The organism is Alcaligenes sp. LTN-3, from assembly GCF_059735605.1.
Genome location: NZ_JCAPDN010000003.1, coordinates 227,526 through 342,868, shown reverse-complemented (window position 1 = coordinate 342,868; position 115,343 = coordinate 227,526). Strand labels below are relative to the sequence as shown.

Annotated in this window: 99 protein-coding genes and 4 tRNA genes (3 of these 103 running past the window's edge); 51 read left to right on the top strand and 52 right to left on the bottom strand. The window is 54.5% G+C overall.

Annotated elements, in window-relative coordinates; genetic code table 11:
* The 7 genes from AC6I6N_RS14465 to rpsL all read right to left on the bottom strand — a co-directional run.
* A protein-coding gene (locus tag AC6I6N_RS14465; RefSeq protein WP_108728302.1) for a quaternary amine ABC transporter ATP-binding protein crosses the window boundary here: on the bottom strand, positions 1 to 689 show its 5' portion. The gene continues 154 nt to the left of window position 1, outside the view; the window shows 689 of its 843 coding nt (coding positions 1-689); the start codon lies at positions 687 to 689; the stop codon falls past the left edge of the window.
* Positions 686 to 2,620 (bottom strand): glycine betaine ABC transporter substrate-binding protein, encoded by a 1,935-nt coding sequence (locus AC6I6N_RS14460; RefSeq protein WP_428980089.1) that lies wholly within the window; start codon positions 2,618 to 2,620, stop codon positions 686 to 688. The genes AC6I6N_RS14465 and AC6I6N_RS14460 overlap by 4 nt, the downstream gene beginning before the upstream one ends.
* Positions 2,621 to 2,891: 271 nt before the next feature.
* Entirely contained in the window at positions 2,892 to 3,203 is a 312-nt protein-coding gene (gene rpsJ, locus AC6I6N_RS14455) for a 30S ribosomal protein S10 (RefSeq protein WP_003803053.1), read from the bottom strand.
* Positions 3,204 to 3,348: 145 nt separating this feature from the next.
* Positions 3,349 to 4,539, bottom strand: a complete 1,191-nt coding sequence (gene tuf, locus AC6I6N_RS14450) for an elongation factor Tu (protein WP_054513288.1) — start codon at positions 4,537 to 4,539, stop codon at positions 3,349 to 3,351.
* 77 nt (positions 4,540 to 4,616) lie between these two features.
* Positions 4,617 to 6,719 (bottom strand): elongation factor G, encoded by a 2,103-nt coding sequence (gene fusA / locus AC6I6N_RS14445; RefSeq protein WP_108728657.1) that lies wholly within the window; start codon positions 6,717 to 6,719, stop codon positions 4,617 to 4,619.
* A 17-nt stretch (positions 6,720 to 6,736) separates the two neighbouring features.
* The gene (rpsG, locus tag AC6I6N_RS14440; protein ID WP_094198181.1) at positions 6,737 to 7,207 is read right to left on the bottom strand and encodes a 30S ribosomal protein S7; all 471 of its coding nucleotides are present in this window, start codon (positions 7,205 to 7,207) and stop codon (positions 6,737 to 6,739) included.
* A 139-nt stretch (positions 7,208 to 7,346) separates the two neighbouring features.
* Positions 7,347 to 7,718, bottom strand: a complete 372-nt coding sequence (rpsL, locus tag AC6I6N_RS14435; RefSeq protein WP_042489490.1) for a 30S ribosomal protein S12 — start codon at positions 7,716 to 7,718, stop codon at positions 7,347 to 7,349.
* A gap of 420 nt (positions 7,719 to 8,138) precedes the next feature.
* Here rpsL and AC6I6N_RS14430 point away from each other — a divergent pair, with 420 nt between their 5' ends.
* From AC6I6N_RS14430 to azu, 6 genes are all read left to right on the top strand, one after another.
* Positions 8,139 to 8,843 carry a response regulator transcription factor gene (locus AC6I6N_RS14430; protein ID WP_094198182.1) on the top strand — a complete coding sequence of 235 codons (705 nt, stop codon included), beginning with the start codon at positions 8,139 to 8,141 and terminating at the stop codon, positions 8,841 to 8,843.
* A 10-nt stretch (positions 8,844 to 8,853) separates the two neighbouring features.
* Positions 8,854 to 9,945: a FecR family protein gene (locus AC6I6N_RS14425; protein ID WP_094198183.1), complete on the top strand. Its 1,092-nt coding sequence runs from the start codon at positions 8,854 to 8,856 to the stop codon at positions 9,943 to 9,945.
* A gap of 19 nt (positions 9,946 to 9,964) precedes the next feature.
* Positions 9,965 to 11,932 carry a CHASE2 domain-containing protein gene (locus tag AC6I6N_RS14420; RefSeq protein WP_234354362.1) on the top strand — a complete coding sequence of 656 codons (1,968 nt, stop codon included), beginning with the start codon at positions 9,965 to 9,967 and terminating at the stop codon, positions 11,930 to 11,932.
* Complete coding sequence (locus AC6I6N_RS14415; RefSeq protein ID WP_108728658.1) at positions 11,922 to 12,716, top strand: AraC family transcriptional regulator; 795 nt, start codon at positions 11,922 to 11,924, stop codon at positions 12,714 to 12,716. Before AC6I6N_RS14420 ends, AC6I6N_RS14415 begins: the two co-directional genes overlap by 11 nt.
* 97 nt (positions 12,717 to 12,813) lie before the next feature.
* Positions 12,814 to 13,449 carry a LysE family translocator gene (locus AC6I6N_RS14410; RefSeq protein WP_249460619.1) on the top strand — a complete coding sequence of 212 codons (636 nt, stop codon included), beginning with the start codon at positions 12,814 to 12,816 and terminating at the stop codon, positions 13,447 to 13,449.
* Positions 13,450 to 13,704: 255 nt separating this feature from the next.
* Positions 13,705 to 14,151, top strand: a complete 447-nt coding sequence (azu, locus tag AC6I6N_RS14405) for an azurin (RefSeq protein WP_094198186.1) — start codon at positions 13,705 to 13,707, stop codon at positions 14,149 to 14,151.
* 155 nt (positions 14,152 to 14,306) lie between these two features.
* Here the strand turns inward: azu and rpoC are convergent, their stop codons facing one another.
* From rpoC to mnmG, 17 genes are all read right to left on the bottom strand, one after another.
* Positions 14,307 to 18,572 (bottom strand): DNA-directed RNA polymerase subunit beta', encoded by a 4,266-nt coding sequence (gene rpoC, locus AC6I6N_RS14400; protein ID WP_094198187.1) that lies wholly within the window; start codon positions 18,570 to 18,572, stop codon positions 14,307 to 14,309.
* Positions 18,572 to 22,684: a DNA-directed RNA polymerase subunit beta gene (gene rpoB, locus AC6I6N_RS14395; RefSeq protein ID WP_094198188.1), complete on the bottom strand. Its 4,113-nt coding sequence runs from the start codon at positions 22,682 to 22,684 to the stop codon at positions 18,572 to 18,574. The genes rpoC and rpoB overlap by 1 nt, the downstream gene beginning before the upstream one ends.
* A 162-nt stretch (positions 22,685 to 22,846) precedes the next feature.
* Positions 22,847 to 23,224 carry a 50S ribosomal protein L7/L12 gene (gene rplL / locus AC6I6N_RS14390; protein WP_003800851.1) on the bottom strand — a complete coding sequence of 126 codons (378 nt, stop codon included), beginning with the start codon at positions 23,222 to 23,224 and terminating at the stop codon, positions 22,847 to 22,849.
* 79 nt (positions 23,225 to 23,303) lie between these two features.
* Positions 23,304 to 23,828: a 50S ribosomal protein L10 gene (rplJ, locus tag AC6I6N_RS14385; RefSeq protein ID WP_094198189.1), complete on the bottom strand. Its 525-nt coding sequence runs from the start codon at positions 23,826 to 23,828 to the stop codon at positions 23,304 to 23,306.
* A gap of 233 nt (positions 23,829 to 24,061) precedes the next feature.
* Complete coding sequence (rplA, locus tag AC6I6N_RS14380) at positions 24,062 to 24,757, bottom strand: 50S ribosomal protein L1 (RefSeq protein ID WP_094198190.1); 696 nt, start codon at positions 24,755 to 24,757, stop codon at positions 24,062 to 24,064.
* 3 nt (positions 24,758 to 24,760) lie between these two features.
* Positions 24,761 to 25,195, bottom strand: a complete 435-nt coding sequence (gene rplK / locus AC6I6N_RS14375; RefSeq protein ID WP_003800842.1) for a 50S ribosomal protein L11 — start codon at positions 25,193 to 25,195, stop codon at positions 24,761 to 24,763.
* A gap of 67 nt (positions 25,196 to 25,262) precedes the next feature.
* Positions 25,263 to 25,796, bottom strand: a complete 534-nt coding sequence (gene nusG, locus AC6I6N_RS14370) for a transcription termination/antitermination protein NusG (protein ID WP_003800839.1) — start codon at positions 25,794 to 25,796, stop codon at positions 25,263 to 25,265.
* Between the two features lie 9 nt (positions 25,797 to 25,805).
* Entirely contained in the window at positions 25,806 to 26,186 is a 381-nt protein-coding gene (secE, locus tag AC6I6N_RS14365) for a preprotein translocase subunit SecE (protein ID WP_094198191.1), read from the bottom strand.
* Between the two features lie 45 nt (positions 26,187 to 26,231).
* Positions 26,232 to 26,307, bottom strand: a tRNA-Trp gene (locus AC6I6N_RS14360).
* Between the two features lie 95 nt (positions 26,308 to 26,402).
* Positions 26,403 to 27,593 carry an elongation factor Tu gene (tuf, locus tag AC6I6N_RS14355; RefSeq protein ID WP_094198179.1) on the bottom strand — a complete coding sequence of 397 codons (1,191 nt, stop codon included), beginning with the start codon at positions 27,591 to 27,593 and terminating at the stop codon, positions 26,403 to 26,405.
* Between the two features lie 43 nt (positions 27,594 to 27,636).
* Positions 27,637 to 27,711: transfer RNA gene (locus tag AC6I6N_RS14350), tRNA-Thr, on the bottom strand.
* 38 nt (positions 27,712 to 27,749) lie between these two features.
* Positions 27,750 to 27,823, bottom strand: a tRNA-Gly gene (locus tag AC6I6N_RS14345).
* A 56-nt stretch (positions 27,824 to 27,879) separates the two neighbouring features.
* Positions 27,880 to 27,966 (bottom strand) — tRNA-Tyr (locus AC6I6N_RS14340).
* A 602-nt stretch (positions 27,967 to 28,568) separates the two neighbouring features.
* Positions 28,569 to 29,507, bottom strand: coding sequence for a ParB/RepB/Spo0J family partition protein (locus AC6I6N_RS14335; RefSeq protein WP_108726977.1), 939 nt, complete (start codon positions 29,505 to 29,507; stop codon positions 28,569 to 28,571).
* Positions 29,508 to 29,536: 29 nt separating this feature from the next.
* Positions 29,537 to 30,352, bottom strand: a complete 816-nt coding sequence (locus AC6I6N_RS14330; protein WP_094198194.1) for a ParA family protein — start codon at positions 30,350 to 30,352, stop codon at positions 29,537 to 29,539.
* Positions 30,353 to 30,354: 2 nt separating this feature from the next.
* Positions 30,355 to 31,026, bottom strand: a complete 672-nt coding sequence (gene rsmG, locus AC6I6N_RS14325; protein WP_427954998.1) for a 16S rRNA (guanine(527)-N(7))-methyltransferase RsmG — start codon at positions 31,024 to 31,026, stop codon at positions 30,355 to 30,357.
* Positions 31,023 to 32,939 (bottom strand): tRNA uridine-5-carboxymethylaminomethyl(34) synthesis enzyme MnmG, encoded by a 1,917-nt coding sequence (mnmG, locus tag AC6I6N_RS14320; RefSeq protein WP_497943589.1) that lies wholly within the window; start codon positions 32,937 to 32,939, stop codon positions 31,023 to 31,025. Before mnmG ends, rsmG begins: the two co-directional genes overlap by 4 nt.
* A gap of 855 nt (positions 32,940 to 33,794) precedes the next feature.
* Here mnmG and AC6I6N_RS14315 point away from each other — a divergent pair.
* Positions 33,795 to 34,964, top strand: a complete 1,170-nt coding sequence (locus AC6I6N_RS14315; protein WP_230019554.1) for a methionine aminotransferase — start codon at positions 33,795 to 33,797, stop codon at positions 34,962 to 34,964.
* Between the two features lie 543 nt (positions 34,965 to 35,507).
* Here AC6I6N_RS14315 and AC6I6N_RS14310 read toward each other — a convergent pair.
* The gene (locus AC6I6N_RS14310) at positions 35,508 to 35,810 is read right to left on the bottom strand and encodes a hypothetical protein (RefSeq protein WP_429646660.1); all 303 of its coding nucleotides are present in this window, start codon (positions 35,808 to 35,810) and stop codon (positions 35,508 to 35,510) included.
* A 395-nt stretch (positions 35,811 to 36,205) separates the two neighbouring features.
* Positions 36,206 to 37,264, bottom strand: a complete 1,059-nt coding sequence (locus AC6I6N_RS14305) for a metallophosphoesterase (RefSeq protein ID WP_094198198.1) — start codon at positions 37,262 to 37,264, stop codon at positions 36,206 to 36,208.
* Between the two features lie 1,451 nt (positions 37,265 to 38,715).
* Here AC6I6N_RS14305 and AC6I6N_RS14300 point away from each other — a divergent pair.
* The 3 genes from AC6I6N_RS14300 to AC6I6N_RS14290 all read left to right on the top strand — a co-directional run bounded on the left by AC6I6N_RS14300 (position 38,716) and on the right by AC6I6N_RS14290 (position 42,350).
* Positions 38,716 to 40,083: a diguanylate cyclase gene (locus AC6I6N_RS14300; protein WP_094198199.1), complete on the top strand. Its 1,368-nt coding sequence runs from the start codon at positions 38,716 to 38,718 to the stop codon at positions 40,081 to 40,083.
* A 220-nt stretch (positions 40,084 to 40,303) separates the two neighbouring features.
* Positions 40,304 to 41,152, top strand: a complete 849-nt coding sequence (gene asd, locus AC6I6N_RS14295) for an archaetidylserine decarboxylase (protein ID WP_108726982.1) — start codon at positions 40,304 to 40,306, stop codon at positions 41,150 to 41,152.
* Between the two features lie 196 nt (positions 41,153 to 41,348).
* Positions 41,349 to 42,350, top strand: a complete 1,002-nt coding sequence (locus tag AC6I6N_RS14290; protein ID WP_429647316.1) for an Lnb N-terminal periplasmic domain-containing protein — start codon at positions 41,349 to 41,351, stop codon at positions 42,348 to 42,350.
* A gap of 211 nt (positions 42,351 to 42,561) precedes the next feature.
* Here the strand turns inward: AC6I6N_RS14290 and AC6I6N_RS14285 are convergent, their stop codons facing one another.
* Positions 42,562 to 43,479, bottom strand: coding sequence for a pyridoxal-phosphate dependent enzyme (locus AC6I6N_RS14285; RefSeq protein WP_497943588.1), 918 nt, complete (start codon positions 43,477 to 43,479; stop codon positions 42,562 to 42,564).
* 561 nt (positions 43,480 to 44,040) lie between these two features.
* Between AC6I6N_RS14285 and AC6I6N_RS14280 the strand changes: the two genes are divergently transcribed.
* The 4 genes from AC6I6N_RS14280 (at position 44,041) to AC6I6N_RS14265 (ending at position 47,674) form a co-directional block, all read left to right on the top strand.
* A complete protein-coding gene (locus AC6I6N_RS14280; RefSeq protein ID WP_021447165.1) occupies positions 44,041 to 44,394 on the top strand; it encodes a MarR family transcriptional regulator in 354 nt (117 codons plus the stop codon).
* A gap of 258 nt (positions 44,395 to 44,652) precedes the next feature.
* A complete protein-coding gene (locus tag AC6I6N_RS14275; protein ID WP_094198202.1) occupies positions 44,653 to 45,441 on the top strand; it encodes a PhzF family phenazine biosynthesis protein in 789 nt (262 codons plus the stop codon).
* Positions 45,442 to 45,900: 459 nt separating this feature from the next.
* On the top strand, positions 45,901 to 46,632 hold the full coding sequence (locus AC6I6N_RS14270) for a hypothetical protein (protein WP_230019551.1): 732 nt from the start codon (positions 45,901 to 45,903) through the stop codon (positions 46,630 to 46,632).
* A gap of 289 nt (positions 46,633 to 46,921) precedes the next feature.
* Positions 46,922 to 47,674 (top strand): DUF4880 domain-containing protein, encoded by a 753-nt coding sequence (locus tag AC6I6N_RS14265; protein ID WP_094198204.1) that lies wholly within the window; start codon positions 46,922 to 46,924, stop codon positions 47,672 to 47,674.
* Positions 47,675 to 47,701: 27 nt separating this feature from the next.
* Here AC6I6N_RS14265 and AC6I6N_RS14260 read toward each other — a convergent pair whose 3' ends face one another.
* Positions 47,702 to 51,004 carry an autotransporter domain-containing protein gene (locus tag AC6I6N_RS14260; RefSeq protein ID WP_497943587.1) on the bottom strand — a complete coding sequence of 1,101 codons (3,303 nt, stop codon included), beginning with the start codon at positions 51,002 to 51,004 and terminating at the stop codon, positions 47,702 to 47,704.
* A 279-nt stretch (positions 51,005 to 51,283) separates the two neighbouring features.
* Between AC6I6N_RS14260 and AC6I6N_RS14255 the strand changes: the two genes are divergently transcribed.
* Positions 51,284 to 51,706 carry a hypothetical protein gene (locus tag AC6I6N_RS14255; protein WP_230019549.1) on the top strand — a complete coding sequence of 141 codons (423 nt, stop codon included), beginning with the start codon at positions 51,284 to 51,286 and terminating at the stop codon, positions 51,704 to 51,706.
* A gap of 130 nt (positions 51,707 to 51,836) precedes the next feature.
* Here the strand turns inward: AC6I6N_RS14255 and AC6I6N_RS14250 are convergent, their stop codons facing one another.
* From AC6I6N_RS14250 to AC6I6N_RS14235, 4 genes are all read right to left on the bottom strand, one after another.
* Positions 51,837 to 52,226: a DUF6180 family protein gene (locus tag AC6I6N_RS14250; RefSeq protein ID WP_094198207.1), complete on the bottom strand. Its 390-nt coding sequence runs from the start codon at positions 52,224 to 52,226 to the stop codon at positions 51,837 to 51,839.
* Between the two features lie 135 nt (positions 52,227 to 52,361).
* Entirely contained in the window at positions 52,362 to 53,399 is a 1,038-nt protein-coding gene (locus AC6I6N_RS14245) for a virulence RhuM family protein (RefSeq protein ID WP_125277262.1), read from the bottom strand.
* 43 nt (positions 53,400 to 53,442) lie between these two features.
* Complete coding sequence (gene mnmE / locus AC6I6N_RS14240) at positions 53,443 to 54,816, bottom strand: tRNA uridine-5-carboxymethylaminomethyl(34) synthesis GTPase MnmE (protein ID WP_094198209.1); 1,374 nt, start codon at positions 54,814 to 54,816, stop codon at positions 53,443 to 53,445.
* A gap of 248 nt (positions 54,817 to 55,064) precedes the next feature.
* Positions 55,065 to 55,616, bottom strand: a complete 552-nt coding sequence (locus AC6I6N_RS14235) for a helix-turn-helix domain-containing protein (RefSeq protein ID WP_003800785.1) — start codon at positions 55,614 to 55,616, stop codon at positions 55,065 to 55,067.
* 160 nt (positions 55,617 to 55,776) lie between these two features.
* Here AC6I6N_RS14235 and argE point away from each other — a divergent pair, with 160 nt between their 5' ends.
* The 15 genes from argE to AC6I6N_RS14160 all read left to right on the top strand — a co-directional run bounded on the left by argE (position 55,777) and on the right by AC6I6N_RS14160 (position 70,553).
* Complete coding sequence (gene argE / locus AC6I6N_RS14230) at positions 55,777 to 56,973, top strand: acetylornithine deacetylase (RefSeq protein WP_094198210.1); 1,197 nt, start codon at positions 55,777 to 55,779, stop codon at positions 56,971 to 56,973.
* A 30-nt stretch (positions 56,974 to 57,003) separates the two neighbouring features.
* On the top strand, positions 57,004 to 57,978 hold the full coding sequence (locus AC6I6N_RS14225; protein WP_094198211.1) for a threonine ammonia-lyase: 975 nt from the start codon (positions 57,004 to 57,006) through the stop codon (positions 57,976 to 57,978).
* A 2-nt stretch (positions 57,979 to 57,980) separates the two neighbouring features.
* Positions 57,981 to 58,985 (top strand): ornithine cyclodeaminase family protein, encoded by a 1,005-nt coding sequence (locus AC6I6N_RS14220; RefSeq protein WP_094198212.1) that lies wholly within the window; start codon positions 57,981 to 57,983, stop codon positions 58,983 to 58,985.
* 30 nt (positions 58,986 to 59,015) lie between these two features.
* Positions 59,016 to 59,987 (top strand): tripartite tricarboxylate transporter substrate-binding protein, encoded by a 972-nt coding sequence (locus AC6I6N_RS14215; protein WP_094198213.1) that lies wholly within the window; start codon positions 59,016 to 59,018, stop codon positions 59,985 to 59,987.
* A gap of 624 nt (positions 59,988 to 60,611) precedes the next feature.
* Positions 60,612 to 61,742 (top strand): ABC transporter substrate-binding protein, encoded by a 1,131-nt coding sequence (locus tag AC6I6N_RS14210; RefSeq protein ID WP_226349074.1) that lies wholly within the window; start codon positions 60,612 to 60,614, stop codon positions 61,740 to 61,742.
* Positions 61,743 to 61,786: 44 nt separating this feature from the next.
* Positions 61,787 to 62,662, top strand: a complete 876-nt coding sequence (locus AC6I6N_RS14205; RefSeq protein WP_035269511.1) for a branched-chain amino acid ABC transporter permease — start codon at positions 61,787 to 61,789, stop codon at positions 62,660 to 62,662.
* Positions 62,663 to 63,622 (top strand): branched-chain amino acid ABC transporter permease, encoded by a 960-nt coding sequence (locus AC6I6N_RS14200; protein ID WP_094198214.1) that lies wholly within the window; start codon positions 62,663 to 62,665, stop codon positions 63,620 to 63,622. It begins immediately after the preceding gene.
* Positions 63,615 to 64,373 carry an ABC transporter ATP-binding protein gene (locus AC6I6N_RS14195; protein WP_042485129.1) on the top strand — a complete coding sequence of 253 codons (759 nt, stop codon included), beginning with the start codon at positions 63,615 to 63,617 and terminating at the stop codon, positions 64,371 to 64,373. Before AC6I6N_RS14200 ends, AC6I6N_RS14195 begins: the two co-directional genes overlap by 8 nt.
* On the top strand, positions 64,370 to 65,098 hold the full coding sequence (locus AC6I6N_RS14190) for an ABC transporter ATP-binding protein (protein WP_035269507.1): 729 nt from the start codon (positions 64,370 to 64,372) through the stop codon (positions 65,096 to 65,098). The genes AC6I6N_RS14195 and AC6I6N_RS14190 overlap by 4 nt, the downstream gene beginning before the upstream one ends.
* On the top strand, positions 65,098 to 65,934 hold the full coding sequence (locus AC6I6N_RS14185; protein ID WP_269467002.1) for an alpha/beta fold hydrolase: 837 nt from the start codon (positions 65,098 to 65,100) through the stop codon (positions 65,932 to 65,934). Before AC6I6N_RS14190 ends, AC6I6N_RS14185 begins: the two co-directional genes overlap by 1 nt.
* A gap of 19 nt (positions 65,935 to 65,953) precedes the next feature.
* Positions 65,954 to 66,994, top strand: coding sequence for a 2,5-dihydroxypyridine 5,6-dioxygenase NicX family protein (locus AC6I6N_RS14180; protein WP_094198215.1), 1,041 nt, complete (start codon positions 65,954 to 65,956; stop codon positions 66,992 to 66,994).
* The gene (locus tag AC6I6N_RS14175; protein WP_060186798.1) at positions 66,991 to 67,608 is read left to right on the top strand and encodes an isochorismatase family protein; all 618 of its coding nucleotides are present in this window, start codon (positions 66,991 to 66,993) and stop codon (positions 67,606 to 67,608) included. Before AC6I6N_RS14180 ends, AC6I6N_RS14175 begins: the two co-directional genes overlap by 4 nt.
* A 93-nt stretch (positions 67,609 to 67,701) precedes the next feature.
* Positions 67,702 to 68,910, top strand: a complete 1,209-nt coding sequence (locus AC6I6N_RS14170) for an FAD-dependent monooxygenase (protein ID WP_094198216.1) — start codon at positions 67,702 to 67,704, stop codon at positions 68,908 to 68,910.
* Positions 68,911 to 68,933: 23 nt separating this feature from the next.
* Positions 68,934 to 69,809 carry an oxygenase MpaB family protein gene (locus AC6I6N_RS14165; RefSeq protein ID WP_094198470.1) on the top strand — a complete coding sequence of 292 codons (876 nt, stop codon included), beginning with the start codon at positions 68,934 to 68,936 and terminating at the stop codon, positions 69,807 to 69,809.
* 36 nt (positions 69,810 to 69,845) lie between these two features.
* Positions 69,846 to 70,553: a TetR/AcrR family transcriptional regulator gene (locus tag AC6I6N_RS14160; protein WP_035269502.1), complete on the top strand. Its 708-nt coding sequence runs from the start codon at positions 69,846 to 69,848 to the stop codon at positions 70,551 to 70,553.
* Positions 70,554 to 70,568: 15 nt separating this feature from the next.
* On the opposite strand, the gene AC6I6N_RS14155 is transcribed toward AC6I6N_RS14160, so the two are convergent.
* The 6 genes from AC6I6N_RS14155 to rpmH form a co-directional block, all read right to left on the bottom strand.
* Positions 70,569 to 70,958 (bottom strand): VOC family protein, encoded by a 390-nt coding sequence (locus tag AC6I6N_RS14155; RefSeq protein WP_376913515.1) that lies wholly within the window; start codon positions 70,956 to 70,958, stop codon positions 70,569 to 70,571.
* A 104-nt stretch (positions 70,959 to 71,062) separates the two neighbouring features.
* A complete protein-coding gene (locus tag AC6I6N_RS14150) occupies positions 71,063 to 72,505 on the bottom strand; it encodes a catalase (RefSeq protein ID WP_094198218.1) in 1,443 nt (480 codons plus the stop codon).
* A 439-nt stretch (positions 72,506 to 72,944) separates the two neighbouring features.
* On the bottom strand, positions 72,945 to 74,612 hold the full coding sequence (yidC, locus tag AC6I6N_RS14145; RefSeq protein ID WP_094198219.1) for a membrane protein insertase YidC: 1,668 nt from the start codon (positions 74,610 to 74,612) through the stop codon (positions 72,945 to 72,947).
* A 107-nt stretch (positions 74,613 to 74,719) separates the two neighbouring features.
* Entirely contained in the window at positions 74,720 to 74,962 is a 243-nt protein-coding gene (yidD, locus tag AC6I6N_RS14140) for a membrane protein insertion efficiency factor YidD (RefSeq protein WP_021447161.1), read from the bottom strand.
* Positions 74,959 to 75,324, bottom strand: a complete 366-nt coding sequence (locus tag AC6I6N_RS14135; RefSeq protein WP_376913514.1) for a ribonuclease P protein component — start codon at positions 75,322 to 75,324, stop codon at positions 74,959 to 74,961. Before AC6I6N_RS14135 ends, yidD begins: the two co-directional genes overlap by 4 nt.
* Before the next feature lie 69 nt (positions 75,325 to 75,393).
* Positions 75,394 to 75,528: a 50S ribosomal protein L34 gene (rpmH, locus tag AC6I6N_RS14130; RefSeq protein ID WP_003800771.1), complete on the bottom strand. Its 135-nt coding sequence runs from the start codon at positions 75,526 to 75,528 to the stop codon at positions 75,394 to 75,396.
* A 224-nt stretch (positions 75,529 to 75,752) separates the two neighbouring features.
* Here rpmH and dnaA point away from each other — a divergent pair, with 224 nt between their 5' ends.
* The 5 genes from dnaA to AC6I6N_RS14105 all read left to right on the top strand — a co-directional run bounded on the left by dnaA (position 75,753) and on the right by AC6I6N_RS14105 (position 83,196).
* Positions 75,753 to 77,150, top strand: coding sequence for a chromosomal replication initiator protein DnaA (gene dnaA / locus AC6I6N_RS14125; RefSeq protein ID WP_094195116.1), 1,398 nt, complete (start codon positions 75,753 to 75,755; stop codon positions 77,148 to 77,150).
* A gap of 2 nt (positions 77,151 to 77,152) precedes the next feature.
* Entirely contained in the window at positions 77,153 to 78,262 is a 1,110-nt protein-coding gene (gene dnaN / locus AC6I6N_RS14120; protein ID WP_162496888.1) for a DNA polymerase III subunit beta, read from the top strand.
* Between the two features lie 76 nt (positions 78,263 to 78,338).
* Positions 78,339 to 80,792 (top strand): DNA topoisomerase (ATP-hydrolyzing) subunit B, encoded by a 2,454-nt coding sequence (gyrB, locus tag AC6I6N_RS14115; RefSeq protein ID WP_094195118.1) that lies wholly within the window; start codon positions 78,339 to 78,341, stop codon positions 80,790 to 80,792.
* Between the two features lie 417 nt (positions 80,793 to 81,209).
* Positions 81,210 to 81,911: a pseudouridine synthase gene (locus tag AC6I6N_RS14110; RefSeq protein ID WP_094195119.1), complete on the top strand. Its 702-nt coding sequence runs from the start codon at positions 81,210 to 81,212 to the stop codon at positions 81,909 to 81,911.
* A 379-nt stretch (positions 81,912 to 82,290) separates the two neighbouring features.
* The gene (locus AC6I6N_RS14105) at positions 82,291 to 83,196 is read left to right on the top strand and encodes a LysR family transcriptional regulator (protein ID WP_094195120.1); all 906 of its coding nucleotides are present in this window, start codon (positions 82,291 to 82,293) and stop codon (positions 83,194 to 83,196) included.
* Positions 83,197 to 83,257: 61 nt separating this feature from the next.
* Here AC6I6N_RS14105 and AC6I6N_RS14100 read toward each other — a convergent pair whose 3' ends face one another.
* The 3 genes from AC6I6N_RS14100 to AC6I6N_RS14090 are packed head-to-tail and all read right to left on the bottom strand — an operon-like array spanning position 83,258 to position 87,398.
* Positions 83,258 to 84,265: a Bug family tripartite tricarboxylate transporter substrate binding protein gene (locus AC6I6N_RS14100; RefSeq protein WP_094195121.1), complete on the bottom strand. Its 1,008-nt coding sequence runs from the start codon at positions 84,263 to 84,265 to the stop codon at positions 83,258 to 83,260.
* Between the two features lie 47 nt (positions 84,266 to 84,312).
* The gene (locus tag AC6I6N_RS14095) at positions 84,313 to 85,770 is read right to left on the bottom strand and encodes an aldehyde dehydrogenase family protein (RefSeq protein WP_094195122.1); all 1,458 of its coding nucleotides are present in this window, start codon (positions 85,768 to 85,770) and stop codon (positions 84,313 to 84,315) included.
* A 26-nt stretch (positions 85,771 to 85,796) separates the two neighbouring features.
* Positions 85,797 to 87,398, bottom strand: coding sequence for a GMC family oxidoreductase (locus AC6I6N_RS14090; protein WP_094195123.1), 1,602 nt, complete (start codon positions 87,396 to 87,398; stop codon positions 85,797 to 85,799).
* Between the two features lie 670 nt (positions 87,399 to 88,068).
* Here AC6I6N_RS14090 and AC6I6N_RS14085 point away from each other — a divergent pair.
* The 3 genes from AC6I6N_RS14085 (at position 88,069) to AC6I6N_RS14075 (ending at position 90,452) form a co-directional block, all read left to right on the top strand.
* Complete coding sequence (locus tag AC6I6N_RS14085) at positions 88,069 to 88,932, top strand: tripartite tricarboxylate transporter substrate binding protein (protein WP_230019577.1); 864 nt, start codon at positions 88,069 to 88,071, stop codon at positions 88,930 to 88,932.
* A 61-nt stretch (positions 88,933 to 88,993) separates the two neighbouring features.
* Entirely contained in the window at positions 88,994 to 89,905 is a 912-nt protein-coding gene (locus tag AC6I6N_RS14080; RefSeq protein ID WP_249460671.1) for an MBL fold metallo-hydrolase, read from the top strand.
* Positions 89,906 to 89,984: 79 nt separating this feature from the next.
* Complete coding sequence (locus AC6I6N_RS14075; RefSeq protein WP_108726998.1) at positions 89,985 to 90,452, top strand: GFA family protein; 468 nt, start codon at positions 89,985 to 89,987, stop codon at positions 90,450 to 90,452.
* A gap of 20 nt (positions 90,453 to 90,472) precedes the next feature.
* On the opposite strand, the gene AC6I6N_RS14070 is transcribed toward AC6I6N_RS14075, so the two are convergent.
* The 7 genes from AC6I6N_RS14070 to AC6I6N_RS14040 all read right to left on the bottom strand — a co-directional run bounded on the left by AC6I6N_RS14070 (position 90,473) and on the right by AC6I6N_RS14040 (position 98,390).
* Positions 90,473 to 91,147, bottom strand: coding sequence for a GntR family transcriptional regulator (locus tag AC6I6N_RS14070; protein WP_094195127.1), 675 nt, complete (start codon positions 91,145 to 91,147; stop codon positions 90,473 to 90,475).
* A 70-nt stretch (positions 91,148 to 91,217) separates the two neighbouring features.
* Positions 91,218 to 92,987 carry a TRAP transporter large permease gene (locus tag AC6I6N_RS14065; protein ID WP_497943586.1) on the bottom strand — a complete coding sequence of 590 codons (1,770 nt, stop codon included), beginning with the start codon at positions 92,985 to 92,987 and terminating at the stop codon, positions 91,218 to 91,220.
* On the bottom strand, positions 92,984 to 93,577 hold the full coding sequence (locus AC6I6N_RS14060) for a TRAP transporter small permease subunit (RefSeq protein ID WP_108727000.1): 594 nt from the start codon (positions 93,575 to 93,577) through the stop codon (positions 92,984 to 92,986). Before AC6I6N_RS14060 ends, AC6I6N_RS14065 begins: the two co-directional genes overlap by 4 nt.
* A gap of 169 nt (positions 93,578 to 93,746) precedes the next feature.
* Positions 93,747 to 94,757, bottom strand: coding sequence for a PDR/VanB family oxidoreductase (locus AC6I6N_RS14055; RefSeq protein WP_497943585.1), 1,011 nt, complete (start codon positions 94,755 to 94,757; stop codon positions 93,747 to 93,749).
* Positions 94,758 to 94,808: 51 nt separating this feature from the next.
* Entirely contained in the window at positions 94,809 to 96,314 is a 1,506-nt protein-coding gene (locus AC6I6N_RS14050) for a Rieske 2Fe-2S domain-containing protein (protein ID WP_321265616.1), read from the bottom strand.
* A gap of 34 nt (positions 96,315 to 96,348) precedes the next feature.
* A complete protein-coding gene (ilvC, locus tag AC6I6N_RS14045) occupies positions 96,349 to 97,365 on the bottom strand; it encodes a ketol-acid reductoisomerase (protein ID WP_497943584.1) in 1,017 nt (338 codons plus the stop codon).
* A gap of 119 nt (positions 97,366 to 97,484) precedes the next feature.
* Positions 97,485 to 98,390: a LysR substrate-binding domain-containing protein gene (locus AC6I6N_RS14040; RefSeq protein WP_108727002.1), complete on the bottom strand. Its 906-nt coding sequence runs from the start codon at positions 98,388 to 98,390 to the stop codon at positions 97,485 to 97,487.
* A gap of 169 nt (positions 98,391 to 98,559) precedes the next feature.
* Between AC6I6N_RS14040 and AC6I6N_RS14035 the strand changes: the two genes are divergently transcribed.
* From AC6I6N_RS14035 to AC6I6N_RS14000, 8 genes are all read left to right on the top strand, one after another.
* On the top strand, positions 98,560 to 99,399 hold the full coding sequence (locus tag AC6I6N_RS14035) for a class II aldolase/adducin family protein (RefSeq protein WP_108727003.1): 840 nt from the start codon (positions 98,560 to 98,562) through the stop codon (positions 99,397 to 99,399).
* A 74-nt stretch (positions 99,400 to 99,473) separates the two neighbouring features.
* Positions 99,474 to 100,556 carry a TRAP transporter substrate-binding protein gene (locus tag AC6I6N_RS14030; RefSeq protein WP_166727044.1) on the top strand — a complete coding sequence of 361 codons (1,083 nt, stop codon included), beginning with the start codon at positions 99,474 to 99,476 and terminating at the stop codon, positions 100,554 to 100,556.
* Between the two features lie 392 nt (positions 100,557 to 100,948).
* Positions 100,949 to 102,106: an ABC transporter substrate-binding protein gene (locus AC6I6N_RS14025; protein WP_497943583.1), complete on the top strand. Its 1,158-nt coding sequence runs from the start codon at positions 100,949 to 100,951 to the stop codon at positions 102,104 to 102,106.
* A 67-nt stretch (positions 102,107 to 102,173) separates the two neighbouring features.
* Entirely contained in the window at positions 102,174 to 103,031 is an 858-nt protein-coding gene (locus AC6I6N_RS14020; RefSeq protein ID WP_264672256.1) for a branched-chain amino acid ABC transporter permease, read from the top strand.
* Positions 103,028 to 104,008, top strand: a complete 981-nt coding sequence (locus tag AC6I6N_RS14015; protein WP_108727007.1) for a branched-chain amino acid ABC transporter permease — start codon at positions 103,028 to 103,030, stop codon at positions 104,006 to 104,008. Before AC6I6N_RS14020 ends, AC6I6N_RS14015 begins: the two co-directional genes overlap by 4 nt.
* A complete protein-coding gene (locus AC6I6N_RS14010) occupies positions 104,005 to 105,600 on the top strand; it encodes an ATP-binding cassette domain-containing protein (protein WP_497943582.1) in 1,596 nt (531 codons plus the stop codon). The genes AC6I6N_RS14015 and AC6I6N_RS14010 overlap by 4 nt, the downstream gene beginning before the upstream one ends.
* A 10-nt stretch (positions 105,601 to 105,610) precedes the next feature.
* Positions 105,611 to 106,027, top strand: a complete 417-nt coding sequence (locus AC6I6N_RS14005) for an alpha/beta fold hydrolase (protein ID WP_497943581.1) — start codon at positions 105,611 to 105,613, stop codon at positions 106,025 to 106,027.
* A gap of 12 nt (positions 106,028 to 106,039) precedes the next feature.
* A complete protein-coding gene (locus AC6I6N_RS14000) occupies positions 106,040 to 106,807 on the top strand; it encodes a GntR family transcriptional regulator (protein WP_108727010.1) in 768 nt (255 codons plus the stop codon).
* A 142-nt stretch (positions 106,808 to 106,949) separates the two neighbouring features.
* Here AC6I6N_RS14000 and AC6I6N_RS13995 read toward each other — a convergent pair whose 3' ends face one another.
* The 3 genes from AC6I6N_RS13995 to AC6I6N_RS13985 are packed head-to-tail and all read right to left on the bottom strand — an operon-like array spanning position 106,950 to position 109,468.
* The gene (locus AC6I6N_RS13995; protein WP_094195145.1) at positions 106,950 to 107,705 is read right to left on the bottom strand and encodes an arylmalonate decarboxylase; all 756 of its coding nucleotides are present in this window, start codon (positions 107,703 to 107,705) and stop codon (positions 106,950 to 106,952) included.
* 17 nt (positions 107,706 to 107,722) lie between these two features.
* Positions 107,723 to 108,691: a Bug family tripartite tricarboxylate transporter substrate binding protein gene (locus tag AC6I6N_RS13990; RefSeq protein WP_094195146.1), complete on the bottom strand. Its 969-nt coding sequence runs from the start codon at positions 108,689 to 108,691 to the stop codon at positions 107,723 to 107,725.
* 48 nt (positions 108,692 to 108,739) lie between these two features.
* Positions 108,740 to 109,468: a GntR family transcriptional regulator gene (locus tag AC6I6N_RS13985; RefSeq protein WP_094195147.1), complete on the bottom strand. Its 729-nt coding sequence runs from the start codon at positions 109,466 to 109,468 to the stop codon at positions 108,740 to 108,742.
* A gap of 205 nt (positions 109,469 to 109,673) precedes the next feature.
* Here AC6I6N_RS13985 and AC6I6N_RS13980 point away from each other — a divergent pair, with 205 nt between their 5' ends.
* Positions 109,674 to 110,600, top strand: a complete 927-nt coding sequence (locus AC6I6N_RS13980; protein ID WP_094195148.1) for a DMT family transporter — start codon at positions 109,674 to 109,676, stop codon at positions 110,598 to 110,600.
* A 28-nt stretch (positions 110,601 to 110,628) separates the two neighbouring features.
* Here the strand turns inward: AC6I6N_RS13980 and AC6I6N_RS13975 are convergent, their stop codons facing one another.
* Entirely contained in the window at positions 110,629 to 111,510 is an 882-nt protein-coding gene (locus tag AC6I6N_RS13975; protein WP_094195149.1) for a LysR family transcriptional regulator, read from the bottom strand.
* Positions 111,511 to 111,630: 120 nt separating this feature from the next.
* Here AC6I6N_RS13975 and AC6I6N_RS13970 point away from each other — a divergent pair, with 120 nt between their 5' ends.
* Positions 111,631 to 112,614: an ABC transporter substrate-binding protein gene (locus AC6I6N_RS13970; RefSeq protein ID WP_497943580.1), complete on the top strand. Its 984-nt coding sequence runs from the start codon at positions 111,631 to 111,633 to the stop codon at positions 112,612 to 112,614.
* A gap of 11 nt (positions 112,615 to 112,625) precedes the next feature.
* Positions 112,626 to 113,690, top strand: coding sequence for an ABC transporter ATP-binding protein (locus AC6I6N_RS13965; RefSeq protein ID WP_094195151.1), 1,065 nt, complete (start codon positions 112,626 to 112,628; stop codon positions 113,688 to 113,690).
* On the top strand, positions 113,687 to 115,343 hold the 5' portion of the coding sequence (locus AC6I6N_RS13960; RefSeq protein WP_094195152.1) for an ABC transporter permease. The gene runs 2 nt beyond the window's last position; the window shows 1,657 of its 1,659 coding nt (coding positions 1-1,657); the start codon lies at positions 113,687 to 113,689; the stop codon is cut by the window's right edge — 1 of its three bases falls inside, at position 115,343. Before AC6I6N_RS13965 ends, AC6I6N_RS13960 begins: the two co-directional genes overlap by 4 nt.
* Positions 115,342 to 115,343 carry a 2-nt sliver of a pyridoxal phosphate-dependent aminotransferase gene (locus AC6I6N_RS13955; RefSeq protein ID WP_094195153.1) on the top strand. It continues 1,225 nt past the right edge of the window, so just 2 of its 1,227 coding nucleotides fall inside the window; only part of the start codon is in view: it crosses the right edge, with 2 bases visible at positions 115,342 to 115,343; the stop codon falls past the right edge of the window. The genes AC6I6N_RS13960 and AC6I6N_RS13955 overlap by 4 nt, the downstream gene beginning before the upstream one ends.

Below are 115,343 nucleotides of genomic sequence, written 5' to 3'. Positions count from 1 at the left end.
AAGATGATGGTTTTGTTCAGGCTGCTTTGCAGGCGTAACAGCTCGTCCTGCATCTCGTAGCGAATCAAGGGGTCCAGCGCCGAGAAGGCCTCGTCCATCAGCAGGATGTCGGCATCCACAGCCAAGGCACGTGCCAGACCGACCCGTTGCTGCATCCCCCCTGACAATTCATCGGGGTAGTTATCGGCATAGTCGTGCAAACCCACACGCTCCAACCATTGCCGAGCCTGCTCCCTGGCTTGCGAGCGCTTGTCGCCCCGTACCTCAAGGCCGAAAGCAACGTTCTCCACCACTGTTAAATGGGGCAGCAAACCAAAGGCCTGAAAGACCATGCTGATTCCATAGCGGCGAAATTGCCGCAAGCGGGCCAAGTCCAGCTGCAATATGTCCTGCCCGTCCACCAACACCTGCCCGGCGCTTGGATCGATCAGGCGGTTAATGTGACGCACCAGGGTGGATTTACCTGAACCGGATAAGCCCATCACGCAGGAAATCTGCTGCGCAGGAAAACAGGCATCCACACCTGCCAGCCCCACAATGCAATCCGTCTGCTTTTGTACGGCCTGTTTGTCGGCCCCCTGCTTTAACAACGCCACCGCTTCCGTCGCCCGGCTGCCAAAGACTTTATAGACATCTCGCAACTCTATCTTGCAGGTCTGCTCGCCCGAGGGGGTAGGTATGGTATTCATGCTTGCCTCCTGACCTTGCGACGATGACGCTGGGAGCGACCAAAGGATTGAGAGATTCGGTCAATAACAATAGCCAGGATCACGATCGCTACTCCCGCCTGCAAGCCACGCCCTATATCCAGGGTCTGAATGCCGGCCAGTACGTCTTCACCCAAACCTTGGGCGCCAATCATGGAAGCGACCACCACCATGGACAGTGCCATCATCGTAGTTTGATTAATGCCCGCCATAATGCTGGGACGTGCCAGAGGCAGAGTCACTTTGATCAGCATTTGCCAACGCGTAACCCCATAGGCTTGTGCCGCCTCCATCACATGCTTGTCCACCTGTTGCAAGCCCAAACTGGTCAGGCGAATCAAGGGAGGAACGGCATACACAACAGTGGCAAGAACCGCAGGTACTTTACCCAGGCCAAACAACATCAGCACCGGAATCAGATACACGAAGCTGGGCATGGTCTGCATGACATCCAGCACAGGCGTCAGCACTTTTCTAAGCAGACGGCTGCGGGCACTCAGAATACCCACCGGGACACCGATCAAGACAGAGAAAACAGTTGCCACCAAAACCAGGGTGAAAGTTTGCATCAGCTTGTCCCACAGGCCCATGGCGCCTATCAAGTACAAGCCCCCCACATACAGCAGAACGGGCAGAAAGCGACGCTGTCCCCACCAGGCCAACAAGCCGGTCAAAGCCAGAATCGCCCAGGCAGGCACCTGTTGCAAAACGCGTTCTACCGGCAAGATGGCATATGTCAGAATCCACGAACTGATCTGGCGAAAACCTGTCCCCCAATCTTGCACGGCAACCAACAACTGACGGTTAACCCAGTCTGCAGCTGACCACTCCGGGAAGAAGCGGGACTGAGCTGTGGCTATGGGTTTTGTTGCCGGAATCTCCAAGGCCGCCTGCAAGCGATCTGCCTGAGCCACCGGCATCCACTGACGCCATTGCTCTGCATTCTCTTTCAGGAATTTCTGGACCTGCGTGCTGGCGTTCTGCCCACCTTCCGTCATGCCCAAAATGATCTGGTTCATCTGCTCTGGCTCCAACTGGATCTTTTCAAACAAGGCCACCAGCTCGGGGTGAGACTCCACGAAAGGGGTAGAAACCGCAACCCCTATATTGGCCAAGATGAAATCCGTAGGACAAATCTCGCCCTTGCCTGAGACAGCCGCCTTCCAGCAGGTTTCATTGAAAGGCGCACTGGCTAACTTCTTGAAGGAGTATTTCGCCATCAGGCCCGCAGGCTGCCAGTAATAGAACAGGATTGGCTCACGTCTGTCATAGGCGGCACTGATTGCCGCATCCAGCGCCGCACCCGTACCGGGTCGGAAATTCTGATAGTGTTCGCCCAGGCCATAAAGATCAAATAGGCGGCTATTGAACGTTTCACACACCCAGCCGGACGGACAGTTATAGAAGCGGCCCTTGTCAGGTTGCTCCGGATCACTAAAGACGGCGGCGTAGCGTCCCAAATCCTCAACTTTCTGCAGATCAGGAGCCACTGGCTTGATTCCCTTGGCAGAGTCGCCATCGACTACATAGTCTGGCACATACCAGCCCTGCTCAGCCCCGCCTTTTAAGGTATTGCCCAGCACCTGAACCTGACCGGCTTCAATGGCTTTTTCAATGATCTCTGTGCGTCCTGACCAGATCTCGCCAATCACCTGAATATCATTCTGAGCTAAGGCACTTTCCAGAGCCGCCGAAGAACCCGGCACCCGTTCCGTCTTGCAGCCGTAGGCCTTCTCCAGAATCTGCTGATACAGCTCAGTGCTAAACGCTGCGCTTTCCCAGCTCAGATCAGCCAGCCGTATGGGTTTGTCGTCCGCACACACTTGCGCTGATGCACTGCTTGCCCACAGACATAGCCAGAGTGCCAGGAAATACCACCAGGCCAGGAACGGCTTTCGTCTCCGATTTATCATTCTTGTCCTCCTTAAAGCCTGCACATCGTCGCATTTGTTTCCGGGTCAAAGTGTGTCCGGTCGTAAAAAATATACCAAAACCCCCTTTATCCAATAGCAATGCTGTGATGAATGCGCCACGAAGAGGCAAAGAGCAAGGCTATCGTCCTTTTTAGGGGAATCGAGCAATCGCGGCATCCGCTTCTACATCAGAAACAAATCTACAGACGAAAAAAAACGCCATGCAGTTGCATGGCGTTTCTTTCGATGTATCTCGAACAGCTAGGCAGAATTACTGCAGAGCGATTTCGACGTCAACACCGGCTGGCAAATCCAGACGCATCAGAGCGTCAACGGTCTTGTCGGTAGGATCGACAATGTCCATCAAGCGCTGGTGGGTACGCATTTCAAACTGATCGCGCGATGTCTTGTTGACGTGCGGCGAACGCAGAATGTCGTAGCGACGGATACGTGTTGGCAGTGGTACTGGACCACGAACAACAGCGCCGGTGCGCTTGGCGGTTTCTACGATCTCAGCAGCAGACTGATCGATCAACTTGTAATCGTAAGCCTTCAGACGGATGCGGATTTTCTGGTTTTTCATGGGTAATCCTAAAGAACGATATAAGTGGGGGCTTTGTGACTGGGCTTATCGATTACTCGAAAAGCCCTGAGCAAAAAGCACCCCTTTTGGGGGTAGCAAAGACGCGGCGGGAAGGTTTGCACCTTCACACCGCGATCAAGGCTGATTACTTGATGATTTTTGCCACCACGCCAGCGCCAACGGTACGGCCGCCTTCGCGAATAGCGAAGCGCAGACCTTCTTCCATGGCGATAGGAGCGATCAGGGACACTTTCATCGAAATGTTGTCGCCTGGCAGAACCATTTCTTTGTCTTCTGGCAGCTCGATGGTGCCGGTCACGTCAGTTGTACGGAAGTAGAACTGAGGACGGTAGCCCTTGAAGAAAGGCGTGTGACGACCACCTTCTTCTTTGGACAGAATGTACACCTCGGCGTCAAAGTCCGTGTGTGGCTTGATCGAACCGGGCTTGGCCAGAACCTGACCACGTTCCACGTCTTCACGCTTGGTACCGCGCAGCAGCAAACCAACGTTATCGCCAGCTTCGCCTTGGTCCAGCAATTTGCGGAACATTTCAACGCCGGTACAAATGGTCTTGACCGTGTCTTTGATACCCACGATTTCGATTTCTTCGCCAACCTTGATGATGCCGCGCTCAATACGACCGGTCACAACCGTACCACGGCCAGAGATCGAGAACACGTCTTCAACAGGCATCAAGAAGGTACCGTCAACGGCACGCTCAGGCGTAGGAATGTAGTTGTCCAGCGCCTCGGCCAGAGCCAGAACAGCTTGGCTGCCCAGGGGGCCTTCGTCGCCTTCCAGAGCCAGTTTGGCCGAACCCTTGATGATCGGGGTGTCGTCGCCGGGGAAGTCGTACTTGGACAACAGCTCGCGAACTTCCATTTCAACCAGTTCGATCAGCTCTTCGTCATCGACCATGTCGGCCTTGTTCAGGAACACGATGATGTAAGGAACGCCAACCTGACGGCTCAGCAGGATGTGCTCGCGAGTCTGGGGCATTGGGCCGTCAGCGGCCGAGCAAACCAAGATAGCGCCGTCCATCTGGGCAGCACCGGTAATCATGTTCTTGACGTAGTCAGCGTGGCCGGGGCAGTCAACGTGTGCGTAGTGACGGTTAGGCGTCTCGTACTCAACGTGCGAGGTGCTGATGGTGATACCACGTGCTTTTTCTTCAGGGGCGTTGTCGATCTGCGAGTAATCGCGTGCTTCGCCGCCGTATGCCTTGGACAGAACCGTGCAGATTGCAGCGGTCAGAGTGGTTTTACCGTGGTCAACGTGACCGATAGTACCGACGTTGACGTGCGGTTTAGTCCGTTCAAACTTACCTTTTGCCATGATTTATCCCAATTATGTTTTACAGGAAAACAAAAAAATTGTTGAGCAGCCCGCCATAAGGCGGGCTGATATTGCTATTACTTACCGCGAGCGCTGATCACTTCGTCAGCCACGTTCTTTGGAGCTTCAGCATATTGCTTGAATTCCATCGTGTACGTAGCACGACCTTGTGTTTGCGAACGCAGGCTGGTCGAGTAACCGAACATCTCGGCCAGAGGAACCTCGGCCTTGATGACCTTGCCACCACCAACCATATCGTCCATACCCTGCACCATACCGCGACGGGAAGACAAGTCACCCATCACTGTACCGGCGTATTCCTCAGGAGTCTCAACCTCAACAGCCATGGTTGGCTCCAGCAGAACTGGGGAAGCCTTGCGCATACCATCCTTGAAGGCCATCGAAGCGGCCATACGGAAGGCGTTTTCGTTCGAGTCCACATCGTGGTACGAACCGAAGAACAGCGTAGCTTTGACATCCACCACTGGGTAACCGGCAACCACACCCGAAGACAGCGTTTCGCGGATACCTTTTTCAACAGCAGGAATGAATTCGCGAGGAACCACACCGCCCTTGATGGCGTCAACGAACTCAAAGCCGCCGCCTGCTTCCAGGGGCTCCAGCTTGAGGACAACGTGACCGTACTGACCACGACCACCGGACTGTTTGACGAATTTACCTTCAATTTCGTCGCAAGTCTTGCGGATGGTTTCGCGGTAAGCCACTTGTGGTTTGCCCACGTTGGCTTCCACGCCGAATTCACGACGCATGCGGTCTACCAGAACTTCCAGGTGCAGCTCGCCCATACCGGAAATAATGGTCTGGCCGGATTCTTCGTCGCTGCTGACGCGGAAAGAAGGATCTTCCTGAGCCAGACGGGACAAGGCCACGCCCATTTTTTCCTGGTCGGACTTGGTTTTTGGTTCCACTGCCTGCGAAATCACGGGCTCCGGGAACTCCATGCGCTCCAGAATGATGTGCTGGCTGGCGTCACACAGGGTTTCACCTGTGGTCACGTCTTTCAGGCCCACCACGGAAGCGATGTCACCGGCAACCAGCTCTTTCAGTTCGGCACGGTTGTTTGCGTGCATCTGCAAGATACGGCCGATACGTTCTTTTTTGCCCTTGATAGGGTTGTAGACCGTGTCGCCCGAACGCAGAACGCCCGAGTAAACGCGCACGAAGGTCAATTGACCAACAAAGGGGTCAGTCATCAGCTTGAACGCCAGAGCAGACATAGGCTCTTCGTCGTTGGCTTTACGATGAATAACGTTACCGTCGTCATCCGAACCTTCGACAGGTGGAATATCCACTGGCGATGGCAGGTAGTCGATCACGGCGTCCAGCATGCGCTGTACACCTTTGTTCTTGAACGCGGTACCGCACAGCATTGGCTGAATTTCGCAGGCAATGGTACGTGTACGCAGACCCAGGTTGATGTCCTCTTCGGAGAGGTCACCATTTTCCAGGTACTTGTTCATCAGGTCTTCGCTGGCTTCAGCAGCCGACTCGAGCATTTTTTCGCGCCATTCTTCAGCCGAAGCTTGCAGCTCGGCAGGAATGTCGGTGTAGTCAAACTTCACACCGTTGCTGGCTTGATCCCAGATGATTGCTTTCATCTTGATCAGGTCAACCACGCCCTGGAAGCCGTCTTCAGCACCGATCGGGATAACGACAGGCACGGGGTGAGCTTTCAGACGCAGCTTGAGCTGGTCGTAAACCTTGAAGAAGTTAGCGCCAGTACGGTCCATCTTGTTGATGAAAGCCAGACGAGGCACGCCGTATTTGTTGGCTTGACGCCATACGGTTTCCGACTGAGGCTGAACACCACCCACCGCGCAGTACACCATGCAAGCGCCGTCCAGCACGCGCATGGAACGCTCAACTTCAATGGTGAAGTCAACGTGACCGGGGGTATCAATGATGTTGATACGGTGTTCTGGGTAATTGCCCGCCATACCACGCCAGAAAGCAGTGGTAGCAGCCGAGGTAATGGTGATCCCGCGCTCTTGCTCTTGCTCCATCCAGTCCATGGTGGCCGAACCTTCGTGGGTTTCGCCCAGCTTGTGGTTCACACCGGTGTAGAACAGGATGCGCTCGGTAGTGGTCGTTTTCCCGGCGTCGATGTGAGCCGAGATACCGATATTGCGGTAGCGCTGAATGGGGGTTTTGCGGGCCATGGTTATATGTCCTCAGATTACCAACGGAAATGGCTGAATGCTTTGTTAGCATCGGCCATCTTGTGCGTGTCTTCACGCTTTTTCATTGCACCGCCACGGCCTTCAGCCGCATCGGACAATTCGCCGGCCAGGCGCAAGTCCATCGATTTTTCACCGCGCTTCTTGGCGGATTCACGCACCCAGCGCATGGCCAGAGCCAGACGACGGACAGGGCGTACTTCGACAGGTACCTGGTAGTTAGCACCACCAACACGGCGGCTCTTAACTTCAACAACAGGTTTTACATTATTGATGGCAGCATTAAACACTTCGAGCGGATCTTTGCCGGTTTTCTGCGCAATTTGGTCCAGCGCGCCATAAACAATACGTTCGGCAACAGCTTTCTTGCCGGACAGCATGACCACGTTCATGAATTTGGCCAGCTCAACGCTGCCAAATTTTGGGTCAGGTAGGATTTCACGTTTGGGTACTTCGCGACGGCGAGGCATTTTAATTTCCTTGTGACTATTCAGTTGAACCGCTTTTCGCGGTCTCGGCCATTCATGACAAATGACCACTTACCTACCATGGCGCAAAGGCCACGGTTGCACGGATCCAGATCAGTGAACTGATCGGTGGATACATGGATTACTTGGGACGCTTGGCGCCGTACTTGGAGCGGGACTGTTTACGGTCCTTGACGCCTTGCAGGTCAAGAGCACCGCGAACGATGTGGTAACGCACACCTGGCAAGTCTTTGACACGACCACCACGGACGAGAACGACCGAGTGCTCTTGCAGGTTGTGGCCTTCACCACCGATGTAAGAAATAACTTCGAAGCCGTTGGTCAGACGCACTTTGGCGACTTTACGCAGAGCGGAGTTAGGCTTCTTGGGGGTCGTGGTGTATACACGGGTGCAAACACCGCGGCGCTGTGGGCAGTTCTCGAGCGCAGGGCTCTTGCTGCTAACGCGGCTGACTTCGCGCGGTTTACGCACGAGCTGGCTAATGGTTGGCATGACCTTTACGTATCCTATAACGTACTTTACGTACTGGTTGACGTATGTGTTTTGAAAAACGCCGTCCAGTTGGCGGGTTTTGAAACCCTGTACCGGAAGCGGCATTGCGCAATACCACTCCCCATAAAACACGAAAAAGAGCGGTCTTGCACATGGCTTGGGCTTGATTTCAAGCACTCAAAAAGTGCCCGCAGCCCCTAAATTCAGGGCTGCCATCAAATTACTGCAAGGTGTACCGGCAAAGGATCCTTAAAGTAAGCTCTAAAATTTACCACAGTAAACCCTTATAGGTCAACGATTTGGACACCAATCCGGCGGTTTCCCGTTGTCACGGCACACGCATGGAAGCACTTGGTCACTCGCTATCTACATATCGTTATACTGCAGGGCTATTGCACTTCTGCGACAAGGACAATGCCCATGATCATCGCTTCCCTGGAAGACGACCTCGTCCAGGCTGAACTGATTGCCCGGATCTTGACCGAGGCTGGCTATGAGTGTCGCTCCTTTCATCAAGGAAAAGACCTGCTGGCTGCTCTGGCCAAGCCACATGATTTCGGCTTATTGCTACTGGATTGGGAACTGCCCGATGTCAGCGGCCTGGATGTGTTGCGTTGGGTTCGCACCACACTAGGTCATGCTCTGCCGGTTCTATTCTTGACCAGCCGTACCCAGGAAGAGGATCTGGTCACGGGTTTGCAGGCCGGAGCCGACGACTATATTAGTAAGCCCGTACGCAAGGGAGAGCTGGTTGCGCGCGTCAATGCCGCTGTCCGGCGTATGGATTTGAACACTTCAGCCATTCAGGACAGCCGCTTCTCGTTTGCCGGCTATGATATTTTTCCTGAACAAGGTCATATTGTGCTCGATGGTGAAACCGTCACTCTGGCGCCCAAAGAGTTTGAACTAGCCCTTTTGCTGTTTCGTAACCCCGGCCGCCTGTTCTCACGCGATGTTTTAAGCTCCGCAGTGTGGAACCGGGAAATTCCGGCCACGTCCCGTACGCTGGATACTCATCTGTCCAACATACGACGTAAACTTCAACTGCGCCCCGAAAACGGGGTACGCCTGACAGCGTCCTACGCCCTTGGCTATCGCCTTGAACTTTTGACCGACCCTTGCTAGCTCACTTCCTATGATTACTTTGCGTATCGCCGCTCCTCTTGTTTGCGGCCTGCTTTGGGGCGGCGTCGTGTCAGCCCAACCTTCCGGAGCACGTGGCGAGAACTTTGTCTACAAAGTGATGTCCGGTGACACTTTGCTTGATATTTCCCAGACATACACACGCCAAAGCCGGAACTGGTCCGAAATCCAGCGTTTGAATGCGGTGGATGACCCTTATCGTCTGCCCATTGGCAAAGAGCTGCACATCCCGTTTCGCATGATTCCGGAAGTGGCCGCCCCCGCCCGGATTACGCACCAAGCCGGCCAGATTCTGGTTAACGGTCAAACACTGGGCGCAGGAACCACTCATTTGCAAGAGGGGGATCTGATCCGCACAGGCAGTAATGGTTACTTGACGCTGGAGCTACAGGACGGCAGCCAACTGAGTGTGCCCGCCCAGGCCTCCTTGAGCGTGACCCGAATGCGTGCCTTTGAGGGTACAGGTCTGACCGACTCGATCATCGCCCTGGATGATGGCGATGTGGAATCGCGCGTATCCCCGGAAAAGACCGGCGTAGGTCGCTTTGAGGTTCGCACTCCCGTCAGCATTACCGGCGTAAGGGGTACAGAGTTGCGTGTGCGTACACAGCAAGGCATGGCACACAGCGAAGTGCTGGACGGCCGCGCAGAGTTAGGAACGCAGCAACGCAGCACCCCCACCGCCCTGAAACAGAACCAAGGTGCCGCTGTGGGAACAGACGGCAATATCCTGGCACTGGCGTCTTTGTTGCCTGCTCCGCAGATCTCCACGCCCGAGCGTCGCGGCGGCCAATGGAGCAGCACGATTCAGGCTGTGCCCGGTGCCCAAGCCTATCTGGTTCAGACCTCCACCGACCCCCAAGGTGCCAAGCTGTTGTCGCGGGCCATCACGACCGAGACCGATATCCAATTCAGTGCTTCGCGTCCCGGCACCTACTACGTCACCGTACGTGCCATTGACCGCCACGGCCTGATGGGTCCGGACACGATCGAAAGCTTTGAAGGCGCTGCCAGCCTGACCAGCTCGGACGGCCAGGCCGTAGCCAACAATTTTGGCGACCCCATCTTGCTGTCTCAGTTCTAAAGCCTGAACGGCGTACGCCATGAACAGCCCGGCCCCCAGAAACAGTAAGCTACTGTCTGACCGAATTCGGAAGGAATGGCATCTGGTTTCGGGCTTGCTGGTGCTGCTGACCTTGTTGTTCAGCTCCCTGCGTGATGACTTCGCGCTGGGCAAGCTGAACAACCTGATTTACGACTTCACCATGGCGGCAGCAATTCCACAGGCCGCCCCCCCGGACATTGTCATCGTCGCCATTGACGACTACAGCATTGCCAATCTAGGTTTTTGGCCCTGGCGACGTATCAGCCATGCGCAACTGCTGGGCCGCCTTGAGCAAGCACGCGCGGTGGGCATAGACCTGGTCTTTCAGGAACCCAATCCCGCCTACCCAGATGATGACCTTGCCCTATCCGAGGCCATTCGCCATCATGGGCGCGTTGTCCTGCCGCTTATCTACGACGTTCAGCGTGATGCTGTGCATACCGCCATTCCCCTGCTCAGCAAGGCGGCCAAGGCATCGGGCTATATCAATATCGAACCTGATCCGGATGGCGTCGTACGTCGTGTCGCCTTGCAACGAATTACCCCCTCGGACCGAGTTCTGCCACACTTTACGATTGCGATGTTGCTGGCCGGTGACGACACGGATTTGGCCTTGCAAGCCCTGAGCGCCAGCAAGACGGACACTCCTCACATTCCCTTTTTGGGTCGCAGCGGTCATTTCCAGATCGTGCCTTACTTCAATGTCCTTAACGGCGATATTCCGCCCTCCTTCTTCAAGGACAAATATGTGCTGGTCGGCTCCTGGGGCAGTGGACTGGGCGATACCTTCCCTACCCCATTGTCCAAAGCCGGTATGAGCAGCATGTCTGGCGTCGAAATTCTGGCCAATACCCTGCAAGCAGTACGCAGTAATGAATGGATACGCACGCCACCAGCCTGGTTGATTGCCTTGGCAAGCTGCCTGCCGGTACTGCTGGCTTGTCAGGTTCTGATCTACCTGTCTCCACGTGCGACCTTGCTAAGCTTGATTGGGCTGGTCATTGCGATTCTGCTGGTGAACTGGATCGCCATGCATGGCTTCAATCTGTGGATTCCGCCGCTGGCCAGTCTGATAACCATACTGCTGGCCTATCCACTTTGGCATTGGCGCAGTCAGGAAGCCGCCTTGAATCAAGTCACTGAGGAACTGAACAAGCTGCAGCTGGAATACCCCGATGTCAGAACCGCATTGAACGAACGCTTGTCTGGCTTAAATGCACGTAACCTGCCCCATCGCCTGACCCAGCTACACACATCCATCGATCTGCTGCGCCAGGCTCAAACCAAGCGTGAAGAGACCTTGCGCTTTATTTCGCATGATATGCGGGCTCCCCAGAACTCCATCCTGGCGCTGACCAGCTTGCAACGCCAGGATGACAGCAAGCTGGCGCCCGATCAGTTCCTGCACAAGATGGAAGGCTATGCCGAGCAAACACTGGAACTGGTGGATAACTTCATCAGTCTGGCACGGGCTGAGGCGATGGAGATGGTACTCAGTCCCCTGGCCCTGTCCGATCTGCTGGCAGACTGTGTGGACGATGCCTGGGCCAGTGCCAGCAAACGCTCCATCAGCCTGAATCTGAATGACTCAGAGCTGGTCTGGGTGAACGGTAACGCCCCCATGCTGCGCCGTGCCTTTACCAACTTGATTCAAAATGCCATCAAGTATGGGCCGGACGGCAATCAGATTGATATAGACCTGGTTCTGGATAAAAAAACAGTGCAGGTGTTGGTCAAGGACCAGGGCTGGGGTATTCCGGCAGAAAATCAGGCCACTATTTTCGAGCCCTATCACCGCGCCCATGAGAACGCCGCTGGCGCGCCTTCGGGCAGTGGGCTGGGTTTGGCCTTTGTAAAAACCGTCATCAACAAACACGGTGGGGATATTGTGCTGGACAGCACCAACGAGCAGGGCTGTACCTTTATCGTCTCCCTGGCCACGATTGATGTCTGCGATGAAGACTGAATTCTGGCGCAACAAGGCCCTGCCCTATGTAGAAAGCCGACGCGCCTGTGACAGCCGTACATGCTACCTGGAGCACAGCCACCCCACCTACTCGATTGGTGCTGTTGACAGCGGCAGCAGCATCTTTACAGGCGCACCCGATGGCCCCATTGAGCTTACGCCAGGCTCTCTTGTTCTTGTACCCGCGCACCGCAGCCACGCGTGCAATCCCCTGCCGGATCAATCCTGGAGCTATCAAATGCTGCATCTGGACGCGATATGGCTGGAGCAGCTTTGGCAAGAAAGTACGGGACTCAGTCTCAAGGCCCAGGAACCTATTCGTGTTAGCCACGAACCGCTGCTTTATGCGGCCTACTGTGAGTTGAACGCCCTTTTGTTTTCAGCCGCTCCCGTACTAAACAAAGAAGCAGCGCTGATCGAATTTTTGCTCCACTATTGGCCAGCTCACGGCCAGCTCTTGGCACCGGCTCCACCACCTAGCCCTGTTTTGCAAAAAAACCTGGATCGCTGGATTGACGGTCAACTAAGCACTATTCCCCTGCACGAGCTGGCTCAGGAAACAGGCTTCAGCCGCTACCAACTGATCCGCGCCTTTCGTCGCCATACCGGCCTGACTCCGCAACGCTGGCAACTGAACCAACGCGTCAATCTGGCTCGGGACGCCTTGAAACAAGGTGAGGAGCTGGCTGATATTGCCTATCGCCTCGGTTTTTCGGATCAAAGCCACTTTCAACGCGTATTCAAGCACTACACCGGCGTTACCCCAGGTCAATACCGAGGCTAGAACACGCCCGGCGCCCTGACCGTTTGCGTGCGCACTTTTATTCAATACGACTCCCAACCTTCTGGTCACACTGCCGTTTTGTCCAGGAGCTACTGCTGTGTCTTTGTTCTTGCTGATTGCCGGCACCCATTTCTTGGCCTTGCTCTCCCCCGGCCCAGACTTCTTCCTGATTGCGCGCAGCACCTTGGCCCATGGCCGGCGGGTGGCAAGTGGCGTTTGCGCTGGTGTGGCCTTGGCCAATGGCATTTACATCAGCTTGGCGCTAACAGGCTTTGCCCGGATGAGTAGCAGCAGCCCCCTCTTTCTATTGCTTCAGGGTGCCGGGGGGCTATATCTGCTGTATTTAGGCATGAAATTCCTGCAGACGGCCCGTCACAACAACCAGCAACAGATCAGTGCATCTGGCGCTTGTGCAGGCGGCTGGTGGCACCATGCCCTGCTGGGACTGCTCTCCGGGCTGCTCAATCCCAAGAACGCGCTGTTTTACGCCAGCCTGGCCTCGGTACTGGCCAGCAGTCGCGCCAGTACAGGTCTACAGATACTGCTGGGCCTATGGATGTTTTTTATTGTTTTGCTCTGGGATTTGTTCATTACTGTTCTGATCGGGCATCCTCGCTGGCAGCAAGGCATAAAAAAGTATTTGCCCCGTATCGAACAGCTTTGTGGACTACTGCTGTGTCTGCTTGCGGTGGCCGCACTGTTGAACGTTCTCCAGCATCTGAATGGGGGCTGAATATGCCGAAAAGCGATACCTAGTCTGCGCTGTCGTCAAGCTGCCCGAAGGCGATAGAGTGAGGCTGTTAGAGCCACATCAAACGATGAGAAAACAAATCATTCGCGGGTTCGGACGGGGCGCTATAAGCCGTTAAAATAGTCCGGGTCTATGTTTTGTTAAGCACCTTTAGTGCGCTACAGTCTATGCTGTAAGACCGGAACAACACCCCCGTGTCCCGTTCCTTTTTTTGTCAGTTTTCAAGGAGTTATTAGAATGTTTGCCAAACTTGCTTTCACAGCCGTTCTTGGATTGGCCAGCGTGCCTGCTTTTGCTGCTTGCGACGTTACCATCGAAGGCAATGACTCCATGCAGTTCAACACCAAGAGCATCGTTGTTGACAAGACATGCAAGGAATTCACGATTAATCTGAAACACACCGGCAAGTTGCCCAAAGCAGCCATGGGCCACAACGTCGTGATCTCGAAAAAATCCGATGAAAGCGCAGTTGCTACCGATGGCATGAAAGCCGGTCTGGACAACAACTACGTTAAAGCCGGTGACGAGCGCGTTATCGCCCACACTGACGTGATCGGTGGTGGCGAAAGCACCTCCGTGACCTTTGATGTATCCAAGCTGAAAGCCGGCGAAGACTACGCCTTCTTTTGCTCCTTCCCAGGTCACTGGAGCATCATGACTGGCGAAATCAAGCTGGGTAGCTAAACGCATCCGCTTGTAGCCGCCAGACGGCCATAAAAAAACCCCACGTGGCATAGCCATGTGGGGTTTTTTGTCGCCTGGATCATCTGGTTTTATCCGAATACCTGAAGGTATCGGCCCACCCTGAATAAACAGGATGGGGAACCACACGATTTAGCTTATTCCTGATCGCCCTCTGGGGCTTCAGGTTGCGCCTGCTCGGACTCAGAGGCACCCGACACAAAGACGGGGTCTTCCGAAGGCTCAGGAGCCGCTGCGAACGGGTTTTCCAGTTCACGGGCTGCTTTGCGCTCTGCCACTTCAAAGGCTTCTTTTTCCTTGCGGGCAGCATGGAAAGCCATACCGGTACCAGCAGGAATCAGACGGCCCACGATCACGTTTTCTTTCAGACCACGCAGATCGTCGGTTTTGCCCATGATGGCCGCTTCGGTCAACACGCGGGTGGTTTCCTGGAAGGAAGCCGCCGAGATGAAGGAGTCGGTCGACAGCGAGGCCTTGGTAATACCCAGCAGCACGTTTTCGTACGTAGCAGGAATACCGTTTTCAGCCAGGACGCGATCGTTCTCGTTCAGCAGTTCGGAGCGTTCAACCTGTTCACCCGTGATGAAGCTGGTATCACCGGCATCCACAATGTTCACGCGGCGCAGCATCTGACGAACAATCACTTCAATGTGCTTGTCGTTGATCTTCACACCTTGCAGACGGTAAACGTCCTGCACTTCGTTAACAATGTAGTTGGCCAGTTTCTCGATACCCTTCAAGCGCAGGATGTCGTGCGGATCGGCCGGGCCGTCCACAATCATCTCGCCCTTGTTCACCACTTGACCGTCGTGAGCCAGAACCTGTTTTTCCTTCGGAATCAGGAATTCGTGGCTGACGCCGTCCAGGTCAGTAATGACCAGACGCTGTTTGCCCTTGGTGTCTTTACCGAAGGAAACCGTACCCGTGACTTCGGCCAACAGACCGGCATCCTTGGGCGAACGAGCTTCGAACAGTTCGGCCACACGTGGCAGACCACCAGTAATATCCCGAGTCTTTTGCGATTCCTGAGGAATACGCGCCAGAATCTCACCCACGGACACTTGCTGACCGTCACGAACGGTAATCAGGGCGCCCACTGGGAAGGAGATATTGACCATGTGATCGGTACCCGCGATCTTGATCTCCTGACCCTGTTCGTTCAGCAGCTTGATCTGAGGACGCATGGTGATCTTGCCACCACGTGTCTTGGGTGTGATCACAACCAGAGTCGACAGGCCGGTCACTTCGTCCACCTGACGAGCCACGGTTACGCCCTCTTCGATATTCTCGAAGCGAACCGTACCGGTGTACTCGGACACGATAGGACGGGTCAGCGGATCCCAGCTTGCCAGACGCTGGCCAGCCTTGATCGCATCACCATCACCGACCGTAATGGTGGCACCGTAAGGCACTTTGTGACGTTCGCGCTCGCGACGATTGTCGTCAAAAATGACAATTTCGCCGGAACGGGAGATCGCAACACGTTCGCCCTTGGCGTTGGTCACATAACGCAGACCGATTTCAAAACCGACCGTACCTGCCGTCTTGGTTTCAACCGAACTTGCCAGTGCAGCACGCGAAGCGGCACCACCAATGTGGAACGTACGCATGGTCAACTGGGTACCCGGTTCACCGATGGACTGAGCCGCGATAACACCGATAGCTTCACCACGATTGACCAGCGTACCGCGGCCCAGATCACGACCGTAGCAGCTTGCGCACAAGCCATGACGGGTTTCGCAAGTCAGCGGAGTACGGATCTTGACTTCATCAATGCCCAGGTTGTCGATCAACTCGACCAGATCCTCGTTCAGCAAGGTGCCGGCGGGGATAACCAGTTCCTGGTTGTCAGGGTTGACGATGTCGGTCGAGGCCACACGACCCAGAATCAGATCGCGCAGGGGCTCGATAACCTCACCACCATCCAGGATGGCTTTCATGGTGTAGCCGCCCTTGGTACCGCAATCGTCTTCGGTAATGACCAGATCTTGAGTCACGTCGACCAGACGACGAGTCAGGTAACCGGAGTTAGCCGTCTTCAAGGCCGTATCAGCCAGACCCTTACGAGCACCGTGAGTCGAAATAAAGTACTGCAGTACGTTCAGACCTTCACGGAAGTTCGCGGTAATAGGCGTTTCAATAATGGAGCCATCTGGCTTGGCCATCAGACCACGCATACCAGCCAGCTGACGAATCTGTGCAGCCGAACCACGAGCACCGGAGTCCGCCATCATGTAGATGGAGTTGAAGGACTCTTGGCGTACTTCTTCACCAAAACGGTTGGTCACTGGCTCGGAAGCCAGTTGCTCCATCATGGCCTTACCCACGCGGTCACCGGCTTTGCCCCAGATGTCCACCACGTTGTTGTAGCGTTCCTGAGCCGTCACCAGACCGGAGGAGTACTGCTTGTCGATTTCTTTAACTTCATTGCTTGCCTGGGCCAGGATGCTTTCCTTGACGGCAGGCACAACCATGTCGTTCATGGCGATGGAAATACCACCACGTGTTGCCAGACGGAAACCGGACTGCATCAATTTGTCCGCAAAAATCACGGTGGCACGCAGGCCACAGCGACGGAAGGACTGGTTGATCAGACGCGAAATTTCTTTCTTTTTCAACGCACGGTTCAGTGCGGTGAAAGGCATGCCCTTGGGCAGAATTTCGGACAACAAGGCACGGCCAGCCGTCGTTTCGTAACGCTTGATGGTCTTGACCCACTCACCGTCTTCGCCCTTCTCGAATTCTTCGATACGGACGGTCAGACGAGTTTGCAGCTCGACTTCCTTGTTGTCGTAGGCGCGCTGGACTTCGGCCACATCGGCCATGAACAGACCTTCGCCCTTGCCATTTACCAGTTCGCGGGTCGCATAGTACAGACCCAACACGATATCCTGGGAAGGAACGATGGATGGTTCGCCGTTGGCGGGGAACAGCACGTTGTTCGAGGCCAGCATCAGGGTGCGCGCTTCCAGCTGGGCTTCCAGCGACAGCGGCACGTGAACGGCCATCTGGTCACCGTCAAAGTCAGCGTTAAAGGCGGCACACACCAAGGGGTGCAGCTGAATCGCTTTACCTTCGATCAGGACCGGTTCAAAAGCCTGAATACCCAAACGGTGCAGCGTCGGTGCACGGTTCAGCATGACCGGATGCTCGCGGATCACCTCTTCGAGGATGTCCCACACCACCGGTTCCTGGCTTTCCACCAACTTCTTGGCCGCCTTGATGGTCGTAGCCAGACCCATCAATTCCAGACGGTTGAAGATGAAGGGCTTGAACAGTTCCAGCGCCATCAGCTTGGGCAGACCACACTGGTGCAGCTTCAACTGAGGACCCACCACAATCACGGAACGACCAGAGTAGTCCACGCGCTTGCCCAGCAGGTTCTGACGGAAACGACCGCTCTTGCCCTTGATCATGTCGGCCAAGGACTTCAGTTGACGCTTGTTGGCGCCGGTCATGGCTTTACCGCGACGACCGTTATCCAGCAAGGAGTCCACGGACTCTTGCAGCATACGTTTTTCGTTGCGCAAGATGATGTCCGGAGCCTTCAGTTCCAGCAGACGCTTCAAACGGTTATTACGGTTGATCACGCGGCGGTACAGATCGTTCAGGTCGGAAGTCGCAAAGCGGCCGCCGTCCAGTGGCACCAGCGGACGCAAGTCCGGTGGCAGCACGGGCAGCACTTCCATGATCATCCAGTCTGCCTTGATGCCGGATTTCTGGAAGCCTTCCAGTACTTTCAGACGCTTGGAGATCTTCTTGATCTTGGCATCCGAGCCAGTGGCTTTCAGTTCGGCGCGCAGGCGCTCGACTTCGCGATCGATGTCGATCGTACGCAGCAATTCGCGCACCGCTTCCGCGCCCATCAGGGCGTGGAAGTCATCACCGTATTCTTCGGTCTTGGCCAGGAAATCGTCATCGGACATGATCTGACCGCGCTTGAGCGGGGTCATACCAGGTTCGATCACGCACCAGGCTTCAAAGTACAGTACGCGCTCGATGTCACGCAGGGTCATGTCCAGCACCATGCCCAGACGGGATGGCAGGCTCTTCAGGAACCAGATGTGAGCAACCGGGCAGGCCAGTTCAATGTGACCCATGCGCTCGCGACGCACCTTGGAGACGGTGACTTCAACACCACACTTCTCGCAGATGACGCCACGATGTTTCAGGCGCTTGTATTTGCCACACAAGCATTCGTAGTCCTTGATGGGACCAAAAATCTTGGCGCAAAACAGACCATCGCGTTCGGGTTTGAACGTACGATAGTTGATGGTCTCTGGCTTGCGGACTTCACCGAAAGACCAGGACCGGATTTTCTCGGGCGAGGCGATGCCGATCTTGATGGCATCGAACTGCTCGTCCTGAGTGACTTGTTTAAAGAGATCGAGTAGCGCTTTCATTATTTACGCTCCAAATCCATGTCCAGGGACAAGGAACGGATTTCCTTGACCAGAACGTTAAAGGACTCCGGCATACCGGCGTCGATCACGTGGTCACCCTTGACAATGTTCTCGTAGACCTTGGTACGGCCGGCGATGTCGTCGGATTTAACCGTGAGCATTTCCTGCAGGGTATAGGCGGCGCCATACGCTTCCAGCGCCCAGACTTCCATCTCCCCGAAACGCTGACCACCGAACTGTGCCTTACCACCCAGCGGCTGCTGAGTAACCAGCGAGTATGGGCCGGTGGAACGAGCGTGCATCTTGTCATCGACCAAGTGATGCAGCTTCAGGTAGTGCATGTAGCCTACAGTGACCATACGCTCAAAGGCTTCGCCGGTACGACCGTCAAACAGGCGAACCTGGGTGCGATGCGGTGCCAGTTGCAAGTTCTCAGCGATATCGTCCGGATAGGCCAGACGCAGCATCTTGTCAATTTCCTGCTCGGTTGCCCCATCGAACACGGGGGTAGCCAATGGCAGACCTTTTTGCAAGTTGGTGGCCAGGTTCATCACTTCGTCGTCAGTCAACTCGTTGATACGAGTTTTCTTGCCGGTCGTGTTGTAAACCTTGTCCAGGAACGCGCGCAGTTCGGAAACCTGCACGTTCTTTTCCTCTTGCATCATGTCGTTGATGCGGTGGCCAATACCCTTGGCAGCCCAACCCAGGTGAACTTCCAGAACCTGACCCACGTTCATCCGCGAAGGCACGCCCAGCGGGTTCAGAACGATGTCCACAGGGGTACCGTCAGCCATGTGCGGCATGTCTTCCACGGGAACGATGCGGGAAACCACACCCTTGTTACCGTGACGACCAGCCATCTTGTCACCAGGCTGCAGACGACGCTTAACAGCCAGGTAAACCTTGACCATCTTCAGCACGCCAGGAGGCAGCTCGTCGCCTTGGGTGAGCTTCTTGCGCTTTTCTTCAAAAGCCAGATCGAACTGGTGACGCTTTTGCTCCAAGGATTCCTTGGTGTGCTCCAGCACCAGTGCGTGTTGCTCATCAGCCAGACGAATGTCGAACCACTGCCAGCGATCCAGATCGTTCAGGTAGTCAGCGGTCAGCTCGGTGCCCTTGGGCAGCTTGCGTGGACCACCGTTGACGGTTTTGCCGACCAGGAACTTCAAGGCACGGTCAAAGGCGTCGTCTTCAACGATTTGCAACTGATCGTTCAGGTCCTGGCGGTAGCGACGCAGTTCATCATCAATGATGGACTGGGCGCGCTTGTCACGCTCGATACCTTCACGGGTAAAGACTTGAACGTCGATCACCGTACCGACCATGCCCGAAGGCACGCGCAGGGAGGTGTCTTTAACGTCAGAGGCTTTCTCACCAAAAATGGCGCGCAGCAGTTTTTCTTCCGGTGTCAGCTGAGTTTCACCCTTGGGTGTCACTTTACCGACCAGCACGTCGTCGGCACGCACTTCGGCGCCGATGTACACAATGCCGGAATCGTCCAGACGGTTCAGCTGAATTTCGGACAGGTTGCTGATATCGCGGGTGATATCCTCAGGTCCCAGCTTCGTGTCACGGGCAACCACCGTCAGCTCTTCGATATGAACCGACGTGTAGCGATCGTCCGCCACAACCTTCTCGGAGATCAGAATCGAGTCCTCGAAGTTGTAGCCGTTCCAAGGCATAAAGGCGATCAGCATGTTCTGACCCAGAGCCAATTCGCCCAGGTCAGTCGATGCACCGTCAGCCAGCACGTCACCACGAGCCACGATATCGCCACGTTTGACGATAGGACGCTGGTTGATATTGGTGTTCTGGTTGGAACGGGTGTACTTGGTCATGTTGTAGATATCTACACCGACCTCGCCAGCCACGTTCTCGTCATCGTGCACGCGAATAACCACGCGCTGTGCGTCAACGTCTACCACCACACCGCCACGACGGGCTTGTACGGTCGTACCCGAGTCAACAGCAACAGTACGTTCAATACCGGTACCGACCAAAGGCTTCTCAGGGCGCAGGCAAGGAACCGCCTGGCGCTGCATGTTGGCGCCCATCAGTGCTCGGTTGGCGTCATCGTGTTCCAGGAACGGAATCAGCGAAGCAGCCACAGACACGATCTGCGAAGGAGCCACGTCCATGTAATGGATGTTCTCGGGCGCAGTCATCATGGTTTCGCCCGCTTCACGGCAAGCAACCAGATCGTTCGCAAAGGCACCGTCTTCGGTCAATTCGGCGTTAGCCTGAGCGATGACGTAATTGCTTTCTTCAATAGCCGACAGGTAATCGATCTGTTCACTGACCTTGCCGTCAACAATCTTGCGGTAAGGCGTTTCCAGGAAACCGTACTCGTTCAGACGAGCGTACAGCGCCATGGAGTTGATCAGACCAATGTTTGGACCTTCAGGCGTTTCAATCGGGCACACGCGACCGTAGTGGGTTGGGTGCACGTCGCGCACCTCAAAGCCTGCACGTTCACGCGTCAGACCACCAGGGCCCAGTGCCGAAACACGACGCTTGTGCGTGATTTCGGACAGCGGGTTGGTTTGGTCCATAAACTGCGACAGCTGGCTGGAACCGAAGAACTCTTTAACAGCCGCAGAGATGGGCTTGGAGTTGATCAGATCGTGCGGCATCAGGTTTTCGGTCTCGGCCTGGCCCAGACGTTCCTTGACAGCACGTTCCACACGCACCAGACCGGCGCGGAATTGGTTTTCGGCCAATTCGCCTACGCAACGAACACGACGGTTACCCAGGTGATCGATATCGTCGATCTGACCGCGGCCGTTACGCAGACTCACCAGCACCTGAATGGTGTCCAGAATGTCTTCGTCGGTCAGGGTCATGGGACCTTCGATGCTGTCACCACGGCCCAGACGGCTGTTGACCTTCATGCGACCTACGCGCGACAAGTCGTAGGACTCTTCGCTGTAGAACAGACGGTTGAACAGGGCCTCAACCGCTTCTTCGGTTGGTGGCTCGCCGGGACGCATCATGCGATAGATCGCGATACGGGCAGCATTGGAATCCGCTGTTTCATCGGTGCGCAGGGTCAGGGAGATAAAGCCGCCCTGGTCCAGTTCATTGATGTACAGGGTCTCGAAATCACGCACATTGGCTGCGCGCATTTCGGCCAGAATGGATTCGGTGATTTCGTCGTTGGCGTTGGCAATCACTTCGCCGGTTTCGGCGTTGATGATGTTCTTGGCCAGCACACGACCCAGAAGGAAATCTTCCGGGATGGAGATGTATTCGATCTTGGCTGCTTGCAGGTCGCGCAAATGCTTGGCATTGATACGCTTGTCCTTTTCAACCAGTACGCGACCGTCGCGGTCGGTAATGTCGAAACGGGCAACCTCGCCCTTCCAGTGTTCTGGAACGAATTGCAGCTTGCCACCTTCCTGGTGCAGTTCGATGTGGTCGAACTCGAAGAAGTGGGCCAGGATCTGCTCTGGCGTCAGGCCAATGGCCTTCAGCAAGATAGTCACAGGCATCTTGCGACGACGGTCGATACGGAAGAACAGAATGTCCTTAGGATCGAACTCGAAGTCCAGCCAGGAACCACGGTAAGGAATCACGCGCGCCGAGAACAGCAACTTGCCCGAGCTGTGCGTTTTACCGCGGTCGTGTTCAAAGAACACGCCGGGCGAACGGTGCAGCTGGGAAACGATGACTCGTTCGGTACCGTTAATCACAAAAGAGCCGTTATCGGTCATCAGGGGCATTTCGCCCATGTAGACTTCTTGCTCTTTTACTTCCTTGACGGTAGGCTTGCTCACCTCGCGGTCCATGAGGACCAGACGAACCTTCGCCCGCAAGGGGGAGGCATAGGTCAAACCACGAAGTTGACACTCTTTGACGTCGAACACCGGCTCGCCGAGCGTATAGCTCACGAACTCTAGCCGCGCCATTTGGTTATGGCTTACTATTGGAAATATGGAACTGAAAGCTTCCTGCAAGCCTTCAACCTTACGCTGAGAAGGCAGCGTGTCCTTCTGCAAGAAGGTTCTGAAAGAATGCAGCTGGGTAGCCAACAGGTAAGGAACCTGCTGTACGTCTTCACGTTTGGCGAAGCTCTTGCGTATGCGCTTTTTTTCGGTGTACGAATAAGGCATGAGCACTCCGACTCAAGGGTTACACGGACCGTCAACCACGGCCCTGGTTTACGACTCTAAAAAACCCGACTTTCTACAATACTAATTAAAAATCGTGGGTTTTCTGGAAACGCAAAAGCCCGGGAAGGCTTGAAACGCATTCCCGGGCATCTATCGATACTCTTACTTGAGCTCGATCTTGGCGCCAGCTTCTTCCAGCTTCTTCTGAGCGTCTTCAGCATCAGCTTTGGACAGGCCTTCTTTAACAGCCTTAGGAGCACCGTCAACCAGATCTTTGGCTTCTTTCAGGCCCAGACCGGTGATTTCGCGCACGACTTTAATGACGCTAACTTTGTTTGCGCCAACGTCAGCCAGGAACACGGTGAATTCGGTTTGCTCTTCAGCGGCAGCAGCAGCGCCACCAGCAGCAGGAGCTGCAACAGCAACAGCGGCGGCAGCAGCCGACACACCGAATTTTTCTTCCATTTCTTTGATCAGCTCGGACAGTTCGAGCACGGACATTGCGCCGATGGCGTCAAGGATTTCAGCTTTAGTAGCCATTTTTAAGAACTCCAGATATTAGGTAAATGCCAGGTTTGGTTGTCGTTCGCAACGACGAAGTTTCCTGAAGGAAAACTGCTTACGCAGCTTCTTTCTGATCGCGCACAGCCGCCAGGCCGCGAACAAACTTGGTGGGAACTTCGTTAAGCGTACGCACAAAAGTAGCGATAGGTGCTTGCATGGTGCCCAGCAGTTTCGCCAGCAGTTCGTCGCGCGAGGGCATTGTGGCCAGAGCCTTAACACCATCAGCATTCAGAACGCTATTGGGCAGCGCACCGCCCATAATGACCAATTTGTCATTGGTCTTGGCAAAATCTGCAACGACTTTCGCCGCAGCCACGGGATCTTCACTGATGGCGTACATCAGAGGACCCACGAGCTGGCTGGAGATACCGTCAAACGAGGTACCTTCCAACGAACGACGAACCAGCGTGTTTTTCATAACACGCAGGTAGACGCCAGACTCACGCGCTTTTTTGCGCAATACGGTAGCAGAAGCGACGTCCAGACCACGGTACTCGGCGATAATGATCGATTGGGCCTTTGCCAGTTCGGCAGTGACTTCTTCGATGACTACCGCTTTCTCTTCACGATTGAGACTCACGGTTGAACACTCCTTCAAACGATGTCGGGAAGGCTTCCCAACATCAACCGAATGCGGCGCACCTGGACGAGTTCTATTACGAATTCTTCCACGGGCGCCGTCTACGTTGGATGGAGCGTTTTGCCCCGATTAAGCATTTAGGTGACTAGTCAGCCCAACTGCTCCAACGGTCTTTGACAGCAGTGATCCTGTAAACAGGATCGCAGCCCAAAGTTCTTTTTTCTAACTGTTGATTAAACAGTCAGAGATGCAATTTCAACACGTGCACCGCCACCCATGGTGGAGGACACGGCAACCTTGCGCAGGTAAACACCCTTGGCAGCAGCTGGACGAGCCTTGTTCAAGGCGTCAACCAGGGCGACCAGGTTGGTTTGCAGCTGTTCAACGTCGAACGAAGCGCGACCAATGGTGCTGTGAATGATACCGGCCTTATCGGTACGGTATTGAACTTGACCAGCCTTGGCGTTTTTAACAGCCGTAGCAACGTCAGGAGTCACAGTACCGACCTTGGGGTTTGGCATCAGGCCACGAGGACCCAGAACCTGACCCAGGGTACCGACAACACGCATGGTGTCGGGCGAAGCGATCACAACGTCAAAGTCCATTTGACCGGCTTTGATTTGCTCAGCCAGATCGTCCAGACCAACGATGTCAGCACCTGCTTCGCGAGCGGCGTCGGCTTTTTCGCCTTGAGCGAAAACGGCAACACGCACGGATTTACCGGTACCAGCAGGCAGAACCACCGAGCCACGGACCAGTTGGTCGGACTTACGGGGATCGATGCCCAGCTGAACGGCGATATCGATGGATTCGTCGAACTTGGCAGTGGCAGTGTCTTTCACCAGGGCCAAAGCTTCGGCCACAGGGTAGAACTTGTTGCGGTCGATCTTGGCAGCAATAGCGGCTGCGCGTTTGCTTACTTTAGCCATGACTTACACCACCCCTTCAACGTTGATGCCCATGCTGCGAGCGCTACCAGCGATGGTACGCACAGCGGCGTCCAGATCGGCGGCGGTCAGGTCGGGTTGTTTGGTCTTGGCGATTTCTTCAGCCTGAGCGCGAGTCAGTGTACCGACTTTGTCCGCGTTAGGACGTGCAGAACCGGATTTGATACCAGCAGCCTTTTTGATCAGGATGGTTGCTGGAGGAGTCTTCATGATGAACGTGAAGCTCTTGTCAGCAAAAGCGGTGATCACCACAGGAATTGGCAGACCGGGTTCCAGACCCTGTGTCTGGGCGTTGAACGCCTTGCAGAATTCCATGATGTTCAGACCGCGCTGACCCAGCGCTGGACCGATTGGAGGGGATGGGTTTGCCTTACCAGCTGGGACTTGCAGCTTGATAAAGCCGACGATTTTCTTCGCCATGCTTAGCTCCTTGCGGGTGATGACGCCTGACACAGACTGCGCCAGGCTTCCCGGGGGTTGTAATTAATCAGGTCTTTTCGACTTGATCGAAATCGAGTTCAACAGGGGTAGCGCGGCCGAAAATAGTAACGGTGACACGAACCTTGTTTTTCTCGTAGTTAACTTCTTCGACGTTACCGTTGAAGTCTGCGAACGGGCCGTCCTTGACGCGCACCAGTTCACCCACTTCAAACAACACTTTGTGCCGTGGCTTTTCAACGCCCTCTTCCATTTGCGACAGGATTTTTTCCACTTCGCGCTCGGAGATGGGAGCGGGACGGTTACCGGAACCGCCCAAAAAGCCGGTGACGCGCGGCGTACTTTTTACCAAATGCCAGGTTTCGTCAGTCAAAGCCATCTCGACCAAAACGTAACCGGGGTAAATACGTCGCTCTGTAATTGATTTCTTGCCGTTTTTTACTTCAACGACTTCTTCCGATGGAACCAGAATGCGACCAAACGCTTCTTGGAGTTCAGCGCGTTCAATGCGCTCCACCAGAGCTTTGTGCACGCTTTTTTCCATGCCGGAATAAACGTGAACCACATACCAGCGTTTGCTCATGTGTGCCCTTTATTTCCAGCCCAGCAACAGGCCATAAATGATCCAGCCGAGCCCTTTGTCAATCAGCCACAACAAGATGGCCATAACGGCAACAAACACAAAGACAATACCTGTCATTTGTGTTGCTTCTTTACGGGATGGCCAGTGAACGCGACGCACTTCCGTATAAGCATCACGAGAAAAAGCGACCAGGCGACGGCCTGTATCGCTAAACCAGACGATTAATACGGCGACGATTAAGCTGGCAACAAATACCCCAGCGCGAACCAGTGAATTTTGACCATCCAGAACGGAATAGCCAACAATACCGGCGGCGACGACTAGGACCGCTAGGCCCAGCTTGATGCGCTCGGAACCTCGGTTAACGGTTTCTACGTTGGTATTCGACATATTCCGACGAGTGACGCCACGCGAGGTGGTGGCGAGTGACTGTGGTGGCAGGGGCAGAAGGAATCGAACCCTCAACCTTCGGTTTTGGAGACCGACGCTCTGCCAATTGAGCTATACCCCTATACCGCGACAAACCATAGCGCGCTAAATGCTATGTTTGGCTTTTAGGCAAAAGAGGATATTAACCTCTTTCGCCTAAAATTACTACTCTTTTTTTTACTTGATGATTTTTGCCACCACGCCAGCGCCAACGGTACGGCCGCCTTCGCGAATAGCGAAGCGCAGACCTTCTTCCATGGCGATAGGAGCGATCAGGGACACTTTCATCGAAATGTTGTCGCCTGGCAGAACCATTTCTTTGTCTTCTGGCAGCTCGATGGTGCCGGTCACGTCAGTTGTACGGAAGTAGAACTGAGGACGGTAGCCCTTGAAGAAAGGCGTGTGACGACCACCTTCTTCTTTGGACAGAATGTACACCTCGGCGTCAAAGTCCGTGTGTGGCTTGATCGAACCGGGCTTGGCCAGAACCTGACCACGTTCCACGTCTTCACGCTTGGTACCGCGCAGCAGCAAACCAACGTTATCGCCAGCTTCGCCTTGGTCCAGCAGTTTGCGGAACATTTCAACGCCGGTACAAATGGTCTTGACCGTGTCTTTGATACCCACGATTTCGATTTCTTCGCCGACTTTGATGATGCCGCGCTCAATACGACCGGTCACAACCGTACCACGGCCGGAGATCGAGAACACGTCTTCAACAGGCATCAAGAAAGTACCGTCAACGGCACGCTCTGGCGTAGGAATGTAGTTGTCCAGCGCATCGGCCAGAGCCAGAACGGCTTGGCTGCCCAATGGGCCTTCGTCGCCTTCCAGAGCCAGTTTGGCCGAACCCTTGATGATCGGGGTGTCGTCGCCTGGGAAGTCGTACTTGGACAACAGCTCGCGAACTTCCATTTCAACCAGTTCGATCAGCTCTTCGTCATCAACCATGTCGGCCTTGTTCAGGAACACGATGATGTAAGGAACGCCAACCTGACGGCTCAGCAGAATGTGCTCGCGAGTCTGGGGCATTGGACCGTCAGCGGCCGAGCAAACCAAGATCGCGCCGTCCATCTGGGCAGCACCCGTAATCATGTTCTTGACGTAGTCAGCGTGGCCGGGGCAGTCAACGTGTGCGTAGTGACGGTTAGGCGTCTCGTACTCAACGTGCGAGGTGCTGATGGTGATACCACGTGCTTTTTCTTCAGGGGCGTTGTCGATCTGCGAGTAATCGCGTGCTTCGCCGCCGTATGCCTTGGACAGAACCGTGCAGATTGCAGCGGTCAGAGTGGTTTTACCGTGGTCAACGTGACCGATAGTACCGACGTTGACGTGCGGTTTAGTCCGTTCAAACTTGCCTTTAGCCATGGCAGACTCCTGAAGGGATAGAACGATAGAGAGAAGAGAGATGTGGTGCCCATGACGCGGATCGAACGCGTGACCTCTCCCTTACCAAGGGAGTGCTCTACCACTGAGCCACATGGGCATTCAACTTCAGCCCAGAATGGCCAAAGATTTTAAACCTGGAGCGGGTGAAGGGGATCGAACCCTCGTCTTAAGCTTGGAAGGCTTCTGCTCTACCATTGAGCTACACCCGCAGACTTTTCTTCACCCTCTCCTAAAGCCGCCTTGCTGGCTGACTTTAGAAAAGTGCTGGTGGTGGGAGTTGGATTCGAACCAACGTAGGCGCAGGGCCAACAGATTTACAGTCTGCCTCCTTTAACCACTCGGACATCCCACCCGAAGCGAAAATCGAATTATGGGCATGTTTTGCGAAGTCGTCAAGTCTTTTACGAATAAAACCGAATAATTCGATGAAAATCTAAAAAAAAACTGATTTTGACCGGTTTCCTTACTGGTTTTGCCACTGTTTTGGGGCGCCGGGGATACCGTTTTTGAGCGCATTCAAAACCTGACAAACAGGGCGAAATGCGGGTAAACACATAGATTTTTTCTTGTTTTCAGGGCTTATTTTTGTAAGCAAAAGATACGACATCAGGTTTTCCGCCTTTAATCCGGCTTTCAGGCATCTTCCCTACTCTTTCCTTCTCCTCCTTAAGGTCCTTATCTTGCTGTTTTCTACTGGCTGGAGCACAAGCAAGCAATCTGAATAATCATGCAACCATGAGCAGTCCCGCAAACAAGGTTGGATTGTCCAACAGCTTTAGGAAGGGGAAATCCATCATTTCAGAAGTTTTTCTAATCCATCTCCTTCTTGCCGCTTCTTTTTTACAGGAAGCTGCGGACCATTAACAAAACGCGGCTCATAACAACGAAAAAGCCGACCTGTGGTCGGCTCTTTCAATGGCAATCGCATTGTTTGTAGCTTAATGCGGGCCTGGCTTAATCGTTCGTTTGCTCCAGCAGGGATGACAAGCCCTGCTTTTCCAACAAGGCGTTCAGATGCTCCCAGCCATGAAACGCGATCTGCAGCTGACCTTTATCCTTGGCCCCCACCTTCAAGGTCACTTTGGTCCCCAAGTGGTCAGACAACACTTTTTCAAAGCGCTGTACGTCCCCATTGCGACTGGCCTTGTTCTGAGCCTGTTTGTTGGCAGGTTCGTCATCCTCATGCAGGGCACGGGCAACCAGTTTCTCGGTTTCTCGTACCGACAGACGGCGGGCAATCACTTCGTTGGCCAGCATGATCTGACGAGCAGCGTCCATAGCCAGCAAGGCACGGGCGTGCCCCATATCGATGTCCCCGGCCAGCAGCATAATCTGCACAGGCTCTGCCAGGTTAATCAGACGCAGCAGGTTGCTGGTGGTCGAGCGCGAACGGCCAATAGCCTGAGCAGCCTGCTCGTGGGTCAGCCCGAACTCGTCCAGCAGACGTTTGACGCCTTGTGCCTCTTCCAGCGGATTCAGATCTTCACGCTGAATGTTCTCAATCAAAGCCATGATGGCGGCATTTTCGTCGCCAACTTCGCGCACCAGGACGGGGACTTCTTCCAGACCTGCAATTTGCGACGCGCGGAAACGACGCTCACCAGCGATGATCTCGTACTTGCCTTTATCCTTACCCGACAAGGGACGCACCAAAATTGGCTGCATCACACCTTGGGCGCGAATGGACTCGGCCAGCTCATTCAAGGCTCCCTCGTCCATTCGAGTGCGCGGCTGATATACCCCTGCCTTCAGCAGCTTAACGGGCAGGTTGGAAGGCGGGCCATCGCTTACCGCCGCTTCGCCCTTTTTCCCTATAGTTGCGATAGCGCCTGTGTCTGCGCCGAGCAAGGCATCCAAGCCTCGACCTAGACCTTTTGGTTTTCGTGTAGCCATGCTTACATTCCTATTGATTCTTGTGTGCCTTATGCCTTATCGCTGCGGGAGTCTTTCTTCAAGCGCTTGATCAGCTCTTTGCCAAAGTCCATATAGGCCTTGGCACCCCGGGAGTTCTTGTCATAGACAATACCTGGCATACCGTGACTTGGCGCTTCAGCCAAACGCACATTACGTGGCACCACCGTCTTGAATACCTTATCGCCAAAATGGGTCTCGATCTGATTGGAGACTTGCTGCTGCAAGGTGACACGACCATCAAACATCACCCGCAGCAAACCAATCAACTGCAGATCCGGATTGATATTGCGATAGACCCGTTTAACCGTATTGACCAGATCCGAGAGCCCTTCCAGAGCAAAGTACTCGCACTGCATGGGGATGATGACCCCATGCGCGCTAGCCAGGCCATTGAGCGTTAACAGCGACAAGGTAGGTGGGCAGTCGATCAGCACAAAATCGTAATCGTCCAGCACCTGTGCCAGAGCCTGTTTAAGTTGTTGCTCGCGCTCTTGCATCTGGATCAGGTCGATTTCCGCGCCCGACAACTCCCTATTGGAAGGCAAGACGTCATAACCACCTGTTTCTGAATGTATCTTTACATTAGCAATGCTTTCATCGCCAATCAGTACTTGGTACAAATTGCCAGACAGGTTGTTCTTATCAATACCGCTACCCATAGTGGCATTGCCCTGGGGATCCAGATCAATCAACAAAACTTTTTTCTTCAGTACCGCAAGTGCAGCGGCCAAATTGATCGCGGTGGTTGTCTTGCCTACCCCACCCTTTTGGTTCGCAATACAGAACACATAGGCACGGGGAGATTTTTCGTCGTTTTTACTCATGATTATCCTTGCTGCACCAACCACACTAGACAACGCTGTGCCTCTAGCTCCGGTACGGTTAATGATTCTATTCGTTCGACTTGCCAGTTACTTTCCGATTGCAATGCGGCTATTTCCAAGTCAGGCTCTTTACCCTTCATAGCTGCAATGCGCCCACCTGGTCGAACATGCCTGCCTGCCAAATTCACGAAATCAAGCAGCGAAGAAAAAGCTCGGGAAACCACAATATCTGCCTGCATGGGTTCCTGCTGCTCTACACGCACATGCATTGCCGACAAATTAGGCAAGGCCAAAGCCCCCACCATTTGTTGAACAAATGCCATTTTTTTCTCAACAGCATCAATGCAAGTAATGTTCCACGTGGAACATGCTGCTGCCAAAACAACACCCGGCAAACCAGCCCCTGACCCTACATCCACAATCCGAACCGATTCTTGAGCCGATTGATTGTGGCCGGCCAGGTAATTATGAAACGGGCGCACAATAGACAGGCTATCAAAAATATGTTGCACCAGCATTTGATCTGGGTCACGCAGGGCAGTCAGATTATAGGTACGGTTCCAGCGCTGCAACTGATTAATATAATCCAGTAGCTTGCGCACCAAGGCAGGATCCTGATCCAGACCCAAATCCAGCAGGGCCTGATTCAGGCGTTTTGAAAAAATGTCGCTCATACCGTTTGTTTGTTTTTTTGCTTGCGCTTCAGGTGAACCAGCAATAAAGACACCGCCGCAGGTGTCACACCCTGAACACGTCCGGCCTGGCCAATGGTCAAAGGCTTTGCAGCCTTCAAACGCTGCCGCACTTCAATCGACAATCCCTTGATATCGTCGTAATCCAAATCTTCCGGAATGCCCTGCTCTTCCAGCGCTGCCTGACGAGTCACCTCGTCCTGTTGACGCGCCACATAGCCTGCATACTTCACTTGGATTTCAACCTGTTCAACATACACCGGATCGTCCAGACCGGGGCCTGCTACGGGGGCACCTTGATCATTGAGTACAGCCATTAGCTTTGCATAGTCCACTTCGGGACGCTTGAGCAAATCGAAGAAAGAGTATTCCCGTTCGATATTTTTGCCTAACAGTGCATTGGCCTGGTCAGCGGGCAAGCTACGAGGGTTCACCCAGGTGCCCTTCAAGCGCTCAATTTCACGTGCGACAGCATCGCGCTTACGGTTGAATTGATCCCAGCGGACATCATCCACCAGCCCCAATTCGCGACCCATTTCCGTCAGTCGCTGGTCGGCATTATCTTCCCGCAGGCTTAAACGATACTCCGCGCGAGAGGTAAACATGCGGTACGGCTCGGTCACCCCACGGGTAATCAAATCGTCTACCAACACACCCAGGTAAGCCTCGTTACGGCGTGGGTACCACTGTTCTTTACCTTGCGCCAAACGGGCGGCATTCACCCCAGCCAACAAGCCCTGTGCGGCTGCTTCTTCGTAACCCGTCGTGCCATTAATCTGGCCGGCAAAGAACAAGCCACGAATTTGTTTGGTTTCCAAAGTAGGATACAGAGATCGGGGATCGAAATAATCGTACTCAATCGCGTAGCCGGGACGCATGATACGGGCATTTTCCAAGCCAGGCAGACTGCGCACCATTGCTAATTGGATATCGAAAGGCAGACTGGTGGAGACACCATTAGGGTAAATCTCAGTCGTGCTCAAGCCTTCAGGCTCCAGAAACACTTGGTGGCTGCTCTTGTCTGCAAAGCGATGAATCTTGTCTTCAATCGATGGGCAGTAACGTGGGCCAATACCCTCGATGGTGCCCTGGTCGCTATACATGGGCGAGCGATCCAGGCCCGAGCGAATAATATCGTGGGTACGCTCATTGGTGTGCGTAATCCAGCAAGGCATCTGCTGGGGATGCATGGAAACATCACCCATATAGGAAAACACCGGAATCGGATCACTATCGCCTGGCTGAACTTCCAGACGAGAAAAATCGATTGTGTTGGCATCAATGCGTGGAGGGGTCCCTGTCTTCAATCGCCCTTGTGGCAATTGCAGTTCCCGCAGGCGGTGGGCCAAACTGATGGAGGGGGGATCCCCGGCCCGGCCTGCCGAGTAATTATTCAGACCTACGTGGACCAAGCCATTCAAAAAGGTACCTGCCGTCAGAACCACGGATTTGGCTTTGAACTCCAAACCAATCTTGGTGACAGCCCCTACCACCCGATCACCTTCCACAATCAAGTCTTCGACCGACTGCTGGAACACCATCAAGTTGGGCTGATTCTGCAGAACCTCGCGGATAGCTTTGCGATACAAAGAGCGGTCTGCCTGTGCACGCGTTGCACGCACGGCTGGCCCTTTGGAGCTATTCAGGGTGCGGAATTGAATACCAGCATGGTCGGTGGCCAAAGCCATCGCCCCGCCCAGCGCATCCACTTCTTTAACCAAATGCCCCTTGCCAATCCCCCCAATAGAAGGGTTGCAGGACATCTGCCCCAAGGTATCCATATTATGGGTTAACAATAAGGTAGACACACCGGTTCGAGCTGCCGCTAAAGCCGCTTCGGTACCAGCATGTCCGCCGCCTATGACAATAACGTCAAACTCTTCGGGATAAATCATGTCAGAACAGCTAAAAAATAAAAATCAATTATACGATTACCAGCACTGGATGTTCCACGTGAAACACATGAAACCAATATCTGTTCCACGTGGAACACAGTTTTTTGCGTAAATACCACTGTGGATAACTTTGTGGAGAAACAGACCGTTTTTTATCCCCAGGTCCGACTACGGCGCGTGGGTTATGCTTTCAAAGGTTTTTTTTGACCATAACACGCCCAGGAGCGAAGCTATAAAAGGCGCGCTTATCACCCTTAAACCCCATAAAAGTAGCTATCTAAGCGGCTACCCTCCAGCAAGTGGGTAAAGGCAATCCAAGTAGAGAGCAAAATTGTGGATAACAGAACAATCAAAAAAACACTGCCAGATAAATAGGAGCACAGCGCAACAGTCAGGTGACAAGGGAATTTGCGCTGAGAAGGAGAAGGGATAGCTCCCAATTTGCCAATCTGACTACTTTGTCTGCAGACAAAATCAATTAACAAAAAGAGATCCTTCAGACAAGACCAGGCTTGTGGGCGAGACCAGGCAGTGCTTTAAAAATGCCGTTTTATCTCCGGTCTGTCTGAGAATATGAAGCTTGATTAGACGCTCAGGTTTAAGACACAGGTCTATCAGAAAAATTCCTGCAGTCACAACGGGGCTGCCAGACACACCAGAAAAACAAAGTTCGGACTGTATATAGGGAACAGCTATATCGATGTAAGAAACTGTCCTGAACCCAGGGTTCCACGATCAACGGAAAAGCGTGGAATCTATGGTATTTTCGTCAAGAATTTATCTGATACTACGCCGCCCAACTTTTGCTCAAATCTGAAGCACGGGTGCATTTTTATTATTCCTATCCGTTGACCCATGCAGATCACATCCAAGCTCCCTTCTGTGGGCACCACTATCTTTACTACCATGAGCCAATTGGCCCTGGAGTACAAAGCGATCAACCTCGGACAAGGCTTTCCAGACTTCAATCCAGATCCGGCTCTGATTGAGGCCGTACACCAAGCCATGCTCGATGGTATTAACCAATATCCCGCCATGGCTGGCTACCCTGCCCTGCGGGCAGCTATTGCCAACAAGACACTCGCTCGGTATGGCCACTGTTATAACGTGGATACGGAGATTACCGTTACCAGTGGCGCGACCGAGGCCTTGATGGCCAGTTTTCAAGCCTTTGTGCATGCAGGCGATGAAGTCATTGTCATCGAGCCCTTCTATGACTTGTATATCCCCGCCATCGAGCTAGCAGGAGGTATTCCTGTTACCGTGCCCATGACAGCGCCTAGCGAGTCTGTACCTTACTACCGCGTGGATTGGGAGCGTGTGGAAAAAGCCATCACCAACAAGACTCGCATGCTGGTGATTAACTTTCCGCACAATCCGACCTGTACCCTATTGCAGCCCCAGGACCTGGATGCGTTGGAACAGATTGTAGAAAAGCATCCTTTGATCATCTTGTCCGATGAAGTCTATGAACATCTGACCTTCGATCAGAAAGAACATTTAAGTCTGGCTACCCGTCCCCGTCTGGCGGAACGAGCAGTGATCGTTTCTTCCTTTGGCAAGACCTTCCACGCTACAGGTTGGAAAGTAGGCTATTGCTGTGCTCCAGCCATTCTCAGCACGGAAATCCGTAAGGTCCATCAATACACTGTCTTTACCGTTCCCAGCCCTTTACAGGCCGGTTTGGCCGCTTATATGCAGGATCCTGCTACCTGGGAGCGCCTACCTGCTTTCTACCAGGAAAAGCGCGATCATTTGCACCAAGGTCTGCAAAACACCCGCTTCACACCTATGCCCAGTGAAGGGACTTTTTTCCTATTGGCCAGCTATGAAAATATTTCGGAGCTGTCCGAGTTGGATTTTGCCAAGTACCTGAACCAGAACTACGGAGTAGGCGCGATTCCTGTCTCAGCCTTTTATCTGGAACCCAATTCTGCACAGGCTAACCATCGTTTACTGCGTTTTTGCTTTGCCAAGCAGCACAACACCTTAGATCAGGCTATTGAACGCTTAAAAAAGGTCTAGAGCCTCTCTTCATCTTGTTTTTCAAACCGCCTATCGGCGGTTTTTTTTGCCGCCGGGCCGCCCCAAGGCAAAAAGCTCCCCTTGGGGGGCAGCAAGCGCGAAGGCGCAGCGTGGGGTTTTTTGTTCCCGATTTTTGTGGACAAGTACGACAGCGCTAATCTGTCCTTTCGCAGCCAGAAAAGACGGATCGCTGCACTGCAAAACATCGCAAGCGTTTTGAGACCCAAAACATGGAACACGGACCACAAAACCCGTGTTTTGCACCCCACAAAGCGTCAAAGGTGAAACAAGCAATTCAGTCTTCAAGAGTCATCCTGTTGATAACTTTGGGGGTAAACCTGATTTTTTGCCCAGTTATCACTTCTTTTCTTTTGATAAAAACAAGCACAAGCCAACGCTACAGCTTCTGCGCTTCAGTCCCCACCATCAGCAAAGAAAACGACTTCAACATTAAAATAAAGAAAAATAGAGATATAAAACAAGGACTTATTACAAAACTACGTACTTTTCACTTACTGTCTATCTGTGAAAATACACAGTTCATCAAGCCCTTTCCAACAACGTAAGACGAGTGTGAGCATCAACACACGCCTTACCCACAAAATGTGGATAAGTCAAAAATTCAAACAAGATTGGCCTAGTACAAGCTCCAGGCGCAGCAATCCCTGAAACCATAGTCAATACTTGGCCAAACAAGTCTTCCAGATAGAACTCCCCTCTTTTGCTATCAGACTCTTTATTTGAGTTTTTCTCATACTGACGGAAACCCCAGTGACTTGATAGCAAAGTCGACCTTGCTTGATGCTGAAAATGAATTTTCAACTTCTGCGGTTCAAATTCCTGCATGCAAAAGTCGCATAAGCCAGCTTCGAGCAAGATCGTGATTTTTGTTCATGGACTGCATCTTAGTCGAGAACTTTTGGCTTGCAAAGGGTTGGGGCCTGGCCTGCAAGGAGTTGAACTTATCTTATATAACAAGCACTTAAATCTTTTATTAGAATTAATGGATGGAGGCCTGTTGATAAGTCGAACAAGTGTCTTTAACAACGATAAAACAAGAACTTAGACCTTTTTTTTCCGGGGATAGATCTAACGCTTACCGGTGGATGGTTTAGGTACAACTTTTAGACTTCACAAAGAAGCACCTACTTATGCCTTATGTATCCACACCCTGTTCACAATGCCCTTCCTAGAGCTTATCCACAGAAAAGAAAATTGTAACAGCGAGCAGAAAAGTGAATTTAGCGGGTTGGATACGTAAAACCGGTGTCCGTCATGATGATTTTCTCAGGCCAACGCAAAGCGGCCAGGTGAAAGGCGGAGTCTTCGGGCTCCTGATCTTTACGGCGATCACGCCAGCGAGCCCCAACGGAAAAATCCACGCAAAATGTGTTTTTCTTCGCTCCGTGCCAGGAAAAAGGATCTATATCCTTGAATAACAAGGAGTATTTAGACATTTTCGCTGTCGGCTGAGGAAAAAGCTGGCGCCAATAATGACCAAAAATCACCGGAATATCGTCCTGATAACTGTCCCACCAAGGGGTACGGTCGGAAAAACGCCATCGGTTACCCGCAAAAAAGGGACGATTTGCCGGTCCTTCAGTCCCGGAAGTGAGCAAACGGATGGGGTTGAAGTCATTTTTGATCAAATCGTAGTCAATGTAGGCCTGCAATAACGGCACCAACGCCTCTGGATCTTCGATTTTTTCTTTCCATTCCTGTTTTGCAGCTAGATATTTATCCAGAATTCCTTCTTTTTCTGCATAAGTATCTGCTTTACGCTCGCATTCGAAGAAAAAATCAAGAAAATTTTCGCTTTTAACCGATCGAATAGCATCAATTGCTGAATTATTCCAGGCGGCATGCACAATTCTGAGGTCGTTTCTTTCTAATACGATAGGTAATGAGCTTAAAAATTTTTTAATTTCATCTTTATTCTTTGGTTTTACACGCGTAAATGGCGAGTAATTTTTTAAATCTGACTGATATCGTTGGTCAAAATACCAACCTGATCCATCTTTTGCATCGTCTATCAGCAGATTGATTTCATGATTACCTAATATTCCTTTTGCTTTATTTTTATTTATCAAGAACTTAAGGTATTCAATGACTGCCGGACTGTTTGGACCTCGATCACAATAATCTCCCACGAATATCAGACTACGTTGCTCTGGATGAGAGCCATTTTCTTGGTAGCCCAAATTTTGGATCAGTTGTTGCAAGGCCTGAAGTTCTCCATGTACATCGCCGATGATGTCTAAAGAACCTGAAGGTAAGGGCTGTACAAGAAAGTTGGGCATGGGTGAAGATATCTTTATTTAATAATAACTATATATATAACTGGTAATGGATAATGGGTGTCTGTGGATAAGTCGCATAGATGAAAATTTACCTTTAATTTCAGTGACTTATTGAACATTTTTGCCTGTGTACCACCTTGATGGAGTCGGTGGACCAAAACTGGACAAATTTTGAGGTCTACAAAGATAGGTGACTTATCCCCCTTTCATCCACAGCACGTCCACAACAGGCCTTCTTGGAGCTTATCCACAGGGCTTCAAGGCTAGTCGTGGCCTTAAATATAGCTTTTTTGCCCAATCCTTGACTGATTTTCTGGCTGGATCCCCCCTTCAGGGAGCGTCTGGGTGAGCTGAGGTCGGTGTTTGTACCCGTACCCTGTTTGAGCAAGAATTAAGCCTTTATAATATCCACAAACTATTCACTTTCTTATTAACGGTTATTTTTAATAGATTCCATATTTCCATTTTTGGCTTAATCTATTTTGTTAATAAAATTGTGGATTTCTTTGTTATACAAGCCTGTGGATAAGTTGGTCTATCACGACCGTTATTGGTTTCTCTGGCCCAAACAAACCCCTATCTTTGTGATTCAATATATTGGTTTTGTTTTTCACCCTAGTTTTTATTTTTATCTACAGGAAATAAAAAATTAGCAGTCCGATTTATTGTTTTTAATTGTTAGTTGGATTTTTTTCTTGCTATTCGTCTTTCCTTTATATAGACAGTTTTTTTGTTGATTAATATTTTTTTAAAAAAAAGAAATTAATAAATAATTTGAATCTGTTTATCCCTGTCCTCCAGCTATTTTCTTTGATTATCAGTTGATTTCTTTCTTCGCTTTGTAGATAAATAAAAGAATGGCTTGGAGCAGAGCAATAAACATTGAATGATCAGGTTTAACGGTGGAACCTATCTGCCGGCCCGACCCGACCCGACCCGAACCGGCGTGCTGTGGCCAGCTATGGGCATGTAGATCTGGATGTTTTCTCAGTATTGGATATAAACCCAGATTCTGTCTCGGCCTGCTTCAGCTTCTTTAGCCTGGGCATGCTTGATCGACCGTTCTCAGCCTGGATGCCGAGCGTGGCTTTTTGGCGATAGCGGGTAATTTGTTTAGTCAGCTATCTGCTTTGATAGGACAATCTGCTCACCGTGGAACTTCCAGGGCATTGGGGCGACAAAGCCTTGAGTTTGAAGCACAGATCGCCGCCACAGTGAGGCAAAACAGGGGCTTGCTTGAGTGCATAGACACTATGCTGCTGTCGTGGCGGGTGGTATCACCCACTTATCTTTAAGGGGTATGTTTTTTCCTTGGCAATAGCAAGGGTATTCTCCTGCTAGCCTGTGGCTTGTATCGCTATAAGAAATAGCGCGAAACCTCCCCTCATGTAACAATTGCCGCCAAGGCTGTTTAATCCTTAAGTATCGTCTCGCTACTCACCCCGTACTTCATGTCTCAACCGAATATCGAAGAAGCCGCTCAGGATTGGCATGGCTTGCTCCAGAAAGTGCCCCTGGCAGTCCGTGCTCATGTGCTGACTATCACTCAAGATAACCAGGACGAGCTTGCGACCCACTTTTATACGCATATGCTCAAGCATCCTGCTGCGCAGGTGTATCTGTCACATGAACAGGTGCACAAGCGTTTGCATCGTTCCTTGCGCAGTTGGTTGGTTCAGCTGTTTTCGGTAGATGAGCACAGTGATATGCAGGACCAGGTCAGGCTGCAAAATCAGGTTGGCGAGGTCCACGCACGGGTGGGGGTACCTGTTCATCTGGTGCTGCGCGGCGCACGCTTGCTCAAGGGGCGTTATGCCCGCTTTTTGTTTGAGTCCTCGACTGTCAGCTCTGAGCAAGCGTGGGAGTGCTTTCGTTACGTTCAGAGCTTTATTGACTTGGCGATGGAGCTGATGAGCCATGCCTATGCCAATTCTCGTGAGCGTAAATCCCGTGCTGAAGAGTCTTATCGCCTGTTTGCCATTGTGCAGAACGCGGCGGCCGAGCGTGGGCGACAGCGTGCCGCACTGCTGGATTGGGAAAATCTCTTTATGTTTGCGATGGCGGTCAACAATGGCGTGACGCCTGCCCCGCGAATTGGAGATTCGGACTTCGGTATTTGGTTCAAACATAAGGGCGCTCATGCGTTTCAGGGCACGGTAGAGAGCCGTGAGATCCTGGATCTGATGAACCTGATTGATACCGAGTTGATGCCCGCGTTCGAACAAGGGGACACGAAAGGACAGATTTCGCGCTTGCATGAGCTGCGTGATCGAACCCGGGCGATTGGTTTGCACCTGGATCGCTTGTTTGAGCAGCAAAACGAGCTGGAGTCTGGCCGGGACGTGTTGACCCGCCTGTTAAGCCGCAAATACCTACCTGTAGTGCTTAGCCGTGAAGTGGGCTATGCCCAGCAGCGGGGGTCGCGTTTTGCGCTGCTGGCCGTGGATATAGACTTTTTCAAACGTGTCAATGATACCTACGGACATGATGCGGGCGACCGCATCTTGCGTCAGTTTGCCGAGCTGCTCAGCAATAGTGCTCGTGCCGGTGATTATGTATTCCGTCTTGGCGGCGAGGAGTTCCTCCTGGTATTGGTCGATGTGGATGGGGATGGAGCGGTGCGTGCTGCCCGCAACTTGCGTCTTCGCATTCATGCGGAAACCTTCCGGGTTGTGGATGGGGAGAGCATGAATATCACTGCCAGTATTGGCGTGGCCCTGTACGATGGCCACCCGGATTACGAGCGTACGTTGCGCCGGGTTGACCGCGCCTTGTATCAAGCCAAAGAAGAAGGCCGCGATCGGGTTGTGTACATTTGACCGGGCACGCTTGCCCACCCTTTTATGTCGTATGGCAGCAACCTGTGCTACAAGTGCGTATTGTTCTGTTCTTGCCAGTGTTTGCCGCCTGATTTCTGACTGTGTGTGGCCTGTGAAGTGCTTGTCCCGGGCCGGATGTGGTGCGATAAACACAATTACATTGAATGGCATCAATGCTTTGGCCTCAGGTTGAAGCAGGATTTGTTTGCGAGCTGATTTTATGCATCCCCGTTTGGCTGTTCTACCCCAGTATCTCCTTCCTAAACAGGCTCTGACCGAGTTTCTAGGCGGCTTGGCCTCTAAGCCCTTGGGCGGGCGTACGACCTGGGCTATCAAGCGCTTTATTGACCGTTACCAGGTCGATATGAGTGAAGCGGAAAACTCCGATCCAGCCAGCTACACTACGTTTAACGAGTTCTTTGGCCGCGCCTTGCGCCCGGGCGCCCGCCCTATCGCGGATACGGCACTGGTCAGCCCTGTCGATGGTGCTATTAGCCAACTGGGGCCTATTCAGGGCGCCGAGGTGTTCCAGGCGAAAGGCCATAGCTATTCAACCATCGCTTTGGTGGGTGGTGACGCCAAGGAGGCTGCTCGCTATCAGGATGGGGTGTTCGCAACCCTGTATTTGAGTCCTAGCGACTATCACCGGGTGCATATGCCTTGCGCGGGTGTTCTCAAGCGCATGATTCATGTGCCTGGTGACTTGTTCTCGGTCAATCCTACGACAGCGCGTGGTGTCCCTGGCCTGTTTGCGCGTAACGAACGCGTGGTCTGCTTTTTTGACTCCGAGCAAGGCCCTTTTGTACTGGTGCTGGTGGGGGCGACGGTGGTGGGCAGTATGGTCACGGTTTGGCACGGTGTGGTGAATGCCTCGCGTGATGGCAAGATTCACGAATGGAATTATGACGGCCAGGGTATCGCCTTGGAAAAGGGGCAGGAAATGGGTCGATTCTTGCTGGGCTCTACTGTTGTGATGCTGTTTCCTAAAGAAAGCGGATACCGCTTTGATCCTGGCTGGCAGCCGCAAGGCATCATTCGTCAAGGTCAGGCGATGGGCTATCAGGGCTAAACCCTGTTTTCTAATGAGTAAAACCTGTGTTCAAGTGGACACAGGTTTTTTTTTGTTGTCGGGCCGCCCCAAGGCTCGGCGCCCTCGGCAAAAAACTCCCCCTGAGGGGTAGCAAGCCGAAGGCGTAGCGTGGGGGCATGGTTGACGGTTCAGCGCTTAAAAATCAATTTGTATTTAAGGTGTAGGTGGAGTAGGCATGAAAAGGTGGGGGGCGATGGTGATCAAGATTTTGGTCTTGTTATTGGTCTTGGTAGTAGCGGTCTGGGGGACGCTTGCACTGCAATTTCAGCTTTCGGCAAGCCTTGGGCGCTGGCTGGCATTGGCCGGCTGGGTCGCGGTGGCTGTACTGAGTCTGTACGCCTTGGGTAAGGGCAAGAACTGGCTCTTTGTGCCTCAGGTGCTGGGCTTTTTGGTGCTGGTGGGCTGGTGGAGCAGTATTGTGCCTAGTAATGACCGGGAATGGGCTCCTGATGTCGCCAGAATAAGCGATGGACAGGTCAATGGTTCGATTGTGACTTTGCACAATGTGCGTGACTTTACCTGGCGCAGTGAGACCGATTTTGACGAGCATTGGATAAGCCAGGACTATGATTTGCAGACACTCAAATCGGTAGATATGTTTCTTTCGTACTGGATGGGGCCAGTGATTGCCCATACCCTGGTGTCTTTCGGGTTTGAAGATGGCCGTCATGTGGTGTTTTCGGTAGAGATACGCAAGGAAAAGCATGAGGCTTTTTCTGCAATAGGCGGTTTTTTCAAAGACTTTGAGTTAAGTCTGGTCGCGGCAACAGAGCAGGATATTGTGCGTACTCGCAGTAATATTCGCGGCGAAGACGTATACATGTACAGCGTGGATTTAGCTAAACCCGCTATGCAGGCCTTGTTCTTGTCGTATGTAAAGCAAGGCCAGCAATTGCAGACTACTCCCCGTTTCTACAACACGTTGACGGCTAACTGCACCACTATTGTTTATGACATGGTCTCCAGGATCGTGGATGGCGTACCGTGGGACTGGCGTGTGCTAGCGTCGGGCTATCTGGACGAGTATGTGTATGGCTTGAATGCTTTGGCACCCGACCATAGTTTTCAGGAACTGAAGCAACTGGGTTACATCAATCCAAGAGCCTTGTCACAGCGGGAAGGGCAGGATTTCTCAGCCCTAATTCGACAGGGTTTGCCTCTCGTAAAGCCCTTTTAAGGCTGTTTTAGGTGCTTTTGTTCCACGTGAAACATATGTTTTTCTTGTTATGATCTAATAATTAGATCGTTTCAAAAACAAAGAAGTAAATAAAACCCCATCATGTAAAAAAACATATGATGGGGTTTTTTATTTCAGATCTCCGGCTTAAGGAATAAGCTTGGCTTGAAAAAATAAATCTTACTGCGTGAGATCTTTTTCCTGGGGCGGCTTAAGGAGTTGCCCGCCACTGCACTAGTTGCTCTAGCGTCATGGTGTTACCACCACATACAACCACCAGAATATTTTTGTAGGGGGCTAAGGCCTCGTGATCTAGATACAAGGTCGATAACGCTGCGCCGCATGCGGGTTCCACCAGAACACGATGGTCGGTCAGAAAACGTAAACAAGCGCTGACGGCCTGGGCATCACTGACCTGAATGCAGGTGGTGGGATGGGACTGGCTAACTGCATATGCCTGATCACAAACACGAGGAGCTGCCAGCGAGGTGGCAACCCCGCTGACCTGGCTTAGTGTGATGTGCCGGCGTTGCCGCACTGATTCGCCCAGGCTGGCTGTGTCCTCGGTTTCGACAGCAATAATGGTGGTCTTGTCCCAACCCTGCTCTCGCAGACCTTGGGCGACGCCGCTTAGCAAGCCTCCTCCCCCTACCGCCAGCAAGACAGCATCGGGCTGCACGCCCATTTGGGCCACTTCAGCAATCAGGCTGGCATGGCCTTCCCAAAGCAAAGGGTCGTCAAAGGGATGGATCAAGGCATCATCTTCTTGCACCAGGGTCAGCGCATATTCATGGGCTTCCTGCCAGTTCTTGCCGACCACGTGTAGCTCGGCTTTTTCCCGTTGAATCAGGCGTCTGGCGTGTTCGCTGGTGCTTTCGGGAACGACGACAAGGGTGGGTATGGTGAGCCGGCGCCCGGCGTAAGCGACAGCAATCCCTGCATTGCCACCCGAGGAAATGATAAAGCGTTTCTTGTTTTGTTCAGCGTGATGCTGGCATAGGTGCCCAATACCGCGAATTTTGAATGATCCGCTAGGTTGCAATGCATCCATTTTCAACCAGATTTGTTTGCCTAGTGGTTCGCTCAAGGCATGTGAGTAAATAAGTGGTGCCTCAAGGTGAAGAATCATTTCTTATCGTTCCAGATTTTATAGTGATCTGTGGGGCATGATAAGTGCTCAAGGCCCTGTTCACCCCATTTTATCGGTCTGAAACATATGTGGCTGAAAATATTGAGCAGTGTCTGGTGGCGGTCAGGTCAAGCGTGCGGGAAACGATTTGGTAAGGATGTTTATAGCAAAGAGCCTGGGTTCGGTAACTGCCCTCGTTCTTTGCACCCAGTCTCTTTATTAGCGTTTAATGTGAGGCAGCTTACTATCTGTCTGATAGTCTGCACCTTCTTACAATTTAGCTTCTTCGGAACCGTAGTGTCCAAGCTAAATCAAGGGCTTATCTGATAAAATGCTAGCCAAACTGCCCGACTCAAGACCTCTTTCTACATAGGATTCAGGCCCGGTCTTAAGCGTTTAATTTTAGGTGCGTGATACGCGCAAAAAACCATTCCAATCACTCCGGCCATAAAGCAGGGTTGTTTTTTGCTTTGCCTGATCGGAATAAAAACAATAATAACCAGAACTTATTTCTAGAAAAGGCGCTGTTGTAGCGGCTCTTAAAGGAATAAAGATTTTGTTATGAAAACTGCTACCAGACCTGCTGATATATATATGCGTTTTTTGCAGCTCGCCGATTCGCTGCATACCCTGCCTTGCTTGCCCTGCCTGGACCCTCTTGAAGAGCGTATCTTGGTGCTGGTTGCCAAGGCGTCAAAAGATTGTTTGCGTTTGTCGGTACGCGATGTCATGGCCGTAGAGCGGCTGGGATCGCCAGCGACCATACACACCCGGCTCAAGTCCATGCGCGAGAAAGGCTGGATCGTTCTCAGTGATACGGAGGACACGCGCCGCAAACAAGTTGATCTGAGCCAAGCGGCCTTGCTGCATTTTGACCGTCTTTCTGCCTGCCTGTTAGAAGCGGCCAATGTCTGATTGCACCAATAATGCGGTGATGCATGGTGTGTAATTCCAGTATCTGTAGACAATAAGCTTTTGGCTTGAAGCGAATGCGTTGGACGCGTTCGGGTGCAGGCAATGGAATGCAAACACGCATTTATCCAACGAGTCTGCATGCCCGGCACAAAAAAGAAGGGATAAAAACAAGACGCTTGCTCCAAGATTTACCTGCCTGTAAAGAGTCTATTTTTCTATACTCAGGGTTCATATTGAATTTCCAGGCTTGGAGGCAGAATGCGCTTACCCATCTATCAGGTCGATGCCTTTACTGACACCTTGTTTGCAGGCAACCCTGCTGCCGTGGTGTTGTTGTCCGAGTTCCCTGACGATGCCTTGATGCAGTCGATTGCGGGAGAGAACAATCTGGCGGAAACCGCCTTTCTGGTACCACAAGGCCAGGACTTTGGCTTGCGCTGGTTCACCCCTACGGTAGAAGTGCCCTTGTGCGGTCACGCCACCTTGGCCAGTGCGGCAGTCGTACTGCAGCATGTGCGTCCCCAGGATAGCCAGGTGGTATTTCATACCCTGAGTGGTGCGTTGACGGTGCGTCGTGACCAGGGGGCTTATGTCATGGACTTGCCTGTGCGCCCTGTTATCCGTGTGGATGACAATCCGTTGCTGGAAAAAGCCTTGGGTACCAAGGTTGCGCAGTTGTGGCGTAATGACTTCACCCATTTGGCCGTGTTGGAGACGGAAGCGCAGGTACGAGAGCTGCAGGTGGATACGGCGGCCATGCTGGCCAGCGGTTGTGAAGGGTGTATTGTGACTGCGCCAGGCTCGGGCCAGTTTGATATCGTCAGCCGCTTTTTTGCGCCTGGTCACGGTGTTGAGGAAGACCCTGTTACGGGTTCGGCGCACTGTGCTTTGCTGCCTTACTGGGCCCCTATTCTGGGGAAAAACCATTTGCTGGCGTTTCAGGCTTCTTCTCGAGGCGGGGTGCTCGATTGCTCTTTAGAGGGTGATCGCGTGTTCCTGAAGGGGCAGGCCGTCATGTATATGGAAGGCCATATCCAGGTCGGTTAAGACGGCCTAAGGCGTTATAAGCAGGCCTGGCATTGCTGTTCCCCTGTATGTAGCGCCCTTTCCTTGCAGCAGTACCGTGCTATCAGCACAGTCGTTAGAAAGACAAGCCAGCGTATTTTGGTTCGGTTTTCTTTATGACGGCTTTTTATGTTTTTTTGATCTCTTATGATTCCTGTTGCGCCCTTCTCCTCGATACTTTTGCTGATTCTTACGCTTGGCCCGATCGCACTGTTTTTTCTGTTGGTCTGGGCGGTTTCGCTTTTAGTGCAGCCACGACGCCGGGCAAACTTTAAGAAAAACCCCTGGCCGCGAATCCTGTTTTTGCTCCCCTTGTTGGTATTGGCGGCTTACTACAGCGTTTTTCAATGGGAGAGCTATCGGTTTGAAAAAAAGCAGCAACAGGAGCTGGCTAGCCGGCAACATGTTTTAAAAGAGCCGGGCCGCTTTGCCGGGGTGGATATGCCAAGCGGAACAGAGCTGGAATTGAGTGTGTGGGGCGACCCAGACAGCGTGTCCTGGGCCCGTTTTCCAGAGGCTGTGAAGATAGGCAACGCTCTTGTATTGTCATTTGAGCGCCCCCGGCCCGATCTGCAAAACTCCAGTTGGAAACTGCATCTGGCAGGCGATGCAACGCTGGAGGGTTGGCAGTGTGATGGCAATCAAGTGCTTGAAATGGAACAAGATCCTACGGAAATGAACGGCTTTCGTTTTGTCAGCTGTTTTTTGGCCAAAGGCAATCAAATTACAGGCTGGAGTCCTTATGCGGCGGCCGCCAATATGAGTACGGCTCCAGACTTCGTTCTGGAGCTACCTGCGGGTACTTTGGTGCAGTCCAGACCCGCTGGGACCTTGTATACGAATGGAGAGCGGGATCAGGATCGCTGGATGGTGCGCGTTGAGGCAGAGGGCTTGCAGGTCCGTGCCTGGAACTTGCCGTTGGAGCGCGCTTATTTCTCGGTCGATAAGAATAAAGACCTGCTTTATCTCTCCCAAGCGCGATTGGCCCAGGAAATTCAATTCGGTGGATTTCCCTATTTGGCCGGTACGCGTGTGTCTACACCCAACTATCGTTTTTACCCGCAGTGGCCCCTTTTATTGAAAATGGTATTGCCGGCGGGTGAGGGTTCGGATCACAGTAAAGAACAATTCCACGAACTGCTCAGCGGCCAAATTTTGGACGATTTTCACTAGTTAACGGCCTGATTTTGGCTTTTTTTACCTGTAATCTGCATTTTTTTTGTAGTGAGTGTAATTAAATAAGGCGAATTTGTTTTGATTAGCTCAATTTGAGTTAATGTAAGCATTTGAAGCGTTTGTATAAAATAAAAACGTAACGTTTTCAAACGTTGACGGCTAGACAGCTAAAAAGTTGGTGGCTACTGGTTTCCTTTCCTGAGGTTTTGGGCTCGAGCGGCAGGGACTTGCCGCCACGCTGAAACCACCCTATTGCTGGCGTAACTGAACAAGGTTAGATGCCGCTATGACGACATATCAAGGGGAGCTGCTGGAGCATACGCAGGCTCACGCACAAGCTGCTTATTGGTTTACTCGCTTGAACTCCGGCGAGGCGACTGCAGCCGAATTACGAGAGTTTGAGGATTGGCGTCGTGACAATCCAGAAAATGAACGTTCATATCGATACATTTGCTATTTTTGTGACGCCAGCCTGGATGCGCCCGAGCATGAAATCCGCCGTTTATTGGCCAGTTCGGGTGAGAAGGCGGCGTTGCTCAAGCCTTATCACCGAGGTCTGCTGGCCGGTTTGTTTGTTTTGGCCTTGGCGCTGACGGTGTTTTTCTTTTGGCCGGAGCGGGTACTACGACAAGAGCATCTGATTTCGGGGGCACAAACGCTGGAGCAGCGGTTTGTGGATGGCGCGGTGGTGCAATTGGGCCCCGACTCCGCTCTCGAAATCCGCGAGTACGAGGACAGGCTGAATCTGCAACTGTTACGCGGTCAGGTCACTTTGCTGCTGGCTGACCCCACACCAAAGAGCGTGACGGTCTTTTCCAGCTTTGCGCAGGCGCGCAGCAACAAGGGACAGTTTTCGGCCTTTTTGAACAGCGATCAAATGACGTTTGCGGTGGATACAGGTTCGATCGAAGTCTCCAGTGGAACATGGTGGCGCCGACAGATTCGGGTCTTGATTCCGGGTCAGTATCTTGATGTTGACCGGTGGTCTGGCATGAAACGGGTTCAACCCGCTCCTGTATCTCCCAATGAGGCCGACTAAAAGTCGGCCTCTTACATTCCAGCGCGTTTAGAACATCCAGTTCAGGAACAATTTACCGTTTATATCGGCCCGGCTATCCCCAAGTAAACGGGTATTGGCCGACAGCCCTAAACGCAGGCGCTCGGATTGTTGCAAGCTGATGCTGGTTCCCAGCGATAAAGCATGACGATCCACTCGCGCATAACGCCCCTCAAAACCCACAGACTGGGCACTGGCAAAAGCCGCTTCCTGAGTCTGATGACGGCTTAGCAAATCCTGCTCCCAAGCGATGGAGAAGGCTGTTTGCAATTGGCGATCCTGGCTTAAATTCCAGTTTTGGCGCAGGGCCAGGCCAAGCGAAGCCTGTAAGGCATGTTGACGGCTGGAATCCAAACGCAGGCGGCTGGCGGCATCGCCACTTTCTTCCAGCCCTGGACGACGGTAATGGAGATAATCCAGAGCCAGAACCGGGCCGATGCTGCCGTTTTCACCTAGCGCCCAGTTGTAGCCAGTCTGTACCCCCAGTGAGAAGGTATGGCCTGTCCAATCTGAAGCAGGACGCGCCTGATAGTCCGCAAAGCTGATAGTGCGGTTCATCTTGCCTTGTTCAATACCCACACGTAGCTGAGCCAGACCGTTCCAGCCTTCCTGGCTGTAGGCACGATAGCGGGCATGGACACCCAGGCCCAAGCCAGTCAGCTTGCTTTTGGCCTGGAAGGGGGCGTCTACATTGACGCGCTGTTCGTTGGCATTGCCGTGTACGCCCAGACTCCAGTCACTGCCCTGAGCGCGATGTTCTGCCCCCAACATCACCCCATAGGTTTGGCTGCGGTGGTCAACATCGTTGCTGCCCAACTGCCAGTGGTAGCGGCCACCATAGGTTTGGATGAAGCTTTGCCAGCCGCTCTTATCGATACCGTCGGTTTGACGCAGTTGTTCGGACACCAACTGTTCGCGGCGCAAGGAAGCGGCGGTTTGGGCGGCGTAGGCACCTGCACTTAGCTGATCCAGGGCTAGACCAATATCGCTGCCATCTGCACGCGAGAAGTCCATGGCTTGATACACGGCTGCCAGGGACTGATTACCCGAGGAAGCCTGTGCCAGGCTGGTACCGACAGCGGCGGCATTGGGCGATGCAGCGTATTGGGCATACGCATTCTGATGACGGCTGACAGTCCAGCCATCACCGGTACTTTCCACATTCAGGGTGGGGGATGCCAACGTGGCGCTGAGCACCGCAAACTGCCCTTGTGTCTGGCTGGCAGTGAACACCTTGTCCTGATTCAAGGTCCAGCCGTTTTGATACCAGTCTGGCTGCAGGTCCACGTTCAACTCGCCATCGAGCTGAGCCAGGCCCTGCACATCAATATGATCATTCTGGGTGGTCGAGGCTTCCACCAGAATCCGGCCATTGGCGCCTTGGACAAAATTGCCCTTGATCGTCATGTTCCCGTAGGAGTTTCCGGGGCTGAGTGTGCCGTTATTGGTGAAGTTGTATTCAGGGTTGAGGGTGAATTCGCTATTGCCATACAGGGTCGCGCCCTGATCCACGCGCAAGCCGTACAGCTCATGCTGGCCATTCAAGGACGTTGCGCCCCCGGCAATGACGACCGCCAGACTGTTCAGGCCCTTGATATTGCCGTCATAACGCATCTGGAAGTTGGAGTCGGCAGCGCTGGTCGCGCGCCCATTCTCATCGGCTTTTTGACCAAAGCTGATGCGGGTCAGCAGCGGTTGCTGGTCGGAGTCGCGGCGCTTGTAATCCGAGGTAATGTCACCTGTGATTTGTGCACCCTGCAAAATATTGATGTTCTGTACCCAGGCATTGTTCGCGATATGGATGGCCGCCTTCTGACCCGATAAGGTGCCGGACAAATCGTAATTACTAATCAAGGCACCTTGCAATATCTCCGGTACAGCGCGCAGCTGACCTTTAGCCATGAGCATCCAGGAGCCGTGATATTCATCGTCGCTGCCCATGGCGTTCTGGCCGAAATCGAATAAGGCTCCGACGCCATCCTGGCCATCTGCCCGGACCTCTCCTTGCTGGACAATATGGTGATGGCGGCCATAGCTGAACTGCAGGCCACGACCATACCAGCCCTGGGCATGAATACGCGTCGCTTCGGGAATGATGAGCGTGTTTTCGCTACCATCCACACGTACACCGACCCCGCCTGGCCCGGCTGTCAGTAGATCCGCCGCTTGGGTAATGGTATTGCGTTCGCCATAAATGTGCAGACCCAAGCCTTGTGTGGCCATGTTGTACTGACCGGGCAAGTAGGCTGTGCCGTCTTCATTGCGCGCAAAGTAGCCATTGGTATTGTTCAAGGTGACGTCGTCGCCATAGACCGAATAACCAAAGAAGTTGCGGCGATCAATGCTCAGCCCGATGTCTTGCAAGGCGGCAATTTCAGCTTCCATCAGATTCACGTAGTTGCGATAGGTCTGATGGCTCATCAGGCTGTTGCGCAGCTCGGTGTGGCTCATGTAGTTGCGGTCCACTCCATACTGTGGCTGGTCGTGGAAGTTCAGGATACTGACGGGAATGCCCGGCATGGCGCCATTCAGGACTTCCTGTACGTGATCGCCGGTGAAGTAGCCCTTGTCCTGGCGCAGATCAAAAGCGTCTGGGTCATACGGATTGGTGCAAACCGAACACAGGATTTTCTGCCCAGGGCTGGGGGCTCGACCCTGATCATCGCGCAAACCCAAGGCCCAGGGGCTGAGGTCATTTTGGAAGAAGGGGTCGGGTGGATCGAAACTGTCTGCAGGCAGGTTGTCCGTGACCGTGTTGCTGATGCCCAAGGCATGGGCCAGCTCGTGGAAAATCACTGCGTTGTAGTCAGCCTTGCCAGTTAAGGGCAGTTGGCTTGGGTTGACCGGAGCCGTATCCAGATCAAGCTTGCCGACGCTGATAACGGCATCGGGGTTATTCGGATCGCCCTGGAATATTCCCTGCAAGCGCGCTTGCAAGGCCGAGATGGTGAAGTTGGGATGGTCAGGGTTGTAGAGTGAAGCACCGTAGGCATTGGCGTTCTGGTCATTCATGGTGCCCAGATTGATCACAGCCGGTGTGTACCCTACGGGCAAATTAATGATTTCGGCCCAGCGCTCCAGCGCGGCACGAATTTTCAGTCGACCATTCTCGTCAATATTCCAAGGGGAAACGCGTGGATCGGATTGATCCGACGTATCGTAGCCCCCATCATCAGGTCCATAGATCCGCAATTCAAAGGCCTGCTGGCCTTGTTTGTTCAAAATGGATTCTGTCTGGTAAGCATGGGCGCTGCTGGCCCAGCTCAAGGCCAGCAGGGTGTGGCCTAGTAGCGCTTTGATTTTGAAGTCCATGTGATTCAGATAATGTGAAGACAATGGTTAGGGGGCATTTTTTATATAAAAGTAAATAAAAGTGTCTTTTCTTGCTACTTATTTCTGAGCTGTGCCGAACATCTGAGTAAAAGGCGCAACACCGGGTGCACACATCACGGTAAAGAACGAGCGGGTTGCAGCCGTAACCTCTAAGGAATAATGTGTACAAGAGAGGAAAGTATGACCATAGAGATCAGTGGACAGGGTTTAATACATAGACAAACTATGCCTGTGGCCGAGCCATTAAACGCGACGGCCATGACGCCCCCTGTGGTGCCCGAGCAAGAAGAGTCTGGCTCCATAGACTCATCGGGACGTATCAAGGTGCACCTGTCTCCCATGGGAAAAGATCTGTCATTGACCAGTCAGCAAGCTCAGAAAAAGGGTCGTGACAAGGATATTGATAGCAGTTCTTTGCCCGATGGCATCAAGGACATACTTAAACGTATTCGTGATCTGAAAGAGCAGATTCAACAGAAACTGATGGAGCTGCAGCGTATCCAGGCCAGCAACAAAAGCAGCGAAGCGGAAAAAAAGCAGGAATTGGATCGTGTGCAAAGCGAGCTCAATAGCTTGAACGGTGCTTTATCCAGTGCGCATGCCATGTTGAACAAGGTCATGGACGACATTGAGTTGGACGGTGATGCCCGTATGGAAGTTGGGGATTTATTGATGGCGTAAAAAAAAACCGTTCAACTGGTTTTGGGAGCCCTTGGGGGCGCAGGCGGGTGTGCCTAGGCGGTAGGCCTGCATGGACATGGGCTGCGCCCCTTTTTTACTTTAAGCAGCCAGGGGCTGCTTTTGCTGACGCTCAAGGCTGGTTTGCCACCGTCAAAGCTCGCGTAATTTTGCAGTTGAGCTGATGCGGAGACATCAAATTGGCGGTGACTTGTGCCTTGGTGCGAATGATGTAGGCGGTCGAGGGGTTCAAATCAATGCAGTACACCACCAGCGAGCCGCCCCCCAAGGGAGCCGAGCCAATATAGACGCCTAACTGATCGCTGGCTGTGGAGTCATTGTGCTGCTGGAAGCCCTCTCGCGCTGCTGTCTGCTGAACCGTATTGAGGCACTGGGCCACGCTGAGACGGGAGACGGAACGCTGTTCTGCCTCCAGCTCCAGAGGTATCAGTTCTTGAGCCTGTACTACCCCAGCGCCATGAATCAAAGCCGCCATCAAAACCCACTTGTTGAGTGTGCGCATGATGCCCTCCCGCAGGAGACAATGGAGTGTTCAGCATAGTCCTGATTGATCAGGGCAGGCTTTGATAGTGCTTAATTCAGGGACGAATGTCGGGTTTTTACTGAGGTGGGGGCAAGCCGTGTGGGAGTGATCAGCTTAGTGATCAGCTTCCGAATTTGAGGAGCCTAGTTCTTTTATTGCTTTATCAAAGTCACTCTCAAACAAGCGATCTTGTATGACGCGATATTTCTCGAACTCGCTTTCAGCATGAGTCTGGGCCAGCTTGGCAGAAATCTTGCCGCTATCTTGCAGAATTTCCCGGTCATCGAATTCCAGAAACATATCCAGGCGTTTGGCCCAGTCTTCCATGGTCATGGGGATTTTGCGGCGGGCACGGTTTTCAGCCAGCTCCAGATAGGCATTGACGATGCGCCCCAAGGCATCCAGCTCGTTTTGTTTCAGGTAGTTCTTGACAATACTGATGTCTGTTTTCAGTATTTTTCCATTGGGAGCATTGGCCCAGGAGGTAAGTCCCATATGGGCTTGGCTGCTGTCGGCACGCTGATGAACAAGCTCCGCTGCAGTTTGGCCGTGAATGGCGTAATGCAGCTTGTTCTGCACCTTGGCAAAGAAGGATTTACTGGTCGGGGCATTCTTGTTGTAGTCCACGCTGGTTGCGTAGATATCGGTGATCTTCTGGTAGAAGCGCCGTTCGCTTAGGCGTATTTCGCGGATTTCTGCCAGCAACTGCTCAAAGTAGTCTTCGTTTAGAAAACTGCCGTTCTCCATGCGCTGACGATCAATCAGGTATCCCTTGATCGCAAATTCGCGCAGGATGTGGGTGGCCCATTGGCGGAATTGGGTGGCACGGATGGAGTTGACCCGGTAGCCAACGGAAATAATGGCGTCGAGGTTATAGAAGTCCACCAGACGCTTTACGTCCCGATTACCTTCTTGCTGAACTATCCGGAATTTCCGGATAGTTGCCTCGGAAGCCAGTTCATTGCTGGCAAAGATATTTTTTAAGTGCTCATTGACCGTGCGTACATCAACGCCAAAAAGCTCCGCCATCAGCTTCTGAGACAACCAGACCGTCTCGTCTTCGTAGCGAGCTTCGATGCTTTGTTCACCAGCCTGACCAGTAAAGATCAGAAATTCAGTGGTGCTATTTCGAATCAGCTTCTTGCCGCTCATGCCTAGTTCCTCTGCACATCAATGGCTCAGTCTTTTGATGAGGTCACTTCCCAATACAAAAACTGGAGAAAATCTCCCCCAGCAAATCATCGCTGCTGAACTCGCCGGTAATTGAGCATAAATCCAGATGTGCCAAGCGCAGTTCTTCGGCAAACAGGTCCAGCACTTGATCGCTGTGCGTAGCGTGCTCTGCGGCCAGGCCCAGGTGGTATTCTGCGCGCTCCAAGGCGCGCAGGTGTCGTTCCCGCGCCAGCCAGGGGGATTCACTGCCGGGGTTCCAGCCGGCGATATCCAGCAAGGTGCGGCGCAGTGTGTCCAGACCTATATCCTTACGGGCAGAAATCGGTAGCACGGTGGCGCCGCTTTCCTGTGCAGGCAAGGCTGCCTGTTGTTCTGCTGTCAGCAAGTCTATCTTGTTATAGACGCGCAGCACGGGTACATGTGATGGCAGGCGAGTGGTAATGGCACTGTCCAGCTCGTCTTGCGGGTTGCGAGCATCGAGCAGGTGCACGATCACGTTGGCTTTGGCGATTTCGTCCCAGGTACGGGCGATACCGATGCGCTCGACGGTGTCCTCGGTGTCACGCAAACCGGCGGTATCCACGATGTGTAGCGGGATGCCGTCAATGTGGATCAGCTGCATGACACGGTCGCGGGTGGTGCCGGCAATATCGGTCACGATAGCCACGTCCTCACCGGCCAGTGCGTTAAGCAGGCTGGATTTGCCCACATTGGGCTGACCGGCCAGTACAACGTGCAGGCCCTCGCGCAGAATCGCCCCCTGACGCGAATGCTGCAGGATGCGTTCCAGCTCGTCCTGTATGCCTTGCAGGGTGGCCGCCGCCTGGTATTTTTCCAGGAAGTCGATTTCTTCTTCGGGAAAGTCCAGCGTGGCTTCCACCAGCATGCGCAGGTGAATGATGCGGTCAGCCAGGGTGTTGACCTTATTGGAAAACACGCCCGACAGGGAGGCGACGGCACTGCGGGCAGCGGCCTCCGAGGAGGCGTCAATCAAGTCGGCCACGGCCTCGGCCTGAGCCAGGTCCAGCCTGTCATTCAAGAAGGCGCGTTGGGTGAATTCTCCCGGTTCAGCCAGTCGCAGACCCTGATCTTTACCTGCTTCCAGGCAGCGATCCAGCAGGCGGCGCAGAACAGCCGGGCCGCCGTGGCCTTGCAGTTCCAGCACGTCTTCGCCGGTATAGGAGTGCGGGCCTTTAAAGAACAGTGCAATGCCCTCGTCGATTGCCTCGCCTTGTGCATCCTTGAAGGGCAAAAAGTGGGCATGACGCGCTTGCAGCGTACGGCCAAACAGGGTCTGGATCAGAGCATCAAGCTCTTTGCCGGACACACGGATGACACCAATACCGCCCCGGCCGGGGGCGGTGGCAATAGCCACAATAGGGGAAGAGCTGGACATGGTCAGATCGATCAAAGAGGCGGAACAGAACCGTATTGTAATGGAGCAGGTAGACGGTTCGGGCTTGGGGCGCTAAGCCTTGTTGGTATCTGAAACGCTTGTGTTTATGTCCCTGTGGACTAGGCTCTTGAGAATCAGGCAATTAGGCAATCGGTCGTGTGGGAGAACCTAAAAAGGCCAGGGCAAACAAAAAGCCTTTGGACGTGTCATCAAAGCGACTGAGGCCAGCCGTCTGCGCTTCTTTGAGCCTAGTGATTGTTCACACAAACCACCAGAATCTCCACGCTTTCCCCGTGTTCGCACAGATACAGGTGACCCAGATTGCTTTTGAAGTAGATGCTGTCGCGCGCTTGCAGTACATGCCGGCGGCCGTCCTGGAACTGCATGGTCAACTGCCCTTCAATGACAAAAATAAATTCTTCGCCTTCGTGTTGGCTGAAGTCGCTGGCATCGCGCGGTTTACCGGCCAGCACGCGCCCGTGCATGGGCGTCATTTTTTTGTTGATCCATTCCGATGCCAGCATGCCGTATTCATAGCGGTGAGCATGGTAGGTTACGGTGCGTGAAGCCCGTCCCACCAGGATGTCCATGCCGGACTCGTTCTGATCACGAGGCGTCTTGAACAGGTCGGACAAATCCATTTTCAAGGCCCGGCTGACGGCCAAGAATTTCTCGTAGCTCAGGCCAATCAGGCCGCGCTCTGCCTTGGACAGGGTGGACAAAGACACATTGGATAAACGTGCCAACATGAGCAGGGTCAGGCCCTGACGCTTGCGTTCATCACGTATGCGCGCCCCCATGGCTGTCTTGCTTAATAAGTTGGGGGTGGTGTTAACCAAGTCTTTTGTCATAACCGAAAGAAGTAATAAACAACATTCTTATAAATATTATTGATTTTCTTATAAGAAAACTCTGTCCTATTGTATAGAACTACACGCTTTACGTTGGGAGAAAGAAGGCATGACTGCGTTGTTTGATCCTACTGCTTATCCCTCTACCTCGGTGGAATGGATAAAAAAACTGATTGCTTATGATACGACAAGCCGGGAATCCAACCTGGAACTGATTCACGACGTACAGGCCTATTTACAGCAGCAAGGGCTGGAAACCGTGCTGACGCATGACGCCAGCGGCCGCAAGGCCAATCTGTTTGCCACTATTCCGGCAGCCGATGGCACACGTACCGGTGGCATTGTTCTGTCGGGCCATACTGATGTGGTGCCCGTCGATGGCCAGAACTGGAGCAGCGACCCCTTCAAGGCTGAGGTTCGTGACGATCGTCTGTATGGCCGTGGCACGTGCGACATGAAAGGCTTTGTCGGTGTGACCCTGCAATTGGTTCCTGAGATGTTGGCGACCAGGCTGGCCAAACCCATCCACCTGGCCTATTCATACGACGAAGAAGTGGGTTGTGTGGGCGCGCCTGTCATGATTGATGATCTGGTCCGTCGCGGCGTTCAGCCCGAAGGTTGCGTGGTGGGTGAACCCACCAGCATGCGTACCATCGTGGCACATAAGGGCATTAACGCCTATCGCTGCCGCGTACATGGTCATGCCGCGCATTCCTCGCTGACCCCTAAGGGCGTAAACGCGATCGAACATGCGGCACGCATCATCACGGCTATTCGTGATCTGGCCGACGACTACAAGAGCATGGGCCCTTACGACCACGATTTTGACGTGCCCTTCACCACCTTGCAGACCAGCATGATCCGGGGCGGTATCGCCTTGAATACCGTGCCTGACCTGTGCGAATTCGAGTTTGAATACCGCAATCTGCCCGGTGTGGACCCCGAGCCGATCTTGCAAGAGATACGCGAATTCATCGACCTGAAAGTCCTGCCCGCCATGCGCCGCGAGCATCCCGATGCTGTAGTGGAGCTGGAAAAGCTGGCCAGCGCCCCCGGCCTGAATCCCGAAGAACAAGCTGCCATTACCAAGCTGGTACGTGAACTGACGCGGGACGACACGGTACGAAAAGTGGCCTATGGCACAGAAGCAGGTCTGTTCCAGCAAGCCGGTATTCCTTCGATTATTTGTGGCCCCGGCAATATCGAGCAGGCCCACCGCCCCGATGAGTACGTGGAATTGGCCCAGGTGGAGCAGTGCGAGCAGTTCTTGCGTGCTCTGATTCGCAGCCAGGCCGTGACCGCTTAAAAACAGACAAACAGGTTTCAACGCAAACCCATGACAACAGAAAAAGTTACCCAGGAAAATGTGGTGCAGGCCCACGAGCGTCTGCGTCCCTATGTGCGCCAGACGCCCGTGTTTGATTACCAGACCGGGCGTCTGGATAGCGCCGTCAATTTCAAGTTCGAGCATTTGCAGGCCTCGGGCACCTTCAAGGCACGTGGTGCTTTCAATAACTTGCTGAGCTTGTCTGAAGAGGCTCGCCAGCAAGGGGTGACCTGCGTCTCCGCAGGCAACCACGCCGTGGCCGTGGCCTATGCTGCCCATCAAATGGGGGTGAAAGCCAAGACTGTCATGATCAAGACCGCCAGCCCGGCCCGCGTAGCCTTGTGCCGTGAATATGGGGCCGAGATTGTCTTTGCAGACAATGGCGAGCAGGCGTTTGAGCTGGTGCGCCAGATTGAAAAGGATGAACAGAAAACCTTTATCCATCCGTTCAGCACCTACCCCACCGTGCTGGGAACCGCCACGCTGGGCTACGAGTGGTTGCAGCAAGCGGGCAAGCTGGATGCGGTGCTGGTGCCCATTGGTGGTGGTGGTTTGGCTGCGGGTGTCTCGGCTGCCGTTAAGCTGTGGCAGCCTGATTGCGTGGTCTATGGCATTGAGCCGGTAGGCGCAAACGTCATGGCACTAAGCCGCCAGGCAGGCGAGCCGCAAAAAATCGGTGCCATGCAGTCCATCGCAGACAGTCTGATGGCCCCCCATACCGACGAGTTCAGCTTCCGCGTGTGTCAGGACAATATCGACACGCTGGTGACCGTCAACGACGACCAGATCCGTGCTGGTATGCACTTCCTGTTCAATGAATTCAAGATGGCTACGGAACCAGCGTGCGCGGTGGCGACCGCTGCCTTGATGTCCCCTTTGCGCAAACATCTGGCCGGGCAACGAGTGGGCGTGTTGTTTTGTGGTTCCAACACGGATACCGATACCTTTATCCGCCATATCACCACGCCACTGGCGCAAGGCTAACCATGCAGCTTAGCGTTTATGTAGCAAAGGCCCAGGAAGTGTATGAAGGGCTGGATATGGGGGCGGCGATTGATCTGATGCGCCAGGGTTTTATTGCCCTGCAGCAAGGGCGTATTGACCAGCCCTTGCGTACGATTGTGCGCAGCCATTTGTCCAGCGGTTTTCTAGGCATGATGCCTGCCTGCATTGATATGCCGGAGATTTATCCCGAGCCTTTGTACGGTGCCAAGATGGGCACCCTGTTTCCAGACAATGTGCGCTTGGGTAAAGACCCCCATCAAGGCTGCGTGCTCTTGATGAGCGGTTTGACTGGCGAGACGCGTGCCATTCTGGACGCCAGCAGCGTGACGGCATTGCGCACTGCGGCGGTCAGTGGCTTGGCCACCGATATGTTGGCGCGTCCCGATGCCAGCGTGCTGACCTTGTTTGGCGGCGGACATCAAGCCTTGTGGCAATTGCGCGCCGTGGCGCAAGTGCGTCGTTTGAGCAAGGTGTTTGTGCTTACCCGCTCTGCACAATCGGCCCAGCATTTTATTGAGGAAGCTCAGGCGTATCTGGATTGCCCCTTGATAGCGGGCGTCTCGGCCCAGGAAGCCGTGTCCCAGTCGGATATGGTACTGACGGCCACCAGCTCTGCCACACCTGTCTTGCAGCGTGAATGGCTGCGCCCTGGCACGCACATCACCGCCATGGGTTCCAGCACACCCGCCAGCAGTGAACTGGATGGACCCACCATGACGGCAGGCCGTTTGTTTGTGGATCGTGCGCAATCCACGCGTAGCGAGTCGGGCGAATTTTTGAATGCGTGTAAACAGGGTTACTTGTCAGCCGATACTGAGCTGAACGAGTTGGGGGCGGTCCTGGAGGGGCAAGCCGCAGGCCGCAATGACAACCAAGAAATCACGATTTTTAAATCCTTGGGATTGGCATTTGAGGATGTATTGACGGCGGCTGCCTTGTTAAGCCGTCATGCCGCACAAGGCAATGGACGAGTAGTAGAACTTTAATCGCGTCATCAAGAGGTAGGGAGACAAGTAATGAAAAAGAAATGGGCGCAGGTCGTGTTGGGAACGGCCTTGGCATTGGCAGCAGGTATGTCTGTTGCCAGCAAATTGCCGGACACCATACGCTTGGTCGTGGGCTATCCGGCGGGGGGAACTGCGGATGCCGTTGCGCGGGTATATGCCGAGCAACTGCGTGAAAAGCTGGGTGTGAATGTGGTGGTGGATAACCGCGCTGGCGCAGGTGGGCAGGTTGCTGCCCAAGGTTTTTTGCGCTCGCCTACGGATGGTTCGGTGCTGTTGGTTGCCAATAATCACATGATGACCACCCTGCCCCTGACGGTGAAAACCGTCAGCTACGACCCCATGAAGGATTTTGCGCCGGTGGCGGTGATCGCCAAGTTCGAGCATATCTTTGTGGTCGGTAAAACCACGCCGGCCCATACCTTGCAGGAGTACGTGGAACTGGTCCGTAAAGAACCGGAGAAGTACGGCCATTATGGTATTCCCGCTCCTGGCAGCGCCCCCCAGTTCATGGGCTATAGCATTGCCAAGAAGAACGATATCCAGATGTCCCCTGTACCGTACAAAGGGGGCGCCCCCCTGATCAACGACCTGTTGGGTGACCATATCCCTGCTGGCGTGGATGCGGTGGGCATGATTACCGAGCATGTCGCCGCCGGTTCGGTGCGGGTGCTGGGAATTACCGGGGCTGAACGCCTGCCTATTTTGAAGGACGTGCCTACTTTTGCAGAAATGGGCTACGGCGATCTGAAGGCCTCGGGTTGGATGGGGATTTTTGCACCGCTGGGCATGGAGCCAGAGATGGTCAAACAGTTCCAGGATGCCTTCAATGAAGTGGCCAAGCTGCCACGCATTGAAAGCGCGATTGTGCCGATTGGCTTCCGACCTGAATCGGGCGACGCGCAGGAGTTGGCCCGTACGGTTCAGGCGGACCTGGATACCTGGGGGCCCATCATCAAGGAGTCGGGGTATTTGCAGCAGTAAGACTCAGGGTGTTGATGCATACGCCTGCTTGTGATGAGCGGTGTTTATCAAGTCCGATGAGTAAAGGCTAGCGCTTCGACTTCGTTCTTATGGAACATGGGGAGCAACGGCCAGTAGCAGCTAGCAGCACAAAACTTGTTAGCGCAGAAAAGTGGGAATGCGGGCCTGATGTCAAATCAGGTCCGCTTTTTTATGGCGATTTCAAGAAGGGAACTGCCACCTTCAGAGCTTGTTGGTTGTGTCTCTTGTGAGGCCAGCTTTTGGGCGGAATTTCATCATCAGAAAGAGGCCTAGTGGCCCGAAAAGGGAGCTGTTTATCTATGTGCTGAGACATCGGGTTTTCGGTTCGTAGCCAGTCTGTGGGTAGCTGAAATACCTTTGGTCTACCCTTCAAATAGCACTTGAGTGTTGTCACCAAGATTAAGCCGGCAAGCAGGTTTCGCCTGGCCTCCATCATCCATGAAAACTACTGAAAATCCATTAAGTGACTGATAGATAACAATAAAAAATCATTTTAAGTCTGTAGGGAATTCCCTATATTTTATTTATTGGCTAGTCAGTTAATAATATTTCAAACTAGAAATAATCAATCAGTTAATTAAAAACCAAGGAAGGAGATACAAGGTGCGCAAGACGATATTGACGATGGGGTTGCTCATGACGCTGGGTGCTGTGGGGGCCGTGCAAGCGCAAACCATCAAGATTGGTGTGATTCAGCCTTTGACCGGGTCGGTGGCCTACAACGGGGAGGCCGATGTGAATGGCTCCAAGTTGGCTGTCAAAGAGCGTAATGCTCGTGGCGGGGTGTTGGGCAAACAGGTTGAACTGGCTATTGAGGATGGAGAGTGTCAGCCCTCCAAAACCGTGAACGCGGCTGAAAAACTGATTCAGAAAGACAAGGTGCCGATTATCTCCGGCGCCTTTTGCAGCTCCGCCACCATCGCAGCCATGAGCGTGGCGCAAAAGTACAAAGTGCCCCTGCTCTCGGGCGTGTCCTCAAAAAGTGATTTAACCGAGCGTGGCAATGAGTGGTTCTTCCGCACCGCAGAAACCGATGGTTTGCTGGCCCATGCCTTCGCAACGATTCTGGTCGAGCAGCTCAAGCTGAAAAAAATCGCCTACATCGGGGTGAATGATGACTGGGGCCGGGGCGGCATGGAAGAGTTCTCCAGCCAGATCGAAGCCCTGGGCGGTGAAACCGTGCAAAAGCTGTATTTCGACCATGGCACCACGGACTTCTACACGCTGTTGACGCGGGTACGAGCCGCCAAACCAGATGGTGTTTTTGTGGCAGCCGAAACCCAGGATGGCTCGATTCTGGTCAAACAGATGAAGGAAGTGGGTCTGGAGAGTCTGATTTTCGGCGTAGGCAGTTGGGCGACGGCGGACTTCGTGAATCTGGCCGGCTCTGCATCAGAAGGCATTCATGCTGCCGTTCCTTATGCCCACACTTTGCAGCGTCCCGAAAATCTGGAGTTCGTGCAGTCCTATCAGAAAGAGTATGGCGAGCTGCCGGGCAAGTATTCGGTGGCTGGCTATAACGCGATGAACATCATCATGGACGCGATCGAACGCGCAGGGGAAGCCGATCCGGACAAGATTCGTCTGGCACTGCCGGCCACGGATTACAACGGCCCCAATGGCAACTTCAAATTCAACGAAAAACGCCAGGGCTACGGCTTTGATGCCGTGTTGGTGAAGCTTCAAGGCGGGCAGCCGGAAATAGTTGCTCAGGCCAAGGTAACGGCGGACTAAGAGCACGATGAGCTGCGGATTCTATCGTTTGATGAGGGGGCATTGTGTTTGATTTATTGCTGCAGTTCATTGCCAATGGACTGGTGAACGGGACGTTCTACGCGCTGTCGGCCCTGGGCCTGACCCTGATTTTTGGCTTGATGCGATTGGTGAACTTTGCTCATGGCGAGTTCTACATGATCGGTGGCCTGCTGGGATGGTTGGTGACCCAGCAATTGGAGCTGAACTTCTTTGTGGGCCTGGCGCTGGTCATGGTGATCGTTGCGGTGTTTGGATGGCTGCTGGATCGCTTCCTGATTGCTCGTATCCGGGACAAGGGCCCGGAGCCAGGCATTTTGCTGACTATCGGTTTGTCGATTTTCCTGACGAATACCGCCTTGATGATCGTGGGTACGGCACCTTTGAAAGTGGTGGCGCCGGTGCCTAATACTCCCCTGTTTTTGGGACCGATATTCATCACCGAGGTGCGCGTTTTTGCGATCGGGATGTCTATTGCGGCCATCGTCGGCGCACGCCTTCTGATCCAGAAAACCCGTTTGGGCAAAGCCATGCGGGCCACCTTCCAGGACTCGACGGCGGCCAGTCTGGTCGGTATCAATACCGCCACTATCTACGCCTCCACCTTCGCCTTGGGTGTTGTTCTGGCGGCAACCTCGGGCATGTTGCTCAGCTCCATTTATGTCGCGCAGGCTTCGATCGGTGGCCTGATCAGTTTGAAGGCCTTTGTGGTGGTCATTCTGGGCGGGATGGGCAATTTCGGTGGTGCCATTCTGGGTGGCTTGATCCTGGGCGTGGCAGAAGCGCTGTGGGGAGGTTATGTGCAAACGGGGACAGCGGACATGGTGGGCTTTGCCCTGGTGATTTTGATTCTGTTCTTCCGTCCCTATGGCTTGTTTTCGGTTCGAGCGGAGCGCGCGTAAATGAAAATAGAACGTCACTTTATGGTGGGCTTCCTGGCCTTGTCGGCGTTGCTCGCTTGTTTTGTGCAGAACGATTATTTGCTGCACATCCTGGTGCTGGTGTTGATGTATAGCGTGCTGGCCAGCAGCCTGAACTTGATCATTGGTTATGTGGGAGAGTTCCCGCTGGGTCATGTGGCATTTTTTGGCCTGGGGGCGTATTCGGTCGCCATTTTGAGCTCGCCCGCGGTGGGCTGGCCTGTCACGGTCACCATTGCCGCGGCGGCCTTGATTGCTGCGGCAGCGGGTTACGTGATTGGGCGTGTGACTTTGCGTCTGAATGGGCCCTTCTTTGTCATTGTGACGCTGGCCTTTGCCGAGGTCCTGCGCCTGCTGGCCAATAACTGGGTGGACCTGACCAATGGCCCGATGGGCATCTCGGGTGTGGCTCATCCTGCTTTGCTGGACATGTCGCCCTGGCTGGCTGGCAAGCGGGGTTTTGTGGTGATGGGCATTGTGCTGGCCGCCATCACTTTCTACATCTGCTACCGCCTGGTGCATTCCAGTGCGGGCCGTGCTGCCGTCACTCTGCGAGAGAACAACTACGTGGCGCAATCGGTCGGTATTGATCCTTTTCGCTACTCGCAGTTTGTCTTTGTGGTGGCGGCCTTTCTGGCCGGGATTGCCGGGGCTTACTACGCCAGCTACATCAGTTTTGTAGGGCCGGAAGTTTTCGGTTTTCCGTTTACCGCGACCATGATTATTATCGTTTTGCTGGGCGGTAAAGGCACCTTGCTGGGGCCTATTGCAGGGGCCATTGTGGTGGCCTTGCTGGAAGAGTATTTGCGCGAATTCAAGGAGTTGCGTCTGTCCTTATTTGGACTGATCGTCATGGCTTCGGTGCTGTTTGCGCCGGATGGAATCATGGGATTTGTGCAGCAGCGTTTTCATCATTTATTTGGGAGGACGCGTCATGCTTGAAGTGTGCGGTCTCAGCAAATCCTTTGGCGGTATTCATGCGGTTCAGGATATTGATTTCACCGTTCCTGCCGGGCAAATCGTCAGCTTGATCGGGCCCAATGGGGCTGGCAAAACAACGTGCTTCAACCTTATCACCGGCTTTTATCAGCCTACTCGTGGGCGGGTGTTATGGGATGGCAAAGAGGTCACGGCCAGCAAGCCGTATCGCATGGCACAGCAGGGCGTCATTCGCACTTTTCAAAAGACTAATGTGCTGCGGGCTCTGAGTGTTTTCGACAATCTGGTCCATGCCCATTATTTGGCTGATCGGGCACCCTTGTGGCGCACTTTCTGGCCTAGCAAAGAGCAGGCAAAAACCGAACAGGAAATCATCGTCTCGGCCCGCCGTATTCTCGATCAGATTGGCTTGGCCAAGCGTGCTGATGTCCTGGCCAGCTCCTTGTCTTGTGGCGAGTTGCGACTGCTGGAGGTGGGCGTTGCTCTTGGTGCTAAACCCAGATTGTTGATGCTGGATGAGCCAGCCGCCGGACTTAATACACATGAAGCAGAAGGCTTGGCCGACTTGCTCAAACAGCTGCCTGGGCAGTGGGTGGAGTCCATTTTGCTGGTAGAGCACAACATGGGTTTGATCATGCGTGTGTCTGACCAGATCGTGGTCATGAACTTTGGCAAAAAACTGGCAACGGGAACACCGGCAGAGATTCAGGCCAATGAGCAAGTGTTGGAAGCCTATATGGGGAAAGCGGCATGAGTAAACAGGACATTGAACCTCTATTGGCGTTGCAGGATGTGGTGGCGGGTTATGGCAATTTGACGGCCCTGCATGGCGTCAGCTTGCATGTGCAGCCTGGTGAAGTTGTAGCCATTCTGGGAGCCAATGGCGCCGGGAAATCCACCACGCTCCGGGCAATCTCCGGTCTGATCCGCCCTACTTCTGGCCAGATCACCTGGAAGGGACAGGTGATCAGTGGTCGTAGCCCTGAACATATTCTGAAGCTGGGTTTGGCTCACTGCCCTGAAGAACGGCATGTGTGGCCTGAAATGACCGTTGAAGACAATCTGGATCTGGGCGCTTACCTGATCAAGTCCAAGACTGAAGTGGAGCGGCGTAAAGGCATTGCCTTTCATCGCTTCCCGCGCCTGAAAGAGCGATACAGGCAACTGGCAGGCACGCTTAGCGGCGGGGAGCAGCAGATGCTGGCGATTGCTCGGGCATTGATGTCAGAACCGGAACTGTTGATTCTGGACGAACCTTCTTTGGGGCTTAGTCCCAAGATGGCGCTGGAGGTTTTTCAGGTGGTGCGGGACATCAGCGAGCATGGCGTGTCCATTCTGGTGGTGGAACAGAACGTGCATAACGCGCTGAATGTGGCCAGTCGAGCCTATGTGCTGGAGACAGGGCGCGTTATTGCAGAGAAAGACAGCGCCAGCATGCTGAAAGATCCTGAACTATTGAGTGCTTACCTGGGAGGCTGATGATGAGCATGAACAAGGCGACTGAACTCCTATCGCGACTTAGCTATGGCGCTCATGTCCACGCTAACGGCATCCGGCAGCATTACTTGCGTTATGCCGGTCCCGGACCAGCCTTGGTGCTGGTGCCCGGAATCACCAGCCCTGCTCCCACCTGGGGGTTTGTGGCAGAGCGTCTGGCCCTGCATTTTGATGTGTATGTGCTTGATGTACGTGGTCGTGGTCTTTCTCAAGCAGGCGCAGATCTGGATTATGGCGTGAATGCTTGCGCGGATGATCTGTGCGAGTTCGTTCGGGAGCTGGCACTGGAGTCGCCCATTTATGTGGGGCACTCCATGGGGGCGCGCATTCTGTTGCGTGCGGCCAGCCGAGGGTTGGCCAAGGGGGCCGCCATGGTGCTGGTGGATCCGCCAGTGTCCGGCCCAGGGCGACGCCCCTATCCGGCGAATATCGCCTGGTACACCGATTCCATTGCACAGGCTCAACAAGGTATGAGCGCCGAGCAGATGCGGCAGTTTTGCCCGACCTGGACTCCTGAGCAACTGACGCTGCGCGCACAGTGGCTACACACCTGCGATGTGCGCGCAGTGACGGACAGCTACGAGTGGTTCCACACCGACGATGCGTTCCCGGACTTCAGCCAGCTTAATGATTGGAGGGTGGCCCTGATGGTGGCGGGCAAGGGGGATGTCATTCGCGATGAGGATAGTAAAGAGGCGCAGTCCTTGAAGCCTGACTTGCAGATCTTACGTGTACCAGACGCTGGGCACATGATCCCCTGGGATGACGAGGAAGGCTTTTATCGCGCATTGGGCACCTTTCTGGGCCTTACCTTTTAACAAGAAACAGGAGTGGAAGATGGCTGTATCTGATCATCAAATGGTTCAGGCCTGGAATGAGGTGCTGAGTCTTTCTGGAGTGAAGCCGGGGCAGATGGTCACCATTCTGACCAGTTCGCATACCCATCCTCAAACCTTGGCTACCGCCAAGCTGGCCGTGGCATCTTTGGGGGCAACCCAGATGCAGGTGGACTTGCTGCCTGTAAACGCAGAAAAAGCATTGAGCCGCGACCTTCTGGCTTACTTGGGCACGACTCCGCTGACGGGTAATCCAGCCGCGATTGCCGCCCTCAAGGCCAGTGATTTGGTGCTGGATCTGATGACCTTGCTGTTCTCTCCCGAACAGCATGAGATTTTGAAGTCGGGCACCAAAATTCTCCTGGCAGCCGAACCGCCCGAGGTGCTGGTGCGTATGGTGCCATCCTTGCAGGATAAGGAACGTGTGGAGCGTTCGGCACAGGTGCTACAGGGCGCTCGTGAAATGCGGGCCACGTCCAGGGCAGGTACGGATCTGGTCATGCCTTTGGGGCAGTACCCGGTAGTAAAGGAATACGGCTTTGTGGATGATCCGGGGCGCTGGGATCACTGGCCCAGCGGTTTTATCCTTACTTGGCCAAACGAAGGTCAGGCTCATGGTCGCATCGTGATTGATCGTGGCGACATTTTATTGCCCATGAAGTCCTATGCGGCTGATCCCATCATCATGACGGTCGAGAACGGTGTGGTGACCTCGATTGAAGGCGGGCTGGATGCCGAGCTGCTGCGCGAATACATGGCCTCGTTCGACGATCCTGAGGCTTACGCCATGTCCCACATAGGCTGGGGCCTGCAGCCTCGTGCTCACTGGTCCACGCTGGGCCTTTACGACAAAGAGCAAACCCTGGGCATGGATGCTCGTGCCTACGCAGGCAATTTTCTGTTCTCCTTTGGCCCCAATAATGAAGTTGGGGGCAACCGCACAACGGCTTGCCACATTGATATTCCGCTGCGTGCCTGCACCGTGACGGTAGATGGTCGCGAGACTGTGCGGGAGGGCAAAGTGGTAGAGGAGTTGGCATGAGCAGCCAGAGTGTTTACGAGCGACAGGGATTTGGGCAAGGGCTGGAGCTTGAAGGCAATGTCGGGCTGTTAATTGTGGATTTCGTTAATGGTTTTGCCGACCCCCAGGCATTTGGTGGTGGAAATATTCTGGAAGCCATTGAGCAAACGCGTACGGTTCTGGCGGATGCACGGGCACAGAACTGGCCGGTGGCACACAGCCGCATTGTCTTTGCCGATGACAGCGCCGACCGCAATGTATTCGGTCTGAAAGTCCCCGGTTTGGTGCAGCTACGAGAGCACAACCCGGCCAGTGCCATTGTCGATGCCCTGAAGCCTGCACCGGGTGAACTGGTCGTGCGTAAAACGGTTCCATCGGCCTTCTTTGGTACTGCCTTGGCTGCCTGGTTTGCAGAGCGGGCGGTGCAGACTTTGCTGATTGCTGGCGCAACGACCAGCGGGTGCGTACGTGCTTCCGTCGTGGATGCCATGTCCTGCGGCTTGCGCCCTTTTGTCCTGGCAGATTGCGTGGGTGACCGAGCCAAGGAGCCTCATGACGCGAGCCTGTTTGATATTCAACAGAAGTACGGCGAGGTTCGTCCGTATGCAGACTTGCGTCCTTTGCTGGTGATCTAGGGTTATCAGTTTTTTTGCGTATTTATTATTTATTTGTTTAATTAATTGGGGAGGTTTGGGCTTCTCAGGGCCCAAACACCGAGGATGTACAGCATGAAAAAAACGTTGAAAGTAGGTGTGATAGGCGGTGGTATTGGTGGCGTGACTTTGGCAGCAGCCCTGGAGCAACGCGGCATCGAAGTACATTTGTTTGAGCGTGCAGCCGCCTTTGGAGAGGTCGGTGCCGGGATTCAAATGACTCCGAATGCGGTCAAGGTGCTCAACGCTTTAGGTGCCCACGATGCGCTGGCCAAGGTTGGTTTCTTGCCCGAGGCTTTGGTGGGGCGTGATTGGTCCAGTGGAGAGGAAAGCTTCCGTATCCCTTTAAAGAGCGACTGCCCGAAGCTGTATGGGGCGGAGTTCTTTCACGTGCATCGCGCGGACCTGCATCATTTGCTGACCGAGCTTCTGGATACAACAACGGTCACCTTCAACACGCAGTGCACCGGGGTGTCGCAGCAAGATGGCAAGGCGGTGGCCCATTTTGCTGACGGGTCTAGCTTTGAGGCTGATCTGATTGTGGGGGCCGATGGAGTGCGTTCGGAAGTACGCCGCTCCATCTTTGGGGAGGAAGAACCCAAGTTCACCGGCAATATGTGCTATCGGGCCGTTGTGCCCTTTGATGAGATGCCTGATTTTGTCGCACCCGAATCCTCCTTCTGGCTGGGTCCTAAAAGCCACGTGGTGACCTATTACGTGAACGGCGGCAAGGCCGTCAATATTGTGGCGGTGAATGAAACAGCCAGCTGGGTGGAAGAGTCCTGGAATGCGCGCAGCACCCAGCAGGAAATGCTGCAGGACTTCAAGGATTGGCACCCCAATATCGTCAAGCTGTTCGAGCGCGTGACGGATGTCTATCGCTGGGGATTGTTTGATCGTGACCCTATGACCAAATGGTCGGCAGGCCGTGTGACTTTGCTGGGCGATGCGGCGCATCCGATGCTGCCCTTCCTGTCTCAGGGCGCGGCAATGGCTATCGAGGACGCCTACGTGTTGGCTGTTGCGTTAGCCACTTTGCCAGATGATCTGGACACCGCCTTGTCGCTTTATGAAGCAGAACGCCTGCCACGTACCAGCCGGGTGCAACTGGAAGCACGTGAGCGCGGCCGCACCTATCACCTGTCCGATAGCGAAGCCAAGGCCAAGCGTGATGCCGAATACCGTGAGCAGCAGAAGAAAAACCCGCACGCGGGCGGCATCAAGACGGACTGGGTTTATTCATATAATGCTACTGACTTTCAGCCGAAAGCATTACAGGTTTAATGGGTAGGGCCGGGGGAAGCGTCTTGTTGTCGATACGTCAGTATGTTGAGAACCAGATTCATATCATTACTGGTCTGCAAGGCAGCCCGGTAGACTTTACGACGCCTGCGGGCGAGCCCGGCTTGTTTGGCCCACAGTCGGCTGTGTGGGAAGTGCATGCAGACTTCACCTCCATGATGTTGGGGGGGATTTCTGCATTGTGCTTGCAGATGCTGGACCCGAAGGTATTGGCCGGGGTCTGGGATCATTCCCGCTTTCGTCAGGATATGCAGGGGCGCTTGAGTCGAACGGCGCAGTTCATCTCGGCAGTCAGTTATGCGGGTACGGAGCAGGCTGAGCGTTGCATTGATCAGGTACGGCGGGTGCATGAGCACGTACACGGGTATTTGCCGGATGGCACGCCTTACGATGCCAATGACCCGGAGTTGCTGCGTTGGGTGCATCACACGCAGGCCTACTGTTTTCTGCAATCCCATATGCGCTGGCGTAATGCCAGACTGGCGCCAGAGCAGCAGGATCGCTATGTTGCACAATACTCGAAAGTTGCCGTGTTGCTGGGGGCGGATGGCCTGGTCATGGATGCGGCAAGCTTGAGGGAGCTGTTTGCCCAGGCCGGTCCGCAATTACGGGTTGATGCGCGAACACGGGAAGTGGCTACAATTTTAATGTCTTCACATACCCTGTTTAAGGGGCCCAAGGCTTGGGTTGCCAGGGTGTTCCTGTTGGCGGCATTGGATATGTTGCCAGAGTGGGCTCAACGTTGTTTTGAGCATCGCCCCAGCGCTATATCCATGTGGTGGCGTCGCAAGGTGGTGAACAGCGTTGCTGGCGTCTTGCGTTGGGCCACACGTAACGGTTCCGTGCATCGGGCGCGGCGTCGCGTCGCCAATCTGGCTTAGCTGGTAGATAAGAATGAATCAAATTTTGAGGCAAATATGGGCCGTGTAACTTTGTCGTCGGATAGCTCCTGGGTCAAGCGGGATAAGCCTGGACGCCCGGAAGGGGTAGGTGACAACACGTCAGAGCGAATTCTGGACGCCGCCGAGGAAGAGTTTTCCGAGACTGGCTATGCCGGTACCACATTGCGCGTCATCGCTCAAAAGGCGGCTGTGACCCAAGCCTTGATCAACTACTACTTTGGTTCCAAGTACGGCCTGTTTGAGGCCGTGTTCATCCGTCGAGGAAAAACCATTTCCGATGAGCGTCTACGGCGCTTGCATGCCTTGCGCGATCAAGAGGGCAAGGTTCTGGTTGATGATGTGGTGCGCGCTTTTCTGGCACCCACGATCGCCTTGCGCGAGACACCCGGAGGTCGACGCTTCTTGCGACTGCAAGCCCGTTTGCACACCGAGCCGGCCGAGATTTCCTACAAACTGCGTAATGAAGCCTACGACGGCTCAACCCGTGCGTATGTGCAGATTCTGGAAGAAATACTGCCCGAGCTGCAGGCCAAGGACGTGTACTGGCGTGTGGTCCTGATGATTGGGGCCTACATGTATGCCTTCTCCGATACCCACAGGCTGGAAGAGCTGGCACCAGGTATCTGTGACCCCAACAATACTGACGAGATTCTTGAGCAGATCATTGCCTTTGTCTCCGCCGGTTTGCTGGCTGCGCCGGTTGTCTTGCCTGGCAAGGCTTGAACCCGGCGTTTTCGTTTATTTAACCGGAGTACACAACTCCACCACAATGCGCTCCGGCGTCTGCACATAAGACACCACCTGTCCCCAAGGCTTGTCCTGCGGCGGCGCCAGTTCTGTGCCCCCTTCTGCCAGTGCCTTGGCATGAGCGGCAGGTACATCGTCGCAGACCAGGGCAACTTCGATACCCAGCGGTACTTCTGACGCGTGCGGTGACAAATGGCCTTTTGGGTAGTTCATGTAGGCCAGCATTTCGCCCGCAAAGGCCAAGGTGGTTTGGCCGGTTTCCAGCTCGCCGTACAGCCCGGTTTCATGCAGCATTTTGGTAGGCAAATCAAACGCACGGTTGAAGTAGTCCAGTGTCTGGCCGACATCGGGAACGTAGATGATGGTATAGCCAAATTTCATAGTGGGGCTCGGTAGGAGAACGCAGGGCCAGTGCAAAAAAAATCGGCCCCCCGATTGTAGAGGGGGAGCCGATTCTTGGATGGCTTAAACAGCCCGATCAGGGTTTAAAGCTGACCGCGTTTTGTCAGTTCTGCTTTTACACCAGCACCGTAGGCAGGGTCTGCCTTGGTGAAGTGGCCCAGCTGACGCTCGATGATTTCCTTGGGAACACCGGCCATGGCGTCGGCAATATTGCTGAACAGACGCTGCTTTTCCTCGTCGTTGAACAGGCGGAACAGATTGCCGGGCTGTGAGTAGTAATCATCATCTACGCGGTGATCCCAGTGATCTGCCGGCTGACCGTCCAACGCCAGAGGCGGTTCGCTGCGGGGAGCCTGTTGCCATTGACCTTGGCTGTTGGGTTCGTAGTTGATCGTGCCGCCGTTATTGTCGCCTGTACGCATGGCACCATCACGGTGGTAGCTGTGGAACGGACAACGCGGTGCGTTCACCGGCAGCAGGCCGTGGTTCACGCCCAGACGGTAGCGCTGAGTGTCGCCGTAGGAAAAGATACGGCCTTGCAGCATGCGGTCGGGCGAGTGGCCAATACCGGGCACCAGGTTGGCAGGTGTAAAGGCGGCTTGTTCAACTTGGGCGAAGTAGTTGGTGGGGTTCTCGTTCAGTTCCAGCATGCCCACATCGATCAGCGGGAAGTCGCCATGTGGCCAGACCTTGGTCACGTCAAAGGGGTTGATGTGGTAGGTGCGCGCCTGCTCTTCGGTCATGATCTGAATGCGCAGCGCCCAGCGTGGAAAATTGCCCTTTTCAATGTTCTCGTACAGATCGCGCTGCGAGCTTTCGCGGTCCTGACCCACGACTTTGGCCGCTTCTTCGTTGGTGTAGTTGGCAATGCCTTGCTGGGATTTGAAGTGGAATTTCACCCAGTGGCGCTCGCCCTTGTCGTTGATCAGGCTGTAAGTGTGCGAACCGAAACCATGCTGTTGACGAAGGTTACAGGGCAAGCCGCGGTCGCTCATCAAGATGGTGACCTGGTGCAGGGACTCGGGCGATAAGGACCAGAAATCCCAGGCGGCGCTCATATTGCGCAGGTGGCTGCGCGGGTCGCGTTTCTGTGTGTGGATGAAGTCGGGGAACTTCAGTGGATCCCGTATAAAGAAGACAGGAGTGTTATTGCCCACGAGGTCCCAGTTTCCGTCTTCGGTATAGAACTTGATGGCAAATCCTCGAACGTCGCGTTCTGCATCGGCGGCTCCTGCTTCACCAGCTACGGTGGAAAAACGTAAGAAAACGGGGGTCTGGCTACCTGGTTTAAAGACCTTGGCCATGCTGTACTGACTGATGTCGTGCGTGACGGTAAACGTGCCGAAAGCGCCCGAACCTTTGGCGTGTACGACACGCTCGGGGATGCGTTCACGGTCAAAGTGAGCCAGCTTCTCCAGCAGCCAATAATCCTGCATCAGGACGGGACCACGAGGGCCGGCTGTCATGGAGTTCTGGTTCTCCTCCACAGGGCGGCCAGCGGCAGTCGTCAGGGTTTTGTTGCTCATTGTGATTCTCCGTTGAAGCTGACCCGAACCGAGTGGGGCGGGTCGTTTTAAGAAGTTAGGATCAGTCTACGTGCCTTGTTCAAAATAGTTAAATCAAATGATTTTAGCGATTGAATAGTTTTTTGCTATTGGCAGGGATTCTCATCCCGATCATAGCGGTAAGTGCAGGACTTATGCATGAAACTTGTGCGACAGGATATGGCAGCAAGATCGGGCCAATTCTATAAGGCCAGAACACGAGCTGTGTTGAATCAGTGTTGGGGCGTTTTATTGGCCTGGCTGTCTGGCTAGGGCTGTGCCTGAGTCTGATAAATGACAGCCGTGTTCAGTGCTACGTTTGAACATTGTTTACTTGCTCTGCTTCATGTCATCTGGCTGGCAGCAGGCATAAAAAAAACCCCGCTAAAAAATATAGCGGGGTTTTTTGTCTCAGAGCGAATTAGCTGTTGGCCGCTTTCGCGCTTTTCTTTTCGATCTGCACCATGATGTAGCGCTGCTGGGCGATGGACAGGATGTTGTTCACGCACCAGTACAGAACCAGACCGGCGGGGAAGAAGAACATCATGCCACCAAAGACCAGAGGCATCAGCATCATGACTTTGGCTTGCATTGGATCAGGCGGCGTGGGGTTCAGCTTGATCTGCAGGAACATGGTCCCCATCATGATGGCGGGCAGAATCATCCATGGGTCGCGTGCGGCCAAGTCATGAATCCACAGAATCCAGGGGGCGCCGCGCATCTCGACACTGCCCAGCAGTACCCAGTACAGGGCGATAAACACAGGGATCTGAACCAGCATGGGCAAACAACCACCCAGCGGGTTGATCTTCTCGGTGCGGTACATCTCCATCATGGCGGCGTTCAGCTTGGCCTTGTCGTCACCGAACTTCTCGCGCAGGGCTTGCATGCGTGGAGCAAATTGCTTCATCTTGGCCATGGAGCGGTAGCTGGCAGCCGACAGCGGGAAGAACACCAGCTTGATCAGCACCGTCAGCGCCACGATGGCCCAGCCCCAGTTACCCAGCAAGGAATGCAACCAGGTCAGCAGCTTGAACAAAGGCTTGGAAATAATGGTCAACCAGCCGTAGTCCACAACCAGATCCAGACCGGTAGCCAATTGCGACATGGCTTTCTGGTCTTGCGGGCCTACCCACAGGGCGGCGTCCACTGCCTTGCTTTGGCCGGCAGCGATCGAACCGACCGACTCCAGCGTGCGCACGGCGTACAGATTGTTGCCCAGCTTCAGGATTTCATTGGTGCGCTGCAGGTCCTGGGCAGGAACCCAGGCCGTTGCAAAGTAATGTTGCACCATGCCGATCCAGCCGTTATCCACGCTGCGAGCGTAGGTGGCCTTGTTCTTGTCGATGTCCGAGAAAGTGATTTTCTGGAATTTTTCGCCGCTGGAATAGACCACAGGACCGGTAAAGGTGCTGTACAGGCGGGACGAATCGGGTGGGTTGTTGCCGTCACGGGTCAGTTGCAGGTACAGGCGTGGGTCAATGGCCGAGCCGGTATTGTTCTGGATATCGTGACGAACCTGGATGTCGTAGCGGCCTTTGTGCAGCGTGTAGGTCTTGGTGACTTTCACGTCGTCCGAAGTGGCTTCAAACACCACATCCAAGGTATCGCCCGTCATGTTGTGCTGGCTCGAGACCAGAGTGAACGGGGTCAGGTGGTTGGGCAGATTCTGGCCGGCGGCACCCACAATACCGGACTGGGCCAGGTAGGTGGAGGCGGGCGAGTTATCCAGCAGCACCATGGGCTGCTCGGGGTTCTCGGGCGAACCGTACTTCAACAGTTCAGCCTTGATCAGTTGGGCACCTTCAGTGCTAAAGCCCAGCTTGTAGACGTCTGTTGTGATGTCGATGGTTTGCGCTGTGGCAGACACCGCGCTGTTGCTCGAAGGCAAGGCAGCAGACGCAGTCGGCTCTTGAGCAGCGGGAACACCACCGTTTGCGGCAGGTTCGTCGGAGGCTGCTGGCGCTTGTGTGGTGGCTGGGGTGGAAGCGAACAGCGATGGCTTGCCGTTATATTCCTGCCAGTTGTTCCACAGCAGCAGCAGTGCAAAGGAGAAGATCATCCATAGGATGGTGCGTCGGATATCCATAGCGCCTGTATCACATTTATAAAGCTGAGCAAAAGCTTAGCAGTTTAACGTAGCTGGTCAGCAAACAGGGGGTTGCCTTGAAAAACAAGGCGCAGACCAGGACGGTTTTAGAAAGTGTTGCGGTCTTCGGGCGTGCGAGCGGGCACAGGATCATGCCCTCCCTTGCACCAGGGATTGCAGCGGCAGATGCGTACACCACCTAGCCATAAGCCTTTGAGCGGGCCATGAATCTCAATGGCCTGCAAGGCATAGTTGGAGCAGCTGGGGGTAAAGCGGCAGTTTCTACCGATCCAGGGACTCAGAAAAAACTGGTAAAAGCGGATCGGTGCCGAAGCCAGTTTGCGCATCATGGCCGTACCTTTGAAAACAAGGTGTTGGCTTCATCGCGAACCAGTTGCTTTAAAGCGGTCAGCGACACCAGAGGCACCTTGCTGTGCAGCCTAAAGACATAGGCGGCATTGGGCAAGCCTTCGCGTTTGTGGCGGAAGGTTTCACGCAAGATACGTTTGATGGTGTTGCGGGTGACGGCGCGGTTGGCAAAGCGCTTGGGGACGATCAGTCCCAAACGGGCGCCTTCGGTCTGGTATGGGTCCTCGCCACGAGAGCGAGTGACCACGAACAAAGCCCCGCGACCTACGCGTTGTCCTTTTAATGACTGCGCGTATTCGGTGGGGCTATGTAAGCGAGCCGTAGCTGGAAAGGAGGCACGCATGATGCGTATCGTGGGAGTCGGGCTTTAGATAAGAGATCCATCACCCTGGGCCCCGCATCCCGACATGGCTTATACAGCCAGACGTTTGCGACCTTTGGCGCGACGTGCGTTCAAAACAGCGCGGCCACCGCGAGTTTTCATGCGAACGCGAAAACCGTGGGTACGCTTGCGACGGGTAACAGAGGGTTGGTAGGTGCGTTTCATGGTGTATCCAAAAAAATGAGCCGCCAGAAATCGCAGAAAATCTCCACCCCGACTGCGCAAAGGCTTGGGATCTGGCAACAGAAAATCGTGTTAAGCCCGTCATTTCAGCAAATTCTTTCTGTTGTGTCAATTATTTAGCCCGATATTACGCAACTAAATTTGTTAGCCTGTGGATAACTTGGTACAGCTCAGGGTAGAATCGAGGTTTACAGAAGTGATGACCGATGAATGAATTCTGGCAGTCCTGCGTTCAGAAATTGGAGCAGGAGCTTCCCCCACAACAAATAAGTGCGTGGATACGTCCACTGGTTCCCCTGGACTTCGACAGCGAAGCCGGGGTGTTGCGCGTTACTGCGCCCAATCGTTTCAAGCTCGATTGGGTTCGCAAGAATTTCGCCACTCGTATCGAGGAACTGGCTTCGGATTTCTACGAATGTCCCGTTACGGTTCAGTTCGAGCTGCCTTCGGCTAGCGCGGCGCCGCGTCGCGCCCTGGCCGATCGTGCCGCTCCTGTGCCTGCAGGCAGCCCGGCCGGTGATAACTTGGCCCCGCCTGTTGCCAACCCGGCCATGACGGCGGTGGTGGATGCGGTACAGGATCGCTCGCGACTGAACGCCGAATTAACTTTCGATAATTTCGTTACGGGTAAAGCCAACCAGTTGGCACGCGCGGCCGCTTTGCAGGTGGCCGAGAATCCCGGTGTCTCCTATAACCCACTGTTTCTGTATGGCGGCGTGGGTCTGGGCAAGACCCACCTGATTCATGCGATTGGCAATGCGCTGGTCGCCAATGGCAATGGTGTGCGCGTCCGTTACGTTCACGCCGACCAATACGTGTCGGACGTGGTCAAGGCTTATCAGCGCAAGGCGTTTGACGAGTTCAAGCGCTACTACCATTCGCTGGACTTGCTGCTGATTGACGATATTCAGTTTTTCGCTGGCAAGAATCGTACGCAAGAAGAGTTTTTCTACGCCTTTGAAGCGATGGTGGCCCAGCGCAAGCAGATCATCATCACCTCGGATACGTATCCCAAAGAGCTGGCTAATATTGATAGCCGCCTGATCTCGCGTTTTGACTCCGGTCTGACCGTGGCAATCGAGCCGCCCGAGTTGGAAATGCGTGTAGCGATCTTGCTGCGCAAAGCTCAGGCCGAAGGCATTGCCATGCCCGAAGAAGTGGCTTTCTTTATTGCCAAGCATCTGCGCAGCAACGTGCGCGAGCTGGAAGGGGCGCTGCGCAAGGTTTCGGCCTACGCGCGTTTCCATGGCCGCGACGTCCTGACGGTGGAAGTGTGCAAGGATGCACTGAAGGATTTGCTGTCGGTCTCCAATGGGCAGATCACAGTGGAAAATATCCAGAAAACCGTGGCCGATTTTTATAAAATCAAGGTCGCGGATATGTACTCCAAGCGCCGCCCCGCCAATATCGCCATGCCGCGCCAGGTGGCCATGTATCTGGCCAAGGAACTGACCCAAAAGAGTTTGCCGGAAATTGGCGATCTTTTCGGTGGCAGGGACCACACTACGGTGCTGCACGCGGTGCGTAAAATCTCGGATGCACGCACCAAGCAAGCCGAACTGAATCACGCATTACACGTACTGGAACAAACTCTCAAAGGATGACCATGCAACTCGTTCAAGCTACCCGCGACGCATTGCTAAAGCCCTTATCCACAGTAGTTGGCATTGTGGAGCGCCGCCATACTTTGCCGATTCTGGCCAACATCCTGCTGCGTAAAAACGGCTCTGATGTCTCTTTTCTGGCAACCGACCTGGAAGTGCAGATCACCACCAATGCCGACTTTGGCGTGGGTGAGGACAATGCGGCCACCACGGTGGCGGCCCGCAAGCTGCTCGACATTCTGAAAGCCCTGCCCGACTTTGGTGATGTGCGCCTGGGCCTGGACAGCGGCAAGCTGACCATCCAGTCCGGCAAGAGCCGCTTTCAGTTGCAGACCTTGGATGCGGCGGATTTTCCAGTGCTGAACCTGCCCGAGCAATGGGACGTGTCGCTGAGCATGCCTCAGCGCACCTTGAAGCACCTGTTCAACACGGTGCACTTTGCCATGGCCCAGCAAGACATTCGTTACTACCTGAACGGCATGTTGCTGGTGTTTGAACCCGGTCTTGTACGTACGGTTACCACCGACGGCCACCGCCTGGCTCATAATGCCACCGCAATTGATGGCGTGCAGGAGCGCCACGACATCATCGTGCCGCGCAAGACCGTGCTGGAAATGCAGCGTCTGCTGGGCGATACCGACGATCTGGTCAATATTGATGTGTCCAGCCGTCAGATCCGTTTCCGTTTTGGCGATGTGGAGCTGGTCTCCAAACTGGTTGAAGGCAAATTCCCCGACTTTGCGCGTGTGATTCCTTCCAACTACACCCGCCACTTTGATGTCAGCCGTGAAGTGTTGCAAGGCAGCCTGCAACGTGCTGCCATTTTGACCACGGACAAACTGCGTGGCGTGCGACTGCAACTGTCGCAAAACCAGCTCAAGATCTCCGCTTCCAATGCCGAGCAGGAAGAAGCTGTTGAAGAGCTGGATATCGATTACGAACACGAAAGTCTGGACGTTGGCTTTAACGTCAGCTACTTGCTCGATGTGTTGGCCAGCATCAAGGATGAAACAGTCCGCTGGTCTGTGCAGCCTGATGCCAACGCCTCTGTGTTGATGACGCTGCCCGAGCAAGAAGACTTCAAGTACGTGGTCATGCCGATGCGCATCTAATGCGGCATGTTCGACAGGTATGGCCCGCCGGGCCATACCGGCTTGAAGCAGACAGGCTATTACAAGGTTTTATGCTATGACCGATCAAACCACGACCGCCCAGCCAGCCGATTACGGCGCTGATTCCATCAAAATGCTCAAAGGCCTGGAGGCCGTGCGCAAGCGTCCAGGCATGTACATCGGGGACACCTCCGATGGCACCGGTCTGCACCATATGGTGTTCGAGGTGGTGGATAACGCGATTGATGAGGCCTTGGCCGGTCATTGCGACGATATCGTCGTCACCATCCACTCCGACAACAGCATTTCGGTGTGCGATAACGGCCGCGGTATTCCAACCGATATCCACAAAGATGACGAACACCAGCGCAGCGCCGCTGAAATTGTCATGACCGAACTGCACGCGGGCGGTAAGTTCGACCAGAACTCCTACAAGGTGTCTGGCGGCCTGCACGGTGTGGGTGTGTCTTGTGTGAACGCCCTGTCCGAATGGCTGTTGCTGACCATCTGGCGCAACGGCAATGAACACCAGGTCGAGTTTCGCCGTGGCGAGCGCACAGCTCCCCTGGCCGTGACTGGCAAGGCAGAAGGTCGCACCGGCACCTGCGTGCGTTACCTGGCCGACCTGGAGATTTTCAATAATATTGAATATCACCACGAAATTCTGGCCAAACGTCTGCGCGAGCTGTCCTTCCTGAATAACGGCGTGAAGATCCGTTTGGTTGACGAAATTCAGGGCAAGGAAGAGGACTTCGCCTTCCTGGGTGGCGTCAAAGGCTTTGTGGATTTCATCAACCGCAACAAGACTCCGCTGCACCCTAACGTGTTTAGCGTGGCGACCGAGTCCAGTGCCGGTGGCACACCGGTATCGGTTGAAGTGGCCATGCAGTGGAACGACAGCTACGCTGAAACCGTGCTGTGTTTCACCAACAATATTCCCCAGCGTGACGGTGGCTCCCACTTGACCGGTTTGCGTGCGGCCATGACCCGCGTGCTGAACAAGTACATCGCCGACAACGAACTGGCCAAGAAAGCCAAGGTCGACACCTCGGGTGATGACATGCGCGAAGGCCTGGTTTGCGTGCTGTCGGTGAAGGTGCCCGAGCCCAAGTTCAGCAGCCAGACCAAAGACAAGCTGGTGTCCAGCGAGGTGCGTCCAGCGGTTGAGGAAGCCGTGGGCCGTACCCTGGAAACCTGGTTGCTGGAGAACCCTATCGACGCCAAGGCGTTGTGCGGCAAGATTGTAGAAGCAGCCCGTGCGCGTGAAGCGGCTCGTAAAGCCCGCGAAATGACACGTCGAAAAAGCGTGCTGGAAGGCGCTGGCTTGCCGGGCAAGCTGGCTGATTGCCAGGAAAAAGACCCTGCCCTGTGCGAACTGTACATTGTGGAGGGTGACTCCGCAGGCGGCTCGGCCAAGCAAGGTCGAGACCGTAAGTTCCAGGCCATTTTGCCGTTGCGTGGCAAGGTGCTGAACGTAGAAAAAGCCCGTTTCGATCGTTTGATTTCCAGCGAGCAGATCACCACTCTGATTACTGCTCTGGGCACCAGCATCGGCCCGGATTTTGATATCGACAAATTGCGCTACCACCGCATCATCATCATGACTGACGCGGACGTGGATGGTGCTCACATTCGTACCCTGCTGCTGACACTGTTGTACCGTCAGATGCCCGAGCTGATCGAGCGCGGCTATGTCTATATCGCTCAGCCGCCGCTGTACAAGGTCAAGGTGGGTCGTGAAGAGCTTTACTTGAAGGACGACGCCGAGGAAGCCGAATTCATGCTGAAGCTGGCCCTGCGCGATGCGGTGTTGACCCCCTCCGAAGGCGGTGCGCCTATCACCGGCGAGGCTCTTTCTGATTACGCTCACCGCTACGTGAAGGCCAAGGGCGTGATTGAACGTCTGTCGCGTCATATGGACGGCGATGCCTTATCGGCGTTGGCCGAAGGCGTGAAGCTGAACCTGGATACGCAGGAAGCGGCCGAACAAAGCGCCCAGGATCTGGAAAAAGTCCTGTTTGACGAAACCCTTCCTAACGTGGTTAAAGTTTTTGCTGCCTTCGATGAAGGCAGCCAAGCCTGGCGCGTAGTGGTGCAACGTTTGCACCACGGCAATATCCGCGTCACGGTGTTTGACCGCAACTTCATGCGCGGCGCTGATCACCAAACCCTGGCCCGTGCTGGCGAGATCTTTGCCGGTCTGATCGGTGATGGTGCCATGGTTGCCCGTGGTGAAGGCGAGAAGCGTCGTGAAACCCAGGTGGATGATTTCCGTGAAGTCATGCAATGGCTATTGACCGAAGCCGAGCGTGGCCTGAGTAAACAGCGCTACAAAGGTCTGGGTGAAATGAACCCCAGCCAGCTGTGGGAAACCACCATGGACCCCACCGTGCGCCGCCTGCTGCGCGTCCAGATCGCTGATGCGATCGATGCGGATCAAATCTTCACCACCTTGATGGGTGATCACGTTGAGCCACGTCGTGCCTTTATCGAATCCCATGCCTTGCAGGCGGGGAACCTGGATATTTAAGGCTATCGGTGTTCACCGTTCCTGAAAGCTTCCCGGTTTGATGAAAACCGATCTCAGGAATTTGTGAAAAAACCCGCAGTGATGCGGATGAATAAAATGGGCTCCGGCGTGCTTGCTGGGGCTCATTTTTTTGGTGATGACGGATGCGCTCCGAGTCCTAAGGATTAGGGGGCTTTGGGCTGGTTCAATGAATCTGCTAGAGCACATACCGGCTGATCAATGGCTGGGTTAGTTAGCCGCTTTGGAGCCACGCGCTCCAGAAAGGGAACAGCGCGCAATCAAGCTTGTGTGGTCTACTTGCAGTGATTCACCCTACTTTAGAATGAACGAAAAAGAAGGGGTGTCGGCCTTGCAAGGCCCCTTGATCGATCGTGATGACGCTGTAAATTATTCAATAACTATTTGTGTGGAAATGGAATGCGACTGGACAAGTTTCTTGGTGAGAGTACGGATCTGAGTCGCTCAGACGCGCGTAAAGTGCTTAAAAGCGGGGAAATCACGGTTAACGGCGAGGTGGTGACCAAGGGCACCCACGTTATACAAGAGGGCGATGTGGTGTGCTGGGACGACGAGCCGCTTGCCCTGATTGGCCTGCGTTACATCATGCTCAATAAGCCCGCTGGTTACGAATGCAGCCTTAAAAATAGCGCCTACCCGTCCGTGATGATGCTGATCGATGTAGACAAGCGTGAGCGTTTGCATACCGTCGGTCGATTAGATGTGGATACCACCGGTTTGATTTTGATTACGGATGATGGCCAGTGGACGCATCGGATTATCTCGCCTCGCCATCAGTGCGATAAGGTCTACGTAGCGACCTTGGCAGAGCCTTTGCCTGACAATGCAGAAGAATTGTTCAAGGCCGGTATCTTGTTAAATGGCGAGGATAAGCCCACGCTGCCAGCCGTGCTGGAACGCATTGATGAACGTACCGCAAGGCTGACTATTCAGGAAGGGAAATACCATCAGGTCAAACGTATGTTTGCTTCCCTGGGAAACCTGGTTCAGACCTTGCATCGTGAGCGCATTGGCTCTCTTTCTTTGGACGCCAGTCTGGAGCCAGGTGAGTCGCGTTATTTGACCCCCGCCGAGGTGCGGCAGTTTGTAGAAGAGGGTTAACGCTCTCCTGACCTTTGGTTCTTGCTGTGGCAAGCCAAAGACGTATCAAGTCCAGAGCTTGGATGCCTGAGTTTTGGGAAACCAGTCATGAAAAAGCGTTCAAACATACTTTGTTTGAGCGCTTTTTTGTACCTGCATCAATCATCAAAGGGGCTGGTGGCGCGGTGTCCTGGTTTATTTCAGCGTCTTGCGCATGATGTCGGATGTTCAACCTGCCTTGAACACGGAATTGATGACACCCCCGCAAAGCCTCGCTCTGCTTGCTCATAGCGGCTCCATCCTCTCAACGCTTGGAGCTATTGACCCTGTTAGACTATGGGTTTGAAGCGTCACGGGCCATTGCTCTAGCTTTTGATAAGCTAATTTTCATAAGAAATTGATGACTAAGATCACTATCTTGCATCTTCAGACGCTGTGCCGTATTGCCCAGCAGGGCAGTTTTCAGGCGGCAGCCGATTATATGCACACCACTCAACCTACGGTCTCGGCGCGTATGCGCGAGTTCGAAGACCGTATAGGTTTTCCTGTGTTTCATAAGCGTGGACGTAGGATGGATCTCACAACACAAGGGCGTGAGCTTGTTCAGCAGATTAAACCCTTGTTGGCTGCCATTGATGACGTCATTTATTCGCTCGATGATGCATCGCATGCATCCGGCTTGATCTGTGTGGGTATTGCCGGCTTGATAGGGCAAACGTGGTTTTCAACGTTCATTAAGACGGCGAGAGCCACGATGCCACAGCTTAGCTTTGAAGTAGAGGTCGGACAGACCTCATTAAGCGTCAGCAAACTAGAGAACGGGCAGTTGGATTTGGTCTTTCTGGCTACTCACTCCCTACACACGGATCATCGGTTTCATGTCGAGCCGATCGGTGTTGCCGATGTGTTGCTGGTAGGAGCGCCTGACCTTGTGGGGCGAAATGGTAAACAGTCCGACCAAAATTGGCTACAGATTCTACAAAGTCAGCCTGTATGGTCGCTTTCAAAAGAGTCGCCATTGCATCCGGTCTTGATGCAGCTCATCAAAGACCATAATCTGAAAGTGAAGGTCGATATTTGCAGCAGCATACTGACCTTGAAGGAATTGATCTGCAGAGGGACGGGCGTCGGACTCATGACCGCCCCTCTTATTGAGTCTGAGCTGGAGCGCGGCGAATTAGTAGTACTAAAAGATGCTCCTGCTTTTGCGCCTATTCCGTTTAATGCGGCTTGGGGCATGGATCAAAGCCAGACGGTCATTCGCAAATTGGTGGATATTGCCAAGACAATTTCCACCTTTCGTTAAGTCGGTCTTGACGCCACCCCGCCCACAGGCGTTTGCATCGGATATCAAGACCGACCCTTGTTTATTCCGGCTTGATACCTGCGTCGCGTAACAACTGACGCCAGCGAGCGATGTCATCTGTCAGCAGTTTACGTGAGCCCGCCAGGGAGCGATGACTTTCGCTGGGCACGGTCAATCCCATTTTCTGATATCGCGCCATCAAGTCGGGTTGAGCCAGTACATGGTTAAGGGCGACGTTCAGTTTCTGGGTGATCTCTTCTGGTACGCCCTTTTTGACCACCACCATATTCCAGATGGTGTAGTTCAGATTCTTATAGCTAGATTCGCCAGCCGAAGGCACGTCAGGCAAAACCGACACCCGTTCTGGACTGAGCACGGCCAGCCCCTTTACCTTACCCGAGGCAATCGACGACACTGCGGTACTGCTGCTTTCCACCGTGTAGTCAATGTGGCCGGCCATCACATCTGCCGTCGCTTGCGCCGCACCGCGATAATGGACAGCCCCCACATTAATACCCAATGTTGCGTTCAGTAAGACTGCCCCTAAAAAGGCACCCGACCCGACGCCCGCATCCCCGAAATTCATGGATGCGGCATTGGCTTTCGCGTAAGCGGCAAAGCTATCCAAATCCTTGGCAGGGAAATCAATACGTGCCGACAAAATCTGTGGGGCATCACCAACCGAAGCAATTGGAGTGAAATCCTCCAGGTTGTTGTATGGCAAATCCTTGTAAACGGACGCATTCGCCGCCAATGTGCCAACGTTACCCAACAATAATGTATAACCATCGGGTGCGGCCCTGACTAGTTTAGACTGGCCAATAATGCCACCTGCGCCGGGAGTGTTTTCCACTACCACGGCTTGTTTGAGCTCTTTAGCCAAGCCTTCGCCGATCGCACGCGCCAACACATCGGTCGGCCCGCCTGCGGTATACGGAACGATCAAACTGATCGGTCGCTCTGGATAGGTACCCGCTTGTACGCTGCCTCCCAAGATCACGCCGAATATGGCCGTACACACACGGCTGGTCAGGTTGCAACGCCGTTTGATAATAGGTTTTGGTTGCATGGTTTTATCTCCTCTTTATTAGAAATTTTTTTCTCAACACCAACGAGTTACTTAGGATGACGCAGCGAGAATGTCACTACTTTCTCGTCAGTCATGTCCCGCACTGCATACTTCGGCCCTTCGAAACCGTAGCCGCTATCCTTGACACCGCCATAGGGCATACCATCGTTACGAGAGCTGGACGTTTCATTAATGTGCAGACCGCCCACTTGCAAATGACGAGCCAGATGAAAGGCCGTATTGACATCGTTCGTAAACACGCCTGCCGCAAGGCCATAAGGGGTGGAGTTGATTCCTTCGATCACTTCTGCGACTGTCTCAAAAGGCAAGAGTGTGACGACTGGCGCAAAAATTTCCTGGTCAAATACGCTCATGCCTGAATGCACGTTAGACAGAATCGTGGGTGCCAACACAGACTTGTCGCGCTGCCCTCCTGCAACGAGCTGCGCTCCCATATTGACCGCCTCCTTGATCCACGATTCAGCGCGTATCGCTTCTTGTTCGGTGATCATCGGGCCCACATCGGTGTCGCCCAATCGTGGATCCCCACTTTTGAGAGCGCGAACCGCGTTCTCTAAACTTGCCGTTACCTCAGCGACACGTGATTGCGCCACGTATAAGCGCTGAATAGATGTGCATACTTGGCCTGCCTTTCGGAACGTTGCACGCAGAATGCGGGGCAGTGCAAACTCGAGATCCGCATCGTCGCAGATGATTGTGCAAGCAATACTTCCCAACTCTAACTGCGTACGGCGTCGGCCTGCCTTTTGCTGGATGAGGCGGCCCACACGTGTGCTGCCCGTAAAGGTATAGAAGTTGATATCTTGCTCGTCTAATAGCCACTCGCCAGCCTGTGCGCCTTCTCCGTGTACCAGCGATAACAATTCCGCCGGCCAACCGGCTTCCAGCAAGACGTCGCAAATTAGGCTGGCCGTCAATGGGGTGTACCCTGAAGGCTTGATAATGACAGCGTTGCCAGCAGCGATCGCGGGGGCGACTTTATGCAACAACGCGTTGAAAGGCGCGTTAAATGGCGTAATGGCACACACGATTCCGACAGGGGTACGCAGCGTAAAGGCGAGACGGTCCTTTTGACCTGGATTGCCATCCATAGGGATCATTTCACCGCAAATCCGCTTGGCCTCTTCTGCCGAGATTTCCAGCGTATCCAACCCTCGAGCGATCTCATTGGATGCTTCACTCACGGTGAAGCCGGCCTCCAGGGTCATCACGTCGATAAATTGCTGCTTTCTCGCCGTAATCAGCTCTACCGCTTTACGCAAAATGCGCGAACGTTCATAGCCATCAGGTGCTTTCTTTAGGTTAAGCCGTGCTGCGATCACGGCTTGCCGGATATGCTCTTGCGAAGTTTGATCGATCTGCGCGATGGCTTTACCGGTATAGCGGTTGTAGACCGTAAAGGTCGCGCCGCTGTTCACACGGACACCGGCGATTAAACTCAATGAAGAAACGTTAACAAGTGCGTCGGGAAAATCTGTGGGCATCGTGGTACCTCCAAGAATAGTGTGCTTTACTGTGCTGAAATCATGTCAGCGGCTTTTTCGCCTATCATCAAACTGGCTGCCAAGGTGTTAGCAGAAGGGACTTGCGGCATGATCGACGCATCCGCAATGCGCAGATTTTCCATACCGTGGACGCGTAGTTGGGCATCCACAACAGCCATGGGATCGTCCTGGCGTCCCATTTTGCATGTGCCTACCATGTGATAGCCGGTCGTGCCTTTTTGACGTGCGTAGTCGAGCCATTCGTCATCTCGATGCACGTCTTTGCCCGGCTGCAATTCGTTGACCAAATAGGGGGCCATCGCCGTTGTTGTCATCAACTGCCGTGCAAGCTTGAGCGCTTCGACAAGGGTTCGCTGATCCAATTCATGTTCGAGGAAATTGGGCTGGATCAACGGTGCCTGCAGTGGGTCTTTAGACTGAATGTGTACATAGCCGCTGCTCTCTGGCCGTTGTTGGCGCGCCCCGGTACTCATGCCTGGCATATCGTCCAAGACATAGTTGCTGCCGGGCTTGTAGCTGGCTGGGGTAAACAAGATCTGAACATCGCCGCGCTGAGGGCTGAAACGTGTTTTCCAGAACACATGCACCATTGAGGGACTCAACCCCAAGATGCTGGGCTTGCCTGCAAACCATCTCACGATCTCTCTACCTAATCGCCACCCCTTGGACAGTTCGTTGAGCGTGAGCGCTGATTTGGCTCGCGAGATACTGCGAACGGTATAGTGATCACGAAAATTGGCGCCCACGCCGGCTAATGCATGTTTGACCTCAATACCATGCCCTGCCAACAGCTCGTGAGGTCCGACCCCCGACAGTTGTAATATTTTTGGTGAATTTACCGCTCCTGCGCTGAGGATAACTTCACGGTTGGCATAGAGCGTATGCGTTTGGCCATTACGCAGATATTTGACGCCAATGGCGCGTCGACCTTCAAATAAGATTTCCGAAACAGTGGCGTTCGTTTTAAGCTGCACCCGCCCACTTTTGAGTGCTGGACGTAAAAAAGCATCCGAACAATTGACACGTTTATTCTGGTAAATGTAGCGTTGGAAGTACCCTGTGCCGAGCTGCTCTGCACCGTTGTAATCCGTATTGCGCGGGATTCCGAACTCTTCACAACCTCGAATAAAGGCCTCACACAATGGTGAGCTCCAATCTGGGTTGGTAATAGGAAGCTCGCCCGTCAAGCCACGAAAATCAGGGTCGCATTCTCCCACCCGACGCTCCGAGCGTTTGAAATAAGAGAGAACATCGGCGTATCCCCAGCCAGAGTTTCCCAGTTTTTCCCAGTCATCGAAGTCTTCGCGTTGGCCACGTGAGTACACCAGTCCGTTAACGGAGCTTGACCCACCCACGACTCGCCCTTGCGGCATCGCAATGATGCGATTGTTCGTTGCCTGTGCAGGCTCCGTTTGGTAGTTCCAGGTGAACTTGCCGCTGTATAGCGTTTTGACGAAACCGACCGGGACGCGGATGAAAAAATTGTTGTCGTTTTGGCCGGCCTCCAACACGCAAATGCTGTTAGAGGTCTGTTCGCTTAGCCGTCTGGCGATAACCGATCCAGCCGGCCCGGAGCCGACAATTATGTAGTCTACGTACTCATTCATTTTGCCTACGCGATGCCTCTGTTCTTGCTTATTGCCAGTAGGTTAAGTCCGTAGATACATAAAAACAATCGACAATTTTTGATTGTTTATCATCAATAAAATTAATGTTTTTAGAGCTAAAACGTTCTCCATGAATCAACTTTCAATGAGGCTATCTGGGCCTGCGTCCCAATAAGCAGGGATCGCATGGAGGTGTGCGTCCACTATTTGCGACGCAATTTTGACGGTCTTGCCGTATGGATAAGAACGGAGCCCCAGGTCGTCTGATTGGTACAGATCAGAGCAATCAATGAGTTCAAATACATTAAAAAAATAAATATATAAAAATATAAAAATATTGATTGTTTAAATGAATCAGGCGACTTAATCTTCGCAAAATGCAGGTTTCCGCCCTGTTGAGCTTGCGTTTGCCGTGCGAATTTTTCACGGTAACCATGCGGGCCAGAGCTGGCTTGCAACAGGTCTGGCAACGATAAGCAGACATTGACGGTCGAACCACGACCGCATCAATCCATATATGGAGACAACAATGCGTCATCACTCAAGGTTGAACCACTACTCATCCTCGCGCCGCCAACTGCTCGGCCTGCTTGGGACAATCCCTCTCATCGCACACTTACCTGTTTCCTTTGCGAAATCTACCTGGGTCCCTAACAGGCCAGTCAGATTGATGGTTCCTTACACGCCGGGTGGTGGTGCGGACATTGTGGGACGCATTCTTGCCAAGGCCTTGCAAGGGATCTCCAGCCAACCCTGGGTTGTTGAGAACCGTCCTGGCGCAGCAGGCAATATCGCTGCCGATCTCATCTATGCCTCGAAACCCGACGGGCTGACGTATCAAATTACCAATCTTGATACGAGTGTGCTCAACACCTTTCTGTATCCAAGTCGTCGGCAAAAGATCGAAGCCGCTGTTCCGGTGGCCTCCATCGCCCGTATTGGTACGGTACTTATGGTTCGTGCGGGTTTACCCGTTCGTGATCTGGCCCAATTGGCGGCACTTGCCAAAACCCAGAGTCTCACCTATTCCTCATGGGGTATGGGTTGTAGCGCTCACCTGGGCGTATTGCTTTTGGAGCAGGAGATGAAGATCCCTGAAATGGTGCATGTTCCCTATCAAGGAGGCGGCAATGCCATGCAAGCCCTGCTAAAAGGCGAAGTGGATTTATTCCTGGCTCCCATGCCACTGGCTATGGCTCACCGCTCGGGATCGGTCACGGCACTAGGTTACGCCGCAGCGCAGCGCAGCCAACTGTGGCCTGAATTGCCTACCCTTCAAGAGCAAGGCGGGCCTTCTGTTGATCTTGGCAATTGGTTCGCCGTATCCGCCCCCCCAGAGACATCACCGGCCGTGATCGAAGCAGTAAGCGATTTCATCCAAACAGCGTTGGCGGACCCTGCGATGCTCGACTCGTTAAAGGCCCAATCGATGGTGCCGTTTCTGGCCGACAACACCCAATTGGCGCGCTTCATTGCAGATGAGAAAACCCGTTGGGGGCAGGTCATCGCTAACGCAAAGCTCAATCTTGAATAGAGGCCCATGCCTTTACGGATAGCCGTTCGTTACCCACAATAAAGACAGAGAGTTATTTTCTATGATACCGATCGACATAGGAAAGGCCCGTATTGAAAAGGTCATTGAGATCGCCAGTATGGATCTGGCGGGGGACTGGCTCTTTCCCAATATTCAAGCTAAGGATATTGACGCTGAGATTGATTGGCTGGACCCTAGCTGCATCGACAAGGTCAGCCGAAAGCTCAAGCTGAGTTTTCATTCTTTCCTGATTCGTACGCCAAGCCGCAATATTCTTATCGACACATGCAACGGTAACCATAAAGAACGCCCTTCAATGCCTGCATGGCATCGTTTGAACACACGCTATCTGGACAATCTTGGACGCTTAGGTCTGCGGCCCGAAGACATAGACTTGGTCTTGTGTACACATTTGCATGCAGACCACGTCGGTTGGAATACCAGGCTTGACAATGGTCGTTGGGTACCGACTTTCCCGCGTGCTCGTTATCTGATGGGTCGGCAGGAGTTCGATTATTACCACCGCCTCAACCTTGATAATCCGACCGCGCCGATCAATCGTGGCTCCTTTGTCGATAGTGTGTTGCCGATAGTCGAAGCAGGCCGGGCTATTTTCGTGGATGCTGGTGATCAGGTCATGACCGAGTTAGGAACCGATGTGTATGTAGAAAGTGCGCCTGGCCATACTCCCGGAAACTTGCTTGTACATATTTGCCACGGCCATGAACACGCCATTATGTCGGGAGATGTCATCCATCATCCGATCCAGTGCGCACGCCCTCATTTGTCTAATGCCGCTGATTTTAATGAAGCAGCCGCACTGCGTTCCCGACTGAATCTGCTTGAGAGTTGTGCCGATAACTCGAAGATATTGTTGACCGGCCACTTTGCAGGCCCAACAGCGGGTCACGTCGTCTCACATGGCTCTGCATTTCAGTTCAAGTTTCTCACTGCAGACTCCCCGGTTGCATAGCCATCGGTAGAATGGTGTGACTTTTATACAGTTCTGCACTTATTCGAATAATCTGGCTTGCAGTTTAGAGAGGCCTTCCATGATTGAAACCTATCCTGATGCCTGCTCCATTTACAAAGCCGCCTGTCACTGTGGCACGGTCCGTTTTAACGTGCGGCTTTGTGACGGCTTGAGATCCGCGCGTCGCTGCAATTGCTCTTATTGTCGTATGCGTGGGGCGGTAGCTGTGTCGGCGAATCTGGCTGATATTCAGGTCGAGCAAGGCCAGGATGCGCTGACGCTTTATCAATTCAACGCAGGGCAGGCCAGGCATTACTTCTGTTCGCACTGCGGAATCTATACTTTCCATCAACGCCGCTCCAATCCCGAACAATATGGTGTCAATGTGGCGTGCATCGAGGCGATGAGCCCTTTCGACTTTAAGGAGATACCTGTTTACGAAGGTCGCACTCATCCCAAGGATAGAGCAGATGGTGCTTCTGTGATTGCGGGCTGGTTGCGTTATGAAGTTAATTCCGAGGACCGGAAACCAACACCCCCTTTGTAAGAAAAGGGGGGGGGTTGGTTTCAGGCGGGCTGCTCCAGGATTTCCTGTAAGCGGCTTAGCAATTTTTCACTGGCATTGTGCATATGTCGCTCACAGATGGTCAGTGCTTTGGCTTCGTCGCCCGACGCAATGGCCGCAGCCAGCTCCTCGTGTTCGTCCCAGATGGACAGGCGTTGTTCTGCCGATTGCAGTACAGCACCCATGACACGCCGTAGGTGTACCCAATGAACCTGCGCGCTTTCGGCGATCATGGGGTTGCCCGATGCTTCGTAAATTGCTTTGTGAAAGGCCTCGTCGGCTTCGATCATGGCGCGTACGTCGTGGCCGCGAGCCACTTTGCGGCCCAGACGGATCAGGTCCGGATCCAGCACGGCGCCTTGACGTGCCGCCAGCTTGGTTGCCAATGCTTCCAAGGCACCCCGCACTTGGTACAGATGCCCGATATGTTCCAGACTCAGCGGAGCCACCATCACGCCCCGCCCTTCAGCGTCTTGTAGCAGTCCATCTTTTTTCAGCAACTGGATGGCCTGCAAGACGGGTGAGCGTGACACCTTGAGCTGCTCAGCAATGTCTTCCTGAGTGATGCGTGAGCCGGGGGCCAGGGAGCCGTCGCTGATGGCATCGAGCAGGATGCGATAGACCTCGTCAACATAGTGTGGACGGGCCTGCAACTTACCGGAAAGCTTGGCATGCATGGGGTCTGGAACTCCGCTACAAACAAAAAACAAGTTAAGGCCGCAGCCTGGCTGCGGCCCTGGATTGACATCAGGGTGTGGTCCGCATGGAGTGCAAGAGCGCGGCCATGGGATCCTGGTCTGATGTCGCTTGTACTTCGAACGGGTTGCTTAGCGGATCGTCTGCCTGTATCGCTCCTGGGTTGAGCATGGGGGCGGGACGGTTCAGCTGGAGCAGGATTTCGTCTTCGCTCAGGCTGACTGTCTTGTGCAAGCCTCCCGTTACCAGTTGCGGATAGGCGATGACGATGCCTACCACCAGCAATTGTAGTACGACGAAGTAGGCTGAGCCCTTCCAGATTTGCTGGGTACGAACCCTTGAAATAGTTTGCCGGCTAACGGAATCGATATAGTCGGATCGGGGTGCCACGCTGCGCAAATACAACAGGGCAAAACCGAATGGGGGGGTCAGAAAGGAGGTTTGCAGGACCAGGGCGATGACAATCCCGAACCAGATCAGATCAATGCCCAAACTGTTGGCGACAGGCGTCAACAGCGGGACCACAATAAAGGCAATCTCGAAGAAGTCCAGAAACATGCCCAGCACAAAGATGATGGCACTGACGGCAATGACAAAACCCAGTTCGCCACCGGGAATGGCATCAAACAGATGCTCTACCCACACGTGGCCGTCTGCTGCGCTGAACGTGAAGCTAAAGACGGTCGAGCCGATCAGGATGAACATCACAAAAATAGCCAGCTTGGCGGTGTTTTCCAGGGCTTGGCTAAGCAAGGCCCCGTTAAGGCGTTTGCGTATCAAGGCCAGTATCAACGCGCCAATTGCACCCATGGCCCCGCCCTCTGTTGGGGTGGCAATTCCCAGGAAGATGGTGCCCAGCACCAGAAAGATCAGGACGACGGGGGGGATCAGGGCGAATACAAAGCGTTCGGCCAGTTGCGAGAGTAGTCCCCAGCCGGTAACCCGATTCACCGTCGCAAACAGCAGCGCGCTCATGGAGGCGACAAGCAGAGCGGTGATGGCAACTTGATCAGTGGGGGCCTGAGCCGGCTGGGAAAAGACCTGGGCCATGACTTCGTTGTGCAGGCCCGCCCAGGTAAAGCCGATGAAGGCACAAAGCAGGACCAGCATGCCCAGCGACCGTCGTCCGCTTGCGCCAGTGGCTGTGACCTGACTTCTGGCCTGTTCTGGTAAGGCTGGCATCCAGGAAGGACGGATCAAGGCCAGGACGATGATGAAAGTAATATAGATCACCAAAAGCAGGAGGCCAGGTCCGAGTGCGGCTGCGTACATGTCCCCAACGGATCGGCCCAATTGATCAGCCATCACAATCAAGACCAACGAGGGCGGCAGTATCTGTACCAGTGCGCCTGAAGCGGTGATGATGCCCGTGGCCATTTCCGGTTTGTAGCCGTAGCGCAGCATGACGGGCAAGGAAATCAGGCCCATGGAGATCACGACAGCCGATGTGACACCGGTGGAGGCAGCCAGCAAGGCCCCGACCAGGACAACCGAGACGGCCAGACCACCGCGCACCGCCCCGAAGAGCTGACCCATGGTCTCGAGCAGGTCTTCAGCCATGCCCGAACGTTCCAGAATGATGCCCATCAACGTAAAAAAGGGAATGGCCAGCATGGTCTCGTTTTGCATGATCCCGAAGATACGTAAAGGCAGGACCTGAAACAGATTGGTGGGGAACAATTCCAGGGCGATGCCCAAGACTCCGAAGGCCAGACCTGTTGCGGCCAGGCCGAATGCGACGGGAAAGCCGGTTAGCAAGAGCACGACCAGGCTCATGAACATGATGGGGACGAAGTAGTCCGTAATAAAGGAGGTGATCATCGTGAGCCCTCCTGGGCGGTCGATAGCGCTTGGGCAGGCACATGGATAGGCGTGTCCTGGGAGCCCTCTTCGGCAATGCTATCGGGCTCTTTGCCTGTCAGGAACAGGAGTCGTTTGACCAGCTCGGCCAGGCCTTGAAGCAAGAGCAGGCTAAAGCCGGCAGGAATCAGCAGATAGGCAGGCCAGCGCACCAACCCTCCGGCGTTGCCGGACATTTCCCCCGAATGCCAGGCGGTGGTGAAAAATCCCCAGCTCAGGTTGATGACAAACAGACAGAACGGGATCAGGACGACAGCGATCCCGACGATATCGACCAGGTTGCGTCCACGCGCGCCCAGGCGGGTGGAGATGAAGTCGATTCGAACATGGCTGTTGTGCAGAAATGCGTACCCTCCTCCCAAGAGAAAGACAGCCGCATACAGGTACCACTGAGCTTCCAGCATGCCGTTGGAGCTCAGGTCAAAGGCCTTGCGGGTGATGGCGTTGCTGGCGCTCAGAATGGTGGTGGCCAGCAATAGCCATTTGATGATGAATCCGATACAGCGGTTCAGGTGGTCTATTCCCCCCACCATGGTTTTCAATGCAGTCATTGTTGTCTCCGCGAATATTGTTGTGTTCGTCGTTGTGCTGCCGGGGAGTGTGTGATGGCGGCCGTGTGCAAGCCGCTCTGTAGCAGGTGCTGTGGTGACTCCTTGGGCCACGAGTGGGCCCGACGTAAATGGGGTGTGCCCTGGCGGGAGGCAGGGTCCGGAGATGGGCTTACAGGTCCAGAACCAGGACGCCCGAGCGTGCGCGTGAAACGCAGGCGGTCAGGCAATGGCTTTGTTCGTCGGCACTGAGGATGTAGTCCTGGTGGTCAACATCCCCTTGCAGGTAGTTGACGCGGCAGGTGCCGCACAGGCCCGATACACAGGAGGTGGCAATTGGCACACCGGCTTGTGTCAAGGCATCGCTTAGGGTTTGATCGGGTGCAACCTCAATGCACTGGCCGGTACTGGCAATTTGTGCCATGAAGGCACCGGGAGGCAGGGTATGGGCACTGGGGGCGGGTTCAGGTGCCTTGAAGTGTTCGCAATGCACGGAACCGGCAGGCCAGTGCGAGCTGGCCTGGGCACAGGCCTGCATAAAGCCGGCTGGACCGCAGTAATACACGTGGGTGCCTTCAACTGCATTGGCTAGCAAGTTCTGCAGATTCAGACCTTGTGCGGGGTTGCCCTTGTCCAGGTGCAGATGCAGGCGGCCTTGCTCTTGCCACTGAGTCAGTTCGGAACCAAAGGCGGCCGTGTCGTGGCTGCGAGTGCAGTAGTGCAATTCAAAGGGCTGGCCTTGTGACTCCAGAAAGTGGGCCATCGCCTTGATGGGCGTGATACCGATACCCCCGGCCAACAGAATGGAGTGGCGTGCGTTCGAGTCCAGTCGAAAGTGATTGCGGGGCGTGCTGACGGTCACCTGCTGCTGGACCTGCAAGGTGTCGTGCAAGCTGCGTGAACCGCCTCGTCCGTTGGCATCGCGCAGGACTGCAATAACGTAGCGATGACGCTCATGGGGCGAGTTGCACAGGGAGTATTGGCGGATCAGGCCGGGCTGAATATGTACGTCTATATGGGCACCGGCCTCGAAGGCGGGCAACTCGCCACCCTGAGGACAACTGAGTTCATAAGAATTGATGCCTTGCGCTTCGTAGCGGATTTGCCGGATCCGCAGTGACAACAGCCCGTCCGGATTGGTAGCCGCCTGGACGGGAGTGGCGGGTTCTGCAATGGCGTTCATGGCGCTCTCCGTATGGGGCACCCGCCCCGTTGGAGCGGGTGCCGCAGGCGATCAGGACTCAGCAGCAACAGCGCTGAGCGATTGTTGAAGTTCCTGCATGCTTTGTTTGACGAAAGCCTCGCGTTCCGAGCCTTTCAGATTGTCGGCCGAGGTCAGGATGCGCACAATTTCGCGGGTGGCATGACGACGGCGTGCGACTTCCTGGGCGAGATCGTCGGACTCGGGGATGGCCAGAACATTGCCCGAGCAATAACTGTTGGGGGCGCCACCACAATCTTTCAGCCACTGGGCAAAGCCTTCAGGGGTCGCCGCAGGGTTGGAGCCACGCAAGGCATCGCGCAACATCTTGCGAAACATGTACAGCCCAGCGTCGAACTTGGTCGGGTTCTCCAGGGCATGGACGGCAATCGGGCGTTGGCTGATGATGGCCTCGTAATCGCCGGGTGCCTGCTGGCATTCCTTGTAGTTGTGACGGGCACGGTGGTCGGACGGGATGGGTGGCAGATCGTCCAGCTTGTATTGTCCAAAGCGTTCGGGACGGCGCATGGCAACCTGCCCTTCCAGAAAGTCGATGGTCTCGTAGCCCACCATCTCCTTGTTGCCCACTGCGCGTGTATCAATGCCAGGGCCCATGACGCGCCAGCCAATCATCTTGCTGTTCTGGTCGTCAACGGGAACGGTCCAGCGCACGATGTGAAAGCGGCTGAAAAACTTTTGCTGGGCACCGTCCTCAGAAGTGTAGGCATGCAGGCTCAAATTAGGCAGGACCTGGTGCTGAACACGGATAAACAGATTGTCCTTGCTGGCACGACGCGCACCCGCGCAGGCCAGGCTGCGGCCATTATGTACAGGGATGAACTGCATGTCGGGCGCCACTTCCATGGAGGCCGCGCCTACTTCGTCAAAGGTGGTGCCCTGGTAGTTGCCGCCTACTACGTTCTTGGCAGCGTGCAAGGCAGTGGGGTGGAAGTTGTCAGCAGCATTGTCTTGCACTTGCAGCCAGTTGCAGTGCTGGAAGTTGCTGAACGCCACCAGCTCATCACCGGGCATGACGGTGAAGTTTTCCTCCCATTCGGGGAAAGGAGGTTCGGCATCGGGCGGGCCCATGTAGGCAAAAATCAGGCCATGGCGCTCGAAGGCCTTGTAAGCTCCCTGGCGGATGGAGCAGGCGTATTTTTCGCCCTCGGCCTCTTCGCCTTTGGGGTAAGGGACATGCAGACAGGTTCCGTCTACGTCGAACACCATGCCGTGATAGCAGCACATAATGCCCTTTTCCTGGATGGCACCGTACTCCAGGGAGGCGCCACGGTGGGCGCAATGGGCGTGCAGCAGGCCGATCTGACCGCTTTTGTCGCGGAAGGCGACCAGCTCTTCACCCATGATTTTCAGAAAACGTGGGGTATCGGTCAGTTCCGCTGCCATGCACACGGGATGCCAGAAGCGGCGCATGTACTCGCCCATGGGCGTGCCAGGGCCGACTTCGGTCAACTCAGGGTCGTGATCAGGAATGCGGTTGGTGTAATAGCCGCCGTAGGGAATCAGTTTCTTTTCGGTCATGTCGTCCTCGTGTACAGATCAATGGTGGAAAGGGTCAGGCTACGTTTCGGTCGACCAGCGCCTGGGCGCTGATCCAGGGCATCATGGCGCGCAGTTGCTCGCCGACGATTTCAAGACGGTGGCGCTGGTTCAGACGTCGATGGGCATTCAAAGAGGGTTGGCCGGCGCGGCTTTCCAGGATGAAATTCTTGGCATAGGTGCCGTCCTGGATGTCGTGCAGCAAGGCTTTCATGGCCTGGCGAGTGTCTTCGGTCACGATGCGCGGACCGGCCTGGTATTCGCCAAACTCGGCATTGTTGGAGATGCTGTAGTTCAGGTTGGCGATGCCACCCTCGTACAACAGGTCCACAATCAGCTTGAGTTCATGCAGGCATTCGAAATAGGCCATTTCTTCGGCATAGCCCGCCTCGACCAAGGTTTCAAAGCCACACTTGACCAGATCCACCATGCCGCCACAGAGCACGGCCTGCTCGCCAAATAAATCCGTTTCGGTTTCTTCACGAAAATCGGTTTCGATGACGCCAGAGCGCCCGCCGCCATTGGCAATGGCGTAGGACAAGGCCAAATCACGAGCCTGGCCGCAGCGGTCGGCATGAATGGCAATCAGGTGGGGGACCCCGCCGCCTTGCACATAGGTGGAGCGCACCGTGTGGCCGGGTGCCTTGGGGGCGACCATGATGATGTCCAGGTCGTCGCGGGGTTGGATCTGGCCGTAATGGATGTTGAAACCGTGGGCAAAGCCCAGCGCAGCACCGGTGCGAATATGAGGGGCGACGTCCTGCTCATAGACGCGGGCAATATCCTCGTCAGGCAGCAACATCATCACGATGTCGGCTTGTTGAACGGCAGACGGGATATCGGCCACAGCCAGACCGGCAGTGGTGGCCTTTTGACGTGATGCACTGTTGGGGCGCAAGCCCACGACCACTTTCACGCCAGAATCGCGCAGATTCAATGCATGTGCATGACCTTGGGAGCCGTAGCCGATGATGGCAACCCGGCGTTGCTGCACCAGGGCCAGATCGCCGTCCTTGTCATAAAACACCTTCATACTGCCTCCTTTTGATAAATTCTGTGTTCTGTATACAGAGTTCAGTATTGTGGGGCAATATTCGAGGTGTCAAGGAAAAATTGGCAGGTCGGGGGAAATCCCTAGGGCAGCAATATTGCTTAGCGCATCGGGGTCAGGCTGGCCTCGCGCAGCAGCCATTCACGCAAGTGTTCCACGCGTTTGAGCGTGTCACGGTGATTGCGGTAGTAGAGAAAATGCATCTCGCGTTGCAGGCTGCGACCATTGGGGGCGGGCAAGATAATCAGTTCCCGATTATCCAGTTCGCGTTCGGCAAAACGCGGTGTTTCCAGGCAGACGCCCAACCGGTCCACCGCGGCAGCGACTGCCATGGCACCGCGATCAAAGGACAGGCGTGGGCCGGGTGAGGCGGCCAGGCCATTGCTGCCAAACCAGTCGGCCCAGCTAACCGGGCTGACGGTGGAATCGATCAAGGGCAAATGCAGGTACCAGGGCTGGTGCAACGCCAGATCGGCATAGAGTTTGGGCGAGCATAAAGGCAACAAGGGTTCAGGATGCAGTGACTCCACCACCAACCGGGGATCGTGGCTGGGGGCGTGTCCGTAGCTGATCACGCAGTCAATGTCGGTGGACTGGTGCAGATCGGGCGGTGTGGCGTCCGTGCGCAGATGGATGGCCAAACCAGGATGCTCCCGCATGAAGGCATGCAGACGTGGCCCCAGCCATTTCACCGCCAGGCTAGGGGCGCAATGCACGGTCAAGGCGGGCGTGTCCCCGTTCTCGTCCTGTGTGTCCTCGCAAAGCCGGGCCAGTTTGTCCAGCAAGGGGGTCAATTCCCGATAGAACTCCTGGCCCTGGCTGTTCAGGCTGACACGCCGATTATGTCGCACGAACAGGCTGCGCCCCAGATGAGTTTCCAGGCTCTTGACCTGATGGCTGATCGCGGAAGGAGTCAGGTGCAGCTCATCGGCGGCCAGGCTGAAATTTTCTAGCCGGGCAGCGGATTCAAAGGCTCGTAGCCAGGCGAAATTAGGGATGGCTCGCATGAAGGTGCCTTAAAAAGGTGAATATTTTTAATCAATAGCTGAAAAAGCTTCGTTTGTCATTCATGGTTTTCGACCTCTACCATGGTTTTACGTTTCACCCGTACGTTGCGCTCGATGGGCTGGCGTGCGGGCAACGCAACACCTTGCCGAACCCGAAGGAGACCTTCCCATGAACGCTAAACCCGATATCAATGAAATTTTGGCCATGACGGGCCGAAAGTCGATTTATCAGCCCGAGCAGCAGGGCCTGATCTACCCGGAAGAACCCCAGTTTGATTCTTTTGAAGAGGCACGCACGCATTTGAAGCAGCGCCTGGTGGCTGCCTGCCGTGCCTTCGCCCTGCATGGTCTGGACTATGGTTTTGCAGGCCATCTGACCATCCGTGACCCCGAGCACCCCAGCTTGTACTGGACCAATCCGATGGCCGTGCACTTTGCTGACGTGAAGGTTTCGAACCTGATCCTGGCTGACCATGAAGGCAAGGTTGTGGAAGGAGACTACGCCCTGAACCGTGCTGGTTTTGTGCTCCATGCCGCTGTGCATGAGGCTCATCCTGACATTGTGGCGATGTGTCATGCGCATACCGTCTACGGCACCGCTTTTGCCTCGCTGGGCCAGGAAATCCTGCCCATTACGCAGGATGCCGCCGCCTTTTTTGAAGATCATGTCGTCATTCGTGAAGAAGCGGGTCAGGTTGCCGTGGAAACCAAAGCCGGCCACAAAGTGGCTAATGCTTTTGAGGGCGTTAAAGCGGCCATTCACCAGAACCATGGCTTGCTGACCGCCAGCCGTCACAGCATTGAAGCGGCCGCGTTCTGGTTTATTGCGTTGGAGCGTTGCTGCCAGCAGCAATTGATGATTGCCGCAACGGGCATCACACCCACATTGGTGACCCCCGAACGCGCTCGCTACAGTCGCGAGCACGTAGGGAGCGAATACATTGGTTGGCTGCATTTTCAGCCTATCTGGGAAAACCTGTTGCGCACCCAACCCGATATGTTTGATTGACCCGTCCCGCAGGCAGCTTGATCCGTTGGGGGCAAGCTGCTGGCTTTGCATAAATAAAACGAGGAGACACAAGCGTGGAACGACGAGCAATGCTGAAACTGACCGGCTTGGCCGGCATTGTGGCCAGTGGCATGGCCCCTGCGGTGGTCAAGGCACAAGAGAATTTGCGCTGGCGACTGGCATCAAGCTTTCCCAAGCACCTGGATACGATTTATGGCGGCGGGGAAGTCTTTGCGCAGAAAGTGCGTGAGCTAAGCGATGGCAAGTTCAATATCTCCGTGCATGCGGGTGGGGAGTTGATGCCGGCCATGGGTGTGGTCGATGCGCTGGAACAAAACTCGGTGGAAGCGGCCCACACGGCGCCCTACTATTTCTTTGGCAAGAATGAAGCGTTTGCCTTGAGCTGTGCCATTCCCTTTGGCATGAACTCTCGCCAACTGACGGCCTGGATGTACCACGGCAATGGCTTGAAGCTGACGCGCGACTTTTATGCCAACTACAACATCGTCAACTTTCCCTGTGGCAACAGCGGCGTGCAGATGGGGGGCTGGTTTCGCAAGCAGATCAATACCCCGGAGGATATCCGGGGCCTGAAGATTCGCATTGGGGGTTTGCCGGGCAAAGTTATCGAGAAGCTGGGTGGCATTCCACAAAATATCGCTGGTGGTGAGGTATACCAGGCTCTGGAAAAAGGCGTCATTGATGCCGCTGAGTGGGTGGGACCTTATGACGATCTGCGTCTGGGCTTTCACAAGGTGGCGCCCTATTACTACTATCCAGGCTGGTGGGAAGGTTCAGTAGGGCTGGATCTACTGGTCAACAAGAAAGCGTATGACGGTTTGTCGCAGCACTACAAAGATATTGTCTCGGCAGCCAGCACGTATGCGCATCTGGATATGCAGGCGAAATACGATGCCCGTAATCCGGGAGCCTTGAAGGAGCTGGTTGGTATGGGAGCCAAAGTGCTGCCGTTTTCTAAAGAAGTGTTGGATGTTTCATTTAAGGCTAGTCAGGAACTGTATGCGGAGTTGAACGAAAGCAATCCGCAATGGCGCACCATCTATGCCGATTATCGTGCTTTTCAAAAAGATGAATTGCTTTGGTTTCGCTTTGCTGAGGCAAGGTTTGACCAGTACATGCAGTCCGTGTCTCTATAAATGACAGGCAGCAGTAGTAGGACTAACGGCCGCTTTCTGTGATGGAAAGCGGTTTTTTTTGTCCGCCGTAGCCGTTCCAAGGCTTGGTGCCCCCGGCAAAAAACGCCCCTGTGGGGGTTTTTTTTTGTCCGCTGGCAGGCGGCGTGGATGCGGAAGATTGCTTGGGTAGTTAGGTAAGCCATTACTTTTTTATATGAATGTATAACATAAAGTCCGCACAATTAAAAAGACATATTTTGTCGGTATTTTCCCTAGAATTTAGGCGTAAACTCCCATGAATACTGGTTTTAAGATCATTATCTAACCATGTTCATATAGACAAGAATGGCCGCACTATCATGTTGTTCGAGTTAAATAATAATTATGTCCGGTCAATTAATAGAGATAAACCCATGAAAAACAGGATTCGGGGTGTACTGGCAGCAGCAGGGATGGTGGCCGCGCTGGGCGCCCAGGCTGAAACGCTCAAGCTGGGTGTAGTGGGCGGTATGACAGGTCCAGGGGCGCCCTGGGGTCTAGCCATTGATGGTGGCGTGAAAATCGCCGTGGATGAAATCAATCAGGCCGGTGGTCTGGACGTGGGCGACAAGAAATACAAGGTCCAAGTGCTGACCTACGATGACCATTACAAAGCAGCCGATGCGGTCACGGCGACCCACCGCCTGATCGATCAGGACGAGGTGAAATACATCATCGGGCCGATTGGCTCGGCCTCGGTCATGGCCATGAAGCCTCTTACCGAACGCAACAAGATCATCATGCTGTCCAACAGCTACTCGACCGAAGTGCTGGATGCCAATACACAGTACATGTTTCGCGTTTTGCCCACCCAGTATGAATACAACCGCCAGTTGATTGGCTGGTTGAAACAGGAACGCCCGGAACTCAAGCGTCTGGCGATCTTGTCGCCCAACGATGCGACCGGCTGGAGCACACAAAAGATCCAGACCGCTGCCTATAAGGACGCCGGTTATGACGTGGCCGAGGCCAAGTTCTTTGAGCGTTCGCAAAACGACTTTCGCACCTTGCTCACCAGCATGGTGGCCAAGAATGTGGACTTTATCGAGCTCGATACGGTGCCACCTGGCCCGGCCGGTATTGTGATCCGTCAGGCACGTGAAATGGGGTTCAAGGGCCAGTTCACCAAGTTTGGTGGCAATAACGTGGCCGAAACCGTGAAGTCTGCCGGTGCGAACAATGCGGAAGGGACTTTGGTGTATTTGTCTGCCGATCCGTCCAGCGAGCCCTATCAGAAGTTGAGCCAGGCGTACGCCAAGATCCACAGCAACAGTATGGATGACTTCGTTTTCTACTTTTACGATGCCACCCGCCTGCTGTTCAAGGCCATTAACGAGGCCGGCACGGTGGACGATACCGATGCCGTACGTGCCCGCATTCAAGCGCATAGCAGCTTTGATGGCATTCAAGGCGAGATTGTTTGGGGTGGAAAGGATGTTTATGGCGTGAACCACCAGATTGCGACCCCGGCCTACCTGGGTGTGATCGAAGGTGGCAAGGCCAAGGTCATCAGCAAGTTCGACGTCCCCTAGTGCCCGGTTTTGCTTCAGTACGCACTGCGCCACCGGGGTGGAGTGCACTTTACTATGGTTAGCAATTATGCAGATCGCAATCCAAATCGCCATCATCGCCCTGATGTCCACGTTTGTGTATGCCCTGGTTGCCCTGGGTTTCACTCTGGTGTTTGGCATATTGCGGGTGGTGAACTTCGCCCACGGCGAGTTCTACATGCTGGGCGCCTATGCCATGTATGTGTTTTATGGTCAGTTTGGTTGGTCCTACCTGTCCTCTATCGCGGCAGCGGCCGTATTGGTGGGGCTCCTGGGTTTGCTGGCCGAGCGTGGCCTGTTCCGGCGATTTGTGGGTGACGAGATGGGCGGCATGATCATGTCCCTGGCCTTGGCCATTACCTTGCAGGTCGGGATCTCGTTGCTGTTCTCGGTGGATGATCAGTCGGTCCCTCGCCCGGTGGAAGGCGCCTTGCAAATTGGGCAAGCCTTTTTCGCCGAGGATCAATTGCTGATCGTAGGCATGAGTATTTTGGCGCTGGCGGGCTTTTACTTCCTGATCGAGCGCACCCGTATTGGCATGACGATACGGGCGGTGGCGCAGGACCGGGAAGTGGCCCGTCTGCAAGGTGTCAGCTCCTGGAAGGTCATGGCTTTTACCTTTGCCTTGAGCTCTGGCCTGGCCGGTTTGTCGGGCGCCTTGATGGCACCGGTCTACACCGTGCATCCGTATATGGGCGAAGCCGTGGTGGTGAAGGCGTTCATCATTGTGGTTCTGGGGGGGCTGGGCAGCTTGCCCGGTGCGGTGGTTGCCGCCTTCATTCTGAGTGTTACCGAGGCGGTGGCGTCCACCTTCTATAACGCGACAGTGGCCACCATGCTGTCCTTTCTGGTTGTGATGGCCGTGTTGTTGGTCAAACCCCGTGGTTTGATGGGGAGGTCGTCATGAGCGCGATCAAAACTGCTTCTTTTTATCCGCGCGATGGCGCTGTGCAATGGGCCTGGCATGTCGTGGTGGTAGTGGTGTTGCTGGGTTGGCCGTTATGGGCGGGACAGCCGCGTTTTGCTCTGCATCTGGCCATCATGGTGTCGCTGTACGCCTGCCTGGCCATGAGTATGAATCTGGTCTTGCGCATCGGTCAGCTTTCGCTGGCGCATGGCGCTTTGTTTGGGCTGGGGGCCTATGCCTCGGCCATTCTCAGTCGAGATTATGGCTGGTCTTTTCCAGCCGCGTTTTTGGGCGCCGGAGTACTGACGGCAGCGTTAGCTGTGATCACCGGCCCTGTTTTTATGCGTATCAAGGGTGTGCATTTTGCGCTCTTGACCTTCGCGCTGGGCGAAGCCGTGGTGCTGTGCTTTGTCGAGTTCCACGAACTGTTTGGTGGCAATAACGGCTTTGGGCAGATTCCGTCCTTGCATGACAGCTTGCCGATTCCTGAGGGGCGTTACGGCATCTATCTGGTGACGGTCAGCTTTGCCTTGGTGGTGTATTTCGTGCTGCGAGCCTTGTATCGCCGCGAATGGGGTATGGTGGCGGACTCTTTGCATCAGAACGAGCAACTGGTGCGCTCCGGTGGTTTGAATGTGCTGCGTTTTCGGGTCAGCGTGTTTGTCCTTAGCGCCCTGATTGCCGGCTGGACGGGCAGTCTGTATGCCCATTACAAAGGGTATATCTCGCCTGATGCCTTTGGCTTTTGGACCGCCGTGGACGTTGTCATCATGAATGTGCTCGGTGGTGTGGGTGCCCTGGCCGGTGCCGTGGTGGGAGCCGCGATTTTGATCCCCCTGCCCGAGCTGTTGCGCGACTTGCTGCAGTACCAGCGTCTGATCTATGGGCTGACCTTGGTTCTGTTGCTCTTGTTCATGCCGCAAGGTCTGGCTGGTGTGTGGCGCAAAAGGCGCGGCGCGCGCAAGGAGGTGACATGAGCGTGCAATTGAGTGTCCATGGCCTTAGCCGACATTTTGGTGGCATCCGTGCGGTGGATGAGGTGTCCTTTAGCACGGTCCCCGGCCAGATTACCGGCGTGATTGGCCCTAACGGTGCGGGTAAAACCACGCTGTTCAATCTGATTGCCGGTGCCACCAAGCCTAGCGCGGGGGGTGTCACCATGGACGGCGTCGCCATTACGGGTCACCCGGTGGAGTCTTTGGCGCGCCAGGGTCTGGTACATACGTTTCAGATGACGCATGTATTTGCGGGTCACACGGTATTTGAAAACTTGTATCGCGTCGCACTGTTTCGTCAGTTTCCTTCGCCCTGGTCGCTGTTCACCCCGTGGCGTGTGCGCCGTGGCCGCCAAGAAGCGGCGCGGCAGGCAGAGCAAGCCCTGGCCTTGATTGGCCTGGAGTCTGTCGCCGATGAGCAGGCCGATTCGCTGGCTTATGGTTTGCAGAAGATGTTGGGTGTGGGCATGGCCCTGACGGCCATGCCCCGCCTGCTTTTAATGGATGAGCCCGCTGCGGGTCTGAACCCGGTAGAAACGGTGGCGATGGCCGATCTGATTGAACGTATCCACGCCAGCGGCATTGATGTGATGGTGGTCGAGCACGATATGGGTCTGGTGATGCGTTTGTGCCAAAAATTGGTGGTACTGGTCAATGGCCGTTTGCTGGCCGAAGGCCCGACCGCACAAATGCGTCAGGATCCACGGGTGATTGAAGCTTATCTGGGCGCGGACCTGGACAGGGAGCCAAGGCTGAGACCGCCTGTGGGCTCCTCCAGTGCCCAGAGTGGAGCGAGACTTTCGGCTTCGGTAGCGGCTGCCAGCCAGGATGTTGTGGCGACCACGGCCAGCCAGCCTGCCCCCATGCTGGAGCTCAAGGAGTTGGTTGTGTCCTATGGCGCGGTGCGTGCTTTGGACAAGGTCAGTTTTACAGTGGAAGAAGCCAGTGTGTGCGTCGTGATCGGGGCCAATGGCGCCGGTAAATCGACCTTGATGAAAGCCATCAGTGGTTTGGTGCCGGTTGCCGCAGGAGAAATCCTGCTGGAAGGCCGGCCTATCCAGAACATGAGTGCCGAACGTCGTGTGAATTTGGGTATCGCCCTCTCGCCGGAAGGTCGTCGCTTGTTCCCGGAGCTGACGGTGCGCGAGAACCTTTTGATGGGGGCGTATCTGCGCCGCGATCAAGTCGAGGTGACGGTGGACCTGGAGCGTATTTACGGCTACTTTCCCCGCCTGCTGGAGCGCGAGAAAAGCCAGGCTCGTCACCTGTCCGGTGGCGAGCAGCAAATGTGCGCGATTGGCCGTGCGCTGATGTCCCAGCCTCGCCTGCTCTTGCTGGATGAACCCTCCCTGGGACTGGCCCCGGCAGTCATTTTGGAAGTAATCCGTGCGATTCGCCAGATCAGTCAGGACGGCACCACGATTGTGCTGGTGGAGCAAAACGCTCGCTTGGCACTGAAGTTGTCCAACCATGCTGTTGTACTGGAAACCGGGCGCTTGAGTCTGGCGGGCGATAGCAAAGACATTTTGAACAACCCGCAGATTGCGGCGGCCTATCTGGGCCGGGCCGCATAGTCATCGCATCATGCCTAATATTTACCAGGTTGCCATGTTTAATGCCCAGCGCCACCCCGGCAAGGTGGCGGTCTCGGACGAGCGTCAGGCCTTGCCTTTTGGTCAGCTCTGCGTCCGTGCGCAGGAAGTCGTGACGGACGCCCGGTGTTGCATTCCGGCGGTGGCCTTTGCGGATATCTGTGCCGTTGGCGATTCTCGCCTGCAACAGAGCTTGCAAGACATTCACTGTCCGGTGGTGATTGTGGACGGTAGCGAGGACTGGTTCGTGCCGCCAGAGTTCGCCAGAGAGGTCGAGCGTGTGCTGCGGGAAGGCAAAGTTCCGGTGGAATATATAGAATGGCCGTGCATTGGGCATTTTTCCCAAAGTGAATGTTCCGAGCCGTTCACCCGTGACACCCTGGCTGCGATGCGCCGCCTGTCTCTTTAAGCTGAAAACCGTATGGCAAACACCGAATCCCAGTCCAGCGCCAAGCCCACCCTGTATCAGAACATGAGCGATCGCTTGTTGGAGCTGATCCGTTCAGGCCATTATCCCATCGGTTCCAAGCTGCCCACCGAGATGGAGCTTTGCCAGATGTACGGGGTTGGTCGGCACACGGCCCGTGAAGCCATACGCAAACTGACCGATCTGGGTTTGATCGAGCGGCGCCGCCGTGCCGGTACCACTGTGATTCGCCAGCATCCCAAGCCGCAGTTTGGCCTGGCACTGGACACTACGGACCAGTTGCAGCGCTATCTGGAGTTTACCGATCTACACGTGTATAAAAAAGCGGTCTGTGTAGACAAGCAGCCGCCCGAAACCGAGCTGGATGGCGATCCGACTGACTGGGTAAAAGTGGAGACCTACCGTAGTGTGCCGGGCAGCAAGCGTGGCATTTCCTGGACCGATATTTATTTGCGTAAAGAGTACCAAGTGGTAGCTGATCAGATAGCTACTCAGCCTGGCGGTGTATATCCGCTGTTGGAGGAGCGCTGTGGAGACGTAGTGGAGACCATTGATATGGAGATTTCCGCCTCGCGTTTTCCACCGCATGTCGCGCGCTTTCTGGGGTACGAGGATGTCGATCCGGCTTTGCTGATTATCCGTACTTTCCGCAATCAGGCGGGCAAGATCATGGAAGTGTCGGTCAGCTTTTACCCCCCTTATGAATTTCGCTACGTCACGCGCCTGTCGCGCAGTGATGGGAGCCACCGCTCACTGAGCTGATTTTTCCGATCCTTTGGGCAGACATTCATGAAACGCAATGATGGCCGCAGCGTGACGGTCACGGTGACGGGCGACCATGCGTTGAGTCAGAGCCTCAGGTGCCCCTTCCATCGTTGTGGAGAGGGGCCACCTCTACCTGGTATCAGGCGGTTTGGCGCGCTTGTGCCAGACGTCCCATGTTGGTCGGAAATAAATCCAGGCCAGCGGTTGCCACCAGATCCCAGAAGCCGGCGGGAGAACTGGAGACTACGGTGACGCCCAATTTATCTTCCACCTGACGCACGGCTTCCAACGACACAAGACCACCGCAAGACAGCAGCAAGCCTTGTGCTTGACCGGGAGCCTGCTCTTGGGCGATGTCCCAGGTTTTCAGGCACAGATCGACCAGCTCCTGCGTGCTGATTTGCGACATGGCCGTGACGTCATTGACGCCCAGACCATAAGCGCACACGGCTTGAATCTGGTTTTGCGCCAGAAAACGGACCAGACGCTGGTTCACGTCGTCAATGTAGGACGAGGCTACTGCGACCTGCTCGATGCCGCTGACGCGCAGGCCGCGCAAGATGGCGTGGCTCATGGTGGAGCATGGCAGGCCCGTGGCTTCACGCAGGCGGGCGACCAGTTCGTCGTTAAAGTCCGAGCCCCTGTAAAAGCTGAGTGAGGTACCCATCAGTGACACGGCCTGGGCGCCACGGGCAGCCAGTTGCTGGGCCGCTTGTACAACCTGGTCAATGACCTGGTCATAGCCCTCCTTGTCCACCGAACTGAGTGCCAGACCTTGGGCGATGAAGTCAATTTCCGGGTACATTTCCGGGCCTTCCGGAGGCACCAGACCGGCGGCCGGTGGCACGATCAGGCCCAAGACGGGGCGTTTGGTGTCAGAGTTGTCAGTCGTCATAACAGTCGCTGCTTGTTTCATTGTTTAAAGTCGAGTTGGGCGCTTTTGATCACGTTGGCCCAGCGTTCGGTCTCTTCACCCAGCCATTGTTCGGTGGCCTGGGCATTCTGGTAACCGGCGACCGAACCTTGAGCCAGGAAAGCATCCTGTACCTGCTTTTGCTGCATGCTGTTTTCCAGCGCCTTGCTGACGGTGGCGACCAGGGCAGGGTCTACGTTTTTGGGGGCCAGCATGAACAGCGACGGTGTCACGCTGTAGCCGGGAATGGTTTCCGAAACGCTGGGCAGATCGGGCATGCCGGGAAAGCGGCGTTCGGACAAGGTGGCCAGCAGACGGATGCGGCCGGAGTTGGCCAGGCCAATTGAAGAGGCCAGGCTGGCAAAGGACATGGATACTTCACCGGCGGCCAGAGCCTGGCTGGCGGGAGCGCCACCACGATACGGGATATGAACCAGTTCTGTCTGGGTTTTCAAGGCGAACAACTCGCCACCCAGATGGTGTACCGAGCCCACACCCACCGAGGCAAAGGTTTCAGTTTGAGCGGGCGCCTTGCGGATCACTTCGATGAGCTCGGCCACGGTCTTGACGGGGCTGTCACCGGGAACGGCCAGGGCCAGATCAGACTGGCCCACCATGCCAATCGACGTGAAATCGCGCTGTAAGTCATAACGCAGCGCCGGGTAGATGTAGGGAGCGACCAGCAAGGAGGTATCGGCAAATAGCAGCGTGTTGCCGTCAGCCTGGGATTTGGACACGTAGTCGGCAGCAATGGTGCCACCGGCGCCGGATTTGTTCTCCACAATCACGGTGCGATCCAGCTCTTTGCTTAGCGCCTGGGCGGTCACGCGGGCCAGGGTGTCGACCCCGCCGCCGGGTGCAAAACCCACGACCAGACGAATAGGTTCTGCCGCGTGTACCGCAGCCAGAGGGGTTAATGTCAGGGCGAGCGCAGCCAGCGCACGCCGTGTGAAACGGCTTGCAAACATGAGAAAGTCTCCTCGTTATGAGTGGTAGTTTTTTAGCGAGTTATTTATTTAGTGCCGCATATAAAACCCGGCTAATGGGTTGAGCTGGGCATGGAGCCAGCTATAACGCTCGCGCTTGTCGAACTCCCATTTCTCGGGATGGGCTCGGGCGACACGGCGCAGGGATTCGGCACCGGACAGCACATGGCTGGCCGCAGCCTGCATGGCGCTGGGGCCGTCGCGCAGGGCCAGAGCCTGGGTCAAGGCCTGATGTTCATGCCAGGACTGCTCCATGCGGTTTTCCTGATCCAGATGGCGGTGGCGGTAAGGGTTGGTCAGACGGCGCAGATGTTCAATTTGCTGCACCATGAAGGTATTGCCGGCAATGCTGTGAATCAGGGCGTGCAGTTCGGCGTTGTACGTGGCGTAGTCAGCCAGGCTTTTTTCCTGCAGGACCCTGGCACCGCGCTTTTGTAAACGCTCCAGCTCGCGGATCTGCGCATTGCTGATGCGGTAGGCCGCCAGTTGGGTACAGGCGCCTTCCAGCAAGGCCAGGGTTTCCAGCATTTCTTCCAGTTCTTCAATGGTGTGCTGGGTGACAAAAATGCCGGCTCGGGGGGCGATGCGAACTTGTCCGGTGGCCGCCAACTGCAACAAGGCTTCGCGCACTGGGGTGCGTGATACCCGGAAAAACGTGCACAGCAAGGATTCATCAATGGCGCTGCCCGGCGGCAGATCACCGCTGGCAATGCGGTGCTCCAGTTCGATCCGGACCCGGTCGGTATTGCTAAGCGTCATGTCTGTCTCCCATGCCTGTTGCTATTTTTTAGGCTTAAATGATTCTAGGGAGGGCCTGTTGATATATCAATTAAGGCTTATCCGAGGGTAAAGAAAGTGTGGTCCCGTTTTGATTCGGGGAAATTTCACGGATAATCATTTTTTGCGCCCCCTCTGCCCCTGTTCGGTCATAGGGGAAAGCACGCTATTTTTCGGATAAAAAACCATGAGCGAAGAACGTAAACCGCTGGATGCATTGGCCAGCGGCGCCATGCTGGTCCTGTGCCTGATCTGGAGCTTTCAGCAGATTTTGCTCAAGGCCACGGCCAATGACATGGCGCCTATTTTTCAGATCGGTTTGCGCTCGGGTGTGGCTTGTGTGTTGGTGGCTTTGCTGGTTCTGGTGCGCACGCACAAGCTGGTCTTTACAGAAGGGGCCTGGAAGCCGGGGCTGATGGCCGGTTTGCTGTTTGCGCTGGAGTATTTGCTGCTGGGAGAGAGCCTGCGTTTTACCTCGGCAGCGCACGTGGTGGTGTTTCTATACACGGCGCCCGTGTTTGCGGCTTTGGGTCTGCATATACTTTTGCCTTCGGAGCGTTTGGCCCGCCTGCAATGGGTGGGCATCGGCCTGGCGGTGGTGGGTATCGCCATTACCTTTTTAGGCCCGGCCAGCATGGATGGGACTGATCTGGGTCGCATGCTGATTGGGGACTTGATGGCCTTGGCAGCCGGGGCCTTGTGGGGCTTTACCACCGTGTTGATCCGCAGCACGCGCCTGTCTGCTGTTCCGCCTTCGGAGGCCTTGCTGTATCAACTGTTCAGTGCTTTTGTGATTCTGATGGTGGCTGCGGTGGTCAGCGGTCAAACCCAGGTGCATTGGTCGGGTTTGCTGGGTGCCAGTCTGGTATTTCAGTCCGTGGTGGTGGCTTTTCTAAGCTTTCTGGTCTGGTTCTGGTTGCTGCGTAATTATCAGGCCTCGCGCCTGGGGGTGTTCTCCTTTGCAACCCCACTGTTCGGTGTGTTATTTGGTGCTTTCCTGCTGGGCGAAGCCATAGAACCCCGTTTTGTGATGGGCGCTTTACTGGTGCTGATGGGCATTACCCTGGTCAGTGCCTATAGCTGGATCAGTCAGTTGCGACGTCGCAGAGCGTGAGCGAGTCAGCAATCCGATGCGAACGCCCTTAAGGGGCAAGGCGTTGCCGCAAACTGCTTTTCAACCAGCGGCAAAATTGGCGGGCCTCACTTTGCTGGGGGGATTGTGCGTTGACATAGGCCATGTAGGTTGCGCCTGTGGCAACCTGTCCAGGGCCCACTTCCCGCAAGACGCCATCGCGTAGATGGTCCATGACGAGTAAACGTGGCACAACCAGAAATCCTGATCCGGCAATGGCCCCGGCAATGGCGAAAAACAGGTGATCGTAGGTTGCACTCATCAGTAGACGCGATGGCTCAATCCCTTGATCCAGGGCCCATACGCCCAATATGTCGGGTCGTGAACGCGCGGTCACCATAGGCCAGTGCTCCCACGTTTGTCCGCTGTGTTGCTCAATCAAGGCCGGTGCAGCCACACAGACGAGCTCTTCACGTGTCAGTTCCCAGCTTTCGCTATCGGGCAGATTTAAATCCCGGCTGATCAGGACATCGAATTCTTCATTAGGTCGTGGTGGCGATAGATTGGTGATCAGATCAATCTGCCTATTGTGCTGGGCGGTGAACTGGCCAAGCATCGGCACCAGCACCGTCATTGAAAAGCTGGGCATGGAGGTGCGGACTCGCAGCCGTTCGTGCTGATCCTGCTGATGGGTGATTTGCTGAATGGCCATCTCCAGGGTGGCCATGGCATCTTTGACCGTGTCATACAGCTGCAAGCCGGCTGCCGTCAGCTCAATATAGGGGCCGCGTCGAATGAACAGAGCCTGCTTGCTGACTTTTTCCAGGGTGGCGATATGCCGGCTGACTGCGCTTTGGGTGATCCCCAGGCTTTGGGCTGCACGGGTGAAATTGCCTTGTCGGCCCACCGCGACAAATACGCGCAGTGGAACCAGAGGAACCGTCTCAAGCATGATTAAAACTCATGATAGGGTCACGACTAATAGGGGGTGGAGGTAGGGTGTAACAGAACGGTCATCTACGATAAATACCATAATTTCCATGCGATTTTATTTAAATTTCAGGAAATAATCATGCAAAACCGTTTTCCTTATCTATCCGCTTTGCTCATGCTTTCTTGCCTGGCTTCGGGCGCCGCCAAGGCCGATGAGGTGGTGTTGTACTCCTCTAATAATATCGATGTGGTGAACACGGTGATTGAGCAGTTCCGTCAGGTTCATCCCGAGATAGCGGTGTCCGTGGTGCGGGCGGGTTCCGGTGCCTTGATGCAGCGTATCAAGGCCGAAGCAGAGCAACCCCTGGGCGATTTGTTCTGGTCCGGCGGGTTTTCCACCTTGTCGCAGTATGCCGAGTACCTGGCACCCTATTCGTCGCCCGAGGCCAGTGCAGTAGGTGCACAGTATCAGGGAGCCGGGCAACGCTGGCTGGGTACCAATACCCATGTCACGGTATTGATGCTTAACGAGCGTCAGTTGGGCAAGCTCAAGGCGCCTGCCAGCTGGGCGGACCTGGCTGATCCTGCCTGGAAGGGCAAGATCGTGATTCCTGATCCGGCACGCAGCAGCTCCTCCTATGTCGCCCTGTACGGTTTGCAGGAGTTGATGGGCCAGGACGTGTTTGAAAAAGTGGCTCGCAATGCCGTGGTGGTCGGCACAACAGCGGGCGCCTACGAAGGCGTTGCCAATGGCGAGTTCGCGGTTGCGGTAACGATGGAGTATGCCGCCTATCAATATGTGGCCGGTGGGCTGGATACGATTGATCTGGTCTACCCCAAAGAGGGCACTTTCCTGTCGCCGGAAGGGATGGCCTTGATTAAGGGGGGGCGTAATCCCGAGTCTGCCCGCAAGTTGTACGACTTCCTGGCTTCGCGTCCTGCACAGGAAGAAGTATTCAAAAGTGCATTCCGCCGCCCTTTGCGCAGCGATATTGCCGTCAATACGCTGACAAGCCTGCCTGCCATGGATCAGATCCGTGTGCATGCGTTGGACGATGAGCGTATGGGCGCTGATCGTGAGGCTTTCCTGGCGCGTTGGCGTAATCTGGTTTCGCAGCGCTAGGCAGGACTCCTATGCAGATACATTTATCAGGCATTCAGCAAAGCTACGGCGCACAGACCTTGTTTCAGGGTTTGGATCTGAATATCCCCAGCGGCTCCTTGTTTACCCTGTTGGGGCCGTCGGGTTGTGGCAAGACGACCTTGCTACGCATGTTGGCCGGATTTGTGCGCCCTGATCATGGCAAGGTGCTGTTCGGCCAGAAAGAGATGACGCAGGTGCCTGTGCACAAACGCAATGTGGGCATGGTGTTTCAGGATTACGCCTTGTTTCCGGACCGCAGCGTGCTTGATAACGTCAGCTACGGTTTGCTGGCGCGTGGTCAGTCTCGCTCCCAGGCTCGTGTCCCCGCGTTGGAAATGCTGGCGCGCGTGGGCTTGAAGGACAAGGCAGATGCCTTGCCGTCTGCCTTGTCCGGTGGGCAGCGACAGCGAGTGGCCATGGCACGCGCTTTGGTGATCAAGCCCGATCTGCTCTTGCTGGATGAGCCCTTGTCTGCCCTGGATGCCAAGCTGCGCACCGATCTGCGCGAGATGCTGCGGGACTTGCAGCAGGAAGCCGGCATTACTACCGTGTTTGTGACGCATGATCAGGAAGAAGCGCTGAGCGTGTCTGATTACATTGCCGTCATGGATCGGGGCTGCGTCCGCCAGGTCGGGACACCCGAGCAGATTTATCGCTGCCCTGACAACAGCTTTGTGGCTGATTTTGTGGGAGGGGCCAATCTGATCGAGCTTCAGGAGGAGCTCGGTCAAGCCGCAGACGGCTGCCGCCGCTTCCGGACGGCAGGCTGCATTGTGCGTATCCAGTCTGCCGGGCGTTTTTCTGAGCAGACGATGTTGGCTGTGCGGCCTGAAACCCTGAGTGTGGATGCCTTGCGTCCGCTGGACGAGGGGGACATCGCTGCGCGAATTGAGAGCGTGGATTACCGGGGCCCCAGCACGGCATATCAATTGCGCACCGAATTCGGTTTTCTGAAGGCGGTGGTCTGGAATACCGGCGTCAGCCAGAGCTGGGAACGGGGCGATGCGGTGGTATTGCGCGTTCCCGAGTCGGCTCTTTTAGTGGAGCGGACATGATGCTGGGTTCTTTGCGACGCGATCCAGCCTGGTTGATGCTGGCGCTGGGGGCGGTGGCCTTGCTGGGCTACTTTTTGCTGTGGCCGGTCTTGTCCATGCTGACCAGTTCCCTGTTCAACAAGGAAGGTCAGTTTGGCTTGCACGGCTACGTGCAGTTCTTCTCTGAGCCCGCTTACCGGGAGAGCCTGTTCAACACCTTGTGGCTAGGAGCTGCGGTCACCTTGCTCAGTCTGGTGCTGGGCGCCGGTTTGGCCCTGGCCGCCGCTCGCTTTTCCTTCCCCTTGGCCGCCTGCCTGGGTGTCTTGCCCCTGCTGACCCTGGTCATTCCAGATGTGGTGGTGGCGGCCGCCTGGATCGTGGTGCTGGGTAAGCAAGGCGTGCTCAATAGCTTGTTGGCGCCCTTGGGCCTGGAGCTGCCTTCCTTGTATTCCTGGTGGGGTCTGGTTTTTGTGATGACCTTGAACAACTACGTGTACGCCTATGTCGCCGTACTGGTTGGTTTGAAGTCCATGGATCGCAACCTGGAAGAGGCGGGCCTGAGTCTGGGCAGTTCCCCGGTTCGCACTTTGCGCACAGTGACCTTCCCTTTGATGGTGCCGGCTTTATGCGGTGCTGCGGTGCTGGTTTTCATGCACGTCATCGGGGATTTTGGTGTCCCAGCCATTCTGGGAGCCCGCACCCCCGTGCTGGCGGTCAAGACTTATAACGAGTTTGTCAGCGAGATGGGCGGTAATCCGCAAATGCAGACCACCATGGCTTCTTTGCTGGTGTTTCTGGGCCTGGCCTTGCTGCTGATTCAAAAGTGGGTGGTGGCCCGACGCACCTACCAGATGGAGTCCGGACGAGCTCCGGAGCGCGTGCCCCTGCGTGCCTGGCAGGCCGCCGTGTGTGCCACTTTGGTATCGATCCTGATTGTGCTGTCAGTGCTACCCGTGATGGTGGTGATTGTCACCGCATTTACGCCCTCTATCGGGCCGGTGCTGAAGTATGGCGGCTTTACCTTGAGCCATATGCAGCAAGCCCTGGTGCAGGCACCTGGACCTTTGTACAACTCCTTGCTGCTGGGTGCTGCGGCAACCAGTGCGGGCGCCGTGTTTTCTATCGTGGCCGCCTATCTGATCGTTAAACGTCCGTCTGGACTGAGTGCGGGTCTGGATGTGCTGGTCATGCTGCCCTTGACGATTGCTGGCACGGTGCTGGGCATTGCCTTGATCAATGTGTTTAACAGCGGCTGGCTGGTGCTGACGGGCAGTTGGGTGATTATGGCGCTGGCCTACTTTTTACGCCGGGTGCCCACCAGTGTGCGGGCGGCCATGGGGCCTTTGCATAACTTGCGCAATTCTATCGAGGAGGCCTCCATCAGTTTGGGCGTGGCCCCGATGCCCACCTTTGCAAAGGTCGTTCTGCCGGTGGTATGGCCTGCCGTCATTGCGGCCACGGTGCTGATGTGGATCACGACCTTGTCGGAGTTATCCGCCACGGTGGTTCTGTATTTTGGCGGGATGAGCACCCTGCCTATCGAGGTTTTTCAATTGGTGGACAGTGGGCGTTTGGCGCAGGCCAGTGCGTATAGCCTGGTGCTGTTGATGGCGATATTCCTGCCGCTGCTGCTGACCCGTTTCGTTTTCAAAGTAAAAGTAGGATGGACACAAT

What these genes read in the sequence shown, in the direction of transcription:
- AC6I6N_RS13970 (WP_497943580.1), top strand. Translation starts at nt 111,631, where the DNA reads ATGCAAAACCGTTTTCCTTATCTATCCGCTTTGCTCATGCTTTCTTGC.
- AC6I6N_RS14220 (WP_094198212.1), top strand. Translation starts at nt 57,981, where the DNA reads ATGCAGCTTAGCGTTTATGTAGCAAAGGCCCAGGAAGTGTATGAAGGG.
- AC6I6N_RS14275 (WP_094198202.1), top strand. Translation starts at nt 44,653, where the DNA reads ATGCGCTTACCCATCTATCAGGTCGATGCCTTTACTGACACCTTGTTT.
- rpmH (WP_003800771.1), bottom strand. Translation starts at nt 75,528, where the DNA reads ATGAAACGCACCTACCAACCCTCTGTTACCCGTCGCAAGCGTACCCAC.
- AC6I6N_RS14095 (WP_094195122.1), bottom strand. Translation starts at nt 85,770, where the DNA reads ATGCCCACAGATTTTCCCGACGCACTTGTTAACGTTTCTTCATTGAGT.
- azu (WP_094198186.1), top strand. Translation starts at nt 13,705, where the DNA reads ATGTTTGCCAAACTTGCTTTCACAGCCGTTCTTGGATTGGCCAGCGTG.
- rplK (WP_003800842.1), bottom strand. Translation starts at nt 25,195, where the DNA reads ATGGCGAAGAAAATCGTCGGCTTTATCAAGCTGCAAGTCCCAGCTGGT.
- AC6I6N_RS14200 (WP_094198214.1), top strand. Translation starts at nt 62,663, where the DNA reads ATGAAAATAGAACGTCACTTTATGGTGGGCTTCCTGGCCTTGTCGGCG.
- AC6I6N_RS13975 (WP_094195149.1), bottom strand. Translation starts at nt 111,510, where the DNA reads ATGCTTGAGACGGTTCCTCTGGTTCCACTGCGCGTATTTGTCGCGGTG.
- gyrB (WP_094195118.1), top strand. Translation starts at nt 78,339, where the DNA reads ATGACCGATCAAACCACGACCGCCCAGCCAGCCGATTACGGCGCTGAT.
- dnaA (WP_094195116.1), top strand. Translation starts at nt 75,753, where the DNA reads ATGAATGAATTCTGGCAGTCCTGCGTTCAGAAATTGGAGCAGGAGCTT.
- AC6I6N_RS14105 (WP_094195120.1), top strand. Translation starts at nt 82,291, where the DNA reads ATGACTAAGATCACTATCTTGCATCTTCAGACGCTGTGCCGTATTGCC.
- AC6I6N_RS14070 (WP_094195127.1), bottom strand. Translation starts at nt 91,147, where the DNA reads ATGCATGCCAAGCTTTCCGGTAAGTTGCAGGCCCGTCCACACTATGTT.
- AC6I6N_RS14315 (WP_230019554.1), top strand. Translation starts at nt 33,795, where the DNA reads ATGCAGATCACATCCAAGCTCCCTTCTGTGGGCACCACTATCTTTACT.
- rpsJ (WP_003803053.1), bottom strand. Translation starts at nt 3,203, where the DNA reads ATGAAAAACCAGAAAATCCGCATCCGTCTGAAGGCTTACGATTACAAG.
- AC6I6N_RS14305 (WP_094198198.1), bottom strand. Translation starts at nt 37,264, where the DNA reads ATGCCCAACTTTCTTGTACAGCCCTTACCTTCAGGTTCTTTAGACATC.
- AC6I6N_RS14235 (WP_003800785.1), bottom strand. Translation starts at nt 55,616, where the DNA reads ATGGGGGCGCGCATACGTGATGAACGCAAGCGTCAGGGCCTGACCCTG.
- AC6I6N_RS14010 (WP_497943582.1), top strand. Translation starts at nt 104,005, where the DNA reads ATGAGCGTGCAATTGAGTGTCCATGGCCTTAGCCGACATTTTGGTGGC.
- fusA (WP_108728657.1), bottom strand. Translation starts at nt 6,719, where the DNA reads ATGGCCCGCAAAACCCCCATTCAGCGCTACCGCAATATCGGTATCTCG.
- AC6I6N_RS14215 (WP_094198213.1), top strand. Translation starts at nt 59,016, where the DNA reads ATGAAAAAGAAATGGGCGCAGGTCGTGTTGGGAACGGCCTTGGCATTG.
- AC6I6N_RS14040 (WP_108727002.1), bottom strand. Translation starts at nt 98,390, where the DNA reads ATGCGAGCCATCCCTAATTTCGCCTGGCTACGAGCCTTTGAATCCGCT.
- AC6I6N_RS14180 (WP_094198215.1), top strand. Translation starts at nt 65,954, where the DNA reads ATGGCTGTATCTGATCATCAAATGGTTCAGGCCTGGAATGAGGTGCTG.
- AC6I6N_RS14015 (WP_108727007.1), top strand. Translation starts at nt 103,028, where the DNA reads ATGAGCGCGATCAAAACTGCTTCTTTTTATCCGCGCGATGGCGCTGTG.
- AC6I6N_RS14330 (WP_094198194.1), bottom strand. Translation starts at nt 30,352, where the DNA reads ATGAGTAAAAACGACGAAAAATCTCCCCGTGCCTATGTGTTCTGTATT.
- asd (WP_108726982.1), top strand. Translation starts at nt 40,304, where the DNA reads ATGCATCCCCGTTTGGCTGTTCTACCCCAGTATCTCCTTCCTAAACAG.
- mnmG (WP_497943589.1), bottom strand. Translation starts at nt 32,939, where the DNA reads ATGATTTATCCCGAAGAGTTTGACGTTATTGTCATAGGCGGCGGACAT.
- AC6I6N_RS14075 (WP_108726998.1), top strand. Translation starts at nt 89,985, where the DNA reads ATGATTGAAACCTATCCTGATGCCTGCTCCATTTACAAAGCCGCCTGT.
- rsmG (WP_427954998.1), bottom strand. Translation starts at nt 31,026, where the DNA reads ATGAGCGACATTTTTTCAAAACGCCTGAATCAGGCCCTGCTGGATTTG.
- AC6I6N_RS14065 (WP_497943586.1), bottom strand. Translation starts at nt 92,987, where the DNA reads ATGATCACCTCCTTTATTACGGACTACTTCGTCCCCATCATGTTCATG.
- AC6I6N_RS14195 (WP_042485129.1), top strand. Translation starts at nt 63,615, where the DNA reads ATGCTTGAAGTGTGCGGTCTCAGCAAATCCTTTGGCGGTATTCATGCG.
- AC6I6N_RS14290 (WP_429647316.1), top strand. Translation starts at nt 41,349, where the DNA reads ATGAAAAGGTGGGGGGCGATGGTGATCAAGATTTTGGTCTTGTTATTG.
- AC6I6N_RS14415 (WP_108728658.1), top strand. Translation starts at nt 11,922, where the DNA reads ATGAAGACTGAATTCTGGCGCAACAAGGCCCTGCCCTATGTAGAAAGC.
- AC6I6N_RS14430 (WP_094198182.1), top strand. Translation starts at nt 8,139, where the DNA reads ATGATCATCGCTTCCCTGGAAGACGACCTCGTCCAGGCTGAACTGATT.
- argE (WP_094198210.1), top strand. Translation starts at nt 55,777, where the DNA reads ATGACTGCGTTGTTTGATCCTACTGCTTATCCCTCTACCTCGGTGGAA.
- yidC (WP_094198219.1), bottom strand. Translation starts at nt 74,612, where the DNA reads ATGGATATCCGACGCACCATCCTATGGATGATCTTCTCCTTTGCACTG.
- AC6I6N_RS14310 (WP_429646660.1), bottom strand. Translation starts at nt 35,810, where the DNA reads ATGCAGGAATTTGAACCGCAGAAGTTGAAAATTCATTTTCAGCATCAA.
- AC6I6N_RS14060 (WP_108727000.1), bottom strand. Translation starts at nt 93,577, where the DNA reads ATGACTGCATTGAAAACCATGGTGGGGGGAATAGACCACCTGAACCGC.
- AC6I6N_RS14055 (WP_497943585.1), bottom strand. Translation starts at nt 94,757, where the DNA reads ATGAACGCCATTGCAGAACCCGCCACTCCCGTCCAGGCGGCTACCAAT.
- AC6I6N_RS14000 (WP_108727010.1), top strand. Translation starts at nt 106,040, where the DNA reads ATGGCAAACACCGAATCCCAGTCCAGCGCCAAGCCCACCCTGTATCAG.
- AC6I6N_RS14420 (WP_234354362.1), top strand. Translation starts at nt 9,965, where the DNA reads ATGAACAGCCCGGCCCCCAGAAACAGTAAGCTACTGTCTGACCGAATT.
- AC6I6N_RS14300 (WP_094198199.1), top strand. Translation starts at nt 38,716, where the DNA reads ATGTCTCAACCGAATATCGAAGAAGCCGCTCAGGATTGGCATGGCTTG.
- AC6I6N_RS14085 (WP_230019577.1), top strand. Translation starts at nt 88,069, where the DNA reads ATGGTTCCTTACACGCCGGGTGGTGGTGCGGACATTGTGGGACGCATT.
- ilvC (WP_497943584.1), bottom strand. Translation starts at nt 97,365, where the DNA reads ATGAAGGTGTTTTATGACAAGGACGGCGATCTGGCCCTGGTGCAGCAA.
- AC6I6N_RS14270 (WP_230019551.1), top strand. Translation starts at nt 45,901, where the DNA reads ATGCCAAGCGGAACAGAGCTGGAATTGAGTGTGTGGGGCGACCCAGAC.
- AC6I6N_RS13990 (WP_094195146.1), bottom strand. Translation starts at nt 108,691, where the DNA reads ATGTTTGCAAGCCGTTTCACACGGCGTGCGCTGGCTGCGCTCGCCCTG.
- mnmE (WP_094198209.1), bottom strand. Translation starts at nt 54,816, where the DNA reads ATGTCCAGCTCTTCCCCTATTGTGGCTATTGCCACCGCCCCCGGCCGG.
- AC6I6N_RS14155 (WP_376913515.1), bottom strand. Translation starts at nt 70,958, where the DNA reads ATGAAATTTGGCTATACCATCATCTACGTTCCCGATGTCGGCCAGACA.
- AC6I6N_RS14080 (WP_249460671.1), top strand. Translation starts at nt 88,994, where the DNA reads ATGATACCGATCGACATAGGAAAGGCCCGTATTGAAAAGGTCATTGAG.
- AC6I6N_RS14175 (WP_060186798.1), top strand. Translation starts at nt 66,991, where the DNA reads ATGAGCAGCCAGAGTGTTTACGAGCGACAGGGATTTGGGCAAGGGCTG.
- AC6I6N_RS13985 (WP_094195147.1), bottom strand. Translation starts at nt 109,468, where the DNA reads ATGACGCTTAGCAATACCGACCGGGTCCGGATCGAACTGGAGCACCGC.
- AC6I6N_RS14460 (WP_428980089.1), bottom strand. Translation starts at nt 2,620, where the DNA reads ATGATAAATCGGAGACGAAAGCCGTTCCTGGCCTGGTGGTATTTCCTG.
- AC6I6N_RS14100 (WP_094195121.1), bottom strand. Translation starts at nt 84,265, where the DNA reads ATGCAACCAAAACCTATTATCAAACGGCGTTGCAACCTGACCAGCCGT.
- AC6I6N_RS14170 (WP_094198216.1), top strand. Translation starts at nt 67,702, where the DNA reads ATGAAAAAAACGTTGAAAGTAGGTGTGATAGGCGGTGGTATTGGTGGC.
- AC6I6N_RS14110 (WP_094195119.1), top strand. Translation starts at nt 81,210, where the DNA reads ATGCGACTGGACAAGTTTCTTGGTGAGAGTACGGATCTGAGTCGCTCA.
- tuf (WP_054513288.1), bottom strand. Translation starts at nt 4,539, where the DNA reads ATGGCAAAAGGTAAGTTTGAACGGACTAAACCGCACGTCAACGTCGGT.
- AC6I6N_RS14280 (WP_021447165.1), top strand. Translation starts at nt 44,041, where the DNA reads ATGAAAACTGCTACCAGACCTGCTGATATATATATGCGTTTTTTGCAG.
- dnaN (WP_162496888.1), top strand. Translation starts at nt 77,153, where the DNA reads ATGCAACTCGTTCAAGCTACCCGCGACGCATTGCTAAAGCCCTTATCC.
- AC6I6N_RS14245 (WP_125277262.1), bottom strand. Translation starts at nt 53,399, where the DNA reads ATGAGCGGCAAGAAGCTGATTCGAAATAGCACCACTGAATTTCTGATC.
- AC6I6N_RS13995 (WP_094195145.1), bottom strand. Translation starts at nt 107,705, where the DNA reads ATGACGACTGACAACTCTGACACCAAACGCCCCGTCTTGGGCCTGATC.
- AC6I6N_RS13980 (WP_094195148.1), top strand. Translation starts at nt 109,674, where the DNA reads ATGAGCGAAGAACGTAAACCGCTGGATGCATTGGCCAGCGGCGCCATG.
- rpsG (WP_094198181.1), bottom strand. Translation starts at nt 7,207, where the DNA reads ATGCCTCGCCGTCGCGAAGTACCCAAACGTGAAATCCTACCTGACCCA.
- rpoB (WP_094198188.1), bottom strand. Translation starts at nt 22,684, where the DNA reads ATGCCTTATTCGTACACCGAAAAAAAGCGCATACGCAAGAGCTTCGCC.
- AC6I6N_RS14035 (WP_108727003.1), top strand. Translation starts at nt 98,560, where the DNA reads ATGAACGCTAAACCCGATATCAATGAAATTTTGGCCATGACGGGCCGA.
- AC6I6N_RS14250 (WP_094198207.1), bottom strand. Translation starts at nt 52,226, where the DNA reads ATGCGCACACTCAACAAGTGGGTTTTGATGGCGGCTTTGATTCATGGC.
- AC6I6N_RS14425 (WP_094198183.1), top strand. Translation starts at nt 8,854, where the DNA reads ATGATTACTTTGCGTATCGCCGCTCCTCTTGTTTGCGGCCTGCTTTGG.
- rpsL (WP_042489490.1), bottom strand. Translation starts at nt 7,718, where the DNA reads ATGCCAACCATTAGCCAGCTCGTGCGTAAACCGCGCGAAGTCAGCCGC.
- AC6I6N_RS14090 (WP_094195123.1), bottom strand. Translation starts at nt 87,398, where the DNA reads ATGAATGAGTACGTAGACTACATAATTGTCGGCTCCGGGCCGGCTGGA.
- AC6I6N_RS14185 (WP_269467002.1), top strand. Translation starts at nt 65,098, where the DNA reads ATGATGAGCATGAACAAGGCGACTGAACTCCTATCGCGACTTAGCTAT.
- AC6I6N_RS14335 (WP_108726977.1), bottom strand. Translation starts at nt 29,507, where the DNA reads ATGGCTACACGAAAACCAAAAGGTCTAGGTCGAGGCTTGGATGCCTTG.
- nusG (WP_003800839.1), bottom strand. Translation starts at nt 25,796, where the DNA reads ATGAGCAAACGCTGGTATGTGGTTCACGTTTATTCCGGCATGGAAAAA.
- AC6I6N_RS14025 (WP_497943583.1), top strand. Translation starts at nt 100,949, where the DNA reads ATGAAAAACAGGATTCGGGGTGTACTGGCAGCAGCAGGGATGGTGGCC.
- AC6I6N_RS14255 (WP_230019549.1), top strand. Translation starts at nt 51,284, where the DNA reads ATGACGCCCCCTGTGGTGCCCGAGCAAGAAGAGTCTGGCTCCATAGAC.
- AC6I6N_RS14260 (WP_497943587.1), bottom strand. Translation starts at nt 51,004, where the DNA reads ATGGACTTCAAAATCAAAGCGCTACTAGGCCACACCCTGCTGGCCTTG.
- yidD (WP_021447161.1), bottom strand. Translation starts at nt 74,962, where the DNA reads ATGATGCGCAAACTGGCTTCGGCACCGATCCGCTTTTACCAGTTTTTT.
- AC6I6N_RS14050 (WP_321265616.1), bottom strand. Translation starts at nt 96,314, where the DNA reads ATGACCGAAAAGAAACTGATTCCCTACGGCGGCTATTACACCAACCGC.
- AC6I6N_RS14265 (WP_094198204.1), top strand. Translation starts at nt 46,922, where the DNA reads ATGACGACATATCAAGGGGAGCTGCTGGAGCATACGCAGGCTCACGCA.
- AC6I6N_RS14005 (WP_497943581.1), top strand. Translation starts at nt 105,611, where the DNA reads ATGCCTAATATTTACCAGGTTGCCATGTTTAATGCCCAGCGCCACCCC.
- tuf (WP_094198179.1), bottom strand. Translation starts at nt 27,593, where the DNA reads ATGGCTAAAGGCAAGTTTGAACGGACTAAACCGCACGTCAACGTCGGT.
- AC6I6N_RS14225 (WP_094198211.1), top strand. Translation starts at nt 57,004, where the DNA reads ATGACAACAGAAAAAGTTACCCAGGAAAATGTGGTGCAGGCCCACGAG.
- AC6I6N_RS14020 (WP_264672256.1), top strand. Translation starts at nt 102,174, where the DNA reads ATGCAGATCGCAATCCAAATCGCCATCATCGCCCTGATGTCCACGTTT.
- AC6I6N_RS13965 (WP_094195151.1), top strand. Translation starts at nt 112,626, where the DNA reads ATGCAGATACATTTATCAGGCATTCAGCAAAGCTACGGCGCACAGACC.
- rplL (WP_003800851.1), bottom strand. Translation starts at nt 23,224, where the DNA reads ATGGCTACTAAAGCTGAAATCCTTGACGCCATCGGCGCAATGTCCGTG.
- AC6I6N_RS14135 (WP_376913514.1), bottom strand. Translation starts at nt 75,324, where the DNA reads ATGCGTGCCTCCTTTCCAGCTACGGCTCGCTTACATAGCCCCACCGAA.
- secE (WP_094198191.1), bottom strand. Translation starts at nt 26,186, where the DNA reads ATGTCGAATACCAACGTAGAAACCGTTAACCGAGGTTCCGAGCGCATC.
- AC6I6N_RS14285 (WP_497943588.1), bottom strand. Translation starts at nt 43,479, where the DNA reads ATGATTCTTCACCTTGAGGCACCACTTATTTACTCACATGCCTTGAGC.
- AC6I6N_RS14160 (WP_035269502.1), top strand. Translation starts at nt 69,846, where the DNA reads ATGGGCCGTGTAACTTTGTCGTCGGATAGCTCCTGGGTCAAGCGGGAT.
- AC6I6N_RS14190 (WP_035269507.1), top strand. Translation starts at nt 64,370, where the DNA reads ATGAGTAAACAGGACATTGAACCTCTATTGGCGTTGCAGGATGTGGTG.
- AC6I6N_RS14150 (WP_094198218.1), bottom strand. Translation starts at nt 72,505, where the DNA reads ATGAGCAACAAAACCCTGACGACTGCCGCTGGCCGCCCTGTGGAGGAG.
- rplA (WP_094198190.1), bottom strand. Translation starts at nt 24,757, where the DNA reads ATGGCTAAAGTAAGCAAACGCGCAGCCGCTATTGCTGCCAAGATCGAC.
- rpoC (WP_094198187.1), bottom strand. Translation starts at nt 18,572, where the DNA reads ATGAAAGCGCTACTCGATCTCTTTAAACAAGTCACTCAGGACGAGCAG.